This is a genomic window from Mycolicibacterium neoaurum ATCC 25795 (genome assembly GCF_000691525.1).
Classification (GTDB): domain Bacteria; phylum Actinomycetota; class Actinomycetes; order Mycobacteriales; family Mycobacteriaceae; genus Mycobacterium; species Mycobacterium neoaurum.
In genome coordinates, this window is record NZ_JMDW01000008.1 from 622,079 (window position 1) to 737,061 (window position 114,983).

The 114,983-nt window shown below is 66.3% G+C and carries 100 protein-coding genes, 2 pseudogenes and 2 riboswitches (2 of these 104 running past the window's edge); of the genes and pseudogenes, 53 read left to right on the forward strand and 49 right to left on the reverse strand.

The features are described from left to right. Positions 1-237, reverse strand: the 5' portion of a protein-coding gene (locus IC40_RS27830; RefSeq protein ID WP_051644307.1) for a TetR/AcrR family transcriptional regulator. It extends 381 nt beyond the left edge of the window; the window shows 237 of its 618 coding nt (coding positions 1-237); it begins with the start codon at positions 235-237; its stop codon lies beyond the left edge, outside the window. Positions 238-299: 62 nt separating this feature from the next. Between IC40_RS27830 and IC40_RS0110445 the strand changes: the two genes are divergently transcribed. From IC40_RS0110445 to IC40_RS0110455, 3 genes are read left to right on the forward strand one after another with little or no spacing between them, the layout of a single operon-like run. Then, positions 300-2,471, forward strand: coding sequence for a molybdopterin-containing oxidoreductase family protein (locus IC40_RS0110445; protein ID WP_030134658.1), 2,172 nt, complete (start codon positions 300-302; stop codon positions 2,469-2,471). Next, positions 2,471-4,141 (forward strand): 4Fe-4S binding protein, encoded by a 1,671-nt coding sequence (locus IC40_RS0110450; protein ID WP_051644308.1) that lies wholly within the window; start codon positions 2,471-2,473, stop codon positions 4,139-4,141. The genes IC40_RS0110445 and IC40_RS0110450 overlap by 1 nt, the downstream gene beginning before the upstream one ends. Then, positions 4,138-4,902 carry an acetoacetate decarboxylase family protein gene (locus IC40_RS0110455; protein ID WP_030134660.1) on the forward strand — a complete coding sequence of 255 codons (765 nt, stop codon included), beginning with the start codon at positions 4,138-4,140 and terminating at the stop codon, positions 4,900-4,902. The genes IC40_RS0110450 and IC40_RS0110455 overlap by 4 nt, the downstream gene beginning before the upstream one ends. On the opposite strand, the gene IC40_RS0110460 is transcribed toward IC40_RS0110455, so the two are convergent. The 8 genes from IC40_RS0110460 to IC40_RS0110495 all read right to left on the reverse strand — a co-directional run bounded on the left by IC40_RS0110460 (position 4,890) and on the right by IC40_RS0110495 (position 13,789). Beyond that, positions 4,890-6,707: an FAD-dependent monooxygenase gene (locus IC40_RS0110460; protein ID WP_030134661.1), complete on the reverse strand. Its 1,818-nt coding sequence runs from the start codon at positions 6,705-6,707 to the stop codon at positions 4,890-4,892. The genes IC40_RS0110455 and IC40_RS0110460 overlap by 13 nt on opposite strands. 3 nt (positions 6,708-6,710) lie before the next feature. Beyond that, on the reverse strand, positions 6,711-7,400 hold the full coding sequence (locus IC40_RS0110465) for a VOC family protein (RefSeq protein ID WP_030134662.1): 690 nt from the start codon (positions 7,398-7,400) through the stop codon (positions 6,711-6,713). Between the two features lie 14 nt (positions 7,401-7,414). Continuing rightward, positions 7,415-8,374 carry a fumarylacetoacetate hydrolase family protein gene (locus IC40_RS0110470; protein ID WP_030134663.1) on the reverse strand — a complete coding sequence of 320 codons (960 nt, stop codon included), beginning with the start codon at positions 8,372-8,374 and terminating at the stop codon, positions 7,415-7,417. Between the two features lie 119 nt (positions 8,375-8,493). Beyond that, on the reverse strand, positions 8,494-9,807 hold the full coding sequence (locus IC40_RS0110475; protein ID WP_030134664.1) for a PucR family transcriptional regulator: 1,314 nt from the start codon (positions 9,805-9,807) through the stop codon (positions 8,494-8,496). Between the two features lie 86 nt (positions 9,808-9,893). Beyond that, on the reverse strand, positions 9,894-10,676 hold the full coding sequence (locus IC40_RS0110480) for a sulfite exporter TauE/SafE family protein (protein ID WP_030134665.1): 783 nt from the start codon (positions 10,674-10,676) through the stop codon (positions 9,894-9,896). A 68-nt stretch (positions 10,677-10,744) separates the two neighbouring features. Beyond that, positions 10,745-11,938: an NAD(P)/FAD-dependent oxidoreductase gene (locus IC40_RS0110485; protein ID WP_030134666.1), complete on the reverse strand. Its 1,194-nt coding sequence runs from the start codon at positions 11,936-11,938 to the stop codon at positions 10,745-10,747. Positions 11,939-11,959: 21 nt separating this feature from the next. Then, entirely contained in the window at positions 11,960-13,339 is a 1,380-nt protein-coding gene (locus tag IC40_RS0110490; RefSeq protein WP_030134667.1) for an MBL fold metallo-hydrolase, read from the reverse strand. A 111-nt stretch (positions 13,340-13,450) separates the two neighbouring features. Further along, positions 13,451-13,789 (reverse strand): rhodanese-like domain-containing protein, encoded by a 339-nt coding sequence (locus IC40_RS0110495; protein WP_030134668.1) that lies wholly within the window; start codon positions 13,787-13,789, stop codon positions 13,451-13,453. A 370-nt stretch (positions 13,790-14,159) separates the two neighbouring features. Between IC40_RS0110495 and IC40_RS0110500 the strand changes: the two genes are divergently transcribed. The 3 genes and pseudogenes from IC40_RS0110500 to IC40_RS26495 form a co-directional block, all read left to right on the forward strand. Beyond that, complete coding sequence (locus IC40_RS0110500) at positions 14,160-15,383, forward strand: YeeE/YedE thiosulfate transporter family protein (protein WP_051644309.1); 1,224 nt, start codon at positions 14,160-14,162, stop codon at positions 15,381-15,383. Positions 15,384-15,573: 190 nt separating this feature from the next. Continuing rightward, positions 15,574-15,787: pseudogene (locus tag IC40_RS27525) on the forward strand (transposase); the annotation flags it as partial. A gap of 35 nt (positions 15,788-15,822) precedes the next feature. Further along, positions 15,823-16,092: pseudogene (locus tag IC40_RS26495) on the forward strand (IS3 family transposase); the annotation flags it as partial. 262 nt (positions 16,093-16,354) lie between these two features. Here IC40_RS26495 and IC40_RS0110515 read toward each other — a convergent pair. The 7 genes from IC40_RS0110515 to IC40_RS0110545 all read right to left on the reverse strand — a co-directional run bounded on the left by IC40_RS0110515 (position 16,355) and on the right by IC40_RS0110545 (position 21,986). Continuing rightward, entirely contained in the window at positions 16,355-16,624 is a 270-nt protein-coding gene (locus IC40_RS0110515; RefSeq protein ID WP_030134670.1) for a metal-sensitive transcriptional regulator, read from the reverse strand. A 16-nt stretch (positions 16,625-16,640) separates the two neighbouring features. Further along, positions 16,641-19,448, reverse strand: a complete 2,808-nt coding sequence (locus IC40_RS0110520; RefSeq protein ID WP_162179269.1) for an MMPL/RND family transporter — start codon at positions 19,446-19,448, stop codon at positions 16,641-16,643. 29 nt (positions 19,449-19,477) lie between these two features. Continuing rightward, on the reverse strand, positions 19,478-19,900 hold the full coding sequence (locus IC40_RS0110525; RefSeq protein WP_030134672.1) for an MmpS family transport accessory protein: 423 nt from the start codon (positions 19,898-19,900) through the stop codon (positions 19,478-19,480). 331 nt (positions 19,901-20,231) lie between these two features. Next, on the reverse strand, positions 20,232-20,657 hold the full coding sequence (locus tag IC40_RS0110530; RefSeq protein WP_234411671.1) for a hypothetical protein: 426 nt from the start codon (positions 20,655-20,657) through the stop codon (positions 20,232-20,234). A 148-nt stretch (positions 20,658-20,805) separates the two neighbouring features. Continuing rightward, positions 20,806-21,252 carry a DUF5078 domain-containing protein gene (locus tag IC40_RS0110535; RefSeq protein WP_372494033.1) on the reverse strand — a complete coding sequence of 149 codons (447 nt, stop codon included), beginning with the start codon at positions 21,250-21,252 and terminating at the stop codon, positions 20,806-20,808. Between the two features lie 22 nt (positions 21,253-21,274). Further along, positions 21,275-21,604: a DUF732 domain-containing protein gene (locus IC40_RS0110540; RefSeq protein ID WP_030134675.1), complete on the reverse strand. Its 330-nt coding sequence runs from the start codon at positions 21,602-21,604 to the stop codon at positions 21,275-21,277. A 127-nt stretch (positions 21,605-21,731) separates the two neighbouring features. Then, positions 21,732-21,986 (reverse strand): MmpS family transport accessory protein, encoded by a 255-nt coding sequence (locus IC40_RS0110545; protein ID WP_234411679.1) that lies wholly within the window; start codon positions 21,984-21,986, stop codon positions 21,732-21,734. Positions 21,987-22,159: 173 nt separating this feature from the next. On the opposite strand from IC40_RS0110545, the gene IC40_RS0110550 reads away from it, so the two are divergent. From IC40_RS0110550 to IC40_RS0110565, 4 genes are all read left to right on the forward strand, one after another. Next, positions 22,160-22,375: a hypothetical protein gene (locus IC40_RS0110550; protein ID WP_030134677.1), complete on the forward strand. Its 216-nt coding sequence runs from the start codon at positions 22,160-22,162 to the stop codon at positions 22,373-22,375. 7 nt (positions 22,376-22,382) lie between these two features. Further along, positions 22,383-23,690 carry an alpha/beta hydrolase gene (locus IC40_RS0110555; protein ID WP_030134678.1) on the forward strand — a complete coding sequence of 436 codons (1,308 nt, stop codon included), beginning with the start codon at positions 22,383-22,385 and terminating at the stop codon, positions 23,688-23,690. A 142-nt stretch (positions 23,691-23,832) separates the two neighbouring features. Beyond that, positions 23,833-24,495, forward strand: a complete 663-nt coding sequence (locus IC40_RS0110560) for a response regulator (protein WP_030134679.1) — start codon at positions 23,833-23,835, stop codon at positions 24,493-24,495. Continuing rightward, positions 24,485-25,594: a sensor histidine kinase gene (locus IC40_RS0110565; protein ID WP_030134680.1), complete on the forward strand. Its 1,110-nt coding sequence runs from the start codon at positions 24,485-24,487 to the stop codon at positions 25,592-25,594. The genes IC40_RS0110560 and IC40_RS0110565 overlap by 11 nt, the downstream gene beginning before the upstream one ends. Before the next feature lie 39 nt (positions 25,595-25,633). Here IC40_RS0110565 and IC40_RS0110570 read toward each other — a convergent pair whose 3' ends face one another. Then, positions 25,634-25,927 (reverse strand): hypothetical protein, encoded by a 294-nt coding sequence (locus IC40_RS0110570; RefSeq protein WP_138158148.1) that lies wholly within the window; start codon positions 25,925-25,927, stop codon positions 25,634-25,636. 113 nt (positions 25,928-26,040) lie between these two features. Next, positions 26,041-26,625, reverse strand: a complete 585-nt coding sequence (locus IC40_RS0110575; RefSeq protein WP_051644310.1) for a TetR/AcrR family transcriptional regulator — start codon at positions 26,623-26,625, stop codon at positions 26,041-26,043. A gap of 75 nt (positions 26,626-26,700) precedes the next feature. Between IC40_RS0110575 and IC40_RS0110580 the strand changes: the two genes are divergently transcribed. The 5 genes from IC40_RS0110580 to IC40_RS0110600 all read left to right on the forward strand — a co-directional run bounded on the left by IC40_RS0110580 (position 26,701) and on the right by IC40_RS0110600 (position 32,470). After that, the gene (locus IC40_RS0110580; protein WP_042509972.1) at positions 26,701-28,521 is read left to right on the forward strand and encodes an ABC transporter ATP-binding protein; all 1,821 of its coding nucleotides are present in this window, start codon (positions 26,701-26,703) and stop codon (positions 28,519-28,521) included. Next, entirely contained in the window at positions 28,518-29,069 is a 552-nt protein-coding gene (locus IC40_RS0110585) for a hypothetical protein (RefSeq protein ID WP_030134684.1), read from the forward strand. Before IC40_RS0110580 ends, IC40_RS0110585 begins: the two co-directional genes overlap by 4 nt. A 75-nt stretch (positions 29,070-29,144) precedes the next feature. Further along, positions 29,145-30,014 carry a MaoC/PaaZ C-terminal domain-containing protein gene (locus IC40_RS0110590; RefSeq protein WP_030134685.1) on the forward strand — a complete coding sequence of 290 codons (870 nt, stop codon included), beginning with the start codon at positions 29,145-29,147 and terminating at the stop codon, positions 30,012-30,014. 54 nt (positions 30,015-30,068) lie between these two features. Continuing rightward, positions 30,069-30,950: a universal stress protein gene (locus tag IC40_RS0110595; protein WP_030134686.1), complete on the forward strand. Its 882-nt coding sequence runs from the start codon at positions 30,069-30,071 to the stop codon at positions 30,948-30,950. Beyond that, positions 30,947-32,470 (forward strand): APC family permease, encoded by a 1,524-nt coding sequence (locus tag IC40_RS0110600; protein ID WP_030134687.1) that lies wholly within the window; start codon positions 30,947-30,949, stop codon positions 32,468-32,470. The genes IC40_RS0110595 and IC40_RS0110600 overlap by 4 nt, the downstream gene beginning before the upstream one ends. Positions 32,471-32,473: 3 nt before the next feature. On the opposite strand, the gene IC40_RS0110605 is transcribed toward IC40_RS0110600, so the two are convergent. After that, positions 32,474-33,781 (reverse strand): HNH endonuclease signature motif containing protein, encoded by a 1,308-nt coding sequence (locus IC40_RS0110605; RefSeq protein WP_030134688.1) that lies wholly within the window; start codon positions 33,779-33,781, stop codon positions 32,474-32,476. Between the two features lie 239 nt (positions 33,782-34,020). Between IC40_RS0110605 and IC40_RS0110615 the strand changes: the two genes are divergently transcribed. Then, positions 34,021-37,317, forward strand: a complete 3,297-nt coding sequence (locus IC40_RS0110615) for an error-prone DNA polymerase (RefSeq protein ID WP_030134689.1) — start codon at positions 34,021-34,023, stop codon at positions 37,315-37,317. Between the two features lie 3 nt (positions 37,318-37,320). Here IC40_RS0110615 and IC40_RS0110620 read toward each other — a convergent pair whose 3' ends face one another. Next, positions 37,321-37,731 carry a TIGR03667 family PPOX class F420-dependent oxidoreductase gene (locus IC40_RS0110620; RefSeq protein WP_030134690.1) on the reverse strand — a complete coding sequence of 137 codons (411 nt, stop codon included), beginning with the start codon at positions 37,729-37,731 and terminating at the stop codon, positions 37,321-37,323. 23 nt (positions 37,732-37,754) lie between these two features. Here IC40_RS0110620 and IC40_RS0110625 point away from each other — a divergent pair, with 23 nt between their 5' ends. Further along, on the forward strand, positions 37,755-38,396 hold the full coding sequence (locus tag IC40_RS0110625) for a nitroreductase family protein (protein WP_030134691.1): 642 nt from the start codon (positions 37,755-37,757) through the stop codon (positions 38,394-38,396). Here the strand turns inward: IC40_RS0110625 and IC40_RS0110630 are convergent, their stop codons facing one another. Then, a complete protein-coding gene (locus IC40_RS0110630) occupies positions 38,397-38,861 on the reverse strand; it encodes a tRNA (cytidine(34)-2'-O)-methyltransferase (RefSeq protein ID WP_030134692.1) in 465 nt (154 codons plus the stop codon). A 31-nt stretch (positions 38,862-38,892) separates the two neighbouring features. Here IC40_RS0110630 and IC40_RS0110635 point away from each other — a divergent pair, with 31 nt between their 5' ends. The 6 genes from IC40_RS0110635 (at position 38,893) to IC40_RS0110660 (ending at position 43,186) form a co-directional block, all read left to right on the forward strand. After that, a complete protein-coding gene (locus tag IC40_RS0110635; protein ID WP_030134693.1) occupies positions 38,893-39,498 on the forward strand; it encodes a class I SAM-dependent methyltransferase in 606 nt (201 codons plus the stop codon). Between the two features lie 171 nt (positions 39,499-39,669). Beyond that, positions 39,670-41,337 carry a HAMP domain-containing sensor histidine kinase gene (locus IC40_RS0110640; protein WP_051644311.1) on the forward strand — a complete coding sequence of 556 codons (1,668 nt, stop codon included), beginning with the start codon at positions 39,670-39,672 and terminating at the stop codon, positions 41,335-41,337. After that, positions 41,334-41,732, forward strand: a complete 399-nt coding sequence (locus tag IC40_RS0110645; RefSeq protein ID WP_030134695.1) for a roadblock/LC7 domain-containing protein — start codon at positions 41,334-41,336, stop codon at positions 41,730-41,732. Before IC40_RS0110640 ends, IC40_RS0110645 begins: the two co-directional genes overlap by 4 nt. After that, positions 41,729-42,082, forward strand: a complete 354-nt coding sequence (locus IC40_RS0110650) for a DUF742 domain-containing protein (protein WP_081843396.1) — start codon at positions 41,729-41,731, stop codon at positions 42,080-42,082. Before IC40_RS0110645 ends, IC40_RS0110650 begins: the two co-directional genes overlap by 4 nt. Beyond that, positions 42,063-42,629 carry a GTP-binding protein gene (locus tag IC40_RS0110655; RefSeq protein WP_030134697.1) on the forward strand — a complete coding sequence of 189 codons (567 nt, stop codon included), beginning with the start codon at positions 42,063-42,065 and terminating at the stop codon, positions 42,627-42,629. Before IC40_RS0110650 ends, IC40_RS0110655 begins: the two co-directional genes overlap by 20 nt. Beyond that, positions 42,626-43,186: a pentapeptide repeat-containing protein gene (locus IC40_RS0110660; protein WP_030134698.1), complete on the forward strand. Its 561-nt coding sequence runs from the start codon at positions 42,626-42,628 to the stop codon at positions 43,184-43,186. The genes IC40_RS0110655 and IC40_RS0110660 overlap by 4 nt, the downstream gene beginning before the upstream one ends. 65 nt (positions 43,187-43,251) lie before the next feature. Here IC40_RS0110660 and IC40_RS0110665 read toward each other — a convergent pair whose 3' ends face one another. After that, positions 43,252-45,885: an FHA domain-containing protein gene (locus IC40_RS0110665; RefSeq protein ID WP_030134699.1), complete on the reverse strand. Its 2,634-nt coding sequence runs from the start codon at positions 45,883-45,885 to the stop codon at positions 43,252-43,254. A gap of 129 nt (positions 45,886-46,014) precedes the next feature. After that, the gene (locus IC40_RS0110670; RefSeq protein ID WP_030134700.1) at positions 46,015-47,229 is read right to left on the reverse strand and encodes an NADH:flavin oxidoreductase; all 1,215 of its coding nucleotides are present in this window, start codon (positions 47,227-47,229) and stop codon (positions 46,015-46,017) included. A 28-nt stretch (positions 47,230-47,257) separates the two neighbouring features. Here IC40_RS0110670 and IC40_RS0110675 point away from each other — a divergent pair, with 28 nt between their 5' ends. Both IC40_RS0110675 and IC40_RS0110680 read left to right on the forward strand, forming a co-directional pair. Further along, positions 47,258-48,103, forward strand: a complete 846-nt coding sequence (locus IC40_RS0110675; RefSeq protein WP_030134701.1) for a bifunctional methylenetetrahydrofolate dehydrogenase/methenyltetrahydrofolate cyclohydrolase — start codon at positions 47,258-47,260, stop codon at positions 48,101-48,103. 28 nt (positions 48,104-48,131) lie between these two features. After that, on the forward strand, positions 48,132-48,425 hold the full coding sequence (locus tag IC40_RS0110680) for a DUF3017 domain-containing protein (protein ID WP_030134702.1): 294 nt from the start codon (positions 48,132-48,134) through the stop codon (positions 48,423-48,425). Here the strand turns inward: IC40_RS0110680 and IC40_RS0110685 are convergent. The 3 genes from IC40_RS0110685 to IC40_RS0110695 are packed head-to-tail and all read right to left on the reverse strand — an operon-like array spanning position 48,422 to position 51,624. After that, complete coding sequence (locus IC40_RS0110685) at positions 48,422-49,150, reverse strand: class I SAM-dependent methyltransferase (RefSeq protein WP_030134703.1); 729 nt, start codon at positions 49,148-49,150, stop codon at positions 48,422-48,424. The two genes, IC40_RS0110680 and IC40_RS0110685, sit on opposite strands and share 4 nt — an antisense overlap. Next, positions 49,147-50,292: a homoserine O-acetyltransferase MetX gene (gene metX / locus IC40_RS0110690; protein WP_110783489.1), complete on the reverse strand. Its 1,146-nt coding sequence runs from the start codon at positions 50,290-50,292 to the stop codon at positions 49,147-49,149. Before metX ends, IC40_RS0110685 begins: the two co-directional genes overlap by 4 nt. 6 nt (positions 50,293-50,298) lie before the next feature. Further along, the gene (locus tag IC40_RS0110695) at positions 50,299-51,624 is read right to left on the reverse strand and encodes a bifunctional o-acetylhomoserine/o-acetylserine sulfhydrylase (protein WP_042509970.1); all 1,326 of its coding nucleotides are present in this window, start codon (positions 51,622-51,624) and stop codon (positions 50,299-50,301) included. 42 nt (positions 51,625-51,666) lie between these two features. Beyond that, a riboswitch (SAM riboswitch) is annotated at positions 51,667-51,803 on the reverse strand. A 256-nt stretch (positions 51,804-52,059) separates the two neighbouring features. Between IC40_RS0110695 and IC40_RS0110700 the strand changes: the two genes are divergently transcribed. After that, positions 52,060-54,297, forward strand: coding sequence for an NADP-dependent isocitrate dehydrogenase (locus tag IC40_RS0110700; RefSeq protein WP_030134706.1), 2,238 nt, complete (start codon positions 52,060-52,062; stop codon positions 54,295-54,297). 106 nt (positions 54,298-54,403) lie between these two features. On the opposite strand, the gene IC40_RS0110705 is transcribed toward IC40_RS0110700, so the two are convergent. Beyond that, complete coding sequence (locus IC40_RS0110705) at positions 54,404-55,243, reverse strand: epoxide hydrolase EphH (protein WP_030134707.1); 840 nt, start codon at positions 55,241-55,243, stop codon at positions 54,404-54,406. Positions 55,244-55,344: 101 nt separating this feature from the next. On the opposite strand from IC40_RS0110705, the gene IC40_RS0110710 reads away from it, so the two are divergent. The 3 genes from IC40_RS0110710 (at position 55,345) to yhjD (ending at position 58,355) form a co-directional block, all read left to right on the forward strand. Further along, positions 55,345-56,157 (forward strand): exodeoxyribonuclease III, encoded by an 813-nt coding sequence (locus IC40_RS0110710; protein WP_030134708.1) that lies wholly within the window; start codon positions 55,345-55,347, stop codon positions 56,155-56,157. 100 nt (positions 56,158-56,257) lie between these two features. Continuing rightward, complete coding sequence (gene trpS / locus IC40_RS0110715) at positions 56,258-57,286, forward strand: tryptophan--tRNA ligase (protein ID WP_030134709.1); 1,029 nt, start codon at positions 56,258-56,260, stop codon at positions 57,284-57,286. Between the two features lie 10 nt (positions 57,287-57,296). Continuing rightward, positions 57,297-58,355 (forward strand): inner membrane protein YhjD, encoded by a 1,059-nt coding sequence (gene yhjD, locus IC40_RS0110720; RefSeq protein WP_042509969.1) that lies wholly within the window; start codon positions 57,297-57,299, stop codon positions 58,353-58,355. Here yhjD and IC40_RS0110725 read toward each other — a convergent pair. Beyond that, entirely contained in the window at positions 58,349-58,666 is a 318-nt protein-coding gene (locus IC40_RS0110725) for a DMT family transporter (protein ID WP_030134711.1), read from the reverse strand. The two genes, yhjD and IC40_RS0110725, sit on opposite strands and share 7 nt — an antisense overlap. Before the next feature lie 12 nt (positions 58,667-58,678). Continuing rightward, positions 58,679-58,743: riboswitch (guanidine-III (ykkC-III) riboswitch) on the reverse strand. Positions 58,744-58,805: 62 nt separating this feature from the next. Here IC40_RS0110725 and IC40_RS0110730 point away from each other — a divergent pair. After that, positions 58,806-59,618, forward strand: coding sequence for a nitronate monooxygenase (locus tag IC40_RS0110730; RefSeq protein ID WP_081843417.1), 813 nt, complete (start codon positions 58,806-58,808; stop codon positions 59,616-59,618). 10 nt (positions 59,619-59,628) lie between these two features. On the opposite strand, the gene IC40_RS0110735 is transcribed toward IC40_RS0110730, so the two are convergent. The 3 genes from IC40_RS0110735 to IC40_RS0110745 all read right to left on the reverse strand — a co-directional run bounded on the left by IC40_RS0110735 (position 59,629) and on the right by IC40_RS0110745 (position 62,895). After that, positions 59,629-60,831 carry a D-alanyl-D-alanine carboxypeptidase family protein gene (locus tag IC40_RS0110735; RefSeq protein ID WP_030134713.1) on the reverse strand — a complete coding sequence of 401 codons (1,203 nt, stop codon included), beginning with the start codon at positions 60,829-60,831 and terminating at the stop codon, positions 59,629-59,631. 160 nt (positions 60,832-60,991) lie between these two features. After that, complete coding sequence (locus IC40_RS0110740) at positions 60,992-62,377, reverse strand: aspartate aminotransferase family protein (protein WP_030134714.1); 1,386 nt, start codon at positions 62,375-62,377, stop codon at positions 60,992-60,994. Beyond that, positions 62,374-62,895, reverse strand: a complete 522-nt coding sequence (locus IC40_RS0110745; protein WP_019510115.1) for an Lrp/AsnC family transcriptional regulator — start codon at positions 62,893-62,895, stop codon at positions 62,374-62,376. The genes IC40_RS0110740 and IC40_RS0110745 overlap by 4 nt, the downstream gene beginning before the upstream one ends. 100 nt (positions 62,896-62,995) lie before the next feature. Here IC40_RS0110745 and IC40_RS0110750 point away from each other — a divergent pair, with 100 nt between their 5' ends. Further along, positions 62,996-64,486, forward strand: coding sequence for a gamma-aminobutyraldehyde dehydrogenase (locus IC40_RS0110750; RefSeq protein WP_162179264.1), 1,491 nt, complete (start codon positions 62,996-62,998; stop codon positions 64,484-64,486). A gap of 85 nt (positions 64,487-64,571) precedes the next feature. Here IC40_RS0110750 and IC40_RS0110755 read toward each other — a convergent pair whose 3' ends face one another. The 3 genes from IC40_RS0110755 to IC40_RS0110765 all read right to left on the reverse strand — a co-directional run bounded on the left by IC40_RS0110755 (position 64,572) and on the right by IC40_RS0110765 (position 75,573). After that, positions 64,572-72,974 carry an Ig-like domain-containing protein gene (locus IC40_RS0110755; RefSeq protein ID WP_030134716.1) on the reverse strand — a complete coding sequence of 2,801 codons (8,403 nt, stop codon included), beginning with the start codon at positions 72,972-72,974 and terminating at the stop codon, positions 64,572-64,574. A gap of 208 nt (positions 72,975-73,182) precedes the next feature. After that, a complete protein-coding gene (locus IC40_RS0110760) occupies positions 73,183-74,043 on the reverse strand; it encodes a universal stress protein (protein WP_030134717.1) in 861 nt (286 codons plus the stop codon). A gap of 21 nt (positions 74,044-74,064) precedes the next feature. Beyond that, on the reverse strand, positions 74,065-75,573 hold the full coding sequence (locus tag IC40_RS0110765) for an APC family permease (protein WP_030134718.1): 1,509 nt from the start codon (positions 75,571-75,573) through the stop codon (positions 74,065-74,067). Positions 75,574-75,688: 115 nt separating this feature from the next. Between IC40_RS0110765 and IC40_RS0110770 the strand changes: the two genes are divergently transcribed. Beyond that, positions 75,689-76,624 (forward strand): sigma-70 family RNA polymerase sigma factor, encoded by a 936-nt coding sequence (locus IC40_RS0110770; protein ID WP_030134719.1) that lies wholly within the window; start codon positions 75,689-75,691, stop codon positions 76,622-76,624. Here the strand turns inward: IC40_RS0110770 and IC40_RS0110775 are convergent. Next, entirely contained in the window at positions 76,563-77,156 is a 594-nt protein-coding gene (locus IC40_RS0110775; protein WP_030134720.1) for a carboxymuconolactone decarboxylase family protein, read from the reverse strand. The two genes, IC40_RS0110770 and IC40_RS0110775, sit on opposite strands and share 62 nt — an antisense overlap. 87 nt (positions 77,157-77,243) lie before the next feature. Here IC40_RS0110775 and IC40_RS0110780 point away from each other — a divergent pair, with 87 nt between their 5' ends. Both IC40_RS0110780 and IC40_RS0110785 read left to right on the forward strand, forming a co-directional pair. Beyond that, positions 77,244-78,341 (forward strand): AI-2E family transporter, encoded by a 1,098-nt coding sequence (locus IC40_RS0110780; protein WP_030134721.1) that lies wholly within the window; start codon positions 77,244-77,246, stop codon positions 78,339-78,341. 103 nt (positions 78,342-78,444) lie between these two features. Continuing rightward, positions 78,445-79,293, forward strand: coding sequence for a type IV toxin-antitoxin system AbiEi family antitoxin (locus IC40_RS0110785; protein ID WP_030134722.1), 849 nt, complete (start codon positions 78,445-78,447; stop codon positions 79,291-79,293). A gap of 72 nt (positions 79,294-79,365) precedes the next feature. Here IC40_RS0110785 and IC40_RS0110790 read toward each other — a convergent pair whose 3' ends face one another. Genes IC40_RS0110790 through sdhC form a run of 4 tightly spaced genes read right to left on the reverse strand, consistent with a single transcriptional unit; the run spans position 79,366 to position 82,805 of the window. Continuing rightward, complete coding sequence (locus IC40_RS0110790) at positions 79,366-80,145, reverse strand: succinate dehydrogenase iron-sulfur subunit (RefSeq protein WP_030134723.1); 780 nt, start codon at positions 80,143-80,145, stop codon at positions 79,366-79,368. Beyond that, on the reverse strand, positions 80,145-81,899 hold the full coding sequence (gene sdhA, locus IC40_RS0110795; protein ID WP_030134724.1) for a succinate dehydrogenase flavoprotein subunit: 1,755 nt from the start codon (positions 81,897-81,899) through the stop codon (positions 80,145-80,147). Before sdhA ends, IC40_RS0110790 begins: the two co-directional genes overlap by 1 nt. 13 nt (positions 81,900-81,912) lie before the next feature. Continuing rightward, on the reverse strand, positions 81,913-82,380 hold the full coding sequence (locus IC40_RS0110800) for a succinate dehydrogenase hydrophobic membrane anchor subunit (protein WP_019510105.1): 468 nt from the start codon (positions 82,378-82,380) through the stop codon (positions 81,913-81,915). Beyond that, a complete protein-coding gene (sdhC, locus tag IC40_RS0110805; protein ID WP_081843397.1) occupies positions 82,377-82,805 on the reverse strand; it encodes a succinate dehydrogenase, cytochrome b556 subunit in 429 nt (142 codons plus the stop codon). Before sdhC ends, IC40_RS0110800 begins: the two co-directional genes overlap by 4 nt. 213 nt (positions 82,806-83,018) lie before the next feature. Here sdhC and IC40_RS0110810 point away from each other — a divergent pair, with 213 nt between their 5' ends. The 3 genes from IC40_RS0110810 to IC40_RS0110820 all read left to right on the forward strand — a co-directional run bounded on the left by IC40_RS0110810 (position 83,019) and on the right by IC40_RS0110820 (position 85,839). Next, complete coding sequence (locus tag IC40_RS0110810) at positions 83,019-83,420, forward strand: cytidine deaminase (protein ID WP_030134726.1); 402 nt, start codon at positions 83,019-83,021, stop codon at positions 83,418-83,420. Continuing rightward, positions 83,413-84,684, forward strand: coding sequence for a thymidine phosphorylase (locus tag IC40_RS0110815; protein ID WP_030134727.1), 1,272 nt, complete (start codon positions 83,413-83,415; stop codon positions 84,682-84,684). The genes IC40_RS0110810 and IC40_RS0110815 overlap by 8 nt, the downstream gene beginning before the upstream one ends. A gap of 66 nt (positions 84,685-84,750) precedes the next feature. After that, on the forward strand, positions 84,751-85,839 hold the full coding sequence (locus tag IC40_RS0110820) for an adenosine deaminase (protein WP_030134728.1): 1,089 nt from the start codon (positions 84,751-84,753) through the stop codon (positions 85,837-85,839). Positions 85,840-85,902: 63 nt separating this feature from the next. Here IC40_RS0110820 and satS read toward each other — a convergent pair whose 3' ends face one another. The 3 genes from satS to IC40_RS0110835 form a co-directional block, all read right to left on the reverse strand. Then, positions 85,903-87,171 (reverse strand): protein export chaperone SatS, encoded by a 1,269-nt coding sequence (satS, locus tag IC40_RS0110825; protein ID WP_030134729.1) that lies wholly within the window; start codon positions 87,169-87,171, stop codon positions 85,903-85,905. Positions 87,172-87,235: 64 nt separating this feature from the next. Beyond that, entirely contained in the window at positions 87,236-88,249 is a 1,014-nt protein-coding gene (locus tag IC40_RS0110830) for a C40 family peptidase (RefSeq protein WP_030134730.1), read from the reverse strand. 1 nt (position 88,250) lies between these two features. Continuing rightward, positions 88,251-88,541 carry a hypothetical protein gene (locus IC40_RS0110835; RefSeq protein ID WP_138158146.1) on the reverse strand — a complete coding sequence of 97 codons (291 nt, stop codon included), beginning with the start codon at positions 88,539-88,541 and terminating at the stop codon, positions 88,251-88,253. 85 nt (positions 88,542-88,626) lie between these two features. On the opposite strand from IC40_RS0110835, the gene upp reads away from it, so the two are divergent. Next, on the forward strand, positions 88,627-89,259 hold the full coding sequence (gene upp, locus IC40_RS0110840; RefSeq protein WP_030134732.1) for a uracil phosphoribosyltransferase: 633 nt from the start codon (positions 88,627-88,629) through the stop codon (positions 89,257-89,259). 4 nt (positions 89,260-89,263) lie between these two features. On the opposite strand, the gene IC40_RS0110845 is transcribed toward upp, so the two are convergent. Both IC40_RS0110845 and IC40_RS0110850 read right to left on the reverse strand, forming a co-directional pair. Continuing rightward, the gene (locus IC40_RS0110845) at positions 89,264-90,511 is read right to left on the reverse strand and encodes an NAD(P)/FAD-dependent oxidoreductase (RefSeq protein ID WP_267880952.1); all 1,248 of its coding nucleotides are present in this window, start codon (positions 90,509-90,511) and stop codon (positions 89,264-89,266) included. Beyond that, the gene (locus tag IC40_RS0110850; RefSeq protein ID WP_234411670.1) at positions 90,504-92,009 is read right to left on the reverse strand and encodes an amino acid permease; all 1,506 of its coding nucleotides are present in this window, start codon (positions 92,007-92,009) and stop codon (positions 90,504-90,506) included. Before IC40_RS0110850 ends, IC40_RS0110845 begins: the two co-directional genes overlap by 8 nt. Positions 92,010-92,229: 220 nt before the next feature. Here IC40_RS0110850 and IC40_RS0110855 point away from each other — a divergent pair, with 220 nt between their 5' ends. From IC40_RS0110855 to IC40_RS0110890, 8 genes are all read left to right on the forward strand, one after another. Then, positions 92,230-92,841 (forward strand): TetR/AcrR family transcriptional regulator, encoded by a 612-nt coding sequence (locus IC40_RS0110855; protein ID WP_030134735.1) that lies wholly within the window; start codon positions 92,230-92,232, stop codon positions 92,839-92,841. A gap of 85 nt (positions 92,842-92,926) precedes the next feature. Then, positions 92,927-94,144: a Glu/Leu/Phe/Val dehydrogenase dimerization domain-containing protein gene (locus IC40_RS0110860; RefSeq protein WP_030134736.1), complete on the forward strand. Its 1,218-nt coding sequence runs from the start codon at positions 92,927-92,929 to the stop codon at positions 94,142-94,144. A gap of 32 nt (positions 94,145-94,176) precedes the next feature. Continuing rightward, positions 94,177-96,264 carry an acetate--CoA ligase family protein gene (locus IC40_RS0110865; RefSeq protein WP_030134737.1) on the forward strand — a complete coding sequence of 696 codons (2,088 nt, stop codon included), beginning with the start codon at positions 94,177-94,179 and terminating at the stop codon, positions 96,262-96,264. Further along, the gene (locus IC40_RS0110870; protein WP_234411667.1) at positions 96,245-97,057 is read left to right on the forward strand and encodes an SDR family oxidoreductase; all 813 of its coding nucleotides are present in this window, start codon (positions 96,245-96,247) and stop codon (positions 97,055-97,057) included. Before IC40_RS0110865 ends, IC40_RS0110870 begins: the two co-directional genes overlap by 20 nt. After that, positions 97,054-98,670: a thiamine pyrophosphate-binding protein gene (locus IC40_RS0110875; RefSeq protein ID WP_030134739.1), complete on the forward strand. Its 1,617-nt coding sequence runs from the start codon at positions 97,054-97,056 to the stop codon at positions 98,668-98,670. The genes IC40_RS0110870 and IC40_RS0110875 overlap by 4 nt, the downstream gene beginning before the upstream one ends. After that, positions 98,667-100,073, forward strand: a complete 1,407-nt coding sequence (locus IC40_RS0110880; RefSeq protein ID WP_030134740.1) for an aldehyde dehydrogenase family protein — start codon at positions 98,667-98,669, stop codon at positions 100,071-100,073. The genes IC40_RS0110875 and IC40_RS0110880 overlap by 4 nt, the downstream gene beginning before the upstream one ends. Positions 100,074-100,118: 45 nt before the next feature. Further along, a complete protein-coding gene (locus IC40_RS0110885) occupies positions 100,119-101,276 on the forward strand; it encodes an acyl-CoA dehydrogenase family protein (RefSeq protein ID WP_030134741.1) in 1,158 nt (385 codons plus the stop codon). A gap of 20 nt (positions 101,277-101,296) precedes the next feature. Continuing rightward, positions 101,297-102,181, forward strand: a complete 885-nt coding sequence (locus tag IC40_RS0110890) for a DMT family transporter (RefSeq protein ID WP_036469702.1) — start codon at positions 101,297-101,299, stop codon at positions 102,179-102,181. Here the strand turns inward: IC40_RS0110890 and IC40_RS0110895 are convergent. Both IC40_RS0110895 and IC40_RS0110900 read right to left on the reverse strand, forming a co-directional pair. Beyond that, positions 102,178-103,776, reverse strand: coding sequence for a phospho-sugar mutase (locus IC40_RS0110895; RefSeq protein WP_030134743.1), 1,599 nt, complete (start codon positions 103,774-103,776; stop codon positions 102,178-102,180). The two genes, IC40_RS0110890 and IC40_RS0110895, sit on opposite strands and share 4 nt — an antisense overlap. Beyond that, complete coding sequence (locus tag IC40_RS0110900; protein WP_019510095.1) at positions 103,773-104,222, reverse strand: MarR family winged helix-turn-helix transcriptional regulator; 450 nt, start codon at positions 104,220-104,222, stop codon at positions 103,773-103,775. Before IC40_RS0110900 ends, IC40_RS0110895 begins: the two co-directional genes overlap by 4 nt. 92 nt (positions 104,223-104,314) lie before the next feature. Between IC40_RS0110900 and IC40_RS0110905 the strand changes: the two genes are divergently transcribed. Further along, complete coding sequence (locus IC40_RS0110905; RefSeq protein ID WP_234411666.1) at positions 104,315-105,400, forward strand: AbrB family protein; 1,086 nt, start codon at positions 104,315-104,317, stop codon at positions 105,398-105,400. Here the strand turns inward: IC40_RS0110905 and IC40_RS0110910 are convergent. After that, a complete protein-coding gene (locus tag IC40_RS0110910; protein WP_030134745.1) occupies positions 105,397-106,530 on the reverse strand; it encodes an FAD-dependent oxidoreductase in 1,134 nt (377 codons plus the stop codon). The genes IC40_RS0110905 and IC40_RS0110910 overlap by 4 nt on opposite strands. 97 nt (positions 106,531-106,627) lie before the next feature. Between IC40_RS0110910 and IC40_RS0110915 the strand changes: the two genes are divergently transcribed. Further along, positions 106,628-107,173, forward strand: a complete 546-nt coding sequence (locus tag IC40_RS0110915; protein WP_030134746.1) for a TetR/AcrR family transcriptional regulator — start codon at positions 106,628-106,630, stop codon at positions 107,171-107,173. Between the two features lie 16 nt (positions 107,174-107,189). Here IC40_RS0110915 and IC40_RS0110920 read toward each other — a convergent pair whose 3' ends face one another. After that, on the reverse strand, positions 107,190-107,984 hold the full coding sequence (locus IC40_RS0110920; RefSeq protein ID WP_030134747.1) for a purine-nucleoside phosphorylase: 795 nt from the start codon (positions 107,982-107,984) through the stop codon (positions 107,190-107,192). A gap of 18 nt (positions 107,985-108,002) precedes the next feature. Between IC40_RS0110920 and IC40_RS0110925 the strand changes: the two genes are divergently transcribed. Together IC40_RS0110925 and IC40_RS0110930 are read left to right on the forward strand one after the other, a co-directional pair. After that, a complete protein-coding gene (locus IC40_RS0110925) occupies positions 108,003-109,190 on the forward strand; it encodes a M20 family metallopeptidase (RefSeq protein WP_030134748.1) in 1,188 nt (395 codons plus the stop codon). Further along, on the forward strand, positions 109,187-110,356 hold the full coding sequence (locus IC40_RS0110930; protein ID WP_030134749.1) for an amidohydrolase: 1,170 nt from the start codon (positions 109,187-109,189) through the stop codon (positions 110,354-110,356). Before IC40_RS0110925 ends, IC40_RS0110930 begins: the two co-directional genes overlap by 4 nt. Positions 110,357-110,432: 76 nt before the next feature. On the opposite strand, the gene IC40_RS0110935 is transcribed toward IC40_RS0110930, so the two are convergent. Continuing rightward, a complete protein-coding gene (locus IC40_RS0110935; protein ID WP_030134750.1) occupies positions 110,433-110,900 on the reverse strand; it encodes a gamma-glutamylcyclotransferase family protein in 468 nt (155 codons plus the stop codon). 99 nt (positions 110,901-110,999) lie between these two features. Between IC40_RS0110935 and IC40_RS0110940 the strand changes: the two genes are divergently transcribed. The 3 genes in view from IC40_RS0110940 to IC40_RS0110950 are tightly spaced (at most 60 nt apart) and all read left to right on the forward strand, a layout consistent with a single transcriptional unit that may run on beyond the window. Continuing rightward, on the forward strand, positions 111,000-112,415 hold the full coding sequence (locus IC40_RS0110940; RefSeq protein ID WP_030134751.1) for an NAD(P)H-quinone dehydrogenase: 1,416 nt from the start codon (positions 111,000-111,002) through the stop codon (positions 112,413-112,415). 60 nt (positions 112,416-112,475) lie between these two features. After that, entirely contained in the window at positions 112,476-114,215 is a 1,740-nt protein-coding gene (locus IC40_RS0110945; protein ID WP_030134752.1) for a glycerol-3-phosphate dehydrogenase/oxidase, read from the forward strand. Next, positions 114,212-114,983, forward strand: the 5' portion of a protein-coding gene (locus tag IC40_RS0110950; protein ID WP_030134753.1) for a pseudouridine synthase. Its footprint extends 80 nt past the window's final position; the window shows 772 of its 852 coding nt (coding positions 1-772); it begins with the start codon at positions 114,212-114,214; its stop codon lies beyond the right edge, outside the window. Before IC40_RS0110945 ends, IC40_RS0110950 begins: the two co-directional genes overlap by 4 nt.

Below are 114,983 nucleotides of genomic sequence, written 5' to 3' on the forward strand. Positions count from 1 at the left end.
CGTGGCGCGGGTCGCGGTCATCGCGGGGGTGGCCAGCCGGAATGCCAGCTCGGTCTTGCTCGAAAAGTATTGGTAGAACGTCGAACGTGATACGCCGGCCGCGTCGATGATGTCGTTCACCGCGATATCGGGCAGGCGCTGGCCCGCACGTAGCAGGGCGGCCGTGGCATCGAGGATCTGCTGTTCGCTGGTGGTGCGACGCTGCCGCGGAGCGGCCGCACGTCGGGTCGGCGCCATGGGTGAAAACTCTAAGCCACGATTCCTTGCGCGCTTAATCGAACATGGTGTACGAATAAGAAATGACAACGTCGTCGGATGTGACGCAGAAGAAGACGTTCTGCGGCATCTGTGAGGCATCGTGCGGATTGGTCGCGACGGTGGCCGGTGGTCGGCTCATCGAACTGCGGCCGGACCCCGACCATCCCTCATCGCGAGGATTCGCCTGTTCCAAGGGTGTGCAGTTCGGCAAGGTGGTCGATGACCCGGACCGGGTGACCGTGCCGTTGCGCCGCAGCCCAACCGGCGAGTTCGAGGCCGCCAGTTGGGACGAGGCGTTCGAGGATATCGGCACGCGGCTGCGCACGATCCGTGACCGGCACGGCACCGAGTCGATCGGTGTCGCGTGGGGTAACCCGATCGCCTGGAACTACTCGGCCACCGTCGTCATGAACGGCCTGGCCGCGGCGTTGAAGACCAAGCATCACTACGCGTCGGCATCGATCGACGTGAACAACTACTGGGCCGCCGCCGACATGATGTACGGCAACTCGACCGTCAACCCGTTACCCGATTTCGCGGCAAGCGATTTCGCTCTGATCGTCGGCGCCAACCCCGTCGTATCCCACGGCAGTCTGGTCACGACGGGGCGCATCCGCGAGGTATTGCGCGACATTCCCCGGCGAGGTGGTCGCGTCGTGGTGGTGGACCCACGCCGCACCGAGACGGCCCGGCTCTTCGAACACGTGGCGATCAAACCCGGCGCGGACGCGTGGCTGCTGTTGGCGATGCTGCGAGTGATCTTCGATGAGAATCGCCATGATGCGGTTGCACTGGCACGGCAGACAACCGGCATCGAGAGTCTGCGTCGCCTGGCCGGCAAGATCGACCTGGCTCGGGCCGCCGCGGAGACCGGTATCGACGTCGAAACCATCACCGAGCTGGCACGGGCGCTTGCCGGCGCTCCGGCCGCCAGCGTGTACGGCCGCTGCGGTGCGTCGTTGGGGCAGTACTCCACGCTGGTCAAGTACCTGCTTGACGCGCTGGCCATCGTCACCGGGAACTTCGACCGACGCGGTGGCATGGTCCTGGGCGATCCGATGGTGGATTTCGAAACGCTCGGTGCGCGGTTCGGGATCGCGGGGAGGGGGCGCTGGACGACGCGCGTGGACGGCGTTCCCGAGGTGATGGGAACCGCGCCGTTGGCCTGTCTGCCGCGCGAGATCACCACGCCGGGGCGCGGCCAGCTGCGGGCTCTTATCGCGATGTCGAGCAACATGGTCACCAGCGCACCCGAAAGCTCGACCACCGCCGATGCCTTGGCGCAACTGGATCTGATGGTGTCGCTGGACCCCTACGTCACCGAGACCTCGCGGCTGGCGCATTGGATCCTCCCGCCGACGCTGTGGCTGGAACGCGAGCAACTCCCGGTGTTCACCCAGGCGCAGTCCACCGTGCCCAATGCCCAATGGGTGAAGCCGATTCTGCCGCCACGAGGGCAGTCCCGCGACGATTGGTGGATTCTCGACCAGATCGCGCGGCGTATTGGCATCGTTCCGTCGGTGGCTCCTGCCGCGAGAGTACTGGGACGGTTGGGATTCCGTCCGTCGCCGTCGACCATCACCGACTGGGTGCTGCGTACCGGGCGCCACGGTGACCTGTTCGGCCTACGTCGCTCCGGACTCAACAAGGCCATATTGCTCGCCCACCAAGGTGCGGTCAAACTTGCCGACGCCTGCCCGGTAGGGGTGCTGGAGCGCAAGTTGCACACCCGCGATCGCCGCATCCATCTGGACATCCCGGAGCTCGCCGCCGAGGTCGACCGGATGGTCGCCGACGACGGTGAGGTGCCGGGATTTCCGCTGCGGCTGTTCAGCATCCGTGAGCTCCGGTCCCACAACTCGTGGCTACACAACGTGCCCGAGCTGATGGTCGGCAGGCGTCGTTGCCACGCGGTCATCCATCCCGAAGATGCGAGCACTGCCGGTGTGCACGACCACGACGACATCGTGGTGACCTCGCCCTGGGGGCAGGTGCGGGTGCCGGTGCGGGTCAGTGACGACGTCGCGGTCGGCGCGGTGGGGATGACCCACGGTTGGGGACACGACGGACTGTGGAAGACGGCCAAGGCCGCCGGTGGAAGCAGTTACAACCTGCTGACACCCAACGGCGCCGATTACATCGACCGGCCCTCGGGCAACGCCTTCTTCAACGGCATCCCGGTGTCTGTCGCCGCGGTCGAGTCGGTGACCTGATGGCATACGTGATCACCCGGTCGTGCTGCAGTGACGCGCTGTGCGCGGCCGTCTGTCCGGTCAACTGCATCCACCCCACGCCCAACGACCCGGATTTCGGGCATGCCGAGATGCTCTACATCGATCCGCAACGATGCATCGACTGCGGCGCATGTGCCGAGGTGTGCCCTGTCGATGCGATCTTCGCCGACGACGAACTTCCGCCGGCCGAGGCCGTCTACGCCGCGATCAACGCCGACTACTTCGGCAAGGCCGAGCATCCGGCAGCACCGGTTGTACCGCCGGCGACACCCACGCCAACCAGCGAAGCGCTTGCCGTCGCGGTGGTGGGTGCCGGTCCGAGCGGCTTCTACGCCGCCGCAGAACTGCTCGATGCGGGCCCCGAGGTCACCGTCACTCTGATCGACAGGTTGCCCACGCCCTATGGTCTGGCACGAGCCGGGGTTGCGCCCGATCACCAGGACACCAAACAGATCACGACGACGTTCGAGGCCACCGCCGCGCACCCCCGCCTGAACACCTACTTCAACGTCGAAGTGGGCGCGGATATCAGCCTCGATGACCTACTCGCGCATCATCACGCGGTCGTCTACGCGACGGGAGCTCCCGTCGGCAGACAATTGGGTGTGCCGGGCGAGCATCTGCCAGGCAACTTCACCGCGGCCGAGGTCGTCGGTTGGTACAACGGACATCCCGATCACGCCGACCTATCGGTGGCCGCCCATCATCCGACGGCTGTGCTCGTCGGCAACGGCAACGTCGCGGTCGATGTCGCACGCGTCCTCCTGCTCGGCGGACGGATGGGGCATACCGATATCGCCGACCATACTCGGAATGGTCTGCATAACAGCAGGATCCGAGAGGTGGTCGTTCTCGGTCGCCGCGGCCCGGAACACGCCGCCTTCAGCTTCAGTCAACTGCTGGCACTGACCCATCTCGACGGAGTCGATATCGTCGTCGACCCCGCCGATCTCATAGACGTCGTCACGCCGCCTGATCGACCACACCCGGCCGCGTTCGCCGGCGAGCAGAAACTTGCGCTGCTGCGCGAGCTCGCCGTCCGTCGCCGCAGGCACGACAGGCGAATCCACCTCAGGTTCTCGGCATCACTGCACGCCCTGTCGGGATCAGACCGAGTCGAGACCGCAACCATCATGTCCGCCGCGCAGGGTGAGTCATCGCTGGCCGCCGGCATCGTGGTGTCCTGTATAGGATTCGATGCCCGGCCGATCGACGGGCTCGCCTTCGACACCGGCGCCCAACGCATTCCCAACAAGGGTGGCCGCGTCCTCGACTCCGCGGGTCAGGTCCTGACCGGCCATTATGTGACGGGCTGGGTCAAGCGGGGTCCGAGCGGTGTCATCGGCACCAACACGCTCTGCGCCGCCGAGACCGTTGCCGCGCTGCTCGACGACCACCGACAAGGCCTGCTGCGGCCACCTCAGGACCTGCCACAGTCCTTCGCCGACACGCTCCACGGTCGCTCCATCGCCCATGTCGATCGAGGTGGTTGGCAACGCATCGACGAATATGAGCGCCGTGCGGGACGCGCATCCGGGCGTCCACGGCGGAAGTCGGTTCGCCGCGACGAAATGGTCGAAATCGCTTACCTGCAAGAAGAAATCAGACCTGGCGCCCAGTCGGTCGATCAATTTAGGAGAAACTCATGACACGCCGAGGACTGCTCACCAAGGACCGCTTCGCTCCCGTCGGCCCGGTGCATGCACCCGCCTATCTGATCGCACCCACGATCGACTTCGGTGATGTGGACATGCTCTCCATCACCTACCTGACCGACGCGGACAGTGCCGCGTCGATCGTCCCCGATGCGTTGGAACTCGATGACCAGCCGGTGGTCACGCTGTCGTTCCTGAACTACGGGATCAGCGGCGCGGGCTCCTACCGTGAGGTGGTGCAGAGCATTGCCTGCAAACATGGTGATCAGTCCGTGGGTTACGTCCCGCACATCTATGTCACCAATGAGCCGGCGATGATCGCCGGACGTGAGTGGCTGGGTTGGCCGAAGATGCTGGCCGACATCACCTTTTCCACCCAGACCACCACGCTGGACGGTCTGATCACTGCTCGGCTGGAGCGCCCCGCCGGCCTCGACCTTGCTGTCGCACAGTTCGTTCCCACCCAACGGCTCGACAGCCAGATCCTGACCGCCGCGGGAGATAACGTGACGATGAACCTGCGGGTGATCCCGTCACCGATCCCGGGCCAGGCGCCGTCGATCACCGAGCTCGTGCCGTCCACGATGACGGCGCTCTCCGGCGAGGTGTGGGCCGGTCAGGGCAGCGTGCACCTCAGCGGTGCCTCCGAATTCACCCCGTTGCATCGATTCCCGGTCGTTCAGACGCTCGGTGCGATACTCATTCGTCATGCCGATATGCGGCTGAGCGCACCCACCGAGACCTACCCGCTGTGATGCGGCAGGACCTCGAGTTCCTCATCGTCGGCTCTCGCGTTGGGATACACCTGCGCCCAGGCGCGTTGGATGAAACGGTGCAGGTGGTCTGCCGACGTGAGGTCGCTTCGAGTGCGCCACACCACATGGCCGTCAGGTCGCACGACGACAGCGCCATGATCGCCGATCTCGAACATGTCTGTCAGCGCCGCGACTGTGTCTCCCGGCGTGGGAGTCAGGGCCACCACGGTGAATGGGACCGTGGTCGGCATGTGCGCGAGGGCTTCGGTCCAGCCCACCGGATCGGCAGTGAACAACGTCAGGCCGCGCGGCGCGATCGCGGCGTGGGTCGAGGACTCAATACCGTCTGTTCGCAGGATGCGTCTGTGCGGTAGACGCGCGCCAGGATGCGTCGTGGGGTGATACAGCCCGACATCGCCGTCCGGGCAATGTCCCTCGGCGGTGTCGATGAGGGAACTGGCGTAGGAGTAGCCGAACTCCAGTCCGCTGGCGACGAAATGTTCCTCCTGTCCTGGAATCGCATCGGCCATCTGCTGGCGTAGGCGTCTGCCGCCGGCGCCGTGCCTGAGCAGCCGCCGGGTCCTGGAGGTCTGCGCCGTGGTGAGGGCGTCCGCGGTCCAGGCGATGGCTGCGGCGGGCACGCGGTCCAGGCGGAGCTTGCCGATCAGTTCGGTTGCCCGGTGCAACGAGCGGTTGGTGATGCCCAGCTCCGCGGTGACCTCATCGAGCTGGAAGTGGTTGTGGGTGCTCTGCTCGGCGAACCGGGTGACGACCGGACGTCGTTCGATCTCGTAGGTGTCCAGCAGTGCCTCGGGCGCTCCATGGTCGAGGATCGCGGCGAGTTTCCAAGCGAGGTTGTGGGCGTCCTGCACACCGCTGTTGAGCCCGAAGCCGCCCGTGTGGGGGAACCGATGGGCGGCATCGCCGATCAAGAGCAGCGGACCGCGCCGGAACCGGTCGGCGATCTGCTTGGTCATCGTCCATGTTCCGGTAGATCGGATCTCGTAGCCGGTGGACGCGATGACTTCGGGCAGGATGCGGTTCCAGTAGCGCCGACTGTCGCTCGCGATCTGCTGCGCAGCGTGCAGATACGGTGTCATCAGCACGTAGTCGTCATCGGCATGGGCGATCATCACCCCGCTGAAACGTGGGTGGTAGATCCAGCTCAGCAGCGGTCGGCAGGAGTCCTGCGGGTAGAGCCGCGGCGCGTGAAAGAAGACGCTACCCATGTTGGCCAGCACCGGCCCGGTCATCGCGATACCGGCGGCGTCCCGCAGGGTGCTGTTGGCACCGTCCGCGGCGATCACGAATCTGGGGGCGAGGGTGATCGTCTCGCAGTCCGAGGATCGCAAGGTCAGTTTGTCGCCGCGTAGATCGGCATGTACGCCGCGCCGGAAGTGCACGAGCGGCGCGCGTTCGAGTGCTTTCCAGAGCACCGGCATCAGGAGGTGCTGACCGATATGGGAGATGAGGTAGGGGCTGTGCGAGCGGACTTCGTCGAGGCGATCCGGTTGGGACAGCAGGTCGATCTCACCGATGGGTTCGGAACGGACGTCGGTGCACCACCGGATGATGTTGACGGTGTCGATCGGCGGGGTGATCGCTTCCAGGGCGACGCCGAGTTCGGGTGAAGCCTGATTCCAGATCTCCAGCGTCCTGGCATTGATGACATGCGCGGCGGGATGCAATCGGGTGTCCCGTCGTTCTTCGACAACGGTGCTGGGAATGCCGAGGCGAGCCAGCAGTAGTGCAAGGGTCGCACCCGCCGCGCCCGCGCCGACGATGACGACTGTTTCAGAGTCCATATTTCACAACGTCTTCCACGTCATTGTCCGCTTGTTGGACCGGGGCTTTGTGCCCGGACGCGTGCCGGCACCGGGTTCGAGCAACCGCTGGTGATCAGTGCCTGCACGTAATTGCTCGAGAAGGTAATCGGGGTCGATTTCGGTACCGATCGGATTCTGATCGAAATCGGCACTGTTGAAGAACTCGGCGGTCTCTTGGGCAGTGGGGAAGTTCTCGGTCTGGAATTCCAGCCGTATCCCCTCGGGATCTTCGTAGTAGAGGCTGGTCGTGGGCCCATGGTTGATCGACCACACCGGGGTGATCCCGACGGCCTTGAGTCGTTCGTAGGTGAGCAACAGCCTCGCTATCGAGGTGAATGTGAAGGCGAGATGGTCGATGCCGTAGGTCTTTCGACGCCAGCGAGACAACGGGAAGACGTGCCGCAGCGGCGGCGGTAGCTTGACCAACGCCAGCCGGTGACTCTCGTGATCCCAGGTCAGAAAGGCGATTTGGTTGTCCTCGTGGACAACTCGGGCGCCGAAGACATGCCCGTACCATTCGATCATCTCGGCACTGCGTGCCGTCTTCACCACCCAGTGGGCGATGAAGTCGGGAACGAGGCGGTCGGGAAGAGCGTCCAGGTCCGGCGCGTAGGTGGTCGCCGACGCGTCGTCGGAGTCGGACGGTTGCAGGGGGCTCGGGGTGGCGCTCATGCTGGCATCTCCTTTCAGGTGGACGCGTCGACGATGGTGGTCTGCTGGGTACCTAGGTCGAGCGTCCCGGCGGCGTTGCGTATGGAGGCGGTGATGACGTCACCGGGCCGCAGATAGGGCTTGCGCTGGTTGAGTCTGACGAAGGCGGCCCACAGCTTGTCCTCCGGGAGCAATGCGGTGGCCAGCCGGCGTACCACCGCCGGCGGTGAGCCTGCCGTGATGCCATGCGGCGTGCCGGTCAGCAGGACGTCGCCGGGATTCCAGTTACAGAACTCGCTGAGCTCGGTCAGCGTCTCCGCGGGCCGGTAAAGCATGTTCGCGGTGTTGTCGTGTTGCCGCAGAGACCCATTGACCTCCAGCCGCAACTCGAGGTCGTCCAACAGGTTGAGGTCAGCGGGTTCGAGCATTGCGAGCACGGGACCGAGCGGACAGAAGCCGCGGTAGCTCTTACCCTTCAGGAACTGCCCCTGGGGTAGCTGGACATCCCGTGCGGACAGATCGTTGCCGATCGTGACTCCGAAGACGTACTCGTGGAGATTCTCGGCGGTGACCGTGGTGGGCTCCGCCACGGTGCCGTTGAGGACCAATGTCAGTTCGATCTCATAGTCGAGCAGGGTGACGTGGGCAGGACGGATGACCGGGTCGTGGGGACCGGTCACGGCCGCGTCGGTCTTGTCGAAGAACAGGTTGAACAACCGTTTGTCCGGGTCCATCCCGGATTCGATCGCGTGTTGGCGATAGTTGGCGCCCTGGCACATCACCCGGCATGGGGTGGTCACCGGCGAGAGCAGCTCCACGTCGGCCAGCGGGAGGTCGGCGCTTCGACTCGCAGCCGTGGTCCAATCGGACCTGCCCCGGTCGATGAGGTCGGCGGTCCGGGGGTATCGGCCGGTCAGCGGTGAGATCAGGTCACCGGTGAGCACACCCCACGAAGTCCGCTCACCGCGCACGTATCGGACGAGATGGACGACCATCGAGAACTCCACGTCTGCCGGGCATTCGACCGGCTCGCGGCTCAGTCAACCGTCCGACGGCAACCCGTCGCCTGGATCAAGATCCAAAGATGACCGCTCGTGACTGGTTTCTGGTCCAATCAATCCGGAGTGGGTCGCAAGACCGCCTCGCCGAGTTCTTCGGCGAGGGTCAGCGCGGCGTGCAGCTGTAACCGGCGAAACGTGATCGGCTGGCCGCGCAGTTGTTCGGCACGCTGCACGCGGTAGGCAACGGTGTTGCGGGCCACCTGGAGATCGGCCGCGGTCCCTGCCAAACTCCGGTCGCGATCGAGGTAACGCTTGAGAGTCTGTCGGACCACGGTCACCGGTTCCGCGGTGCCGGCCAGCTCACCCAGCTCGCGGTTGACGAAGTCGCGGGCGTTGGACATGTCGGTACTGAGCATCGCGACGATGTCGAGGTCGGTGTAGGCGAACCACCGGACATCTCTGGCCGACTGAGCGCCGACGCGAGCTGCCTCGGCCGCCCGCTGATGGCTACGCCGGAACCCCTCCACCCCAGCGCCTGGGGTCCCGACCGCGAGCTGGACACCGGGAGCCAACGGGCTTTCGGGCTCGTGTGCCTCGGGCCGCTCGGATGTCCGCGAGCCCCAGGCCCACACTAGTTGTGCTCCAAGGGGCAGTATCAGCTGCGAGGTACACCCCGCTGCGGAGAGCGCCGCCGCGGCAGCCGAATTCAGGTGATTTGGCTCGGCCTGTGCGGCCGGCCCGGTCCAGGCGATCACCGCGAGGTGCCAGCGGGTGAGGTCGTAACCTAGGACCCTGGCGGCCCGGTTCGTCGACACCGGTGTTTCCTGCAACAGGTCCTCGACGATCTCCATCCGCTGCGCGACCGAACTGGTCAGCCACGCCTCATGTGCGCGGGCGTACTCGTCGGCCATCTGTTTGGTCAGGATCTCCACGACGTCGAACAGCGTCTGGTTGATCCGCCGCATCTCGGTGAAGCGTCGATCCTCGGGTATGACCGACTCGGCGGCATCGAGCAATACCGAAACGGCGGTGGATTGCGCGAGGTGGATGCTGCGCAACATGTGCTCGATACCGATACCGCGTGCGACCACCTCCATCGGCCCGGCCAGAACCTCTGGCATCTGTGCCGAGGAGACGTCATCGTCGATGGCAAGCGCGTACAGCACGCCCAGAGCCACGGCCTCACAGCCCTTGGCGATCTCGTGGGCAACCGCGTCGACGGCGAGTTCAGGGATCGCGTCGGTGATGGTGGTCGCCATCGTTTCGCCGAGTTCAATTGCCCAGCATGCCGGTTGGGGTCCCAGCAACTCGGCGAGCATCTGCGCGCGATCGGGGAGCAGGGCGTCGCCTGGGATACTGCGACGTGCCCGCGGTGCGAGGTCGGCGAACCACGCCCGCTCCGTGCGCGGTCCGGGCGCTGCATTCATCGGGCCGGCGCTCCTTTCTGGCAGGTTGGCCAGCAACGATACGCCCGCGTGTGCAGTGTTCACCTATATGTGGAGTCAATCGGCGATCACGGCACGAGGACGGTGAGACACGTGTCGGCGATCAGATAGCTGGCGACCCCGAAAACGAGGTAGGCGAACCAGCGGTTGAGACGTTGCGTGTCCAGTCGGGCCCCCCAGCGCCCGGCGAGAAGAGACCCGAGGATGGCCGGGCCGGCGAAGGCGGCGGCGATGGACCAGTCGATCGGCGTACCGAGATGCGACACGATCCCGGCCGCTGAATTTGCGGTGATGATGAGCAACGATGTGCCGATGGCGGTGGGCATCTCGACACCGAGTAGCAGGACCAGGGCCGGAATGATGAGGAAGCCACCTCCGACGCCGAACACACCGGTGAGCAGCCCGACGAGGATACCGACCGGGATGGAGCGTCCCGCGCAGCGCCGCCAATCGATGGTGCCGTCGGTGAGCTGGCAGGCTGTACCGGTGCTGTCTCCGCCCCGCAGCATGCGCACGCCGGCAACGACCATGATCAGCGCAAAGCCCACGGTCAATACGTTCTGGGGGAGTTGCTTGCCGATCGTGGTTCCGACCACCGTCGCCGGCATGCCGGTCAGGGTGAAGATTGCCACCAATCTCCATTGCACCTGACCGTGCCGGATCTTCGGGAGCGCGCCGACCGCCGATGCCAACCCGACCACGATGAGGGACAGCGGGATCGCTTGCGCAAAGCTGAGTCCCAGCACATACACCAACGCCGGCACGGCCAGGATCGAACCACCGCCGCCGAGCAGGCCGAGCAGCACGCCGATAACCGCACCCAGCGCCAGCGCCGGCGCGACGGTACTCATCGCTTCAGAACCAGAGTTTGTGTGAGCGGAATGATCATCGTGAATTCCTTCGGGCCGGGGCCGGACCCTTACGCCAGCCCCTTCAACATGAAATTCCAATACATGATTGGTAATCCGTGCTTCTTGACGTACCAGTACGGCCGATGTGGCACGGTGGGGTCGAGCAGTGGGAAGCTCGGTCTGAGTGTGAGGTCGTAGTCGAATTCCGCCAGCAGCATGGACTTGGACGACGTGACGATCGGGCACGATGAATAGCCGTCGTAATGCGCCGTTGTAGCGCGCCCGTTCAACACTGCGTCGATATTGTTCACGACCACGGGCGCCTGCTTTCGGATCGCCGCGCCCGTCTTGGAGTTCGGCGTCGACGCCACGTCACCGAGTGCGAACACGTTCGGGTAACGCACATGCTGCATGGTGTGTTTGTCGACGGCGACGTACCCGTTGTCGTCCTTGACGGACAACGGGCTCGCCTTGATGAAGTCCGGCGCCGACTGTGGGGGGACAGCGTGCAGAAGGTCATAAGGCATTGTCGTGGTGCCGCTTTCAGCGGTGATCTGTACGGTGCGAGAGGACGGGTCCACAGCTGTCATCTCGGAGTTCACATGAAGCGAGATCCCGTAATCATCGATGACCTTATCCAGACTGGCTGCGATGGATGCGATCCCGAACGGTCGCGGTGTGGGCATGATCAGGTGGACGTCGATGTCATCGAGAACCCCCTGTTTACGCCAATAGTCGCTGGCCAGATAGGCGATCTTCTGCGGGGCGCCGGCACATTTGATGGGTCCGCTCGGCACTGTGAATACTGCGGTGCCGGAGCGCAGTCCGCGAATCATCTCCCAGGTTCGGGGAGCCAGCTCGTAGCGATAGTTGGAGGAAACCCCACCGTGTCCTACGGCACCGGACAGACCGTCAATCTTGCCCCAATCCAGCTGGATGCCGGGGCAGACGACGAGCGCATCGTATCCGTGGACGGACCCGTCGGCGCACGTCACGGAGTTGTTGTCGGGATCGAAAGTGTTAACGCTCTGGTTGATCCAGGTGGTGGATGGTGGAATGACCGAGTGCATGGGTCTTCCTGTGCTCGCAGCGCTCGCCTGGCCGCCGCCGACCAAGGTCCACAGCGGTTGGTAGTAGTGGGTGTCCGACGGTTCGATCAGGGTGACGTTGCGATAGCCCTTGCGGTGCAGCCGTGCGGCGACCGTGATGCCTGCGGTTCCGCCTCCGATGATGAGGACACGATGCTTGGTGACATTCGACATGGATGTGAACCTCCTCGGTGGTCAGGCGTGCTGATGCGACTCGGCCCAGGCGCCATAGCCGCCGAGGATGTCGCTGACGTCATCGAAGCCCTCTCTGCGCAACAGGCTGGCCGCAGCGGACGAGCGATAGCCACCGGCGCAGTACACGACGGTCGGTCGTTTCGGATCCAGCTCGTCGAGTCTTCCCGGCAGATCTCCGACGGGAATGTTGAGCGCGTGGGCGACTGCTCCATCTGCCACTTCGGTCGGCTTGCGGACATCGACCACTTGCAGGTCCGGGATCGACGCGATGCGTTCGTCGAAGGCCGCAGCGGTCAGTCGGGATGCTGTCTGAACCTCTTCGGCATGGGTGAACATCGCCTCTTCGGGATCAGCGAGATAGCCGATCACGCGGTCGAACCCGATACGCGCCAACCGGTTCTTCCCTTCGAGCTCCTGGCCGGGGTCCGTCATCAGAACGATGTCGGCATCGTGGGGCAACACCGATCCGCCATACTCGGCATAGCGGCCGGCGAGGCCGATGTTGATCGCGTCACGCAGATGACCGAGCGCGAAATCTTCCGCGCTGCGGCCATCGACGAGGACCGCTCCGGCGGCCAGCGCCGACTGCACCTGGTCAAAGGTCAACGGCGCGGGCATCTCGTCCTCATCGAGCAGAGCCCGGTTCTTCCGGTTGAGTATCGCGTCATAGGCGAAGTAGCCCGGCGCGGGCGCCTGGCCCTCGGTGACCAGTGCCATGAAGGTGGCTTTGTCCGGTGCCCGAAGTGCGTAGTTCGTCACTTTCTGCTCACCGATCGTCGATGACAATTCGGTGGAGAGGTTCTTACCGCATGCCGAGCCGGCACCATGCGCGGGGAACACTCGCGTCTGGTCCGGCAACGTCATGATCTTGTCGTGCAGGGAGTCATAGAGTGCGCTGGCAAGTTCGTCGCGGGTGTGTCCGATCGAAGCCAGCAGGTCCGGTCGGCCGACATCACCGATGAACAGGGTGTCCCCGGTCAGCACACCGAATGGCTCTGTCTCCGAGGCGTTCTCGAAGACGACGATGCTCATCGACTCAGGGGTGTGGCCCGGGGTGTGGCGGAACTCCAGGATGACCTCGCCGAGTGCAAGTCGCTCTCCGTCGGCCATGCCCACCGACTCGAACTCGGTTTCCGCGACGGTCGAGTACACGATGTGGGCGCCGGTGGCCTCGGCGAGCTCCAGATGCCCGGAGAGGAAATCTGCATGAAAGTGCGTCTCGATCACCATCTCGATCGTCAGACCGTGGCGGGTGGCGTCCTCGAGATAGGCCGAGACATCGCGCTGGGGGTCAACGACGACCGCCCGGCCGGTGGTCTGGTCACCGATGAGATACGAGGCGTGCGAGAGGCATTCGAGATAGTACTGTTCGAAGATCATGATCTGGCTCCTTTTGTGGCCGGGGACGAACGCTCCGTCTGCGATCTCTTTAATACCCCTATGGGTATGGGAACGGCTTCCTGGGCGGCTCTATTCCGGCGGCGGTGTGGGCTATGCAACAGTCCCGATGGACCCGTCATCGCGGACGACGGCACGCCCGGCGGCATGCCAGGCGGAGATCCCTCCGGTCAGGTTCACCGCAGTGATTCCTGCCGCGCACAGTGCGTCGGCGGCCTTCTGTGATCGACCTCCTGATCGGCACATGACGACGACGGCCGATCCGCGGTAGCGCTCGGGAGTGAGTTCTGCCAGTGCGCAGTGGGTGGCTGCGGGTGCGTGACCCGCGTGCCACTCGAAGTCTTCGCGGACGTCGAGTAAAAGTGCCCGTCCCTGGTTCACGAGCTCTTCGGCATCGGCGACATCGATCTGGGGTGCCACAGGGTCTGTCATCTTGGTCTTCTCTCTCATGTGCGGTTGCGGCGGAATGGGTTCCACTTGTTGCGGGATGGAGTTGGCGAGGTGTGGCCATCGCACCAGTCGTCGGGCCGCACGTTGCGGCGCACGGCATCGACATGCGCTCCGCAGCCGGCCCAGGTGGTCTTGCCGCAGTTGCGGCATTTCACAGCGCGACACACGGTAAATCCTTTCGTTGGTGAAATAGATGCTGATGAGCGGAGGCTGACCCTCCGGTTCGCTCACGGCGACCCTTCGATTCTCCACCCGGCATTACCATACCCCCTACGGTATATTTAGGCCAGAAAGTCGGCAGCCAGCGAGGGGGTACCAGGGTGATGTCTGATGACAAAGTGGAGGCTGAGCTGTGAACGGGGTCACTGCGCCGATGTGGGTCGGTCTCCCGCTCGGGGTGGGGTTCGGCGCCATCGCCTCGTTATGGGGCATCGGCAATCCCGAGACGATCATCAGGGCTGCTCGACTGATCGACCGGTTGCTGCCGGCCTGCTTCCTGCTGGTCACCGCACTGGGTTCGGTTCTGCTCTACGGCCTGTATGCGTCCGGCGTGGCCATGCACTTCTCGCCCAAGCCGACCTACATCTATGGCGTGGTGTTGGGCGGGATTCTGTTCGGAGTCGGTCTTGCGCTCAGCGGCTACCTGCCGGGGACTGCGCTGATGGCGATCGGAGAAGGTCGCCGAGACGCCCTACTTGCGATTCCCGGCGGACTGCTGGGTGCATCGGCGTGGACGGCTCTCGCGGATACCGACTTCGGCCGATGGATCGTCTCCGACGCGAACTTCGGAGACGTGGTAGCGGGCGGCAACATACATGACGTGTCGCCGGCCCGTATGGTGGTCCTCGCGCTGCTCTATGCTGCTGCGGCATTGTGTGCGTTGTACTTTCTTCCGCGGTATCGCGCGAGCCGGCATTGCTGCCTTCGGAGCATCCGGGGCGGTGAACCCGATAGCTATGATCGGCAGATGGCGATAGACACACATCGCTACCTGAACGAAGGGGCTCGGAGGCCCATCGTCCGAAGAAACACACTCGCGCGTCTGTCCGAGCACTACGTGACCCGCCCGGGTTTTTTCGTTCGCGCAACGATTCTCGCCGGATCGGCGGTCGCCATCCTGGGTGTGCTGGCTCTGTTCCTGCGCCAGCAATTCGGCCAGTCCACCACCTACTCGTGGGTGGTCGGCGTGCTGTTCATGCGAGACTCCGCCTACTCGCAGAATGTGTTCGCCACGATCGGCTGGGAACCGCTGGCCGATCTCGGGGTGCTGATCGGCGCGTTCTTGTCTGCGTACCTGTTCACCGGGCGTTTCACGGCGTTCGCGAAGGTGACTCCGCCGTCGTGGCGCAATCGTTTTGGCGACAACCCTCGCCTGCGCCAGGCTGCCGTCTTCGGTGGTTCCTTCCTCACGCTGCTCGGTGCGCGGATGGCCGGCGGATGCACCAGTGGGCACACCCTCAGTGGAGGGATTCAGTTATCCATCAGCGCATGGCTTTTCACAGCATCGCTGGCGGTTGCGGCGGTACTCACGGCACGCTTGGTCTATCGCGACGTTAGCTGCCGGGTTGACGCCTGAGAAGCCCTCGACTGCAACGGTTTCAGTCCATTCGCGGTCCGATCCGCCCCGGTTGTGTCCGGAGGCTTCTCCGCTGGGGAAGGGCGGGCACGTGAGTTCGAAGTCATCAAGGCGGTATCCAGACGAGTTGAAGCAGCGGGTGGTGCAGATGGTGGTCGCGCAGCGACCCACGACCTCGGACTGAAAAGCGATGGGCCGGATTGTTGACCTCCTGGGTCGGCACCGCTTCAACGGTGCGCAAATGGGTCCGCCAGGCCGAGATCGACTCCGGCGATCGGGCCGCCCAGAGCGCGGAGGAATCCGAGGTACTGCGCGCGCTGCGCCGCGAGAATGCCGAACTCAAGCGAGCCAATGCGATCTTGAAAGCGGCATCGGCTTTCTTGGCCGCTGAACTCGCCCGCCCCACTCGGCAGGCGGCCGCGCCACGGTACTGCGCTGACCTGTTGCGACGACCGTTCATTCCGGCAGATGCCATCAGTTTCGATTGAGAAAGTTCGTGCATGCGCTGTTGCACAACGGATTGCAGGAATCGATTGGCCGCGTCGGTCCATTCGGAGACCGCGGCGCGATGGAGTCGTTCTACGCACTTCTGCAACGCAACGTGCTCGACCGCCACCGATGGTCCACCCGCGCCGAACTACGCCTGGCGATCGTGACCTGAATCGAAAGGACCTACCACCGATGCCGCCGGCAACGCGTCGTTGGCTGACTCACCCCGATAGAGTTCGAGTTGCTCCACGCACCAATCGCAGCCGCGGCTGACATTCACACCCGACGAGTCAACTGAACCCGGGGCAGACCTGACCTCGCACAGTGTGCGACCGTATAGTCTCCGCATGGGCCGGTGACGCAAGCGTGCTTATGCCGTCCTGCCGATCTGAGATCCTGATCGGGATGCAGGCTGGCCGTCTGGAGATTGTCGAATTCCCTAGGGCGTTTCGTGGCGGCAGCTCACGCCTGCGATGTACAGCTCAGGCCAGTGTCAGGAACAGCTTCTCCAATTCGGCTTCTGACATGGGTGCGGTGCCGCCCTCCTTGTCTGCGACGATGCATTCGCGCATACCGGTGGCCACGATCTTGAAACCCGCTCTGTCCAGCGCCCGCGATACCGCAGCGAGCTGTGTGACCACCGCTTTACAGTCTCGGCCCTGTTCGATCATGTTGATGACACCGCCGAGCTGCCCCTGTGCGCGTTTCAGCCGTGCGAGGATGGCCTCGATGCTCTGCTGATCGTCGATCATGCTCAACGCCTTCCGTCTATTCCGTGGTGGTGGTAATGATACCCGCGCGGGTATCCTGCGATCGGTTGTGCACCTTCAACGGCCACCAGAACCATCGCCCGAGAAGTGCCGCGATGGACGGTGTCATGAGCGACCGCACGATGAGTGTGTCGAAGAGCAGTCCGATGCCGATCGTGCTGCCCGCCTGACCGATCGAACTGAGATCGCTGGCCACCATGGACATCATGGTGAAGGCGAACACCAATCCCGCGGCGGTGACAACGCTGCCCGTCTCACCCATCGAGCGGATGATTCCGGTGCGCAGCCCGGCGCCGATCTCTTCCTGGAACCGTGACACGAGCAACAGGTTGTAATCCGATCCGACGGCCAGCAGGATGATCAGACCGAACACCGGGGCGATCCAGTTGAGTTCGAGTCCGAACCCGTACTGCCATATCAGCACCGTCAGCCCGAAGGCGGCGCCCAGGGACAGCAACACCGTGCCGACGATCACCAGCGAGGCGACCAATGCCCGGGTGATCAGCAACATCACGATGAAGATCAGTGTCAGTGCTGCGACGCCGACGATCAACAGATCGTAATGCGCCCCGGACTGGATGTCGCGGTAGATGGCCGCGGTGCCGGTCAGGTAGAACTTCGCTTCGGTGAGACTTGTGCCCTTCACGGCCTCATGGGCGGCCTCGAGTTCGGGCGTCACGGCTGCAATGCCGGCGGGGGTCGCCGGATCCTTTTCGTGGGTGATGATGAATCGCGCGGCCTTACCGTCCGGTGAGAGGAACAACTCAAGTCCGCGTTGGAAGTCGGGGTTCTGGAACGCCTCCGGGGGTAGATAGAAGTAGTCGCCACCCTTGGAGGCATCGAAGGCCTGGCCCATGGCGCTGGCCGTGTCGGTCATCTGTGACATCTGAGTCACCAGGCCGGAGAAACTGCTGTGCATGGTCAACAAGGTGCTGCGCATCGATTCGGCGATCGCGATCATCGGCCGGAACTGGGCGAGCATGTCGGGAACAACGGCACTGACGTCACGTGTGTCGTCCACCAGGGCGCGCATATCGTCGCTGAACTTGTCCACCCCGTCGATGGCGTCGAAGATCGATCGGACCCCCGAGCAGGCCGGGATGTCAAAGCAATGTGGCTCCCAGTAGAAGTAGTTGCGCAACGGTCGGACCACGTCGTCGAAATTGGCCAGATGATCGCGCACCTCGTCGAGTGTGGCCTTGGCCGTGGTCATATCGTCGACCATCCGATTGGTGGCTCCACCCATCCGAGAGAGTGCCGCCTCCAACTGCTTCATCGACGTGATCATGGCACCGAGGTCATCGCTCATGGTGAGCATATCGGCGGTGCGGTCCTTCATGAACTGCAGGTTCTGTTGGATCGGAATCGACTGAGCGCTGATCTGGAACGGTATCGAACTATGATCCATCGGCCCGCCCAAAGGACGGGTGATGCTCTGCACCATCGCAATCCCGGGCGTTCGGAAAACTTCCTTGGCGATCTTGTCCAGTACGAGCATGTCGGCGCTGTTACGCATATCGTGGTCGGTCTCGACCATCAGGATGTCCGGGTTCATCGTGGCCGCGCTGAAATGACGTTCGGCGGCGGCGTAACCCACGTTGGACGGGAGGTCTTTCGATATGTAGAAACGGTCGTTGTAGTTGACCTCCATTGTCGGCACGAACGCTATGCCGAGAAGCGCGATCGCGAGGGTCGCTGCGAACACGGCGCCAGGCCACCGCACGGTGACGGTGCCGATGCGCCGCCAACGCCGGACGTTCGGCTCGCGCTTGGGGTCCAACAGTCCAAAGCGACTCGCGACCACCACGACTGCCGGCGCGGCCGTCAGTGCTCCGGCGACTACCACTACCAGCCCGATTGCCGAGGGTACGCCCAGTGCCTGGAAATACGACAGACGTGCGAAATGCAAGCACAGGGTCGCGCCGGCGATGGTGAGTCCCGAACCCACGATGATGTGCGCCGTGCCGCGGAACATCGTGTAGTAGGCCGACTCTCGGTCTTCGCCGGCTCGACGTGCCTCCTGGTAGCGGCCGATCAGGAAGATCGCGTAATCGGTTCCGGCCGCGATCGCAAGAGAGGACAGCATCGCGACCACGAACGTCGAGAAGCCGAGGACGCCCATATCGCCCAGCAGCGCGACAACACCTCTTGCCGTGCCCATTTCGAATCCGACCATGACCAGTACGAGCAGCATCGTGACGATCGACCGGTAGGTGATGAGCAGCATGATCATGATGACCACGCCGGTGACGCCCATCATGAGCAGCATGCTCTTGTCGGCTGCCTCGTTCATATCGGCGGTCAGCGCCGCTGAGCCGGTGAGATATACCCTGAGTCCTGCCGGTGGCGGCGAGTGCTCAAGAATGGTGCGTACTGCCTCGACCGAACGGATACCTTCCGTACTGCCTTGGTCACCGGCCAGGTTGATCTGCACGTAGGCGGCTTTACCGTCTCTGCTTTGCACGCCGGCCGCCGTCAGTGGGTCTCCCCAGACATCCTGGACGTGTTGAACGTGTGCGCTGTCGGCGCGCAGGGCGCGCACGAGATCCTGGTAGTAGGTTCGCGCTTCGACGCCCAGCTCTGTATCGCCCTCCAGCACAACCATCGCCATGCTGTCGGAGTCGAACTCGTCGAAGGTGGCGCCGATGTGGCGAGTGGCGATCATCGCCGGCGCGTCGTGCGGCGACATCGTGACGGCGTGCTCGCGGGCCACGGTCTCGATCTGCGGGACCAGCACATTGATTCCCAAGGTCAACAGGAACCAGGCGATGAGTATCGGGACAGCGAACCGGCGGATGAATCGCATGGCGGCCGGCCGGGTCTGCGTATCGTGGGTCATGCGGCTTTCGCCAGACACGAGATCTGTGCGTCATGCCCGGTCGCCGACTGTTCGGCCTTCACGACACCGTTGACGGTTATCCGGCACCCGATGTTCGAACCGTCGCCCTGGGCAACCACGCTCGCCAGTACTGCTGGTGTAGTCGTCGTGATCGTCAATGTCCATGGCAGAGAGGTGAAGTCGACCTGGTGTGCTGTGGCGCCCATATCGAGGTAGCTCACGCTCCCCGCCGTCCCGGCGGGGCCGTAGACGTCGTAGGTCACATGCTTGACGAAGGTGGGATCGAGCGGCTGGGCACCTCGTCCGGTGGCGGAGAAGATCGGCTCGGACCCGAACGCGTCGCGGAGGTGTACCACGGCCACACCGCCGATGGCGACGGCGATGGATACCGTGAGCGGCACCCACGCTTTCACGAGCATGTTCACAGCGATGTTCCCTTCGTTGGTGCGGGTTACGCACAAGCGAGATGAAAAGCGTTCCGCCCTGGCTGTGCCACGTCCGGCCGCATTCGCACGGCATCGGGCGCACCTGAACGGACAAATCGGGACTGGCGATCCGATTCCAGATTTATACCATACCCCCTAGGGTACTGCTTTCGATAGCATCCGCCGAGGGCGGATGGCTGATATCTGGCCAACAGCTAGTGCCAACCCAAATGACGTACCTGCTGGTCCTCGAACTTGTCGCTGAGGCCGCACCCGTCACGCACCGTCTACCGCGCCGCGGTCGACCTCTGCGCATGCATCACCTCTAGTGCTGGGCGTCGAGCAGGGTGCTCAATCGCGCAGCGAGGGCGAGCCCTTCGTGATCCAGTCCGTCGCAGATATCTGCGCAAACCTCTGCGCGTGAGCTTCTTTCGAACGCGAATCCCCAGACAGCGGGAGCGACGGCATCAGCGAGGTGCCTGCGCGCGCAGTCCTCGACAACCGCAGTGAGGTCGCCATAGCCGCAGCGACGCAGGGCGACGTTGATTTCGTCCCGGACTCTGGAGTAGGTATGTCGCGCATACACCTCACCGGGAATCTGGTCACCTCGGCAGTCGCCGAGATGCCCGCTGGCGGTATCGAACAGGCCACGGGCGAATCGTTCGAAGCTCGCGTATCCCGCTCCTGTGGTGACGGTCGATATCCAGGCAGCGAGCCGGGCCCGTTGGCTCGCACCCAGTTGGGGCCGCACAGTGCGGAATCGTTGCGAGAACCGCGGGGTCATGGCCGCGACGTGGCATTTCCGGGCGCTGGGCTTCGGAAAAGGTTGGCGGGGGCGTTTTCGGGGGCCCCACTGCCTTGCCGAATCACCAGGTTCCCGCCGGTCTGGGGCCGGGTGATCACCACACCCATACCGAGGCGTCGTCTGGTGCGTAGTTCGCGCAGATGTCGGTGGTATGCGCCGCTACGCCTTTGTTGTTGAAGAAGATCTTCGCCCAGTTGGGCCAGTTCCAGGACAGCTGTTCGTAGAACGCGTTGGTGGCGGTGTTCTCCGAGTATGCGCGCCGCCCCGCGTAATCCATGGAGTAGAACCAATGGATGCGGTCACGCACCGCCCGCTGCACCTCTGGCGATTTGTTGTTGTAGTCGGTCATGTATCGCTCGTAGTAGACCGGTTCGACATCCCTTGCGGCGGCGAGGATCTGCTCAGCGGTGCACGTCGTGTGCAGCATGCGTCGCGGTATCGGGTAGTCCTCGGTGGCGTCGGCGCGAGTGAGTGCCGCGACTGCAACGGCGAAGGCCGCGAGCAGTACGATGATGGCCAGAACCGTGCCGATTGCACGCAACGCTCGCACCAGCCATGGGCGTTCAGGGTCGCGCGGCGGCATCGAGCCGGCCGAGCTGGTGTGGGCAGTACGTTCGCATTCCAGCGGCCAGGAACTGCCACGCCTGCTCCGTCGAGGTGCTCCTGTCGAGATTGGTGTGGACGAATGCAGCTGCGTCATGAGCATTTTCATCGACTCCTCGATCCATTCGTTTACAGGCGATCTTGGCCAGCCAGGCGTTGTAGTCGCGTTGACCGTAGATGCCGTAGGTGTGCAGGTCGCGCGCGAAATCGGTGTCGCGGTCCGCCGCTGCCGATGGGGCGAGTGTCACCGCCGCTGCGAGGACGCCGGTGATCAACGACGGCCACTTCATGACGTCACCCCTGCCGTTGGATCGGTTTGCAGCCGTGGCGGATTGGGCCACGGAGCGGGTACCGGCCGCACCCGGATCCGTTGTGGCCACCAGAACCATCGGCCGAGCAGGTTTGCAATCGACGGCGTCATGAACGAGTGAAGTCGACCTGGTGCGCCGTGGCGCCCATATCGAGATAGCTCACGCTCCCCGCCGTCCCGGCGGGGCCGTAGACGTCGTAGGTCACATGCTTGACGAAGGTGGGATCGAGCGGCTGGGCGCCCCGTCCGGTGGCGGAGAAGATCGGCTCGGACCCAAACGCGTCGCGCAGGTGCACCACGGCCACGCTACCGATGGCGACGGCGATGGATACCGTGAGCGGCACCCACGCTTTCACGAGCATGTTCACAGCGATGTTCCCTTCGTTGGTGCGGGTTACGCACAAGCGATGACGAAAGTCGTTCCGCCTTGGCGATCCGATTTCAGATTTATACCATACCCCCTAGGGTAATCTTGCGAGCCGCGTAGCCGGCCGCATCGGCCGACGAGGGAGATTCAGCCAGCCGGCGGAGGGAGATGGCCGAATGGCCGATGCCGGGGCGTGTTCTGGGCGACAAGGCTGGCGTCGTGAAGAAGACCAGGCACCCGGCGACATCATCCCCACGGTCGGACGCACGTGCGCGCGCCGCTGCCATTGTGGTGGTGGTCGCCTCGATGGTCATCACGCTGGTGATAGTGATCGGCATTCATCTGCTGCGGGCGAACGGCTTGCTCGCCCCTGGTGCCCGGTAGCCGACCGATGCTCGATTGGTCGCTACTGAGCGGTCCGGCACCGGTGGCGTTGTCGGTCATGGCGATAGCGGCGGGGATCTGGCTCGTGGTGCGGATGTATCGCGCTGCGCAGTCACCACGAGTGATCGTCAAGACATTCGTGGTGTGTGTGGCGACGGCCGTGGGGGTGCCGATGATCGGCGTCTACCTGGTGCGTGACGTGTGGGCGATTTTTCCCGACCGATTGCCGGTCTCGGTGTACGTCTGGTTGGGGGCGGTCGTCCTCGCGGTGTCCCTTGCCGTCGCGGTCATGACCTTGCGTGTCTCACCGGGACGCTCGGCCATCACCGTCGTGACCGCGGTGGTGATCGTGGCAGCGTGTCTCAACCAGATCAATATGGTGTTCGCCGCGTATCCGACCGTGCGGGATGCTCTCGGGATCACCCGCGTCGACGACATCATGCTTCCTGATCGACATCAGAAGTCCCTGCCGGTGAGCGCGCACGGTCCGTTGGACAAGATGTGGGCGAGTCCGGCAGGACTCAGCCGGCGTGGCAAGATCACCTCGGCGGCGATACCGGCGACCGTGTCGGGCTTCGCCGCCCGGCCCGCCCGGATCTATCTGCCGCCGGCGTACTTCACCGACGTTCCGCCACGGCTACCGGTGCTGGTCTTGATAGCGGGACAACCGGGAGGCCCCCAGGACTGGATCAGTGCCGGAAAGCTGCCACAGATCATGGACGCCTTTGCCGCCGCGCACAACGGTCTGGCGCCGGTGGTGGTGGTCCCCGACGCGACCGGAAGCCAGCTGGGTGACCCGCTGTGCCTCGATTCGCGCCGCGGGAACAGCGCCGCCTACCTGGCCATCGACGTGCCGGCATGGATAAAGGCCAGGTTGACAGTCGATGTTCGACCGACGGCGTGGGCGGTGGCGGGAGCGTCCTACGGCGGTACCTGCGCGCTTCAGTTGGCCACCAACCATCCCGCGGTCTACCCGACATTCATCGACATCGCCGGTACCGCGGAACCGTCGCTCGGTGACCGAGCACGGACCGTGATGGAGGCGTTCGGAGGTGATGAGCGTCGATTCGAACAGGTCAATCCAATTGACATACTGCGCCGACAGCGCTTCTCCGGCAGCGCGGGTGCGATCGTGATCGGTAGCTCAGATCGGGACAACAGGCCAGATGCCGACAGGGTGCTCGAGGCCATCAGAGCCGCCGGAATGGATGGCCACCTCACCGAGGTGCCGGGCGCTCATGACTGGCGAGCGTTCTCAGCGGGCCTGTCGGTCGAGCTCCCTTGGGTCGCCCGCCGTGTCGGGCTCACCGGTTAGCGCCGTGACAACCATCCGCGTAGGCGAATCTCGCGACCATCCGGCTGTGAAGGCGGTGGACCGGGCCGGTGTGATCGTCGTCCGGGGTTACCGTGGGGGCCGGAACATTCGCAATGGCGACTGCAGCGTGGAGGAGGTCCCCGTGCCCAGGGTGGTGATCGTCGACGACGAAGCACTGATCCGATCCGGGTTCGAGCTGATTCTGTCGGCGGTTGCCGATATCGAGGTGGTCGGCACGTCCGACGGAGTGGGTGCTCTCGCCGTGATTCGTGAACACCAGCCCGATGTTGTACTGCTGGACATCCGGATGCCGGGCAAGGACGGCCTGACCGTGCTGTCCGAGTTGCAGCGACTGCCGTCGCCGCCCGCGGTGGCCATGCTCACCACCTTCAACGCAGACGAGTACATCGCCGCCGCATTGCGCGCGGGCGCCTCGGGATACCTGCTGAAAGATACTGATCCCGAACAACTCCCGCATATGATACGCAGCCTGGCTGCCGGTGGTCTCGTGCTGTCGGGCGGCGTCGGTCCCAAGGTGATCTCGGGTTACCTCGATGATCCCGTCGATTCAGACGCGGCCCAGCGACTGCAGGCATTGACCGATCGTGAAACCGAGGTGCTGCAGTTGCTGGCACGCGGCCATTCCAACGGCGAGATCGCGGGGACGCTCTACACCAGTGTCGGCACCGTGAAGGATCAGGTCAGTTCGATCCTGTCCAAGCTGGGGGTCAGGAGTCGGGTCGAAGCCGCCATCCTCGCTCAGCGCGCCGGCGTCCTCGACGGTGGCGACCAACGTGCCCACTAGGTGGCCACAGTCGGGCCAACGCCTGCTGATCCATGTGCTGCTCATCGGACTTGCCGGCGCCGATGTCGTACTCAATGGGCTCGACGGGGGCTACTCGAAGAGTGAGATGGCCCTCGCGATCGTCGCTGTAGCCGCCCTGATGGTGCGTAATCGATTTCCCTATCTCGCCTTCGCCGCGACCATCCCGGCGCTCGTGGTGGGTTCGGCGGTCGTCGCGGCACTCATCGCGCTCTACACAGTCGCCGAACAGCGCACCAGCCGGGTGCGCATATATGGCTGTGCGGCAGTGGTTTTCATGTGTTACACCAGTGTCTGGGAGACGCCGTACTCCAATGCCAGTCGCTTACTCGACATTGTCTACGCCATCTTGTTCACCGGCGCTCCACTGCTTCTCGGGCTGCTCGTGCGTGCGCGGGCGGAGCTGTCGGCCAAATTGGTAGAGATCGACCGGGCCCATCGACACGAGCAGGAACTGATCGTCGACAAGGCTTTGGCGCGGGAACGCACCAACTTGTCCAGAGAGATGCACGATGTGGTGTCGCATCAGGTGAGCTTGATCGCGGTGCAGGCGGGTGCGCTTCAGGTGACGGCACCGGATGAGGCGACCGCGAGAACAGCGCGGACCATCCGGAAGCTCAGCGTGCAGACGCTCGACGAACTACGCGACATGGTCAGCGTGCTACGGGCATCGGGTGAACATCCCGAGGGCCTCGACCCGCCACCTGGTATCGACGACGTCGATGCGCTGGTGGCCAACTCGGGGATCGCCATCGAGGTCAACGCCGATATCGACCCTGCGGTACGAACTTCCGCGGCAGTGCAACGAGCCATTTACCGGGTGGTCCAAGAGGGCTTGACGAACATCGCCAAACACGCGCCGGGGGCGCCCGCGACCTTGGAGCTCAGTATCACCACCCAGCGAGTGAGTGTGACCTTGACGAATGCCGCGCCGACGCGGACGCCCGATCGCTTGCCCAGCGACCGCTACGGTCTGCTGGGGTTGCGTGAACGCGCTGAACTTCTCGGCGGGGCGCTGTCTTCCGGTCCGCTGGCAGACGGGGGATACCAACTGTCGTTGTACCTGCCGCTACCCGGGTGACTTCGGACCTGGTTTCCCTCCGAGAAAATGTGTCGGTGATCAGCGAGCGGGTGTCGGCTGGGTGTTGGTCGGCGAACTCGGTTCAGCATCGACGGGTTCGTTCCGCTCGCCCCAGAACGCCGTGTCGCCATCGTCGAACATGCCCATGTGCCAATCGGATTCGTAATCAACATCGGCATAGCCGAGATCGTCCCAGCCTAAGCTCGACTGACTGCCGATAAAAAGACCGAACATGAAGATCGCGCCGGCGATGATGACACCGCCTACGGCGATACCGACGCCTGCCGCGACACGGTAGATCCGGGTGGATGTCCTGGATCGGTCCGGCGACATGTCGACGACGGGGCTTGTGACGGTGGGCGGTTCGACGGGTGCATGCACAGTTTCGGACATGGCAACAGCGTGTCAACATGTCGAGATGTGCGGAATCCGCCGAGCGGCGGTATCTAACCGCCGACTGGATGGTCCGCCGCCGCGCCGGCGACCTTCGCGAGTGCGGCGCGACACATGTCCCGGGTTTCGCGCGGGGATTGCTTTCCGTGCCGGATGTCCAAGTGTGCCGAAGTCAACAGCGACCACGTCGCGCCCACCATGAACAGCGGTGTGAAGTGGGTATCGACCGACCCGTCCTGTTGTCCACGTTGGATGACGGCGATGATGCCTGCGTCGGACTCGCATTCGAAGTCATCGGGGTCGGCATCCGCACCTGCTCGCATCCACCAGCCGAGGCTGTCGAGACGTTCGAGCATCTCGTCGACGATTCGCAGATAGGCGGCCAACCCGGTGCCCTCGGCGGTGCGGGCTTGCTGAACGGCCTCTTCGTACTGGGACTCGACGAATGCCTCGATGCCCTCGGTCAGGGCGGCGCGATCAGGGAAGTAGCGGTTGAGCGTGCTTCGCGCGACGCCGGCGGCCTTGGCGATATCGCTCATCGACGCCGCCGCGTTGTCGGTCAACGCGTCGATGGCCGCCGTGAGCAGTGCCGCGCGGGTGCGGTCACGTAACCGTGGCGGGGGACCTGTTGTCGACATCCGCTCATGATGCCTCATTGACCGTAAATCGGTCATGACTTGACGAAAATCGGACATATATGTCCTAATTTTCCCATGGCCATCGATGTGACGCCCGATCGTCGCGACGTGAAGCAGCCGACGAAGCTGTCCGTGTTGTGGGGGTTTGCCCGTCCACACCGTGGCGCCCTCGCCCTCGGCCTCGCGCTGGGTCTCGGTGTGTCGGCAGCTGAACTCGCGACACCCTTGGTCACGCGATGGGTGCTGGACGCTATCGGCATGCCGGGCAACCGATTCGGCGCGCCGGTCATGCTGCTGGCGGGGCTGATCGTCGTCGGCACCATCTTGAGCTGGCGGCAATGGATCGTGCTCGGGACGCTGGCGGAGAACATCGTCTACGACGCCCGCCAGGGCATGATCCGTCGCTTCCTGCGGGCCAGGCTGACGCCACTGCAGGCACGACCGAGCGGCGAAATGGTGACTCGGGTCACCAGCGACACCGTGCTGTTGCGGGAGGCCGCCTCCTCCAGTGCGGTCGGCCTTGTCAACGGCACCATCACCGTGATCGGGACCCTGATCCTGATGGTGTACCTGAACCCGATGCTGGGTGCGATCACCATCACGGCAATGGTCCTTGTTGCGTTGGTGTTTGCCGTCTTGATGCCCGCCATCGGGCATGCGCAGGAGGAAGCGCAGGGCTCGTTGGGACGTCTCGGCGGATCGCTGGAGTCGACCTTGCGCGCCATCAAGACCGTGAAGGTCGCCAAGGCAGAGGATCGTCAAACCGATGCTCTGCTGAAGCTGGCCGATAATTCGCGGGGACATGGCGTACGTGCCATCCGCCGAGAGGCGCTGGTGTGGAGTGTGACCTTCTCCGGAGTGCAGGCCGCCACTCTGGTGATCGTCTGCGGCGGTGCGTATCTCGTATCTGTCGGGCAGCTCGGTGTGTCCACACTGGTGGCGTTCCTGCTCTACGCAGTGGGCTTGTTGGGTCCCGCGATGGAACTGAGTACCCACCTGACCACGCTGCAGGCGGGTATCGCGGCGGCAGGCCGGATCAGAGACGTGCAGGCACTGCCGCCGGAGCGATCCGGCGGATCCGCGTCGACCCTGCCCGCCGACGAGGACCCTGTCATCACGCTCGAGCGGGTCAGTGCCCGATACCGCTCCGACGGTCCGATGATTGTTCGCGATGTCGATCTCGTGGTGCCTCGACGCGGTCACACCGCGATCGTCGGAACCTCGGGTGCCGGGAAGACGACATTGTTCGCCCTCATGCTCAACTTCATCGATCCCGACACGGGCCGACTGCTGATGGCCGGCACGCCGTACGCGGAGCTGGGCAGCAACGGTGTTCGGGGCCGACTCGGCTATGTCGAGCAGGATAGTCCGCTGCTACCGGGCACCCTTCGCGATAACTTGATGTTTGCCAATCCGGCTGCGTCGCAGGTTGACATCGATGAGGTGGTCACGCAGCTCCGACTGTCCGACCTCGTCGATGGGCTCGCGCACGGCCTCGATACCGATGTCGAGGCGGCGACCATCTCGGGCGGACAGCGTCAACGTGTCGCGCTCGCGCGGGCACTGCTGGCCGAACCCGATGTGCTGATGCTCGACGAGGTCACCGCTCAGATCGACGGGCTTTCCGAATCGGCTGTGCACGATGTCATTCGGTATCAGGCAAAGCGGCGCGCGGTCATCACCATCGCGCACCGTCTCTCGACGGTCATCGACGCGGACACGATCATCGTGATGGATGAAGGCCGAATCGTGGACCGTGGGTGTCACGCCGAGCTGATCGAACGGTGCGTGTTATACCAACGTCTGGTCGACGCCTTGCGCGTCGATCTCAGCGGCAGCCCGCGCAGTGATGACACCGCAGAATCACCACTCCGAGAACTGAGGACCACACCATGACCGACAACCCGACCCCGGTGCAGGCTCGGCCCGCGGGCGGCCGATGGAAGGTGCTGTCCGCCAATGATATTTACGGCGGCGTGATCGGTACCGTGTTCGCCAGTGCGACCCTGGCTGCCATCCCGGTCGGGCAAGCGCCCAGCTATTCGGCTTTGTGGGTGGCCGTCAGTGTCGCGATCGCGGCCGTGACGCGCAGTTACGGACAGCACGTCTCGACACACGAGGTGAATTCGGAGACGGGATTCTGGCGGGATCTCGGTTCTTCGATGCTCACCGGCATCCCCATGGTGCTGGCGTCCATTCCCACGGTGGTCGCCTTGTGGTTGGCCCACATATTCGCGTGGCGCGACGATGTGGAGGGCCCGGACGGGTTGGACACCATCGGATTCACGTCGATCATCTTGCTGATGAACGCGGCGCTGCTCTTCGGTTGGGGTCTGCTGGCCGGCCGTATCGGTGGCTACTCCCGCTGGGGCGCGCTGGCCGTCGGTGTCGGCAACGCCGGGATCGGACTGGTGGTGATTCTGGTGAACCTCATGATCAAGTGATCACGGCCATCGGCATGGCTCTCTCGGCTATCGTCGGCGCCATACCCGACAGTCCGCCGCGAAGGGATCGTCCGCATGCCCATCGACCCGAACGCCATCGGCGCGAAGTCCGACGCTCAGATCGTCACCTGGACCGATCGCGACACATTGCTCTATGCGCTCGGTGTCGGAGCGGGGGTCGACGACCTGGCGTTCACCACCGAGAACAGCCACGGCATCGAGCAGCAGGTGTTGCCGACGTTCGCGGTGATCGCGTGCTCGCCCTTCGGCGCCGCGATGCTGATCGGATCGTTCAACTTCAGCATGTTGTTGCACGGGTCGCAGGAGATCCGGGTGTTTGCGCCGCTGCCGCCGGCCGGCAGTCTGCGTGTGCATTCCGAGGTCGCCGACATCCAGGACAAGGGAGCGGGCAAGAACGCCGTGGTGATGTTCAAAGGCGTCGGAGCCGACCCCGACAGTGGTGCGGTTCTGGTCGAAACCCTGACCACCGTGGTGATCCGGGGTGAAGGTGGATTCGGCGGACAACCGGGGCAGCGACCGCCCGCACCGCAGTTCCCCGACCGCGCCCCCGATGCGCATGTCGCGCTGACCACGCGCGATGACCAGGCGCTGCTGTACCGGCTCTCCGGGGACCGTAATCCGCTGCACAGTGATCCGTGGTTCGCCCAGACTCTGGCCGGATTTCCCCGTCCGATCCTGCATGGTCTGTGCACCTATGGTGTCGCGGGGCGGGCGCTGGTCGCCGAGCTCGGTGGCGGGGATGCCACCAAGGTCACCGCGATCGCCTCGCGATTCAGTTCACCGGTGTTCCCCGGAGAGACTCTCACGACATCGATCTGGCGCACCGATGACCAACGGGCGGTGTTCCGAACCGAGGCGGCCCGACCCGACGGATCGGAGTCCCGGGTGGTACTCGACGACGGCACAGCGGAGTACAACGACTGATTTCGTAGGCTCAAATGCCTGTGCGGGTGGTCCCTGCGTTGACAGGATGTCCTGATGAGATTGGCTGTGGGATACCTCGCCACCCCCGGCGGAGCGGATGCGGTCGCCCTGGGCGTCCGACTGGCCAGGAGCCTGGCCGCTGAACTGGATATATGCATCGTGTTGCCCCCCGATCGCGGCGTACCTGCGATGGTGACCACCGGTGGGTACGAGGAACTGTTGGCCCAGCAGGCCCACGAGTGGTTGGCCGATGCGCTGGCGACGGTGCCCGATGACGTCGTCGCGCACGCGCATGTGAGTTTCAGTGACTCGCCATCCGACGGCCTGCTCAGTGAGGTGCGGCGCCTCGGTGCGCAGGCGGTCATCGTCGGCGGCGCGGGTGGCGGACTGGTCGGCAGTTTCACCCTTGGTTCGGTGGTCAACGATCTGCTGCACTCGTCCCATGTGCCGGTGGCCGTTGCGCCCAGAGGAACTCGGTTGTCGGCGGCCACCCGGGTGCGGGAGGTGACATGCGCGATCGGTGAACGTGCGGGCGCGGCTGTGCTGCTGGAGGTGGCGGTACGGGCCTGCGAGCGGGCCGACGTCCCGTTGCGACTGGTGTCGCTGGTCGCCCTCGACCCGATGCTCGGATCACTGCGCGGGGATGCCGAGGCGTCGCGCGAGCGCGCACTCGAACACGCACACCGGACCCTGAACGAAGCGAAGGAATCGCTGCCGGAAGGCTTTTCGGTCACGGCGACGGTCGCTGACGGCAGCTCGGTGGAGGATGCCGTGAGCCGACTGCCCTGGCATGACGGGGACGTGATCATGGTCGGCTCCAGCAGATTGGCCGCGCCACGGCGGTTGTTCCTCGGGTCGACGGCGGCCAAGATGCTGCGGGTGCTGGAGGTTCCGATGATCGTCGTGCCCAGGACCGCCGATCAGGAGGTCTCATGACCACGAGCAGTTCGGATACGGCCAGCGGATCGATCTCCAAGGGGCTTGCCGAGGGCAAGGTCGGCACCCTCTCCGGCGCCATGCTCGGGATCTCCTGCGTGGCACCGGGTTATACCCTGACCGCCAGCATCGGGGTGATCGTCGCCGCAGTGGGTCTGAAGATGCCGGCGATCTTCATCGCCGGTTTCATCCCGATGTTCCTCACCGCCTACGCCTACCGTGAACTGAACTCCCGCACGCCGGACTGCGGGGCATCGTTCACCTGGTCCACCAAGGCCTTCGGCCCCTATGTGGGATGGATGTGCGGGTGGGGCATGGTGGTCGCCTCGATCATCGTGCTGTCCAATCTGGCGGCAATCGCCGTCGAGTTCTTCTACCTGTTGATCGCGCGCGTGTTCAATCAACCCGGCATCGCCGATCTGGCGGGAAATGTCGCGGTCAACATCATCACCACCCTGGTGTTCATCGCACTGGCGACACTGATCGCCAGCCGCGGCATCACGACCAGCGAGCGCGTCCAGTTCGTGCTGGTGGGCTTTCAGTTGGTGGTGCTGGTGGCGTTCGCGGTCACCGCCTTCGTGCACGTGAGCCGGGGCGACGCGCCGGCCGGGCTGAGCTTCGACCTGGACTGGTTCAACCCCTTCACCGGACTGACGCTGGCCGTGTTCGCCGTCGGCCTCACCGGTTCGATCTTCGCGTTCTGGGGTTGGGACACCTGCCTGACCCTCGGTGAGGAATCCAAGGATCCGACCAAGGTGCCGGGACGCGCCGGGCTGTTGTGTGTGACATCGATCCTGATCACCTACCTGCTGATCGCGGTGGCGGTGATGATGTACGCCGGGGTTGGCGAGGAGGGGCTCGGCCTGGGTAACCCGGAGAACTCGGAGAATGTCTTCGGTGCACTGGCCGACCCGGTGCTGGGTCCGTGGTTCGGTCCGCTGCTCTACCTGGCGGTGTTCGCCTCCTCGGTGGCCAGCCTGCAGACCACCTTCCTACCCGCGGCCCGCGCCATGCTCGCGATGGGTGCCTATAAGGCGTTCCCGGCCCGCTTCGCCGAGGTGAGCCCGCGGTTCCTCACCCCGGTGTACTCCACCGTGGTCGCCGGTGTGGTCACGGCCGGTTTCTACACCGTGGTCAAGCTGTTGTCCGACAATGCGCTGTGGGACACCATCGCCGCGTTGGGCATCATGATCTGTTGGTACTACGGCATCACCGCATTCGCCTGTGTCTGGTTCTTCCGGCGTGAGTTGTTCGACAACGCCCACAACATCATCTTCAAATTCCTGTTCCCGCTGCTGGGCGGGCTGATGCTGGCGGTCGTCTTCGTCATCGCGATCGGCGAGAGCATGAACCCGGAGAACGGCAGCGGTGCGGAGATCGGTGGTATCGGGCTGGTGTTCTTCATCGGATTCGGCATCCTGGCGCTCGGGGCGGTGCTGATGCTCGTGATGCGGGCGCGACGACCGGAGTTCTTCCTCGGTCAGACGCTGAGGCGGGATACCCCGGCGCTCAAGGAATAGCGCTCAGCGCTCATCGGCAGTCGGTGGTGGCTCGTAGGGTGTGTACCACCACCATTGGGCCTTCTCGCCGAGTGGGCCGCGACACGGTGCGACCGGGGGTCTGGCTCGGGTGGGCGGCCTCGCCAGCGATGCCGACACCAGTTGTCGGCCCTCGTCGTCGGTGACCACGAGAGCTTCGGCCGGCCCGGTGATCGTGATCTCGCCCTTGTGATGCATGCGGTGATGCCACGGGCAGAGCAACACCAGATTGTCGAGCTCAGTGGCCCCGCCGTGTTCCCAGTGGATCAGGTGATGGGCGTGCAGGCCGCGGGTTGCCCCGCAGCCGGGCACCACACAGGTGTGATCCCGGTGCTCCAACGCCCGACGCAGCCGACGGCTGATCGTCCGGGTGGTGCGCCCCGCCCCAATCGGGCGGCCATGGCGTTCCAACCACACCTCGCACGTTGCATCACAGAGCAGCAGCTGGCGTTCCCCGTCGGTGAGCGCGGGCCCCAAATGCAATGCCGCGACGCCCTTGTCGGCATTGAGGTGCACCACCACCGTGGTGTGCTGGCCGTGCGGGCGGCGTTCGACATCGGTGTCCCAGCCGGCCTCGATCAGGCTGATGAACGCATCAACAGTGTCCGGGAACGGTGCGGTCGGGTCCGCGGGCAGCGCCGCACCCTCGTTCACCTCCACCTGCGGGACATCGCGGCCGTCCTGGGCGTAACGGTCACGCTTCCAGTCCGCGACCAAGGCGTCCTTATGGGAGGCCAGCGCCGCGTCGAACTTCGCTGCCTCCAACTTCGGGAGCCGGATCTTGTAGGTGGTGTACCCGTCTTGGTCATAACTACTGAAAGACCGCTTGGGCTCGCGGGGCTTCGCATCGGGGCGGGGTTCCTGCTTTACCGCGGTCCGCAACTGGGTGACCGTGGCGACCTGCACCAGATTCGCGTAATGGTCATCGCAGCCGGCCCCGGCGCGTTCGGCGATCACCCCGATCTGATCCAACGACACCCGACCTTCCCGCAACCCTCTGGTGCAGCGCGGCATTTCGTCGATCCGGTGTGCCACAGCGACCATGGTCGCCGCGCGCCGTGCAGATACCCCTGCTTTCCAGGCGACCAGCGCTTCGATGGAACGACATCCGGTATGTCCCCACAGGGAATTGCCGTCGGGTGTGCCGCGGCCGTCGATTTCGGCGATGATCTCCACCAGCCGACCGTCGATGGCGTTGCGTTGCCCGGTCAGTTCCCCGATCTCGTCGAACAACATGTCCAGACGATCAATGGGGCGCACCTCATCCTCGAAAGAGGCTGCGGCGGTGGACATGACCCTATTCTAGAGAGGGGTACCGACAAGTTCTGGGCCATGGGACAACGAAATCAGACCCGCCCGCCATCGCCGTCGGTGCGCCGGTGATCATCATCAAACCGGCGGAGAAGACAGGCGTCGGGCGTGAGGGCGTCCGGTACGCGATGGAGGACTACACCGATCCGCGGCGGCTGCTGCTGACGGGTCTGCCGCTCTGAGCGATGGCGTATCGAACAATTGTTCGATACGCTGTATGGGTGGGTTGGCACAACGGACCGCCGAGCTGGCCGGAGATGGAGCGGGTCCTCAGCAGTAGGCCCCGTGGCAAACCGCGCCGCTCCGGGCTGCCGCTGGAGCCACCCGGTGATGGTGGTGACAGTCCGGCCTGGTCGCGCAAACGCGGCGCCTACCTGGCCGACGGGGTGCAGCGCTCCCGATCCTCGGTGCCGTATGCCGAACTGCACGCCCATTCGGCCTACAGCTTCCTCGACGGGGCCAGCACCCCGGAGGAGATGGTGGAGGAGGCGGCGCGGCTGGGCCTGCGGGCTATAGCGCTGACCGATCATGACGGTCTCTACGGAGTCGTACGGTTCGCCGAGGCCGCCCGCGAACTCGACGTGGACACCGTGTTCGGTGCGGAGTTGTCCCTGGGAAACGTGCCCCGCACCGAACAACCCGATCCGCCGGGGCCTCACCTGCTGGTGCTCGCCCGGGGGCCGGAGGGTTATCGACGGTTGTCCCGCGAAATTTCGTCGGCCCATCTGGCCGGCGGCGAAAAAGGAAAACCGCGTTGCGATTTCGATGCACTCACCGAGGCCGCCGGGGGGCACTGGCACATCCTCACCGGTTGCCGCAAAGGTCATGTCCGGCAGGCGCTGACCCGTGGCGGGCCCGAAGCCGCCGAGGCGGCGCTGGCCGACCTGGTGGATCGGTTCGGGGCCGACCGCGTCAGCGTCGAGTTGACCCATCACGGTCACCCGCTCGACGATGAGCGCAACACCGTCCTTACCGGATTGGCATCGCGATTCGGTCTGGGGCTGATCGCCACCACCGGCGCGCATTTCGCCGTACCCGAGCGGGGGCGGCTGGCCATGGCGATGGCGGCGATCAGGGCTCGCAACTCGATGGACGACGCGGCCGGGTGGCTGGCGCCACTGGGTGGGGCGCATCTGCGTTCGGGGGAGGAGATGGCTCGCGTCTTCGGTACCGAAATCGTTTCCGCCGCTGCCGATCTCGGTGAACAATGCGCCTTCGGCCTGGCGTTGATCGCCCCGCAGTTGCCGCCGTTCGATGTGCCTCCCGGACACACCGAGGCCAGCTGGCTGCGTCTGTTGGTGCGCGAGGGGGCATTGGACCGCTACGGCACGCCCGAGCGCGCACCGAAGGCGTATCGCCAGATCGAGCATGAACTGGCCATCATCGAAAAGCTGAACTTCCCAGGCTATTTCCTGGTGGTGCACGACATCACCCGATTCTGCCGAGAACGTGACATCCTCTGTCAGGGAAGGGGGTCGGCGGCCAACTCCGCGGTCTGCTACGCCCTCAAGGTCACCAATGTCGATCCGATCGCCAACGAGTTGTTGTTCGAACGGTTCCTGTCGCCGGCGCGCGATGGCCCACCCGATATCGATATCGACATCGAATCGGACCTGCGCGAGGAGGTCATCCAGTACGTCTACGAAAAGTACGGCCGTGATTACGCCGCCCAGGTGGCCAACGTCATCACCTACCGGGGGCGCAGTTCGGTCCGGGACATGGCCCGTGCGTTGGGTTTCTCGCAAGGGCAACAGGACGCGTGGAGCAAACAGATCAGCCGCTGGAACGGGCTTGCCGATTCCCCCGACGTGGAAGACATCCCCGAGCAGGTCGTCGACCTGGCCACCCAGATCTCCAATCTGCCCCGGCACATGGGTATCCACTCCGGGGGCATGGTGATCTGTGATCGCCCGATCGCCGACGTGTGCCCGGTGGAGTGGGCGCGAATGGAGAATCGCAGTGTTCTGCAATGGGACAAGGATGACTGTGCGGCAATCGGTTTGGTCAAGTTCGATTTGCTGGGACTGGGCATGTTGTCGGCGTTGCACTACGCGATCGACCTGACCCGTGAGCACAAGGGCATCGAGGTCGACCTGTCCAAGCTAGACCTGTCGGAGCCGGCCGTCTACGAGATGCTGCAACGCGCCGACTCGGTCGGAGTGTTCCAGGTCGAATCCCGCGCGCAGATGGCCACCCTGCCGCGGCTCAAACCGCGGATGTTCTACGACCTGGTGGTCGAGGTGGCCCTCATCCGTCCCGGCCCCATCCAGGGTGGGTCGGTACATCCGTACATCAAGCGGCGCAACGGCGAAGAAGAGGTGACCTATGACCACCCGTCGATGAAGCCGGCCCTGGAGAAGACCCTCGGCGTCCCCCTGTTCCAGGAACAGCTGATGCAACTGGCGGTGGACTGCGCAGGCTTCACCGGGGCCGAGGCCGATCAGCTGCGCAGGGCGATGGGTTCCAAACGGTCCACCGAGAAGATGCGCCGGTTACGCGGCCGGTTCTTCGACGGAATGCGCGAGCGGCACGGTATCACCGGTGCAGTGGCCGAGAAGATCTACGACAAGCTGGAGGCGTTCGCCAATTTCGGCTTCCCGGAAAGTCATTCGCTGAGCTTCGCCTCGCTGGTGTTCTACTCGTCGTGGTTCAAGCTGCACCATCCCGCCGTGTTCTGCGCCGCGTTGCTGCGCGCCCAGCCGATGGGGTTCTATTCGCCGCAGTCGTTGGTCGCCGATGCCCGTCGGCATGGCGTGATCGTGCACGGACCGGATGTGAACGCCAGCCTGGACCACGCCACCTGCGAGAACCGGGGACTGGATGTGCGGATGGGTCTGGGCAGCATCCGTCACATCGGTGATGAGCTGGCGAAGAAGATCGTCGATGACCGGATAGCCGGCGGACCGTTCACCGATCTGCTGAATCTGACTGCACGAATCCAACTTTCGGTCCCGCAAACCGAGGCGTTGGCCACCGCTGGGGCGCTCGGCTGCTTCGGGATCACCCGACGAGAGGGATTGTGGGCGGCCGGTGCGGCCGCCGCCGAACGCCCTGATCGGCTCCCCGGGGTGGGTTCGTCCACGCACATCCCGGCACTGCCGGGGATGAGCGCTCTGGAACTGGCTGCCGCCGATGTCTGGGCCACCGGTGTTTCACCGGACAGCTATCCCACCCAGTTCCTGCGCGAGGACCTGGCCGCGATGGGGGTCGTCCCGGCCGCCGAACTGCTGTCGGTGCCCGACGGGAGCCGCATCCTTGTTGCCGGGGCGGTGACGCATCGACAACGCCCGGCCACCGCCCAGGGCGTCACGTTCGTCAACCTCGAAGACGAGACCGGCATGGTCAACGTGCTGTGTGCCCCGGGAGTCTGGGCGCGCTACCGCAAGCTGGCGCAGAGCGCGCCGGCGCTGATCATCCGCGGCATCGTGCAGAACGCGACCGGGGCGGTGACGGTGCTGGCCGACCGGATGGGCCCGGTGGACCTGAAGGTGCGTTCCCGATCTCGGGACTTCCAGTGATCGTCACTCCGTCGGTGTCGTCCACACCTTCTCGATGCTGATCTTCAGCCGGGTGCCGTAGTTGCCCATCGACGGGGTCAACCCGATCTGATCGGACATCGCTTGGTATTTCGCCCAGTACGGCGCGTCCTCGCGGGGATCGGTGCCCTCGGCATCGATCCGCGCCGGCCCGCCGATCACGATGATCCCGCCACCGTTGCCATCGGAGTCCAGATTAAGACTCACCTGGGGGTGGTTGCCGATATGCCGAACCTTGGCGGCGCCAGGCTCGGTGTACACCACGATGTCGGTCCCGTCGAAGAGGAACCACACCAGTTTGGGCACCGGTTGGGCCGACTTGGCGACGGTGGTCAACCACGCGAAATCGTCGGATTTCAGGCGGTCGAGGATTTCCGGTGTCAGGTCTGCAGTCATGGAAGCGAATGTAGTCTCGCGGTATGACACTCAACCTGACCGCGGATGAAGTTCTGACCACGACGCGTTCGGTGCGCAAACGGCTCGATTTCGACAAGCCCGTCCCGCGCGAGGTGCTGATGGAGTGCCTCGATATCGCCCTGCAGGCCCCGACCGGCTCCAATTCACAAGGCTGGCAATGGGTCTTCGTCGAGGACGAGGAAAAGAAGAAGGCGATCGCCGATATCTACCGGGTGGCCGCCACCCCGTACCTGGAGGCCCCCAAGCCGCAGTTCGGTGACAGCCGCGACGAGCGCACACCCAAGGTCGTCGACTCCGCCAAATACCTCAACGACCACCTGCACGAGGTGCCGGTCATGCTGATCCCGTGTCTGGAGGGCCGCCCGGACGGGGCGCCGGCGGGCATGAGCGCCGGCTTCTGGGGATCACTGATGCCGGCGGTGTGGAGCTTCATGCTGGCGTTGCGCAGTCGCGGCCTCGGTTCGGCGTGGACCTCGCTGCATCTGATGGGTGACGGTGAGAAGAAGACGGCCGAACTGCTGGGCATCCCCTTCGACAAATACTCTCAGGGCGGTCTGTTCCCGATCGCCTACACCAAGGGCACCGATTTCAAGAAGGCCAAGCGGCTGCCCGCCGAGGAACTCACGCACTGGAACACCTGGTGATCACACCGCGCCGGTGAACCCCTGCTGGCGCCACGCCTCGTAGGCCGCGACCGCGGCGGCGTTCGACAGGTTCAGCGACCGCCGGCCCGACAGCATCGGGATACGCACCCGCGCGGTGATGTGTGGGTCGGCCAGCGTCTGCTGGTCTAGCCCCGTCGGCTCCGGCCCGAACATCAGCACGTCCCCGGGCTCATAGGACACCTGGGCGAAGGACAGCTCCGCGTGCGCGGTGAAGGCGAACACCCGCGATGGTCCGATGGTGGCCCATGCCGCTTCCAGGTCCGGGTGCACCGTCACCGAGGCCAGATCGTGGTAGTCCAATCCCGCCCGGCGCAACTTCGGTTCGGACAGGTCGAAGCCCAACGGTTCGACCAGATGCAGCTCGCAGCCGGTCGCGGCCACCATCCGGATCGCGTTACCGGTGTTGGGCGCGATCCGCGGCGAGTAGAACAGGACGTGGAACATCGGGCCATTGTCCACTGCGCATAATGGCGGCATGGTCGAGCAGAGCCTCTGGATGCAAAAGGTCGCCGCCAACCCCGGACATTCGCAGTGGTACATCGACCGCTTCCGCGCCATGGCCCGGGCCGGAAACGACCTCGACGGCGAGGCCCGCTTCATCGACGCCATGGCAGCCCGCGGCGCGCGCATCCTCGATGCCGGCTGCGGGCCGGGGCGGGTCGGCGGCTATCTGTCCGCGGCCGGACACGACGTCGTCGGCGTCGACGTCGACCCCACCCTGATCGCCGCCGCCAAAGCCGACCATCCCGGTGCACGCTGGCTGGTCGGCGACCTCGCCGAACTCGACCTGCCCGCCCGCGGGGTCGCCGAACCGTTCGACATCATCGTCTCGGCGGGCAACGTGATGACATTCCTGGCACCGAGCACCCGCGGACAGGTCTTGGCACGATTGCGCACCCACCTGCGCACCGACGGTCGTCTGGTCATCGGATTCGGTGCGGGCCGCGACTATCCCTTCGACCGGTTCCTCGATGACGCACGCGCGGCCGGTCTGACCCAGGACCTGTTGCTGTCCACCTGGGATGTGCGCCCATTCGACGACGATGCCGACTTCCTGGTCGCGATCCTGCGCCGCGGCTGAACTGCCCGGAAAAGGTTACGCATCGTAACGGTCACGAACCGTCGTCACGGTGTCCGAGAGCCTGGGATCGGCTGTGCCCGAATGCCATACTCGAAACAATTGCCGGGTCACACGACGCCGGCCCCGACGTGGGCATACCAGCAGGAAGCACATGAACGCGCCACAACCGACATGACCGCCTTTCCCGCGTCCAGCGCGCACGGCGAGATAGCCGGTGCCGCAACGACATATGCGAAACGGCCGGCGCGCTGGTCGCTGAGCAACTGGCCCGTCGCAGGGAAAATCGTTGCCATCATCGCGGTTCCGATGTTGCTGGCCGCCTCATTGGGCGGGTTACACATCTACGAGAGCTTTACCGACAACGCGATACCCGCCGTCACGGCCACCCGCGATGCGGTGATCGTGGCGGTACTGCTGCTGGTGGCGCTGCTGATCGTCGCGCTGGTCGCCCGCTCCCTGATCGGGCCGCTGCGCCGGCTGCGCGACGGTGCGCTGCAGGTGGCGCACACCGATCTGGCCCGCGAGCTCGAACAGGTGCGCACGGGCGGTGATCCGGGCCCGCTGACCCCGATCCCGGTGCACACCACCGAGGAGCTCGGACAGCTTGCCCACGCGGTCGACGAACTCCACGAACAGGCCCTGCAGCTCGCCGGCGAGCAGGCCCGGCTGCAGGTACAGGTCAGCGATATGTTCGAGACGGTATCCCGGCGCAGCCGGTCGCTGGTGGACCAGCAGCTGACGCTGATCGACCAGATGGAGCGCGACGAACAGGATCCCGACCGGTTGGATGGCCTGTTCCGGCTCGACAACCTGGCTGCCCGGATGCGCCGCAACGGGGCCAATCTCCTGGTGCTGGCAGGCACCGACACCGCTCGTGGTCACAGCGACCCGGCACCGCTGTCGGCGATTGTCAACGCCGCGTCCTCCGAGGTCGAGGACTACACGCGCCTGCAGACGGCCGAGCTTCCCGATTGCGCCGTCGTCGGCGCGGTGGCCGCTGATCTGGTGCATGTGCTCGCCGAGTTGATGGACAACGGGCTGCGGTACTCGCCGCCGGCCACGACCGTGCGCATCTCGGGCCTGCGCACCGACGATGGCGCGTTGGTGCTCGAGGTCGGCGACGACGGTCTCGGGATGGCAGAACCGGACCTGCGCGTCACCAACACACGTTTGCAGTCCGATGGCGAGGTCACCGCGTACACGGCACGGCACATGGGGCTGTTCGTCGTCGCCCGGCTGGCCGCCCGGCACGGACTGGTGGTGCGATTGCGTGCCACCGTCAGCGGGGACCCGAACTCGGGCACCACCGCGGGCATCTACGTTCCTGCGGGACTGGTCGTCGGTGGATCAGGCCTGCCTCGGATTGCCGATGCCGAGCCGGTGCCGACAGATGCGGCGGTGGCACCGACGGTGGCTGTCGAGTCGGCCGAACCCGATTTGCCCCGACGGGACCCGATGTTCGGCGCTGCGACACCGAATGCCGGTTCCGACGATGCGATCTACCAGAAGATGCTCTCGGAGTGGCTGGTCGACCCCACCGACCTCGGCGTCGACACCAACCTGGATTGGAAATCGGTGTGGGACAACGGTTGGTCGGCGGCCGAAGCGGCCGAGAGCACGCCCGCCACCGAGCACACCGCCGAGGGCCTGCCGGTCCGCCGACCCGGTGCGCGGTTGGTACCCGGAGCGGGCGAGGCCGATCCGGCGGCGGCCGAGCCCACCGACCCGGTGACCGCTCCGCTACCGGATCCGGCAACCATCCGGGCCAGCCTCAGCAGCCACTTCGCCGGCGTGCACGCCGCACGCTCGCGGCCGCAGGACACCGGGGAAGACCGGTGACAACCCGGGAGTCCCTCGACTGGCTGGTGGCCAAGTTCGCCCGCGAAGTCGACGGGGTGTCGCATACGGTGTTGGTCTCCGCCGACGGTCTGCTGATGGCGGCCAGCGAGCACATGCCCACCGAACGCGCCGACCAATTGGCCGCGGTGACCTCCGGGCTGGCCAGCCTCGCCGGCGGCGCCGCACAGCTCTTCCAGGGCGGTCACGTCATGCAGTCGATCGTCGAGATGGAGCACGGCTATCTGCTCGTGATGCGCGCCGGCGACGGATCCAACATCGCGGCGCTGGCCACGCGATCCTGCGATATCGGCCAGGTCGGATACGAGATGGCGATGCTCGTCGAGCGCGTGGGCAACGTCGTGCAGGCCGCGCGCCGTTCACGCCACACATCGTGAGCGACGATGTCACCGCCTTGGTGCGGCCCTACACACTGACCGGTGGGCGCACCACGGCAGGACTGGATCTTCCCTTGGAAGCGCCGATCCGGACGGTCGAGCCCGGGCCACCGCCGCGTTGGCCGGCAGCAGATGTGCGGTCTCGGATACTGACCGCTGCTCGGGTGGGACCGTCGGTCGCCGAGATCGCGGCGCGGTTGGAGTTGCCGTTGGGTGTGGCGCGTGTGCTGATCGGCGACCTGGCCCTGGAGGGGTATGTTCGGGTGCGCGCGACGCTGGGGGAGTCATCCTCGGCCGACGAGCGTCGTGACCTGATCGGAAGGACGCTGCGTGGACTCCGGGCGCTCTGAACGGCCGACATCCACCAAGATCGTCATCTCGGGAGGGTTCGGCTCGGGCAAGACCACGTTCGTCGGCGCAGTGTCGGAGATCATGCCGCTGCGTACCGAGGCGCTGGTCACCACGGCGTCGGCCGGTTTCGACGAATTGGGGGCCACCCCGGGTAAGACGACCACCACGGTCGCGATGGACTTCGGCCGCATCACCCTGGCCGAGGACCTGGTGCTCTATCTGTTCGGTACGCCCGGTCAGCGCCGGTTCTGGTTCATGTGGGATGACCTGATCCGCGGCGCCATCGGCGCGGTGATCCTCGTCGACGTGCGGCGGTTGCAGGACAGCTTCGCCGCCGTCGACTTCTTCGAGGCGCGCCGGCTGCCGTTCATCATCGCGGTCAACGAGTTCGACGGCGCGCCGCGGCATCCGAAGGCGGCCCTGCGGCAGGCGCTGGCGCTGCGCGCCGACATCCCGATCGTCACCGTCGACGCCAGGGACCGGAACTCGGTGCGGGCCGCGCTGATCACGGTGGCCGAGTACGCGCTTGCGGCGGTCCCGACATGACCGACGACCAGGTGTGGGTGGACCGCGAGTTCACCAACCACGACTTCCGTGACGAGGACCTGTCCCGGCTGCGCACCGAGCGGGTGGTGTTCGACGAGTGCGATTTCAGCGGTGTCGACCTGACCGAGTCCGAGCATCTCGGTTCGGCATTCCGCAACTGCACTTTCCGGCGGGCCGCCCTGCTGCACAGCACGTTCCGGCAGTGCAGTCTGCTCGGTTCGGTGTTCACCGAGACCCGGCTGCGGCCGGTGCAGTTCGTCGAGGTCGACCTGTCGTTGAGCGTGCTCGGCGGCTGTGACCTACGGACCCTGGACCTTTCGGACTGCCGGCTGCGCGAGGCCAACCTGGTGGGGGCGGACCTGCGCAAGGCCGTATTGCAGCGTGCCGACCTCAGCGGTGCGCGGGTGCAGGACGCCAAGTTCGACGAGGCCGACCTGCGTGGCGCGCGGGTCGATCCGACGTTCTGGACGACGGCCAAGCTGCGCGGCGCGCGGGTGAACATCGAGCAGGGGCTGGCCTACGCGGCCGCGCACGGGTTGGACGTGCACGGCGAGTAGAAACTTGCGATTTGTGGAGTTCCAGCCGCCATCGTGGCGGCTGAAACTCCACAAATCGCAGGGAGTTAGCCCGCCTTGAGCCGGATCTTCCAGCGCACGAAGGTCAGATAGGCGACGCTCAGCAGCGCCAGCATGCCCATGTCGAACCACCAGACCGACGAGGTGTGCTCCCAGTGCGCGTCCTTGGGGGTCAGCGGGCCCGGCACCAGATGGATCAGGTCCACCGTGGAGGCCGATGCGGCGAAGCCCCAGCGCGCCGGGGTGAACCAGGACAGTTGGTCGAGCACCAGACGGTCGGTCACCGGGATCATGCCGCCGGAGAACACCAGCTGGCTCATCACGGCAACCACCAGCAGCGGCATGATCTGCTCGTTGGACTTGGCCAACGCCGAGAGCGCCAGACCGACCATGGCCGCGGTCACCGTCGTCGCCGCCATCACCAGGAACAGCTCGGCAGTCGGGGGCAGGAACGACAGCGAGCCCTGCGTGGGACCGCCCTTGCCCAGCACCGCGATCGCCGTGACGATCGAGGACTGGATGATGGCGAACACCGCGTAGATGCAGACCTTGGCCATCAGATACGCCGTCGTCGACAAGCCGACCGCCTGCTCGCGGCGGAAGATGGCGCGCTCACCGATCAGGTCACGCACGGTCAACGCGGTACCCATGAAGATGGCACCGACGTTGAGCAGCACGAGGATCTGACCGGGCTCGTTGGGCGCATCACCCATCGGGTTCGGCACCCCGAAGCCGACGGTGCCGGGCACCGACAGCGACAGCACACCCATGATGAACGGCAGCACCGCCAGGAACGCGAAGTAGCCGCGGTCGGAGATGATGAGCCGCATCTGGCGCCGGGCGATGGTGGAGAACTGCCTGCGCACACTCGTTTTCGCAGGCTTGCCCAGGTCGGCGGGCTGTTCGGAGGCCTCGGCGTGCGGCAGCGGACCGCTGCGGGCCAGGTAGTTCTGGTGCGAGGTGTCCGGGTCGCCGGCGACCGACGAGAAGATATCGGCCCAGTTCGTGGTGCCCAACTCGGGACCGATCTGGCTGGGCGGCCCGTAGAACGCGGTCTTACCGCCCGGCGCCAGCAGCAGCACCTGATCGCAGACGTCGAGATAGGTCAGCGAGTGCGTCACCACCAGCACCACACGACCGGCGTCGGCGAGCTGGCGCAGCATCGTCATGACCTGGCGATCCAGCGCCGGATCCAGACCCGAGGTGGGCTCGTCGAGGATCAGCAACGAGGGCCCGGTCAGCAGCTCCAGGGCCACCGAGGCGCGCTTGCGCTGGCCACCGGAGAGTTTGTCCACCCGGGTTTCCAGGTGCTTGGTCATCTCGAGTTCTTCGAGGACCTGCAGGACCACGCGTTCGCGATCCTCCTTGGTGGTGTCGGGCGGCAGGCGTAGCTCGGCGGCATACATCAGGGCCTGCTTGACGGTCAGCTGGCCGTGCACCACATCGTCCTGCGGGACCATCCCGATTCGGGAGCGCAGCGAGGCGTACTCGGCGTGGATGTCGTGGCCCTCGAAGGACACCGTGCCCGATGTCGGGTGGGTCAGACCGGCGACCTGTTTGGCGAAGGTCGACTTGCCGGCACCCGACGGTCCGATCACCGCCGTCAGCGTGCCCGGCCGGGCGTCGATGGAGATGTTGTTGAGCAGCGTCTTGTTGCCCTCGATGGTCCACGTCAGACCGCGGACCTCAAGGCCGCCGGTGCGGGTGGCCGCCTGGGTTTCCGAGCCGCGTACCAGCGTGCCGCCGGTGAACACCAGGTCGACGTTGCCGATGGTGACCACGTCACCCTCACGCAGCAGCGCATCGTCGACGCGTTGACCGTTGACGAAGGTCCCGTTGATGCTGCGGTTGTCGAGGATCTCGGTGCCGCCCGGGCCGGAGACCAAGGTGGCGTGGTGCCGAGAAGCCAGGACGTCGGGGATGACGATGTCGTTGTCGGTGGCGCGACCGATCTTGATCCCGCCCGGTGGCACCTCCGGAGCCTTTCCGGGGCGCAGGATCTTGAGCATGCTCGTTGCGAGATTGTTCTCCGACGGGCGGGGCACCGCGGTCGGTCCCATCGCGGTCTGCGAGGGATCGGCGGGCGGGATGTAAGTCGGCTGCGAGCGCGACACGGTCGGCTGCGGTGGCGGCGGGTAGCCCTGCTGCGGCGCGCCCTGATAGGGCTGCTGCCCGGTCGGCTGATAAGGCTGCGGACCGGATGGGTAGCGCGGCGGCTGCTGCGACGGGGTGGCCCCGGTCGGCCAGGCCGGCGGAGCCTGCGGCGGTGGGGGCGGCTGCATCGGTGCCTGCGTCGGCCAGGATGCGCTGGGACGGGGACCGGTCGGTGTCGGGACGGCCTGCGTCGGGGGCGGGCTGCCCACCGCACCCTGATGGCGGCCGACCTCGAAGACCAGTTGCGGTCCGTCCGGATTGCCGACGTTGACGTGCTGGCCGTCGGTGATGTCCAGCGTGGGCACCCGCTGACCGTTGACGTACATGCCGTTGAGGCTGCCGTTGTCGATGGCGATCCAACGACCCTGGTCGAAGCGCAAGACCAGGTGGGCGCGCGAGATCAGTGGGTGGGCGATACGTACGTCGGCGCGCAGGTCGCGACCGACGACGACGTCATTGCCTGCAGAGAAGGTCCGAGTCGATCCTTCGTATCGAACGGTCAGCGCGGGCGTTCCGGGGCGGCTCATCGGGACCAACTGTATCCGGTACGCCAATGCAATTCCTGCTCCGAGGTCACCGTTCGGCTCGCCGAGAGCAACGATATGGTCGCTGCCGCCGGTTCGGGCGCGACCATACCGTCGCTCTGGCGGACGGCCTCAGGACGTCAAGGTATCCGGTGCCCCGGTGACCACGCAGTGGGTGTGGGTGTAGATCGTCGGCATGCATCGGTTGCAGTGCGTACATGCCGACCTGACCGACGAATCGGCCTTGATGCGGTTGACCAGATCCGGCTCGGCCAGCAGCGCACGGCCCATCGCGACGAACTCGAAACCCTCGGCCATCGCCTTGTCCATCGTTTCCCGATTGGTGATACCGCCGAGCAGGATCAGCGGCATGTCGAGTTCGGCCCGAAATGCCCGGGCATGCCGTAGCAGGTACGCCTCGCGGTAGGGGTATTCCCGCAGGAACTTCTTGCCGGTCATCCGCATGCCCCAGCTGATCGGTGGGGTGAAGGCGCCCGCGAACTCCTTGATCGGGGCATCGCCGTGGAACAGGTACATGGGGTTGACCAGGGAGCTGCCGGCGGTCAGCTCGATGGCGTCCAGACCGCCGTCTTCTTCCAGCCACTTCGCGGTCTGCAACGCCTCGTCGAGCGGGATACCGCCACGCACCCCGTCGGTCATGGTTAGCTTGGCGGTGACGGCGATCTTGGCGCCGCCGTGGCTCTCGACGGCATCGCGCACGGCCCGCACCACACCCCTGGCCACCTTCGCGCGGTTCTGCAATGAGCCCCCGAACTCGTCGGTGCGCCGGTTGAGCAGCGGTGACAGAAACGAGCTGGCGAGATAGTTGTGCCCGAGATGAACCTCGACGGCGTCGAAACCGGCATCGATGGCCAGCCGGGCCGCGTCGGCATGCGCTGCGATGACATCGCGGATGTCGTCCTTGGTGGCTTTGCGGGCGAAACGCATCGACAGCGGGTTGAAGAATCGGATGGGTGCCAGCGCCGGCGCCTTGTTGGTCCGCGCGTTGGCCACCGGGCCGGCGTGGCCGATCTGGGCGCTGATCGCCGCGCCCTCGGCATGTACCGCGTCGGTGAGCCTGCGCAGGCCGGGGACGGCCTCGGGCCGCATCCAGATCTGCCAGCCGTCGGTGCGCCCGCCCGGCGCCACCGCGCAATAGGCGACCGTCGTCATGCCGACACCGCCGGCGGCAGGCAATTGGTGATACCTGATCAGATCGTCGGTGACCAGCGCGTTCGGGCTTGCCGCCTCGAAGGTGGCGGCCTTGATGATCCGGTTGCGCAACGTCACCGGCCCGAGCTTGGCCGCACCGAATACGTCGGTGAACACTTCTGCCTGGGTGTTCATACCGGGCGAGCCTGCCACAATGTGTTCCGTGGCAGCGACGATTCTGGACGGTAAGGCGACTCGCGACGAGATTCTCGACGATCTCAAAGAGCGGGTCGCGAAGCTGACGGCGGCGGGCCGGACCCCCGGGCTGGGCACGATCCTGGTCGGTGATGACCCCGGATCGCAGGCCTATGTGCGGGGAAAGCATGCCGATTGCGCCAAGGTCGGTATCAACTCCATCCGGCGTGATCTGCCCGCCGATATCAGCCAGGCCGAGTTGGACGCCGTGATCGACGAGCTCAACGCCAACCCCGAGTGCACCGGATACATCGTCCAGCTGCCCCTGCCCAAGCATTTGGACGAGAACGCCGCCCTGGAGCGCATCGACCCCGATAAGGATGCCGACGGGCTGCACCCGACCAACCTGGGCCGGCTGGTGCTCGGCAAAGAAGCTCCGCTGCCGTGCACCCCACGTGGCATCGTGCACCTGCTGCGGCGCTTCGACGTGCCCATCGCCGGTGCGCACGTCGTGGTTATCGGTCGCGGTGTCACAGTGGGCCGTCCACTGGGTCTGCTGCTCACCCGCCGATCCGAGAATGCCACGGTGACGTTGTGCCACACCGGAACCCGCGACCTTGCCGAGCTGACGCGGCAGGCCGACATCATCGTCGCCGCCGTCGGCGTGCCGTACCTGGTCACCGCCGACATGGTGAAGCCCGGTGCGGCCGTCGTCGACGTCGGTGTGAGCCGCGTCGACGGCAAGCTGACCGGGGACGTGGCACCCGACGTCTGGGACGTCGCCGGGTATGTGTCGCCGAACCCGGGTGGGGTGGGTCCGTTGACACGGGCCTTCCTGCTGACCAATGTCGTGGAGCGCGCGGAGCGCGGGTGACGGCGATGAGCACGTGGGCGAAGTGCACATGACACCACAGGAATTCGCCCGCAAGGTGCTTGCCGGCCAGTGGCCGATCCTGCTGGTCGCGCTGATCTTCGCGGCCTCGTTCGTGCTGGTGATCGCCGGGTACTGGCGCCGTGGCGCCCTGGTGATGGGGATCGCGGTCGGGGTGGCCGCGGCGCTGCGGCTGGCACTGTCCGACGACCGGGCCGGACTGCTCGTGGTGCGAACGCGCGCAATCGATTTCGCGACCACCGCATCGGTCAGCGCGGTGATGCTCTACATCGCCTGGACCATCGACCCGCTGGGCACCAGCTAGGCCAGATCGGCCCGGATGCCCACGGTGACATACGGCAGCGCCAGTCCGCTGCTGTTGGCCAGTGCCGGGTGGGTGGCCAACAGTTCGCGCACCCGGTCCAGGGTGCGGGTGCGCACCTCGGCGGGTGAGGTGATGCAGTAGCTGCGCGAGGCCACCAGGTCGATGAGCGCCTGCGGGGTCAGGTAACTGGTCCACTCGACCTGCGTGCGCTCGATCGTCCCGAACGGCTCGGTGAGCGTCACCCGGTCGTTGAGCGGGTCGTGTTCGTGGCCGATGATCGCACCCAGATCCTTGACCCAGCCCATCCGCTCGTCGCGGGTGTTCCAGACCAATCCCAGCCGGCCGCCCGGACGCAGCACCCTGGCCACCTCGTCGGCGGCGCGCTGCGGATCGAACCAGTGCCAGGCCTGCGCCACCAGCACGCAATCGACACTGTCATCGGGAAGCGGGATCTCCTCGGCGGTCCCGAGCAGGGCAGGGGTGCCCGGCAACGACGAGGACAGCACCTCAAGCATCTCCGGGATCGGGTCCACCGCAACCACATCGAGGCCGCGTTCGACCAGCCGAACGGTCAGTTTGCCCGTTCCGGCCCCGAGGTCGAGGACGGTGCGCGCGCCGTGCGGCAGAAGCCAGTCGATGGCGTCCGGGGGATAGGACGGACGGCCGCGCTCATAGGCGGCGGCCTCTTCGCCGAATGACAGTGAGCGCGGGTCCGGCTTGCTCACCGTCGTGCCATCTCCAGCGTCTGTCGGATCAGCGGCGCGACCGCGTCGGTCTCCACCAGGAAACCGTCGTGACCATAGATGGAGTCGACCACCGAGAGACCGGGGCAACCGGGCAGCAACTCGGCCAGCTCCTGCTGCTGACGCAGCGGATAGAGCCGGTCGGAGGTGATGCCGGCGATCAATACCGGCACCGGGCAGCCGGCCAGCGCGGCCGCCACCCCACCGCGTCCACGCCCGACGTCGTGACTGCTCAACGCGTCGGTCAGGGCCACGTAGGTTCCGGCGTCGAACCGCGACACCAGCTTGCCGCCCTGGTGCTCCAGATAGCTCTGCACCGCGTAGCGGCCGCCGGCGGTCGGGTCCTCGTCGCCCTGGGCGTCGTTGGCGAATCGCGAATCCAGTTCGGCCTCACCGCGGTAGGTCAGGTGTGCGATGCGCCGCGCGATCTCCAGGCCCGCGGCCGGACTGCGGTCGGTGCCGTAATAGTCACCGCCCTGCCAATCCGGGTCGGCCTTGATTGCGGCGACCTGAGTGCTCTGGGTGCCGATCTGATCAGCCGTGGCCCGTGCCCCGACGGCAAGGATCAGCCCGGCGCGCACGGTGTCGGGATGACCGACGATCCACTCCAGTGCGCGCGCCCCGCCCATCGAGCCGCCGATCACCGCGGCGACCCCGGTGATGCCCAGTGCGGCCAGTGCGGCCAAGTCGGCATTCACCTGATCGCGAATGGTGATTGCTGGAAACCTTGAGCCCCAAGGCTTTCCGTCGGGTGCAAGGGAACTGGGGCCGGTCGAGCCGCGGCAACCGCCCAGTGCGTTGGTGGCGATGGCGCACCAGCGAGTGGTGTCGATGGTGGCGCCGTGGCCGGCCACCCCGTCCCACCATCCCGGTGTCGGGTGGTCCGGGCCAACCGGCCCGGTGATGTGCGAGTCGCCGGTCAGCGCGTGCAGCACCATGACGACGTTGTCTTTGGCTGCGGACAGTTCGCCCCAGCGCTGCACAGCGATCGAGACGGCCGGGAGGACGACGCCGCTCTCCAGAGTCAGGTCGCCGATCTCGACGACGCCGATCTCACCCTCAGCGGGCAGCGTCGACACCGCGTCGCTCTGTATGTCGTCGCGCCGTAAGTCGAAGATGGTCATATCGCCTCACACCGATGCGACGCTCTGCCCGGAACCCGCGAAGGCGCGGGCGGCCGCGAATCCGCGGTCGAGATCGGCCAGGATGTCGTCGATTCCCTCGATGCCCACTGCCAGCCGCACCAGACCGGGGGTCACGCCGGTGCTGAGCTGCTCCTGGGGGCTGAGCTGCTGGTGGGTGGTGGAGGCGGGATGGATCACCAGCGACCGCACGTCACCGATGTTCGCGACGTGGCTGTGCAACGTCAGTGCGTTGACGAACGCCTCACCGGCCGCGATGCCGCCGGCCAGTTCGAATGCCAGCACCGCGCCGGTGCCCTTGGGCGCCAGCTTGCGCCCCACCTGGTACCACGGTGAGCTGGGCAGTCCGGCGTAGTTCACCGAGATGACCTCGTCGCGGGCCTCCAGATATTCGGCGACGCGCTGCGCATTGGCCACGTGGCGCTCGATGCGCAGGCTCAGCGTCTCCAGACCCTGCGCGATGAGGAACGCGTTGAACGGGGCGACCGCAGACCCGAGGTCACGCAGCAGTTGGACGCGCGCCTTGAGTGCGTAGGCGGGCGGGCCGAGTTCGGCGAACACCACGCCGTGATAGCTCGGATCCGGGGTGGTGAATCCGGGGTGGCGCCCCTGGGTCCAGTCGAACTTCCCGCTGTCGACGATCACACCGGCGATGGCGGAACCGTGACCGCCGAGGTACTTGGTCGCCGAGTGCACGACGATGTCGGCGCCGTGCGCGATCGGCTGGATCAGATACGGCGTGGCGATGGTGTTGTCGACGATCAGCGGGATGCCGTCGGCGTGGGCGACCTCGGCGACCGACGGGATGTCGAGGACGTCGATCTGCGGGTTGGAGATCGTCTCGGCGAAGAAGGCCTTGGTGTTCGGTCGGATGGCCGCGCGCCAGGACTCCGGATCGTCCGGGTTGTCCACGAATGTCGTCTCGATACCCAGCTTGGGCAGCGTGTAGTGCAGCAGGTTGTAGGTGCCGCCGTAGAGCCGCGGGCTGGACACGATGTGATCGCCGGCCTGCGCCAGGTTGAGGATCGCGAACGTCTCGGCGGCCTGACCGGAGGACAGGAACAGCGCCGCGACACCGCCTTCGAGGGCAGCCAGGCGCTGCTCGACGACATCGGTCGTCGGGTTCATGATGCGGGTGTAGATGTTGCCGGGTTCGGCCAGGCCGAACAGTGCCGCGGCATGCGCGGTGTCACGGAACGTGTACGAGGTGGTCTGGTAGATCGGCAGGGCCCGGGAGTTGGTCGCCGTGTCGGGCGTCTGACCGGCGTGGATCTGCTTGGTCTCGAATGACCAGTCTTGTTCTGGTGTGCTCATGAAGAACGAACCTCCATCTGTCTCTGGGGGTCCGTCGATACGGACCCGCGCTTGCCGTGTGGTCGCTTGTCGTCGAAAAAGACGTGCGACTACTCAACCTGGTCTTCACCCGGAGCACCCCACCGCGGTTGGAGGGTTGCCGGCCAGCAAGCCGGGGCTTGGTGCTGGCACTCATGACCGAAACAAAGACTAGCTCACCGACTCGATGCCGTGCCACCTGGTTCTGCCGTCGCTGTCAGGACAAACCTACTGACCAGTAGTGAAAGCTGACCCATCGTGGATTCATCGGCCCTTGTAGTGTTGCCGGTGAGGACAGTCCCCGACCGTCGAACATGCGGCCGCGGGCGGTCCGCCGTGCGATTGCCACGCTGCTGAATCACATACGGCAGCGCCGACTTTCGCTACACCTGTCCGACAGTGACGCCGGGAGTACACATGAGCGCCGAGCAGCCGACCATCATCTACACGTTGACCGACGAGGCGCCGCTGTTGGCGACGTACGCCTTCCTGCCGGTGATCCGTACGTTCGCCGATGCCGCCGGCATCGACGTCAAGACCAGCGACATCTCCGTGGCCGCGCGCATCCTGGCGGAGTTCAGCGACCGTCTCACCGACGAGCAGAAGGTGCCCGACAACCTCGCGCACCTCGGCGAGCTGACCCAGGATCCCAGCGCCAACATCATCAAGCTGCCGAACATCAGCGCCTCGGTGCCGCAGTTGCTGGCCGCCATCAAGGAGCTCAAGGCCAAGGGTTACGACCTGCCCGATTTCCCGGGTGATCCGAAGACGGACGAGGAAAAGGAGATCCGCCAGCGGTACGGCAAGATCCTGGGCAGTGCGGTCAACCCGGTCCTGCGCGAGGGGAACTCGGATCGACGCGCACCCAAGGCGGTCAAGGAGTACGCCCGCAAGCACCCGCACAGCATGGGCCAGTGGTCGCAGGCATCGCGTACCCACGTCGCGACCATGAAGACCGGCGACTTCTACCACGGCGAGCAGTCGATGACGCTGGACAAGGATCGCACCGTCCGCATGGAGCTCAAGACCGATGGTGGCCAGACCATCGTGCTCAAGCCCGAGGTCAAGCTCGACAACGGCGATGTCATCGATTCGATGTACATGTCCAAGAAGGCCCTCATCGAGTTCTACGAGGAGCAGATCGAGGATGCCTACAAGACCGGTGTGATGTTCTCGCTGCACGTCAAGGCCACCATGATGAAGGTGAGCCATCCCATCGTGTTCGGCCACGCTGTGAAGGTGTTCTACAAGGACGCGTTCGCCAAGCACGGCAAGCTCTTCGACGAGCTGGGTGTCAACGTCAACAACGGCCTGTCCGATCTGTACGACAAGATCGAGACGCTGCCCGCCAGCCAACGCGAAGAGATCATCGACGACCTGCACAAGTGCCACGAGCACCGCCCGGAGCTCGCGATGGTCGATTCCGCCAAGGGCATCTCCAACTTCCATTCGCCCAGCGATGTGATCGTCGACGCGTCGATGCCCGCGATGATCCGGCTCGGCGGCAAGATGTACGGCGCCGACGGCCGCACCAAGGACACCAAGGCCGTCAACCCCGAGTCGACCTTCTCCCGGATGTACCAGGAGATGATCAACTTCTGTAAGACCCACGGTCAGTTCGACCCCACCACCATGGGCACGGTGCCCAACGTCGGTCTGATGGCGCAGAAGGCCGAGGAGTACGGCAGCCACGACAAGACCTTCGAGATCCCGGAGGACGGGGTTGCCGACATCGTCGACGTCGACACCGGCGAGGTGTTGCTGAGCCAGAAGGTCGAGGCCGGCGACATCTGGCGGATGCCGATCGTCAAGGACGCGCCGATCCGGGACTGGGTGAAGCTGGCCGTGAACCGGGCCCGGCTCTCCGGCATGACGACGGTGTTCTGGCTCGACGACGAGCGCCCGCACGAGAACGAACTGCGCAAGAAGGTCAAGGCCTACCTCAAGGAGGAGGACACCGAGGGCCTGGACATCACGATCCTGCCGCAGGTCTGGGCCATGCGCTACACGCTGGAACGCGTCATCCGCGGGCAGGACACCATTGCCGCGACCGGCAACATCCTTCGTGACTACCTGACCGACCTGTTCCCGATTCTTGAGCTGGGCACCAGCGCCAAGATGCTCTCGATCGTGCCGCTGATGGCCGGCGGCGGGCTGTACGAGACCGGTGCCGGTGGCTCGGCGCCCAAGCATGTCAGCCAGCTGATCGAGGAAAACCACCTGCGCTGGGATTCACTCGGTGAGTTCCTGGCCATCGGCGCCAGCCTGGAGGATCTCGGCAACAAGACCGACAACGCCAAGGCCAAGGTGCTGGCCGACACGTTGGACACCGCCGTCGGAAAGCTGCTGGACGAGAACAAGTCTCCCTCGCGAAAGGCGGGCGAGCTGGACAACCGCGGCAGCCAGTTCTACCTGTCGCTGTACTGGGCGCAGGCGTTGGCCGAGCAGACCGAGGATAAGGAGTTGGCCGAGCACTTCGCGCCGCTGGCCAAGTCGCTGGCCGAGAACGAGGAAGCCATCGTCAACGAGCTCAACGAGGTACAGGGCGGTCATGTCGACATCGGTGGGTACTACTACCCGGACCCCGAGAAGACCGCCGCGGTGATGCGTCCGTCCAAGACCTTCAACTCGGTGCTGGAGTCGGCCCGCAGCTGACATCGGGCCGCCAGTATTGGTACTGCCGGTAGTACTGCTCGCGTAGTGGTACCACCGGCAGTACTACGTTTCGGGCCGCGTTGTTCGATCCGTGCGGGCGTCGCGCCTAGCCCGCCGGCGGCGCCGCCCGCGTCGGTTCGGTGTGCTGGTCGACGAAGTCGGCGATCAGCCCGCTGACCTGTCCGGGCGCCTCGAGCATCGGGATGTGCCCGACGCCCGGCAACCGGGTCACCTCGGCATCGGTGGGCAGATTCTCGATGAAGTACTTCGTCCCGCGCGGGCTGGGGAACACCCGATCTTTCTCGCACAGCACCAGCTGTGTCGGCACACCGACCTGGGCCAATTCCAGCAATCCCGGCAGTCGCAGGGTCTTGACCAGCAGTTGGACGTAGGCGGTGCAATGGGTCGCATCCTGTACCAGCGCCTCCAGATCCGCCCGGCTCGGACCATCGGCGGGCCCGCTGACCGGCAGCGTGGCGATCCGGGTCCCGAAGGGCGCGTCGAGGATGCGCGGGCCGAACAGTCGTGCCGCGATCAGGGCCGGCCCGCCGAGCAGGAACTTCAACACCGTCTCGTACTTGGTGGGGGAGTGCTGGCGCCAGCCGCCGGCCGGGGCGATGGCGGTCAGCGTGCGTGCCCGACCCCGTCGCTCCAGCTCGAAGGCAACCCAACCCCCGAGCGAATTACCGACGATATGCGCTGTCTCCCAGCCGATCTGATCCATCCGACGCTCGACGTCGTCGACCAGCGCCGCGGTGTCCAGGAACCAGGTGCCGGAGCGGGCGCCACCATGATGGCCGACCATGGTCGGTGCCAGCACCTCGAATCGGCCCGTGCCGGCGAGTTGGCCGGCGACGGTGGACCACACGTTCTGTGAACACAGGAACGGATGCAACATCAGGACTGGTTCACCCGATCCGAGGTGGATGGGTGCGCGCTGGGTCATAGCGCTCGACAGTATGGCGGTACCCCGGGTACCGCAAGATCCGACGGCGGCGACCGGGGGAATCCCTGCGGTGTCGGTGCGCTCCACTAGGGTCGTCGTCCGTGATCGTCACCACCGTGAACGCCAACGGCATCCGTGCCGCGGTCAAGCAGCGCTCCGAAACCAACCTCGGCATGCTGCCCTGGTTGAAGGAGACCGAAGCCGACGTCATCTGCCTGCAGGAGACCCGCGCCGACGACGCGCAGCTGGCCGATGCGCTGGCCCCGGCACTGGCCGACGGTTGGCATCTCGCCTCGGCCGAGCCACATGTGAAGGGCCGCAACGGTGTCGCGGTGCTCTCCCGGACGCCGTTCGACGCGGTTCGCATCGGCGCCGGCGCCGATGAGTTCGCCGCCCACGGTCGCTACATCGAGGTCGACACCGCAGGCGTCACGGTGGCCAGCGTCTACCTGCCCACCGGGGAGGCCGAAACCGACCGGCAGCTGGAGAAGGAGCGGTTCATGGCCGCCGTGCAGGCACGGATGGCCGTGCTGCTCGATCGGGCGATGCACGACGGAAACGACGCCGTGCTGTGCGGGGACTGGAACATCGCGCACACCGAGAACGACATCAAGGCCTGGAAGAACAACGTCAAGAAGTCGGGCTTCCTGCCCAGCGAACGGCAATGGCTCACCGATCTACTGGCCACCGGCTGGGTCGACGTGGTGCGCGCGCTGCACCCCGATGTGCCCGGGCCGTACAGCTGGTGGTCGTGGCGCGGCAAGGCGTTCGACAACGACGCGGGCTGGCGCATCGACTACCACCTGGCCAGCCCGGCGCTGGCCGCCCGCGCGGTCTCGGCGCGGGTCGAGCGCGCCGAGCTGTACGCCCTGCGCTGGTCCGACCATGCGCCGGTCACGGTGCAGTTCTCCTGACCGGCCGGGCGTCGTCGCCCGCATCGCCGACATTCATGGACGCCGGGTCGTCCGGTGGCAGGCAGGACCGCCGATGGTCGCATGACAAAATGCAGTGATCATGAATGAACCACGCGGCGCCGCCGCTCGCCAGGTCGTGTTCTCCGGTGCACAGCCCACCTCCGACTCGTTGCACCTCGGCAACGCCCTGGGGGCGGTCAACCAGTGGGTGAGCATGCAGCGCGACTATGACGCCTACTTCTGCGTCGTGGACCTGCACGCCATCACCATCGCCCAGGATCCCGAGGTGCTGCGCAAGCGCACCCTCGTCACCGCCGCGCAGTACCTGGCGCTCGGCGTCGACCCGGAGCAGGCAACGGTCTTCGTGCAGAGCCATGTGCCCGCCCACACCCAACTGGCCTGGGTGCTCGGTTGTTTCACCGGGTACGGGCAGGCCTCGCGGATGACGCAGTTCAAGGACAAGTCCCAGAAGCAGGGGGCCGAGGCGACCACCGTCGGGCTGTTCACCTACCCGGTGCTGATGGCCGCCGACATCCTGCTCTACGACACCGATCTGGTGCCCGTCGGCGAGGACCAGCGTCAGCATCTCGAGCTCGCCCGCGACCTCGCCGAGCGCATCAACGCCCGCTTCCCCGGCACCTTCGTCGTGCCCGAGGCGACCATCCCGAAGGCCACCGCCAAGATCTTCGACCTGCAGGACCCGACGGCGAAGATGAGCAAGTCCGCCACCACCGACGCGGGCCTGATCAGCCTTCTCGACGACCCGAAGAAGACCGCCAAGAAGATCCGCTCGGCGGTCACCGACAGCGAGCGCGAGATCCGGTTCGACCGCGACGCCAAGCCCGGCGTGTCCAACCTGCTGACCATCCAGTCCGCCGTCACCGGTACCGATGTCGACACCCTGGTCGCGGGCTACCAGGGCCGCGGATACGGCGATCTGAAAACCGAGACAGCCGACGCGGTCGTCGAGTTCGTCACGCCCATCAAGGCGCGCGTCGACGAGCTGATCGCCGATCCCGCCGAACTGCAGGCGGTACTCGCCAGGGGTGCAGAGCGGGCCGCCGCGGTGGCTTCAGCCACCGTCGAGCGGGTATATGACCGGCTGGGTTTCCTGGCGCCGACGCACTGAGGGGTAGCACATGGCCGGCCGCGACGCGGTAGCGACAGCACAGTCCGAGCAGGACGGTCCCGGCTTCATGGACCGGCTGCGGAGTCGGTTCGCGTGGTTCAACCGGGTGATGCTCGCCCAGGAACGCTACAACGACTGCAAGGGCGACTTCTACGCCGCCGGCATCACCTATTTCACCATCTTCGCGCTGTTCCCGCTGCTGATGGTCGGGTTCTCGATCGCCGGTTTCGTGCTCGCCAACCAGCCCGACCTGATGCTCGAGGCGGAGGCCAAGATCCGTTCGGTGGTCTCGGGGGACTTGGGCGCACAGCTGGTCGACCTGATGGACTCCGCCATCGAATCCCGCGGCACGGTGGGTGTGATCGGTCTGGCCACGGCGGCCTGGGCGGGGCTGGGCTGGATGAACAACCTGCGCGAGGCTCTCAGCCAGATGTGGGAGCAGCGGCACGAGCCTGCCGGTTTCGTGGCGACGAAGCTATCGGATCTGGGTGCGTTGTTGTCGGCGTTCGTCGCACTGACGCTGACGATCGGATTGACCGCGCTGAGCAAGGAGTCACCGATGTCCACGGTGCTCGGCTGGCTGGGACTGAGCGGTGTTCCCGGGTTGGGCATCGGGCTGCAGGTGGCGTCGTGGTTCGCCTCCCTGATCATCTCGTGGATGCTGTTCACCTGGATCATCGCCCGGCTTCCGCGCGAGTCGGTCAGCTTCCGCAGTTCACTGCGGGCGGGTCTGCTGGCCGCCGTGGCGTTCGAGATCTTCAAGCAGGTCGCCTCCGTCTACCTCAAGTCGGTGCTCACCGGCCCTGCCGGAGCGACGTTCGGGCCGGTGTTGGGTCTGATGGTGTTCGCCTATATCACCGCCAGGCTCATCCTGTTCTCGACCGCCTGGGCGGCCACGGCCGCGGAGAACCTGGCCGCCGCCCCTGTCGAACCGCCCGGCCCGGTGCTGATCCGGCCGCGGGTCCAGATCCGGGAGGGCATCGGATTACCCGGCGCCGCGGCCGGTTTCGCCGCGGGGGCTCTCGGAGGGTTGGGACTGGCCAGGTTGCTCCGGCGTAATCGTCAGTGACCGGTCAGCTTGAGCCCGACCACGCAGCCGATGATCCCGATGATGAGCGCCACCTTGATCGGCGAAGCGCTCTCGGTGCCGGTCAGCATCGCATAGCCCACCGTCAGCGCCGCGCCGATGCCCACCCAGATCGCATAACTGGTGCCGATCGGCAGCGTGCGCATCGCATAGGCCAGACCGGCCATGGAGAGTATCAGCGCGACCCCAAATATCGCTGTGGGCCAAAGTCTGCTGAGGCCCTCGGACTTACCGAGCGCGGTCGCCCAGACGGCTTCCAGCACCCCGGATATCACCAGCACGAGCCAGGCCATGGCACACCTCCCTTGGCTGCCGTCTTGTCGCTGGCCGGGTACGGTGCCTCTCGTCCGGTGTCACACGGTGACGTCATCGACGGTAGCAAATTCCGGTAGCGTCGCACCGGTGTCACTGGTCACCACCTGGTCCGCGGCGATGGGCCTGCGCACGCCGATCGTGAATGCCCCGATGGGCGGTGCCGCGGGTGGACGGTTGGCATCGGCGGTCACCGCCGCGGGTGGGTTGGGCATGCTCGGTCTGGGAAGCGCCGGGACACCGGAGGTGTTGCGCCGTGAGATCGGTTTGGCGCACGGACGATTCGGGATCGGGTTGGTGCACTGGGTGATGGCCGAAAGCCCTGAGCTGCTCGATATCGCGCTTGGGGCGCAGCCGGCGCTGTTGAGCGTCAGCTTCGGAACCGACTTCGCGTGGGTGCAGCGGGCGCACGATGCGGGGGTGACGGTGACGACGCAGGTGGCATCGGTCGAGGCGGCCCGGCGTGCCGTGGACGCCGGTGTCGACGTGCTGGTGGCGCGGGGCGCCGAGGGCGGCGGCCACGGTGAACCCTTGGTCGGCACCCTGCCACTGCTGACGGGAGTGCTTGACGCGGTGGATGTTCCGGTGTTGTCGGCAGGCGGAATCGGGTCCGCGCGCGGGGTGGCGGCGGTGTTGGCCGCGGGCGCGTCGGGGGCGTGGATCGGCACATTGTTCGCGGCCTGCCCGCAGGCGCTGACATCGGAATCCGCACGCGCCGAGCTGGTTGCCGGTCATGACACCGAGCTGACCTCCGCCCATGACATCGCGGCCGGATACCGTTGGCCCGCCAACATTCCCGAGCGGGTGCTGCGCGGGTCGCCGGTCAATGCCGGTGAGGGTGTCGGCCAGCTTCGGCAGCCGGTGGACGCGGGCGAGCTGGTCGCCGCGCTGACCGCGGATGCCGAGGACCTGTTGCGCAGGCCGGTGCGGTGAGTCGCGTGGCTCAGGCGCGCTGACGGTTCATCGACCGGGCCACCATCATCAGGGCGAACACGATGATGGCCCCGACCAGCCCCACGCCGACACGTACGGGCACGGTGTCGGCGGGCGGTAGTGCGGTGGCGGCGACAGCGGTGGGATCCGGTGCCTCTTCGGTTTTCGCGACCGCCAGTGAGGGGTCGGCCTCGATGAGGGTGCCGACCTTGGTGCCCGGCGGTGTGGCGAAGCCGTAGTCGAGCAGGCGCGCGGCCTGCTCCCACGGCGCGATCGGTACCCGAGTTCCCTTGAGCATGACGGCAACCAGCCGACGCCCGTCACGTTCGGCCGCTCCCACGAAGGTCTGGCCGGCGTCGTCGGTGTATCCGGTCTTGCCGCCGAGCGCGCCGGGGTAGTTGTACAGCAGCTTGTTGTCGTTCTCCAGCTCGTAGGCGGGCCACGGATACTTCTCGGTACCAACGATTTTGGAGAAGGTGTCGTTCTGCCACGCGTAGCGGTAGAACAATCCGATGTCGTAGGCCGAGGTGCTCATCCCCGGGCCGTCCAGCCCCGACGGGGTGGCCGCGCGGGTGTCCCGTGCGCCGAGCTTGCGCGCCAGCGTGTTGACCTTCTGCAGTGCGGTGTCCATCCCGCCGAGCTGCATCGCCAGCGCGTGCGCGGCGTCGTTGCCGGACACCATCAGCAGCCCGTGCAGCAGATCGTTGATCGTGTACCGCTCGCCGTTCTTGACCCCGACACGGCTGCCCTCGGCGTGCTCGTCGCCCTCGGTGCCGTTGACGATGCGGTTGATGGGCAGTTCCTGGATGGACTGCATCGCGACGAGCACCTTGATGATGCTGGCCGGGCGATGCCTGCCGTGCGGATCCTTGGCGGCGATGACCTCACCGGTGTCCAGATCGGCAACCAACCATGCCTCGGCAGAGACATCCTCGGGCACCGGGCCGGTACCTGCGGCGGTCACGATGCCGCAACCGCCAAGCGCTTCGCCGCCCAACGGCGTCGCGGGAACCGGCAGCGCGCCCGGGGTCGGGTCACCCGGCTTGGGGACTTCCGAGGCATCGACCGCCGGCGGTGTCGTGGTGCGGTACGGGCAGGGGTCCGGCGCCGGTTCCGCACCAGCCAGCGGCGCGCTGACCAGCGCGGGACCCGCCAGCATCAATGCCGTGGTGACCGCGCAAGTCACTCGGCGCAACGTCGCGAAGGAAGCCATGATGACTGCAGATTAGGAGACCGCGGACCGATTTTCGTCTCGCCACGCTGTGGCTGATGTGACTTGTGTGATTAATGTGATTTAACGTCACCGACGGTGCACCCAGAGCGAGATGTGTGCTGCTTCCTCGATCTGTGTGCACCGTCGGTGCTCGCGGCGCTCAGAGCCGGCGCGCCGCCTCGGACAGCACGTTGTGCAGGATGTCGTAGATCGCGTCGAACTCGGCCTGCCCGCTGATCAGCGGCGGCGCCAGCTGCACCACTGGGTCGCCACGGTCGTCGGCGCGGCAGTACAGTCCGGCCTCCCACAGTGCCGGGGTCAGGAATCCGCGCAGCAACCGCTCGGACTCGTCGTCGTCGAAGGTCTCCTTGGTCGCCTTGTCCTTGACCAGTTCGATGCCATAGAAGAAGCCCTCACCGCGCACATCGCCGACGATCGGGAGATCGTAGAGCTTCTCCAGCGTCGCCTTGAATGCCGGCGCATTCTGTTTGACGTGGTCGTTGATGCCCTCGCGCTCGAAGATGTCGAGGTTGGCCAGGGCGACGGCCGCCGAGACCGGATGTCCGCCGAAGGTGTAGCCGTGGCCGAAGACGGTCTTTCCGTCGTCGAACGGCTCGAACAACCGGTCGCTGGCGATCATCGCGCCCAGTGGTGAGTAGCCCGACGTCAAGCCCTTGGCGCTGGTGATGATGTCGGGCACATAGCCGAAGTCATCGCAGGCGAACATCGAGCCGATCCGGCCGTAAGCGCAGATGACCTCGTCGGAGACCAGCAGCACGTCGTATTCGTCGCAGATCTCGCGGACGCGTTCGAAGTATCCCGGCGGCGGGGGGAAGCATCCGCCGGCGTTTTGCACCGGCTCGAGGAAGACTGCGGCGACGGTGTCGGGGCCCTCGAACTCGATGGCCTCGGCGATGCGGTCGGCGCAGTACTGACCGAAGGCCTTCTCGTCGTGCGCGAACGGTTCGGGCGCGCGGTAGAAGTTGGTGTTCGGTGCGCGGAAGCCGCCCGGGGTCAGCGGCTCGAAGGGAGCCTTGAAGGCGGGTATACCGGTGATCGCCAGCGCGCCCTGCGGAGTGCCGTGGTAGGCGATGGACCGCGAAACCACCTTGTGCTTACCGGGTTTGCCGGTGAGCTTGAAGAACTGCTTGGCCAGCTTCCAGGCGGACTCGACCGCCTCGCCGCCGCCGGTGGTGAAGAACACCCGGTTCAGATCGCCCGGTGCGTAATTGGCGACCCGCTCGGCCAGCTCGATCGCCGTCGGCGTCGCGTAGGACCACAGCGGGAAGAAGGCCAGCTGCTCGGCTTGCTTGGCCGCGGCCGCGGCCAGTTCCTCACGGCCGTGGCCGACCTGGACGACGAACAGGCCGGACAGGCCGTCGATGTAGCTGTTGCCCTTGTCGTCGAAGATTCGGGTGCCTTCGCCGCGGGTGATGATCGGCGGGGTTATATCGGCGCCGTGGCGCGCGAAGTGCCCCCACAGGTGGCGCTGGGCCTTGGCGGCCAGATCGCCGGTAGTGTTCGTGGTTGTTTCGGTGATAGTCATCTAGTGCCCCAGTTGTATTGCTGCTTAACGAGTTTCAAGTAAACCAACGTTTCGGTGGATATCACTCCCGGGACGGCGCGGATCTTGGTGTTGAGTAGGTCGAGCAGGTCACCGTCGTCCTCGCAGACCACCTCGACGATGGCATCGAAGGTGCCGGCGGTCAGTACCACGTAGTCGACGGATTCCAGTTGGGCCAGCTTCTCGGCGACCTTGGTCGTATCGCCGGTGCAGCGGATGCCGATCATGGCCTGACGTGCGAAGCCCAGTTGCATCGGGTCGGTGACCGCGACGATCTGCATGACGCCGGCGTCGACCATGCGCTGCACGCGCTGGCGCACCGCCGCTTCCGACAGTCCGACCGCCTTACCGATCCCGGCATAGGAACGCCGGCCATCCTGCTGGAGCTTCTCGATGATGGCCTTGGACAGTTCGTCGAGCTGGAAGGCGGCCCCCGGGCGCGAATGGTTGATTCGCAGTGACACGGCGGAGGGGCCGGGCGGAGAGTCCGGGTGCGACATGCCTTGATTGTGCACGGAATCCGTCGTTACAAGCAACCATTTGTATGAAATCAGGCGTTGGTCATGCCGTCGATCGCCGGAATGCGTAGCCTTGACGTTCGTGAGTGCTCAAAAACCTGCCATCGCCGGCAGTTGGATCAATGGTGCAGCAATAACCACGACGGGGCAGAGTTTCGACGTCATCAACCCCGCCACCGGGGCGGTGGTCACCACATATGCCCTGGCTACCCCGGCCGATGTGGACGCCGCGGTGGCAGCCGCCCGCGCGGCGCAACCTGCCTGGGCCGCCGCACCGCCGGTGGAGCGGGCAGGTGTGCTGGCCAAACTGGCCGAACTGATGGAAGCGGCCGCCGACACCTTCATCGCCGAGGAGGTCGCCCAGTGCGGTAAGCCCGTGCGGCTGGCCACCGAGTTCGACGTCCCCGGCAGCATCGACAACGTCGCCTTCTTCGCGGGTGCCGCACGCCATCTGGAGGGCAAGGCCAGCGCCGAGTATTCGGCCGACCACACCTCCAGCATCCGGCGCGAGGCCGTCGGCGTCGTCGCGACGATCACGCCGTGGAACTATCCGCTGCAGATGGCGGTCTGGAAGGTCATTCCGGCCCTCGCCGCGGGATGCGCGGTGGTCATCAAGCCCGCCGAGATCACCCCCTTGACGACGCTGACGCTGGCCCGCATCGCCGCCGAAGCGGGTCTTCCCGCCGGGATCCTCAACGTCGTCACCGGTGCGGGCGGCGATGTCGGGACCGCGCTGGCCGGGCACCCCGATGTGGATGTGGTGACCTTCACCGGGTCGACCCCGGTCGGCCGCAAGGTGATGGCCGCCGCCGCGTTGCACGGTCACCGCACGCAGCTCGAGCTAGGTGGCAAGGCACCGTTCGTGGTGTTCGACGATGCGGACCTCGACGCGGCCATCCATGGCGCGGTGGCCGGTGCGTTGATCAACAGCGGACAGGACTGCACCGCGGCCACCCGGGCCATCGTCGCGCGTGATCTCTACGACGATTTCGTGGCCGGGGTCGGCGAGGTGATGAGCAAGATCGTCGTCGGCGATCCGCACGACAAGGACACCGATCTGGGTCCGCTGATCACGTACGCCCACCGCGAGAAGGTGGCCGCGATGGTGTCCCGCGCCCCCGATCAGGGCGGGCGCATCGTCACCGGCGGTGTCATTCCCGATCTGCCCGGCGCGTTCTACCGGCCGACGCTCATCGCGGACGTGTCAGAGTCCTCGGAGATCTACCGCGACGAGATCTTCGGTCCGGTGCTCACCGTGCGGGCGTTCACCGATGACGACGACGCGCTGCGCCAGGCCAACGACACTGCCTACGGTCTGGCGGCCTCGGCCTGGACCCGTGACGTGTACCGGGCGCAGCGCGCCTCGCGTGAGATCAACGCCGGTTGTGTGTGGATCAACGACCACATCCCGATCATCTCCGAGATGCCGCACGGCGGTGTCGGGGCGTCCGGGTTCGGTAAGGACATGAGCCAGTACAGCTTCGAGGAATACCTGACCATCAAGCATGTGATGAGCGATATCACCGGGGTGGCCGAGAAGGAGTGGCACCGGACGATTTTCGCGTCTCGGTAGCCTGCGATTTGTGGAGTTTCAGCCGCCATGGTGGCGGCTGAAACTCCACAAATCACTACTCGTCGCGGGGTCTATGGCCGCACGATCATGCGTATTTGTGACTTGGGTAGCTCTTGATCTTCGTACCCTGGAAATAGCCCAGTTCGGCGTAGGTGTACTTCTTGTCGAACTCTTGGCCGATCTTGATGTAGGTCTCCATTGAGTGGTAGCACCCCAAGTTGATGCCGCAGTTATTGTTGGCAGCCGAAGAGTAGGTCTTCGTGTTCAGGCTAATCAAAGTCCATGTGTCCAATGCGCCGCCCGATACCACATCCCATTGGCTTTCCAGGTGGATCGACTGGTAGTTGAGTCCACTGACATGGATCAGCGGAGTGACACGGGGTGATCCGAAGGTAACCACAGCAGTGACGTTGAAGTATTCCCGCCACCGTGAGTCTTGCGCAATGAGTTGCGCGATCATACCGCCCTTACTGTGGCCAACAAGCATCGTTTCCGATGGTGTGCGGTAGGGAACTTCGTTGTACGCCTGCAGAATCTTCTGTACAGCACTGCTCTTGTATCCGTTAACCCGTACATCCCAGGCATTTTGGATCGACTCGATCGTGAACTCGATACCGGTTATGTAGACCACAAGTCGATTGGTGCCGTCGCTGCTGGACACTCGATCTACCCGGATTGAGTCACTGCCTGCATTCTTGGTCAGGTAGAGTTCCTTGATCCGCTTCGCCAAAGCCTCCGTTGTCGTCGAGTAAGTGGGCTGCGTGGATTTTGTTGATGACTTCGGTTTTGTTTCCTGGACGGGAGTCGCGCCACGGTAGACAAACGCATCCCAACCCTGTTGGCCGATTCGTTGTGAGGCTGCGAATCGACCATCCTCGGATGCGGGTAGCGTCTCCGTAGTGCCGGCACGGACCAAGATGGCTCCGACCGGTGCGAGGTTGTCACTCCGCGGTCCGAACACCACAAGGACGTCCTGTGAGTAGGTGTTTCGGTAGACGAGGCGGCCTTGTGAATCGCTGGCGAAACCGTGGGAGCCGTACTGCTGCTGCATCACGTCAGCCAACTGTTTCGCATAACTCTCGCTGATCGGCGTCACATCATTGGTGAGGCCACGCAAGCTCTTGATGTACGACGTATAGAAGAACCGTCCGGTGGGGTCGGCCGTGATGAACGGCCGGAGGTACGCAGTGTCTATGACCCGGATGTACGGGTTGGTCGAATTCGATGCAAGGGAGAACGCGGGCGATCTGCCGGGCTCACTTGTCGTCGTGTTGCGTTGTACCAGAGGCTGATCCGATGCTGGTGCGATGAGCGCGTGCACGGTCGTGGTCCCCGCCCCGCCCTGTTGGCTCACGCTGACGTAGACCGCTCCGTCGGACCCGAACACCACACTGCCGTTCGGATGGCCGAGTAGTGCCTCGCCTACCTGCGATGTTCCATTTGGCGTGACGGTGAAGACAGTGGTGACATGGATCTGCCGTGCGAAGTCGAATTCATAGGTCGCCTGATGGGCGACGCCATTGGAGTCGAAAACCACTGAACTGCTCGGTAGTCCGTTGAACGACCAGCTCGCGACGCCGTTGGATGACACGACCGCGACAGTTGTGCTGTATCCGCCGGTGGCAGAATTCTTCGAACTGACAGTCAGATAGGCATTCCCGTCCGGTCCAACTACCGGCCCACTGGGTTTGCCCACGGTATCGGAGTTACCTGGATATCCGGCGAGCATATGAGTATCCCTGCCCGACGCGGTGATGGCGGCGATACGTGTTATATCCGTCGTCGAGTCGTATGTCGTCTGGTACACGGTGCCGGCCGACCCTGGGACGACACCACCGACAGGCTGACCCGACATCGTCCAGAGCTCGATGGCGCCGTCGCGTTGCAGGACTGTCACCGTGGTGGTGGTTGAGTCCGACTCTGAGTTGCTGGCGCTTGTCGTGAGGTAGGCAACGCCGTCGGAATCGACAACCGCCGGAAGCCAAGAACCGTCCAACGCGATCGGCGTCCCGGCGACCGGTTCGATCAGTGCGGTAAGTCCATTCTCGGTAACCTCGACCAGCAGCGTCGACGATGCGCCGGACTCAGAACCCTCGGAGTCGTCGAGTATCACTACCGTCAGTAGTGCGCTGCCATCCGGCCGTACGACTATGCCGCCGATAGGTATTCCGGTGACTGTCTCGGGTCGTGCGACCAACCCGGTGCCCTCGAGAACTGCAACGGCCGCAGTGAAAGTTGTGTCTCCTGTCTCTGAATCGAGGTGCGCGATACCCAAAGACTGGTAGACGGTGCCATCGGATGCGATGGTGACGGGCCCACCGGCGAAGCCTGCGGTGGTGTGCGATGTCAGGCCGTCGGCGCTGAGGATGACAACCGATGTTGTGGCACCGCTGTAATCGAGGCTGTCGCTGGGAATGTCGGTGACGGTCAGGTAGACGGTCCCGTCCGGGGCGACGACCGCGTTAGATGCGCCGGAGATGGGCCCGCCGGGGATGCCGCTGACTTCGTGGTCGAACACGACGCCGTCGACGATGGCCAGCACAGTCGTTGTGTAGGCGCTGTTCTGCTCATCGTGTCGGTAGATGATCTGGTAGGTGGCGTTGTCGCCCGATACGACCGGACCGATCGGGATGCCCGAGCGCAGACCGGTGAAGTATCCGGTGCCGTCGCTCGCGATCACCAGTACGCCGGACTGCCGGTCACCGCTTGCCGGATCTGTATAGGTAAGTGTTTGGTAGACAACCCCGTTGGGACCGGCTGTGATGTCGCCGTAGGTCTCACCCGTGCCCTGAACGGATGTCGAGCTACCATCGGCCCGCACAAGGGTCAGCGTAGTGGTGACCAGGCCGGTCCCGGAACCGGTGCTGACCGTGGACTGATACACGGCGTTGCCGACTGCCAGCGTCGACGTGCTCACCATAACAGGAGTTCCGGTGATCTCGGGCCCATGTTGGATGCCGCCGTCGGGCAACCCCGAGACAGCCGTGATGATTGCAATGCTCGCGCCGTTGGAACCCAGGTAGGGCACGTACACGGTGCCGTCTTCTGCGACGGTGACGTCGGAAGCCTGGACATCTTGAGCCAGCGCGATGCTGCGAACCACGGCTCCGGCCTGGTCGAGTTCAACAACGCTTGAGCTGCCGAAGTCGGAGACAAACAGGTGGCCTACGGCGTTGACAGCGATCGCCCACGGTGCGCCACCAACCTCGAATACGTCCGCTGTAGTGCCGTTCTGGTTGACTACCTTGATGGCTCCGAGCCCGGGCTTGGTGAGATACAACAATCCGCTGCCCGAAATCGCCAGTCCCGCTACGCCGGAGTCATCGCCCTCGAACAGTGGCTCGCTCTGGATCACGCGGTGTACCGAACCGTCGACGTTCAGAACGGTGATGTTGTCATTGTTCCAGTTGGCGACATACAGGCGGCCGGTGCTGTCGACTGCCAATGCACCTGCCGGATCGGCCAGTTCGGCAAACTGTGAAGTCGCGTAGTCGTTGTCTGGATCGATGACGACGATGACACCGCGGCCGGCCTCTGCACTGAGATCTTCGAGAGTGTCAGCTACCTCGCTGCTGACGAACACCCGGCCGTCATCGCCCACAACCACGTCGTACGCCGAGGCGAAGGGGTATCCGACGACATCGGCGATGCTCACCGTGGTGGCGTAGGTACCGTCGGCATTGAGCACCACCACCTCGCCGACGGTGTCATCAGCCAGGTAGGTGGTGAAGTAGATGCGGCCGTCAGTGCCGACTGCCACGCTCTGGTTGCCCCACGACTCCTGCTCGCCGCCGTACAGCGCGCTCAGGGCAAAATCCGTCGCGGGCGTGATCGCTGCCTCGACCGTGATTGTCGCCGGAGCATGGAATCCGTCGGTGGCCGTGATGGTGAAGGTCGCCGCATCTTCCCCAGGCGTCAGCGAAGCCAATTGCCGCGCCTTCGAATTGGGTGTGTAGGTGAACGAACCGTCGTCCTGGACGGTGACGGCGCCGTTGCCATTGGTGGTGACGGTGTACAGCAACACCGGATCGTCGAGGTCGATGACATGGACCACGCCGGTGACTACGCCGGTGTATTTGTCGACGTTGTTGATCGTGTAGGCAGGGGACTGAGCCACGGGAGCCGCGACATTCGGTCTGATGGTCACGGTGATTGGGACGACGATGGTTTCCAGGCCGTCCGACACGGTGAGTGAGAAGGTCGTGTTGTCCTCCCCCTCGGTACTGGCTGCATCGACCCGCGCCTGGGCGGTGGGGGTGAAGATCCAGTTCCCGTGAACGTCGACACTGACGGTCCCGACGGCGGTATCGGCGCTGCCAGGGGTCAACGTATAGCTGAGCGGGTCGCCGTCGGGGTCCTCGACGTTGACATGGCCACGGACACTTCCCAGTGCTCCGATGCCGGTCACATCAAACGCAGGATCACCGACCTCAGGTGCAGAGTTGGTGTCGGCTGGTAGACCGGAAAGCGTTACGCGATAGATTGTTCCGGTTGTGGAATCACTGAAGTAGATTGCGCTGTCCCCATCGACGACGAGTGACCACGGGATGACGGAACCGAGCGAGACCGGCGCGGTCATCGTCCCGCGGGGGTCGATGACGATGAGCTCGGCCTGCGTCGAGGGCCCGCCGGTGTTCGCTGCGTCGAATCCAGCGATGTATAGGGTGCCATCCGCGCCAAACGCCATCGATGCCGGGGAGAAGGCGCCGAGCGATATCGCCGGCGCCGCTTCTGTCCCGTCCCCGTTCAGTACGCGGATCTCGGTGTAGATGCTAGAGCCTGAGCCATCGCTGATCGGGATGTAGATCTTCCCATCGGGGGTGACGGCGAAAGCCGGGCCGCTGGCAGGCAGGGTGCCAGTTTCAGAGCCTGCGGCGTCGAAGATGTGGAGTGTGAACGTCGAGAACTCCTCGAATTCGGAGGGCGCCTCGAAACCGATGACGTAAACGTTCCCAGCGTCGTCGGTGGCCAGCGTCGCGCCTTGGCCAGGGATGCTCACGAACGTGTCGACCGACTGGGCCGCAGCATCGATAACCCATATCGTCCCGCTCGCGTAGTCACTCACGTACAGCAGACCGCCGTTGCCGACTGCGACACCCCACGGATTGCCGTTCAGTGACACCGGATCTCCGACAGGTATCCCGTCGGGCCCGAGGTAGATGATCGCTCCGTTACCAGGCAGTTGCTCGCCGGCTTCTGATATCCGAAGCCCGAGGTCGGTCACATAGAGGCCGCCGTTTCCATCCAGCGCCAGACCGATGGCCAAGGTGCCGATGTTCTCGGCGAACACGTCGATATCTGCGTTGAGCTCCTGGCCTCCACCGGGCTCGGTGATCACATCGGAAGGATCCAGGACGACGATGCTTCTGCTGATCTGGCTCGGTACATACAGCAAACCGTCTGGTCCGATATCGAGGGCCAGTGATCCGGCTGGCGCCTCGACAGTGCCGATGATCCCGCGCCCGAACGGATCCACCGCATAGATCGTGCTGTTCAGAGGGTCGGTGACATAGGCGATTCCGTCGCCATCGACCGTCACGCCGTACGGCGCGACACCGGTGGTGGCGATCCGGACAACGAGTTCCCCATCCCCATTCAAGACGGTCAATTTTCCGTCAGTCGGTTGAGTCGGGTTGGCTGAGAAATCGAGTGAGGTGAGGTAGAGGTAACCTGTCGGTCCGATAGCGAGCCCGAATGAAGGATCTTCGAGTGCGATCGGTGCCCCGACCTGCGTGAGATCGGAGTCGAAGATGTACAGACGGCCTGAGCTCGTCGCTGTTTCGGGATTGAAGTCGAACGCGGTGACGTAGAGCTTGTCGTTGCCGAAGGCCACCTGCACGGCGGGTCCGGCCAGCACAGTTGTCGGCAGATAACCGTTGGCAGGATCGTAGGCGGTGACCCCTGTCGCGACGTCGGCGACAAAGATTCGGCCGTTCGGTCCCACGGCAATGTCGAAGGGTTGCACGCTGTCGCGCAGAAGTACCACGGGAGTGAACGTCTGGTCGGCTGTGTCGACGGTGCCCAGGATGTAGCCTGTGTAGTCACTGCCGCCGTCGTCGTCAAAGTCTAGCGCGCCCTTGCCGATTACGTAGACCTGGCCACCGACGGTCACGGTGATACCGGTGAGTGAATCCAGGTCGGCCAGGTCAATGGCTTCGTATCCACCCGGGTCGGTGGTCGGCTCGGCCGGAGTGATAGGTGCCAGAACGCTCGCGCTGACTGCGGCGGCGACACCGTCGGAGACCGTGAAGGTCAGTGAGACAGCGTCGTCTCCGATTGTAGCCCAGGCTGTTTCGTGCGCCTCCTGGGTCGGTGTGAAGGTGAAGCCGAACACCCCGCCACCGAGGTTGGTGACGGTGACGTCGCCCTCGTCGATTACCGGCGGGGTTACGGTAAGTGTCGGGCCGTCCGGGTCGGTGACGGTGATCAGTCCGGTCACCACGCCGTCGTCATCAACCTCAACATCACCGATTACCAACTGGGGTGGTTGGTTGACCGGCGTCACCGTGACCGTGACCGTTGCGCTATCGAAAGAAGTTCCGTCGGTGATGGTGTAGGTGAAGGTGTCGGTGCCGGAGAACCCGGTGTTCGGGGTGTAGCTAAGGCCAGTGGAGCTCGGGACGACCGTGCCATTGGCGGGTTGGGTGACGCCGGTGACCTGGAGCGGGGTGGGTGCGTTGTCCGCATCGGTGTCGTTGGCCAGGACATTGATGAATGTGCTGCCGGACCCCTGCGGCAGGGTCACCGAATCGTCGTTGGCGACGGGTGATTCGTTGACGGGTGTGACGACGACGGACACCGTTGCTGTGGCTTCGTGCTCGCCGTCGGTGATGGTGTAGGTGAAGGTGTCTGTGCCGTTCCAGTCGGGGCTGGGGGTATAGGTGACAGTGTTGCCGTTGATGACAACGATCCCATGACCGGCGCTGGATATCGCCGTCAAATGGAGTGAATCACCCTCTGGATCAGAGTCATTCGCGATGACGTCGATTGCTACAGCAGTGTCTTCGGCTGTGCTGACATGGTCGTCGACGGCGGTGGGCGGGGTATTGACGACGATCACCGGTGTCACCGTGACCGTGACGGTACCGATGGTGGTTGTCGTGCCGTCACTGACGGTATAGGTGAAGGTGTCGGTGCCGGCGAAGGTCTCATCGGGCGTATAACTGACCCCGGTCGTAGTGAAGGTGACGGTGCCGTTGTCCGGCTGGGTGACCCCGGTGATGGTCAGCGGATCGTTGTCGGCGTCGTTGTCGTTCCCGAGCACGTTGATCGTGGTGGGCCCGGACCCTTGGGTGACGGTGGCGGAATCGGGACCTGCCACGGGTGCGACATTCACCGATGCTTCGCCGACGGTGATGGTGACTGCGGCGGTCGAGGCGTGTCCGCCGCGGCCGAATAATCCTGCGAGGCCGTGGATATGCCAAGGACTGGCGTCGTCAGAGATGGTGTAGGTGAAGGTGTCCACACCGCTGAACCCGGCGTTGGGGGTATAGGTGAAGCTTCCGTCGGAATTCAACGCCACGGTGCCATTGCCGGCCTGCGTGTAGCCGACGACGGTCAGGATGTCGCCCTGCCCGAGGTTTGGGTCTATGTCGTTGGCGAGGACGGCGATGGTTGTTGGTAGGAGTTCGGAGGTGGTGGCGAGATCAGCGACGGCGGTGGGCGAGCTGTTGGAGAAGGCGCGGTCGAGTTCGCGGCGGACCATGTCCAGGGTCGCGAAGACCAACGCCAATCCGCCGGGGCCGTTGTAATTGGGGTTGAAGATCGGGGAGAACAGCATTCCGATGGCGCCGGCGGCGATATTGATGAGTTTTCCGGCGGTGCCGATGACGATTTCGAGTGGATTGTTGGGTTGCTGCTGCAGCGGTGCCGGGCTCGGAACGGTGGGGGCGGCGGCGGTGGTGAAGCCGAGGGGTGACGGATCGGCCATCGACCGGAGCGTGACACCTTCGATGTCTGAGTCCACCTCGGTGATGAAGTGGCCCTGGGTAGGAGCAACATCGGGCGTGGGGACCTGCTGCTCGCTGCCGGTCAAGTCAGGGGTGGACGAAGAGGCGGCAGGTTCGATGAGCTCGGTGGGCGGCTCTGGCGGATTCGACGGGTTGGGGGGCTCCTGGGTGGTGTTGATCAGCGAGGGCTGCTCGGTGTCACCGGGGATCATCGGTGGTTCGGCCAGTTCCTCCTCACGCAGGGAGGCTTCGTCCCACTCGTCGTCCTCCTCGTCCTCATCTGTCAGCTCCGACGTGTCGTCATCATCAGTGCTGAGCGACGGACCGTCGACGTCGTCACTCTCGTGGACATCGGTGCTGGGGCTGGACGGGCCGGTCGGCAGGTTGCCACCGGCGGGCGCGTCGTTTTCGGCAGGTTTGGAAGAGGTCTCGGTGTCGTTGCTCGGAGTCTCGGCCCAGGCCGGTTGGGCGACGGCGGTGCCGATCCCCAACGCGACAGCCAATGCACCGATACGGCCGACATATTTCGAATAGCCCATGACGGCTTGCCCCCCGCAGAAGAATTGTCCGGCCGATCAATCGATCGCCCGTGCTGACACGCAAGGTAGTGACGTGTACGTCAGTATTCTTAGCGGAAGGTTCGTGGTAATTCACAGCTAAATTGCAGGTTAGTACGTTCGGCGTACTGCCTGATTCAACGGGTGAATGCTCAGGTCTGGCGAACAGATGTCGGTCTGCGCCAATCCGCTACTCGTCGCGGGGGATGACGATCACCGGGGCGTCGGTACCGGCGAGGATGCGCGAGGCCGTCGAGCCGAGGAAGATCCGCTTGGGCGCGGCAAACCGGCTGGAGCCGACCACCAGGATGTCGTCGTCATCCCAGTTCAGTTTCTTCAGCGCCGACTCCAACGTCATACCGTCGGCGACCAGTGATTCGATATCCGGCGAATCCGGCAGCGCACGGGCGGCCACCGCCAGGTTCTCCTGCGCGGCGGCGATCTGCACGGCCCGCAGCTCCTTGAGATCCTCTGCCTCGGAAAGGTTTTCGGCCGACACCAGCGACACCATCCGGATCGGCAGGTTCGCCGCGCTGGCCAGCGTGATGGCGAACGGCAGGGGATTGTCGTCGCCGGGCCTGCTCGGCACCGCTGCGGTCACTGCGGCGATGGTCTCGGGTGCGTCATCGGCGTAGCCGCGCGGGGCGAGCGCCACCGGGATGGGCGAACTGTGCAACAGCGCGCTCGACACCGGCCCGATGACGTGACCGCCGAAGAAACCGTCACGAGCGCCGCCGACCACGATCAGGTCGGAAGAATGGCTCTCGGCGAACCGTAGCAACTCCTCGGCAAAAGACTCTCCGACAAGGACATTGGCGTTGACCGACTTGGCCGCACCGGTCAGCGTGCCGACCGCCTTGGTGATCCACTCCTTGCCCTTCTCCAGCAGCAGCTCCTGATACTGAGCGCGGCCGGGATGCCCGTCGGGCAGTTCCTCGCGCACGACGAGCACCACGTCGACATCGGCGTCGAACGTGCGGGCCAGCGCGGCCGCCAGGGCGACACCGTCGTCACCGGTGGGGGTGGCCAGGTAACCGACCGTCAGATGCATGGTGCCGCCTGCGCTTTCGTATCAGTACACATCGGGGACCTTGACTTCGGTATCGGGGGTGAGCGTCTCACCGCGGAAGAAGCGCTTGGTACCGAACGCGAAGCAGGCGAGCATCAGCGGTACCCCGAGGACCAGCATGCCGACGCCGAGCACGAACACCCCGCCCACCGGACCGAAGGCGGTGTAACCGTAATCGGGGGCGATCATGTCCTTGGCGCTGATCCCGAAGGCGACCGCCATGGACAGCCCGCCGAGAAGCGGAAAGATGCCACGGAAGAACAGGTTTCGTGCCGAGGTGAACAGGGTCCGGCGGAAATACCAGACACAGGCGAAGGCGGTGATGCCGTAGTAGAACGCGACCGCCAGGCCCAGCGAGGCAACCGAGTCTGCCAGGGCATTCTCCGAGAGGAAGGTGAGCACCAGATAGAAGAACAGCGCCATCGCTCCCATCACGATGGTGCCGAACGCCGGTGTCATGTACTTGGGGTGAACGCTGGCAAACCGCTTGGGAAGCGCCTCGTAGACCGCCATCGACAGGGTGCCGCGCGCGGTCGGCAGGATGGTGGTCTGCGTCGAGGACAGCGCCGATACCGACACCGTCAGCAGCAGCAGCGATGCCAGGATGGGACCGCCCACCGGTGCACCGAGCACGGTCAGCACGTCATCGGTGTTGTTCGGGTTGTTCAGCCCGATTCCCACCACGCTGAAACCGGCGAACGACTGGACCGCATACGCCACCAATACGTAGGTGCACACCAGGATCAGCGTGGTGATGACGGCGGCGATACCGGGTGTGCGACCGGGGTCCTTGGTCTCCTCGCCGACGGCCAGGCAAGCATCCCAGCCCCAGTAGATGAACACGCACAGGATGATCGCCGCGGCGATCGATGAGATGTCCAGACCCGACGGCCACAGCCAGGACAGTGACGGGCTCACCGCTTGTGCACCGGCGGTGTTCCCGAATACCCGGATCAGCGCCCATACGCTCGCGACGATCAGCACACCGAACTGGATGGCGATCAGGACGTTCTGCATCTTCTCCGAGACGACCACACCGCGGGCACTCACCAGCGTCATGGAGATGATGAAGAACGATCCGAGCGCGACCTTGGCGTACAGATTGTCCGCCAGCGCGTCCTGGCCGAGGAATTTGAACAGGTAGACCGCGGCGATCTCGGCGACGTTGGCGAGCACGATGATCGCCGAGACGGCCAGCCCCCAGCCGCCGATCCAGCCGATCCACGGACCGAAGGCCTTGGTTCCCCAGGTGAAGGTGGTGCCGCAGTCCGGGGTGTCCTGCGACAGCTCCTTGTAGGCGAAGGCCACCAGCAGCATCGGGATGAATGCCAGGACGAACATGGCCGGAGCCTTGTCGCCGACGTGAAGCACCACATAACCCAGCGTCGCGGCCAGGCTGTAGGCCGGCGCCACGGCCGCCAGCCCGATCACCACGTTGCCCACCAGACCCAGCGCGCCGGCCTGCAGACCCTTGTCCGTGGTCACCGGGGTCGGCTGTTCCGCGATTGCCATACGCGTGAATATACGGTTTCAGTTGTCTCGAAGGGATGATACGACGAAAAGGTTTTCATCTGGGTAACACGGCAACGAAATCAATACGTCGTATACCGGTTCTAGACTCAGGGCCATGACGGCCGACGCCTGGACCGCGGAGTTCGAGGAGCTGCGGCCGCACCTGCTCGCCGTCGGGTACCGGTTGACCGGAACATACGCCGATGCCGAGGACATCGTCCAGGATGCGTGGCTGCGCAGGCAGCGAACCGCCGAACCCATCGCCGATCTGCGCGCCTGGCTGACCACCGTGGTCAGCCGCCTTGGCCTGGACACCCTGCGCTCGGCCACCCATCGCCGCGTCAGCTATGTCGGGGAATGGCTTCCCGAACCGGTGGTCACTCCGGTGGCGGGAGATGACCCGTTGGACACCGTCGTGGCCGGTGAGGATGCGCGGTTCGCGGCGATGGTGGTACTGGAGCGGCTCACCCCCGAACAGCGCGTCGCCTTCGTCCTGCATGACGGTTTTGGGGTGCCGTTCGACGAGATCGCCGAGGTGCTCGGCACCACCGCCACGGCGGCCCGGCAACTGGCATCGCGGGCTCGCCGAGCCGTAGCGGCCGCCCCGCCACCGGAGGCGGCCGAGGCCCACAACGAGGTGGCCGGCCGCCTGATGGCCGCTCTCGCCGCCGGTGACGTGGATGCCGTCGTCGCGCTGCTCCATCCCGACATCACCTTCACCGGTGACGCGAACCGCCGCGCGCCGACCGCCCCGAACGTCATCCGCGGACCGGAGAAGGTGGCGCGCTTCCTGTTCGGGCTCGCGAAGCGGTACGGCCCGAACTGGCAGGCGGGCAGTCAGCCGGTGCTCGTCAACGGCGAACTCGGCACGTACACACCAGGCGCGCCGCCCGTCGACGGCTACCCCGAGCTGATGCCCCGCATCACCGCGGTGACGATCACCGACGGGCGTGTGGCCGCGGTCTGGGATATCGCCAACCCGGACAAGTTCACCGCGTCTCCGCTTCGCCGGGATCTGCCCACGGAACCCGGCAGGCATCCCCGGAGCTGAACCCCTGCTCGGTGATGCCCAGCGCCGAGTACATCCGGGCCCGCATGTTCTCCAGTCCGATCTGGTAGGTCAGTTCGATCACCCCGGCGTCGCCGAATCTGGCGCGTAGGTCGGCGACCTGCTCGTCGGTGATGGCGTGCGGGTCGGTGCTCATGGCGTCGGCGTAGGCGATCGCGGCGCGTTCGTCTGCGTCGAACAGTGGCGAGGTCGCATAGTCGTCGATGGTCGTGAGCCTCTCGACGTCCAGACCGTCGAGGCGAGCCAGCATGGATCCGAAGTCCACACACCAGGAGCACCCGATGGTGCGCGCCGTCCAGAACACCGCCAGCTCGCGGACAGCTACGGGCAGCGTCGTGGACCCGGCTTGCACCAGCATCTCGTGGACGGCGTTGGCCGCCAGCAGCCGCCGGTGGTGGGCGGCGACGGTGAATGGTTGCGGGACTTCGCCGAATTTCCGCTTGGCGATGCGGTACATCATCCGGGTGAACAGTCCGGCGTCGGCGGGGTGCAGGGCAGCGATTCTTGGTGTCATACCGATCAGACGACACGGCGGGTCGATTTGTGACCGGGGTGCTAGTTCGAAACGGGTGCGTGCGGGTAGAGATGAAGCGTGACTGACATGCTGCCGAGCCGGGGCTCGGTGTTCGGTGCCCACCTTCGATCGGCCGCGACGGTCTCCGTCCAGATTGTCGCGGTGTCGGCGGCCCTGTGGATCCTGGCCTGGGTGGTCGGCGAGGCGTGGGTGATCATCCTGCCGGTCGCGCTGGCCGTGGTGGTCTGCACCGTGCTGTGGCCGCCGGTGCGCTGGATGCGGTCCAAGGGCGTCCCGCCCGCGGCCGCGGCACTGCTGATGCTGTTGGTGGCGATCGGGGTGATCGCGGGTCTGATCGCGGCGGTGGCGCCGGCCATCGTCGAGCAGTCGACCGAACTGGCCGAGCAGGCGACCGCCGGTGTGGTCCAGGTCCGGGACTGGTTGGGCGGCCCGCCGCTCAACATCAGCGAGGCGCAACTGGATTCGGCCGTCACGGCGATCAACGACCAGTTGAACTCCAGCAGCAGCCAGATCGCGAGCGGTGTGTTCACCGGCGTCGGTGCGGCCACCTCGGCGTTGGTGACCCTGTTCACCACCATTGTGGTGTTGTTCTTCCTGCTCAAGGATGGCCCACGGTTCATCCCGTGGCTGCGGCGCTCGGTCGGTCATCCCGGCGCGCGGCACCTGGCCGAGGTGCTGGCGCGGATCTGGGACACCCTGGGCGGTTTCATCCGCACCCAGGCGCTGGTGAGTCTGGTGGACGCCGTGCTGATCGGGGTCGGCCTGGTGATCCTCGGCGTGCCGCTTGCCTACGCGTTGGCCATCATCACCTTCATCGGCGGATTCGTACCGATCGTGGGTGCCTTCGTCGCAGGCGGTCTGGCCGTCCTGATCGCGTTGGTCGCCAACGGGCCGATCAATGCGCTGCTGGTGCTCGGCGTCATCATCGCGGTGCAGCAGCTGGAGGGCAACGTGCTGCAGCCGTGGCTGCAGTCGAAGTCGATGAAGCTGCACGCGGTGATCGTGCTTTTGGCAGTGACCCTCGGGGCATCGACGTTCGGTGTCATCGGGGCATTCCTGGCCGTGCCGGTGGCCGCTGCGGTCGCAGTGATCATCCGGTACTACGACGAGCAGGTGGCCGAGATCGCGGGGGAGAACATCGGGCCGGAGCCTCCGCCCGAGTAGCGCCGAGTGTGGCCTTGGATACCAGTGTTCAGTCGAATTTGATACATAAGTCGACTTTCGATTGCAGTGGAACCGTGCGGTGGACCGCTGCGTCTGAATCCACATGGTGTTTCTGGGTTCGGAGGCGCTGGCGGCGGGTGTACTGAATCGCAACCAGTTGCGCACGAAGTACGACGCTGTCCATCGGGACGTGTACGTGGCCCGCGGGACGGTGTTGACGCCGGTGGATAAAGCACGGGCGGCGTGGCTCTGGTCGCGACGCCGGGGTGTGGCAGTCGGACTGTCCGCGGCAGCGCTGCACGGCTGCAAGTGGATCGACGCTGTCCATCCCGCCGAGCTCAATCAGTCGAGTCGCTCCGCGCCGACCGGGATCGTCATCCACAGCGACGAACTCTTACCCGCCGAGGTTGCAGAGCAGCATGGCATCCGTATGACGTCGCCGGCGCGCACAGGGTTCGACCTCGGTCGTCGCAGGGGCCTCACCATGGCCGTCATCCGTGTCGATGCCCTTCTACAGACAGCCAAGCTGACGATCGCCGACGTCGAGTCGCTGTCGGTGCAGCACAGGGGAGCGCGAGGTATCCGTCAGTTACGGGACGTGCTCGTCCTCGCCGATGACGGGGCCGAGTCGCCACAGGAGACGCGCCTGCGGTTGGTGCTCACGAAGGCGGGGATGCGCCCGACGCGAACCCAGATCGAGGTGTACGACAAGTACCGCCTCATCGGCCGGCTCGACATGGGTTGGCCCGAGTGGAAGGTCGGCGTCCAGTACGACGGTGCACAGCATTGGACCGACCCGAGGCAGCGGACCCTGGATATCGAGCAGGACGTCGCTTACCGAGACTGCGGCTGGCGAATCGTCAGGGTCGGTGCGGACCTGCTCAGGCACCGGCAGACGACGATCGTTCGACGGGTCCAGGCCGAGTTGAGATCGGCAGGGGCAAAGTGCTGAAACGAGTGTTGGCTTGTGTGCCAGATCCAGAAGGATCTTGGTACACAAGCCAACACTCGGGCCCGGAAGAACCTAGCGCGCGAACATCAGCGCGCGCTTGACCTCTTGGATCGCCTGGGTGACCTGGATGCCACGCGGGCATGCCTCGGTGCAGTTGAAGGTGGTGCGGCAGCGCCACACCCCGTCGACCTCGTTGAGGATGTCGAGACGCTCGGCGGCACCCTCGTCACGCGAGTCGAAGATGAACCGGTGCGCGTTGACGATCGCGGCGGGCCCAAAGTAGGACCCCTCGCTCCAGTACACCGGGCACGAGGTGGTGCAGCAGGCGCACAGGATGCACTTGGTGGTGTCGTCGAAGCGGGCCCGGTCGGTCGCGCTCTGGACGCGCTCCTTGGTCGGCGCGTTACCGCTGGTGATCAGGAACGGCTTCACCGCGCGGTAAGCGTCGAAGAAGGGCTCCATGTTGACGATCAGATCCTTTTCCACGGGCAGACCGCGGATAGGCTCGATCGTGATCGTCAGCTGCTTTGAAGCCTTCTTGGGCAGCAGGTCCCGCATCAGCACCTTGCATGCCAGCCGGTTGACACCGTTGATGCGCATGGCATCCGAGCCGCACACGCCGTGCGCGCAGGACCGGCGGAACGTCAACGTGCCGTCGAGGTACCACTTCACGTAGTGCAGCAGGTTCAGCAGCCGGTCACTCGGCAGGCACGGCACCCGGAAGCTCTGGTAGCCGGCCTCGTCGGGGGCATCCGGGTTGAATCGGGCGATCTTCAGCGTGACCATCACCGCGCCGTCGGGAACGGGCGGCAGCTCGGGGCTCTTGGTGTCGGGTTCAATGACAGCAGTCATCAGTACTTCCGTTCCATCGGCTCGTAGCGGGTCTGGACCACGGGCTTGTAGTCCAACCGGATATCGCTCAGCAGATCGGTGCCCTCTTTGTAGGCCATCGTGTGACGCATGTAGTTGGTGTCGTCACGGTTCGGGTAGTCCTCCCGCGCGTGGCCGCCACGAGATTCCTTGCGGTTCAACGCGCCGACGACGGTCACCTCGGCCAGCTCCAGCAGGAAGCCGAGCTCGATGGCCTCCAGCAGGTCGCTGTTGTAGCGCTTGCCCTTGTCCTGCACCGTGATCCGCGAGTAACGCTCCTTGAGCGCATGGATGTCGGTCAGGGCCTGCTTCAGCGTCTCCTCGGTGCGGAACACCGCGGCGTTGTTGTCCATCGACTGCTGCAGCGCGGTGCGGATGTCGGCGACGCGCTCGTTGCCGTGCTCGGAGAGGATGTCGCCGACCCATTCGACGACCATGTTGGCCGGGTTCTCCGGCATGTCGACGTGGTTGTGGTTGAGCGCGTACTCGGCGGCCGCGATGCCGGCCCGACGGCCGAACACGTTGATGTCGAGCAGCGAGTTGGTGCCCAGCCGGTTGGAGCCGTGCACCGACACGCACGCGCATTCCCCTGCGGCGTACAGGCCGGGGATGACGTTGGTGTTGTCGCGCAGCACCTGGCCGTTGACGTTGGTCGGGATGCCGCCCATCACGTAGTGGCAGGTGGGGTAGACCGGCACCAGTTCGGTCACCGGATCCACACCCAGGTAGGTCCGGGCGAACTCGGTGATATCGGGCAGCTTGGCCTCCAGCACGTCCTCACCGAGATGGCGCACGTCGATGTAGACGTAATCCTTGTTCGGTCCGGCGCCGCGGCCTTCGAGGACTTCGAGGACCATCGAGCGTGCGACGATGTCGCGCGGGGCCAGGTCGACGATGGTCGGCGCGTAGCGCTCCATGAAACGCTCACCGTCGGCGTTGAGCAGACGTCCGCCCTCACCGCGCACGGCCTCGGAGATCAGGATGCCCAGCCCGGCAAGACCTGTCGGGTGGAACTGGTGGAACTCCATGTCCTCCAGGGGCAGTCCCTTGCGGAAGATGATGCCCAGGCCGTCACCGGTGAGGGTGTGCGCGTTGGAGGTGGTCTTGTACATCCGCCCCGATCCGCCGGTGGCGAAGACGATCGCCTTGGCGTGGAAGACGTGGATGTCACCGGTGGCCAGCTCGTAGGCGACCACACCGGTGGCCACCGGGCCGCCGGGGGTTTCGGTGAGGACGACGTCGAGGGCGTAGAACTCGTTGAAGAACTCGACATCGTGCTTGACGCAGTTTTGGTACAGGGTCTGCAGGATCATGTGGCCGGTGCGGTCGGCGGCGTAACAGGCGCGCCGAACCGGGGCCTTGCCATGGTCGCGGGTGTGACCACCGAAGCGGCGCTGGTCGATGCGGCCCTCGGGGGTGCGGTTGAACGGCATCCCCATCTTCTCCAGGTCATAGACCGCGTCGATGGCTTCCTTGCACATGATCTCGACGGCGTCCTGGTCGGCGAGGTAGTCCCCACCCTTGACGGTGTCGAAGGTGTGCCACTCCCAGTTGTCCTCTTCGACATTGGCCAGCGCGGCGCACATGCCGCCCTGGGCAGCGCCGGTGTGACTGCGGGTCGGGTACAGCTTGGTCAGCACGGCGGTGCGGGCGCGCGGTCCGGCCTCGACGGCGGCACGCATACCCGCGCCGCCGGCACCGACGATGACGACGTCATAACGATGTTCTTGAATCATCCTGCGTCCCTAGCTAGATATTGGCGTCGAACGTGACGAGCACGTAGCTGCCCAGCACCAGCGTGAAGCCGGTGGCCAACAGCAGCAGCGAGTTCAGCCAGAACTTGGTGGTGTTCTTGCGGGCATAGTCACCGATGATGGTGCGCATGCCGTTGGCGCCGTGGATCATGGCCAGCCACAGCAACGCCATGTCCCAGATCTGCCAGAACGGCGAGGCCCAGCGCTCGGCGACATAGTTGAAGTCGATGCGGTACACGCCGTCTTCCCAGAGCAGCATGATGAACAGGTGGCCCAGCGCCAGGAAGACCAGGGCGACGCCGGAGAACCGCATGAACAGCCAGGCGTACTTCTCGAAGTACGGGATGCCGCGCGGCCTGCGCGGTGCGCGCGGGTGATCGAGGCTCGCCGGCCGGTCGTGCTCTTTCTCCTGCACCGGGGCGATGCGCCCCTCCTTGTGGTGCGGAGTCCAGGCCTCGCTCACAGGAACCGCTCCGCCATGTGCATACCGATCACTCCCAGGGACGGGATCATCACGGCCAGCCAGACGCCGGCGATGACCCACAACATCTTGCGCTGATATTTGGGCCCCTTGGCCCAGAAGTCGATGAGGATGACCCGGATGCCGTTGAGTGCGTGATACAGCACCGCGGCCACCAGGCCGATCTCCATGAGCCCGATGATCGGCGTCTTGTACGTCTCGATGATCGAGTTGTACGCCTCGGGGCTGACCCGGACCAGTGCGGTGTCGAGCACGTGCACCAGCAGGAAGAAGAAGATGGTGGCGCCGGTGATGCGGTGCAACACCCAGCTCCACATGCCTGGGTCGCCGCGGTACAGACTGCGGCGGCGCGCCGGTTTCGCTCGCGGTGCCGGGATATCGGATTCCGCGGCCGTGGCTGTGCTCATTGAGTCCTCCAACGCCTTCGGTGGACGGTTGGGGAGAAGGCTGATTCCTACCCCAAACCTCGGGGCGACTCTAATCCCATTTGAGGCCGCTGAAGAACTAGCCTGGGTGTCCGGGCGCCCCTTGTACCACAAAGTTAGGGTTACCTACCTTGGTTCACCCGCCGGTGGTTGGCGTGTTCGGAATGCATTCAGATGAAGATGAACGGACATCGAATGACTGCTGAAATAGATTGGATTGCGTTGCGCGACAACGCAATTGATGCTTCCCGACGGGCGTACGCGCCATACTCCGGTTTCCCCGTCGGAGCTGCGGCAATAGTCGACGATGACCGAATAATCCTCGGATGCAATGTGGAGAATGTCTCATATGGCCTAGGTCTCTGTGCCGAGTGCGCTGTGGTCTGCGCCCTGCATTCGGGCGGTGGCGGACGATTGGTCGCACTGAGCTGTGTGGCCGCCGACGGGGCGCCGCTGATGCCATGCGGTCGGTGCCGGCAGGTGCTCTACGAGCACGGCGGACCGGAGTTGTTGATCGACCATCCCGGCGGCCCGAAACGGCTCGCCGAACTGCTGCCCGACGCGTTCGGCCCTGACGATCTGGAGCGCAATGTTTGACGCTCCGTCGATCATCCGGACCAAGCGCGACGGCGGCGTGCTCTCCGATGCGGCCATCGACTGGATGATCGACGGCTACACCCGCGGTGCGGTGGCCGACGAGCAGATGTCGGCGTTGCTGATGGCGATCTTCCTGCGGGGTATGACGCCGGCGGAGATCGCCCGTTGGACCACGGCGATGATCGATTCCGGCGAACGCTTCGACTTCGGCGATCTCGGGCGTCCGACGGTCGACAAACACTCCACCGGTGGCGTCGGCGACAAGATCACCATCCCCCTGGTACCGGTGGTACTGGCTTGTGGCGCAGCGGTTCCGCAGGCCGCCGGCCGCGGGCTCGGTCACACCGGCGGCACCCTGGACAAGCTGGAGTCGATCACTGGATTCACCGCCGAACTGTCCACTGCACAGATCCGCGGGCAGCTGGCCGGGGTGGGTGCGGCGATCTTCGCCGCGGGTGGGCTGGCCCCGGCGGACCGCAAGATCTACGCGCTGCGCGACATCACCGCCACCACCGAGTCACTGCCGCTGATCGCCAGCTCGGTGATGAGCAAGAAGCTCGCCGAGGGCGCCTCGTCGCTGGTGCTCGACGTCAAGGTCGGCAAGGGCGCGTTCCTCAAGACCGAGGCCGAATCTCGTGAATTGGCCGCCACCATGGTGGAACTCGGTAATGCCAGCGGTGTGCCGACACGGGCGTTGCTGACCGATATGAACCGTCCGCTGGGCCGCACGGTCGGCAACGCGCTGGAGGTGGCCGAGTCCCTGGAGGTGCTTGCCGGCGGCGGTCCGGAGGATGTCGTCGAGCTGACCGTCGCGCTGGCCGTCGAGATGCTCGCCGCCGCAGGCATCGACGATGTCGATCCCGCGCAGACATTGAAGGACGGCACCGCGATGGATCGGTTCCGCGAACTCGTCGCCGCCCAGGGCGGGGATCTCAACGTGCCCCTGCCCATCGGCGCGCATGCCGAGACGGTGACCGCCGGCGCCGGTGGCGTGATGGGTGATATCGACGCGATGTCGGTGGCGATGGCGGCGTGGCGGCTAGGGGCCGGCCGCGCAGCACCGGGTCAGCCGGTGCAATTCGGCGCCGGGGTGCGCATCCACCGACGCCCAGGAGAGCCGGTCACCGCGGGCGAGACCCTGTTCACGCTCTACACCGACACCCCCGAACGGCTCGCGCCGGCGCTGGCCGAGCTCGTCGGCGGGTGGAGCGTCGGCGCGCAGCCGCCGCGGATCGGGCCGCTGATCATCGACCGGATCGGCTGATGGCGCGCCGGCGACGGTTCGGTTAACTGACCGGCGCCCGGTTGCGTCAACAAGGAAGATGGACAGATGAGCACGCCATTGACGCTGGATCTCATCAAACAGGCTCCCAAAGCCCTGCTGCACGACCACCTCGACGGCGGACTCCGGCCCGCCACGGTGCTGGAGCTGGCCGAGCAGACCGGCTATGCGGACCTGCCTGCCACCGACGCCGACGAGTTGGCCACCTTCTTCCGTACCGCCGCCCACAGCGGTTCGCTGGTGCGCTATCTGGAACCGTTCGCGCACACCGTCGGGGTGATGCAGACACCGGAGGCACTGCACCGGGTGGCGTATGAATGCGTCGAAGATCTGGCCGAGGACAACGTGGTCTATGCGGAGGTGCGATTCGCCCCCGAATTGCATATCGACGGGGGGTTGTCCCTGGATGCGGTCGTCGACGCGGTGCTCGACGGGTTCGCCGAGGGGGAGAAGGCCGCCGCCGGCGCCGGTCGCCCGATCGTGGTGCGCTGCCTGGTGACCGCCATGCGGCACGCCGCCCGCTCTCGGGAGATCGCCGAGCTGGCGGTGCGGTTCCGCGACCGCGGGGTCGTCGGTTTCGACATCGCCGGCGCCGAGGCCGGATATCCGCCGAGTCGGCACCTGGACGCCTTCGAGTACATGCGAAGTAACAACGCGCGCTTCACCATTCACGCCGGCGAGGCATTCGGCCTGCCGTCCATCCACGAGGCCATCGCCTTCTGCGGCGCCGACCGACTCGGCCACGGCGTGCGCATCGCCGACGACATCACGGTGGCCGAGGACGGCACCTTGGAGCTCGGGCGATTGGCGGCGCTGCTGCGGGACAAGCGAATTCCGTTGGAGCTGTGCCCGAGCTCCAACGTGCAGACCGGCGCGGTGGACAGCATCGCCGAGCACCCGTTCGATCTGCTGGCGCGGGCGCGGTTCCGGGTCACGGTCAACACCGACAACAGGCTGATGAGTGACACCACCATGAGCCAGGAGATGTTGCGCCTTGTCGAGGCGTTCGGTTACGGCTGGAGTGACCTACTGCGGTTCACGATCAACGCCATGAAGTCGTCGTTCCTGCATTTCGACGAACGGTTGGCGCTGATCGACGGGGTCATCAAACCGCGGTACGCGGTGCTGATCGGCTGACGGTTTGTGGAGTCTCGGCCGCCACCAGCGCGGCTCTGACTCCACAAAGCACGACTCCACAAATCACTCGGGGCGCAGGCGCGATTCGACGAAGCGCTCCAGCGCCTCCCACTGTTCGACGGCCTTGGCCGTCGACCCCTTGGGCCGCGGTTTGGCGGGGTCGAGCACGTGCGCGACGAACGAACCCAGCGGCTGATCGGCGGCCAGCGACTTGGACACGATGGGGTCCTCGGCGTAGTCACCGACGTCGTTGAGCAGTTCCAGCGCGAGATCCAGCTGGTCGCGATCCACGGCCTCCGGGCCGTCGGCGATATCGTCGACCAGACCGGAGAGCACGTAGATGTTCTCGTCGGTGACCTCGACGCGCAGCGACCCGTCGGTGGCGGCGGTGCGGATGATCTCGTACGAGCTGAACCCGGAAAGGTCGCTCTCGTGCTCGTCGGCCAGGTAGCGGGCCAACGTCCGTTCGGAGCTGAACACGCTGATGCGACCGTTGCGGCCGAGGAAACGGGGATCGTCACCGACATAGCAGCGCAGCGTGTACAGGGTTCCGCTGCTGGTGATGATGCGGATCGGATCGATGCCCACCTGGGTCCAGAAGTCGTCGTCGCTGCCGAGGACCTGGCGTTCGGCCTCGGCCTCGAGCGCGTCTTCCTCCTCCTCGGTGTCGACCACGCCCTCGATGACCACGTCCTCGTCGTCGTCCTCGATGAGGATGTCGTCCATCTCGGGGGCGGGTTCGTCCAGCTCGGCGGCGGCCTTGGCCGATTCGGCCTGGTTGACCTCGGGCGTGCTGACAAGTTCGTCGATGGTGTCGACGACACCGTCCCAGGCCCGGCCGATCACCGCCTCGATCTCGGTCCAGCGCTTGCGGCCCGCGCGGCCCTCGAACGCCTCGATACCGCCGCCGAGGGTGCCCAGCACCGGGTTGCCGTTGAAGAACTTGGTGATGGTGGGCAGTTCGCACACCGATCCGATGGCGGAGACCAGCGCCAGCGCACCGTGCAGGGTGGCCACCGAATCGGCGGTCGGCTTCTCGGCGACCAGCTCGGGAACCCCGATCAGATCGTGCTGCCGCTCCTCGGTCGGATCGAAGCGGTGCGCGTTGGCCTTGACGAGCTTGTCCCAGGCCGGGTGATCGGTCAGATCGTTGTCGTCGTTCGTCCGGACGAACGCGGCCAGATCGGCGACGGACTCGAAGGCATAGATGTCCTCGTCCTTGCCGAGGAATGCCTCCCATTCGTCACCGGCATCGCGCCAGCGCGGAGCCCACAGGGTGTACAGGTCGCCATTGGTCAGTCCGAGCCGGACCGGCACGATGTCAGCCGCCATGGCGCATAGCGTAACGATGCATGCTGAGCGGTTCCGGGCCACACCCAGCTCAGCACCGGAGCGGTCACGCGGTGGGACGCCAGAAACCCTGGAATCCCTGGCCGGCGTTGGTGGTGCGGACGGGGGAGAGCTGGACCGGGTCACCCGCCTCGATCATGGTGTTGTTGCCGACGATCATCGCGACGTGACCGTCCCAGACGGCCAGATCGCCGGGACGTAGCGACCCGGCCTCCACCGCCGCCCCGATGTCCTGTTCCTGGGCCAGCCGCGGGATCTCCAGACCCGCCTCCCGGTAAGCCCACTGCGTCAGACCGCTGCAGTCCAGCCCGACCCCGGCCGTCGTGCCACCCCATTGGTAGGGCACCCCGAGCTGGGTGAGGGCATGGCGGACCGCGCCGGCCGCCACGGCATTCGGCGCCGCCACCACGCTGCCGTCGGGTAAGCGGACGGCCTCGCCTGCACCGAACTCTGCGGCATCGGGGGCCTCGATCTGCCGGTGGGCGGTGAGAACCGCGTCGGCGAGCCCGGAGCCAGGCCGGGCGCCCCCGGCCGCACCGGTCGCCACACCGCCGAGACCGGCCGGTGCGAGTGCGGGTGCGAGCGCCGGCGCGGAAGCGCCGAGGTTGTGCGCACCGCCCGCCAGTTGACCGCGGAGATCGCCGACCAACCCGCTAGCGGCGGCGTGCGCACGAAGAGCCTCATCGGCCACCGCCTCGGCGCCACCGGGCTGGACCTGCAGGGCCGCGGCGCGCGCCTCGAAGTCGGTGATCAGCCGTTCGAGTTCGGCCCGCACTGCGGTGACGGTCCCGGCTGCCTCGTCCACCTCGACACCCATCGCACCGAGGTGCTCGGCAAGCGCGTGCAGCGCATCGGAGACCTCGCGCAGATACCCCGATGCCGCCGATGCGGCAGGGCCGGACCAGGACTGCGGTAGCGCGTCGGCCAGGCGACCGAGCCCGCTTGCGATCTCGGACAACCGGGACGCCAGGGCGGCCAGTTCGGCATCGGGACGCGCGGGCGTGCCCGGCCCGAGCTGTGCGAGCAGATGATGCAGCGGGGTGCTGAGCGCGGTGGGCATGTCAGAGCGCGAGCCGCAGCGCGGACAGTCGGTCGGTGTCCAGATAGTCCGCGGCTGTGCGCGCGGTGGTGTCGCCCGCGACGCCCAGGGCGGTCGCGAGCCGATGCGTCAGCTGCGCCGCCGCCTCCAGTGCGCCGGTGAGGGCGGCCACGAAATCGGTCCCGACCGGACCGAGCGCGCCGGCGCAGACCGCGGCGGCCCCCGGGAGGTCGGCCGCGACCGCGTCGAGGTCGGTGGACAACCGGGCCAGTTCGACGGCTCGGATTCCGATGGCCGCGGTATCAACGAACATGTCGTTATGACGCAGCCGGTGGCGGATCGGTTCCATCCGGTTTCTGGTGCGGGTCCGCCCCCGGTGCCGACTAGTCTCTGTGCCCATGGGTCACCTCAACGTCCAGATCGTCGATCACCCGTTGGCTGCCGCCCGGCTGACCGCCCTGCGCGATGAGCGCACCGACAACGCCGCCTTCCGGGCGGCGCTGCGGGACCTGACCCTGATGCTGGTCTATGAGGCCACCCGCGAGGCGGCGACCGAGTCGATCCCGGTGCGCACCCCGTTGACCGAGACGGCCGGCACCCGGTTGGCCAACCCGCCGCTGCTGGTGCCGGTGCTGCGGGCCGGGCTGGGCATGGTCGATCAGGCGCATGCGCTGATCCCGGAGGCCCAAGTCGGGTTCGTCGGGATCGCCCGCAACGAGCAGACCCACCAGCCCACCCCGTATCTGGCGTCGCTGCCCGACGATCTGCGCGGCCGTTCGGTTTTCGTGCTCGACCCGATGCTGGCCACCGGCGGATCGATGGCCCACACCCTGGGTCTGTTGCGTGACCGCAATGCCGACGACATCACCGCCATCTGTGTGGTGTGCGCGCCCGAAGGCATCGCGGCACTGGAAGAGGCCGCGCCAGGTATCCGTCTGATCACCGCGGCCGTGGACGACGGTCTGAACGAGATCGCTTATATCGTCCCGGGATTGGGCGACGCCGGTGACCGGCAGTTCGGTCCGCGCTGAATCTTCAGCGCAGCGGGTCGAATCCGGCAAGTGCCGCCGGTGTCACACCGGTGACGATGGCCTCGGCCAGCAATCGGCCGGTGACGGGGCCCAGCGTCATCCCTTCCATGGCGTGACCGCCTGCCACGAACACCCCTGGTGTGCGGGTGCGCCCCGCCAGGGGCAGGCCGTCGGAGGTCGACGGGCGCGAACCCACCCACGCCTCGGTGCGTCGATCCAGGTGCACGCCACGCAGCAGCGGACGCACCGATTCGATGATGGCCGTGATGCGCCGCTGGTCCAGCGGCGCCCGGTGCGCTCGGAACTCCATGGTCCCGGCCAGTCGCAGCCGTTCGCCGATCGGCGTGGCGACCACCGAACATGCCGGGAAATAGACCGGGCCGGAAGGTAATTCGTCGACGGCCACCGAGAAGCTGTAACCGCGGGCCGCACGGATCGGGGTGCGTACCCCGTGCCGCCGGGCGAGGGCAGGCAGGGCGACACCGTTGGCGATCACCACGGCGTCGAACCGTTCGGAGTGCCGTCGACCGTGTACACGGACGCCGTTGCCCTCGGCCGCGACCTCGCGCACCGGCCAGCGTTCGCGCAGTACCCCGCCGCGTCGGACGACCGAATCGGCAAGGGCGGCAGTGTATCGAGGTGGATCGAGGAAGCGCTGTCCGTGCAGCGACAAGGTCGAGCGGACCCGATCGGACAGGATCGGCGCGAGCCGGCGGGCCTGGTCGAGCGCCAGTGGTTCGACGTCGACGCGTTGACCCAACTCGGTGAGCCGCTGTGCCTCGGCAACCATCGCGGCGGCACCCGACGGGTCGGCGTAGGCGTAGACCAACGGATCGGCCTCGGCGATCGGCCCGTCGACCCCTCCGGCGGCCAGCGCGTCGAAGGCCGGTAGCGCCAGCGCATTGACTCCCAGCAGACTGCGCAGACCGGCCCGCCACCGAGCCGGTGTGCTGTGGCGGGCGAACCTCAGCAGGAATCTCCACAGACCCGGGTCGACCCGTGGCGGGATGAACAGCGGTGAGTTCGGCCGCAGCAGTCCACGCAACCCGTGCACCAGCATCGCCGGATCGGTCAGCGGTGTGCTCAGGCTGGGCGCCACCCATCCGGCGTTACCCCACGACGCTCCCGATCCCGCGGTCGCCTCGTCGAACACCGTCACCCGCACCCCGTGGGTCTGCAGGAACCAGGCCGTCGACAGGCCGACCATCCCGGCGCCGACGACGGCGACGTCGGCGATATCGGACTCACTCACCGGCCGGATGCCCCATGGTGTCGGCGGCGATGCGGGCCTGGATGCGCGGCCGCAGGAACCAGCGATAGATGGCATAGCAGGCCGGTGCCATGCCAAGGCCGAGGATCAGTGAAAGCCGTTGGGTGCCATCGAAGGCCATCGCGATGAAAACCGCGATGTTCATGACGATGACCAGGATCGGCGCCGCCGGGAAGAACGGTGCCGCGTACGGAAGGTGTTCGACGCTGTTACCCGCTGCGATGTAGCGGCGGCGGAACCGCATCTGCGCCCAGGCGATCGTCATCCAGGTCAGTGCGCCGCCCACGCCGCTGACCGAGATCAGGAACACGAACAGGGTGTCGGCGGCAACCACGCTCGACAGCAGCGAGAGCAGGCCGAACGCCACGGTCACCACCAGTGCGACGATCGGGATGCCCCGAGACGTGGTGACGCCGAACATCTTCGGCGCGGCCTGTTCCTTGGACATCGACCACAGGATGCGGGTGCACATGTACAGGCCGGTGTTGCCGACGGACAGGATCGCCACGAGTACGACGAAGTTCATCAGGCTGGCGGCATAGGGGATACCCATGGCGGAGAAGACGGTGACGAAGGGACTTTCGTCGAGCCCGAGCTGATTCCACGGGATGAGGGCGGTCAGCACCAGGATGGCGCCCAGGTAGAGGAACACCAGTCGGAACACGATGGTGCGCACCGCGCGGGGCACGGCCTTGCGTGGATTCTCGGTCTCGCCGGCGGCGACGCCCATCACCTCTGAACCCATGAAGGTGTAGACGACGGTCATCATCACGGCGAGGACGGCGCCGAGGCCGGTGGGGAAGAGGCCGCCGTGATCGGTGAAGTTGGACAGCAGGGGAGCGGGCTGGCCCTGCAGGGGGATGACGCCGAACACGGCCAGGCCGCCGAGGACGATGAAGGCGCCGACGGCGAGAACCTTGATCGCCGCCAGTGCGTACTCCGTCTCGGCGAACGAGCGGGCCGTGAAACAGTTCACCAGGAACAGCGCCACGATGAAGATGGCCGAGAAGATCCAGGTCGGTACGTCGGGGAACCAGAACTTCATCGCGATCCCGGCTGCCAGGAATTCCAGTCCGATGAAGCTGGCCCAGCTGACCCAGTAGATCCAGCCGATGGCGAATCCTGCTTCGGGGCTGATGAATCGGGTGGCGTGGGCCTGGAACGACCCGGACACCGGCATCACCGCCGACAGCTCACCCAGACAGATCATGGTCAGGTACAGCAGCAGGCCGCCGACGCAGTAGGCGATGAGCGTGCTGCCCGGGCCCGCGCTGCCGATCACCTGGCCGGTGCCGAGGAACAGTCCGGTGCCGATGACGCCGGCCAGCGTGATCATGAACAGGTGTCGACTCTTCAGGACCCGCTTGAGCTGTTCGCCGGGGGTCTCGGCGGGGTGGTCGGCGGTGTGCAGCTCCAGCCATTCTTCGGCGGCGCGGCGCCTGGCGGACTCGCCAGAGTCCAGCGGTGGCGTTGTCGGCACGTTGGGCACTCCTCAGGGTACGTAGGCCGCCGATGGCGGTCTGTGTGAGAACCACGATTGACTGACTATTCGAACAGTCAGTGATACGTAGATTGAGGGCTGCATCACACTCTGTCAACCCTGTGACGAGAAAAGCCTGCGTGCCGTCGGTGTCCGAGGCGGACGGCACGCGCCCGAAACCAGCTGCGATGGGCCGCACTCGAGGCGGTACGGTGCGGCAATGAGCCGAGGGCAGCGACAGGCGCCGGGTCGTTATGACGACATCGTCACGGCGACGGTCGACCTCATCACCGAGCATGGGGTGGGCCGATTGCGCGCCGCCGATATCGCCAAGCAGCTCGGCGTGAGTACCGGCCTGATCTTCTACCACTTCGAGAACCTGGAGAACCTGGTCGAACGCGCCTTCGCTGCGGCCGCCGAGCGTGATCTGGCCAATCTGCAGAAGGCACTGACCGTCGTCGATGGCAAACCGCACAGCATCCGGTTGCGGGAGGTGTTGCGCGAATACGGCCCGACGGGCACCGCGACCGGGTGGCGGCTGTGGATCGAGTCGTGGTCGGCCGGTCTGCGGGATCCCGACCTGCGCAAGGTGATCCAGGGCCTGGACATCCGCTGGCGACAGACGGTCGCCCAGATCGTCGCCGAGGGGGTCGGTGCCGGCGAGTTCCACACCCCGGATGTGCAGGGCGCCGCTTGGCGGCTGACCTCACTGCTCGACGGGCTGGCCGTGCAGGCCGTCGCCCTTGACGGGGCGATCTCGGCCGATGAGATCCATCGTTGGATGGACGCGGCCATCGACATGGAGCTGGGTACCTCGGTCTCGGGCAGCTGACCCGCGCCGCAATCACGGCCTTGACGTGATCTGCCGCACTCTGCATACTGACTGCTCAGTCAGTCAGAAAATCGTGGAGGTTGTCATGTCCCTGTCGCTGCCCAACGCCCTCGGCGCCAACGATTCCGAGGACGACGCAGCGGTCTTCGAGGCCACCTGGACCGATCCGCAGACCGGTGCGCGCGGATACCTGGTGCTCGACCGGTTGGTCCGCGGTGTCAGCAGCGGCGGTCTGCGCATGCGTAAGGGCTGCACCCTCGACGAGGTGCGCGGTCTGGCCCGCGGCATGACGCTCAAGGAGGCCATCCACTACGAGGACGGCGCGCACTACGTCCCCCTCGGCGGAGCCAAGGGCGGCATCGACTTCGACTCCGCCGATCCCGAAGCCGATGCAGTGCTCTTTCGCTACCTGGAAGCCATGAAGCCGCTCATCGAACAGCGTTGGACGATGGGCGAAGACCTCGGCGTACGCCAGGAGACCGTCGACAAATGCATCGCGCAGCTGGGACTGAACAGCTCGGTGGATGCGGCCTACCGCCTGCTCGAGGACAAGGACGCGGCCACAGAACGCATGCGGACCGCCTTCGGCACCGATGTCGACGGTGTCAAGCTCGACGAGCTGGTCGGTGGCTACGGGGTGGCCGAAGCGGCGCTGGCCGCCATGGCCGAGCGCGGACTCGAACCCGACGGCGCGAGCGTGTTCGTCCAGGGATTCGGTTCCATGGGCGGGGCGACGGCGCGCTATCTCCACCGCGCCGGGGTCCGGGTCGTCGGCATCGCCGACGTGCACGGTGTGGTGGCCAATCCGGCGGGCCTGGACGTGGAGCGCCTGCTGCTGACCCGCACCCCGAGCGGAGCGGTGGACCGCGAGCAACTGCGCGCCGAGGACACCGAGCTGGCCGGCGACCAGTGGCTGGCGGTGCCCGCCGATGTGCTGGTGCCCGCCGCGACGTCGTACTGCATCAACGCCGACAACCAGTCCCAGGTCGGGTCCGCACTCGTGGTGGAAGCGGCCAACATGCCGGTCCTGCCCGATGCCGAGGCGGAGATGACCGCGCGCGGCATTGTCGTGGTCCCCGACTTCGTCGCCAACTCGGCGACCAATGCCTGGTGGTGGTGGGTGCTCTTCGGTGATATCGACGGCACCGCGACGCAGTCCTTCGACAAGATCTCGCGCCGCATGCGTGAGCTGAGCGCGGAGATGTTCGCGCTGTCGCGAGAGCGCGGCGTCAGTGCCCGCGCCGCAGCCTACGAGCTGGCAACGCAGCGACTGGAAAAACTCACCAGCCAGTACCCGTCCTGACCGCATCCCGCCGAAACCCAGGAGCACACGTCATGACCGAGGACAGTCCACGGCCCGGCAGCGGGTTGACCGTCTTTCACGACCCGGCCTCGGTCGCGGTCGTGGGCGCCAGCGCCGATCCGGCCAAGTGGGGACACTGGCTGGCCCGCGGCGCCCTGCGCGGGGCGCACCGCCGCGATGTCTATCTGGTCAACGCATCCGGTCGGCCGGTGCTGGACACCGAAACCCATGCGAGCCTTGGTGATCTGCCCGCCGTGCCCGAACTGGTGGCGCTGTGTGTGCCCGCCGCGCACGTCGGCGCGATCGTCGACGAGGGGTTGGCGCTGGGTGTCCGGGGATTCCTCGGCATCACCGCAGGGGTGCCCGACGAGGCCACGCTGGCGGGGCGGGTACGCGCCGCGGGTGCGCGGCTGATCGGGATGAACAGTCTCGGCCTCTATGACGCCGGCACCGATCTGCACCTCGCATGGGGTGACTTCGCCCCGGGTGCGATCGCCGTGGTGTCCCAGAGCGGGCAGCTCGGCTCCGAGATCGCGATTCTGGCGGCCCGTGCCGGCCTTGGCATTTCGCGCTTCTACTCGATCGGTAACCAGTCCGATGTGCGTGCCGTGGATGTCCTGACCGACCTCGTGCAGGACGACACCACCCGGGTCGTGGCGCTGTACCTGGAGAGCTTCGCCGGCGGGCGGGATATCGTGGCGGCGCTCGCCGCGCTGCGGGAGTCCGGCAAGTACGTACTCCTGCTGACCGTCGGAGCCAGCGCCGCCAGCAGCCGGCTGGCGCGCTCGCACACCGGGTCACTGACCTCGGGCACCGATATCGTCGACGCGGCCGCGCGGGCCGCCGCCGCGGTGCGCGTCGGCACCCCCACCGAGCTGATCGACGTGGCCAGGGTGCTGCTCAGTGGCATGCTGCCGGAGGGCAACCGGGTCGCCATCGTCGGTGACAGCGGCGGTCAGACCGGGATCGCCGCCGATGTGGCGGCCGCCGTGCAGCTCGAGATCCCCGAACTCGCCACCGATCTGCAGGACGAGCTCGGCCGCCGCCTGCCGGCCGGGGCGGCGGTGAGCAACCCCGTCGACCTGGCCGGTGCCGGCGAGCAGGACCTGTTCTCCTACGCCGAGGTCACCGAATTGTTGCTGGGTTCGCCCGATATCGATGCGGTGGTGCTCACCGGCTACTTCGGCACCTACGGTGCTGATGCGGCGTCCCTGGTCGACCGCGAGCTGCAGGTCTGCGCGCGTCTCGGCGATATTGCCAAGCGCAGCGGTAAACCCCTTGTGGTGCACAGCATGTCCACCGATACCGCGGCCGTCGATGCGTTGTCCGAACACGGTGTCCCGGTCTACGCGGGTATCGACACGGCGCTGCGGGCGTTGAGCCACGCCCGGCGATTGCACCGCAAACCCCGCCCGCTGCCCACGGTCACGCCGAGTGCCGCCGCCGCGGACCTGCACGCCGGTTACCCCGGCGCACGCGATCTGCTCACCGCCGCAGGCATCGCATTCCCGGCCGCCGAGATCGTGCGGTCGGCCGACGATCTGCCCGCTGCCTGCGTCCGGCTGAGCGCGCCGTACGTGCTCAAGGCGGGCTGGCTGGAACACAAGAGCGAAATGGGTGGCGTGCGAGTCGGTCTGGCGACACCACAACAACTCGCCGACGCCTTCGCGGAGATGGCGGGCCGGCTCGGTGCCGGTGACTACGTGATCGAGGAACTCGACACCCGACCCGATGTGGTCGAGGTGCTGGTCGGCGCGCGCCGCGACCCGGACCTCGGTGCCGTCGTGGTCGTCGGCGCAGGCGGCACCGAAGCCGAGCTGTACCGAGATGTCGCCCTTGAGCTGGCCCCGGTCGACATGGCCACCGCGCACGACATGTTGCGCAGGCTGCAGTGTGCGGCTCTGCTCGACGGCTGGCGCGGCAAACCCGCCGTCGACACGGCGGCACTGGCCGACGTGGTGGTCGCCGTCTCCGAGTTGGCCGCTGTCCGTGGCGATATCACCGAAATCGAGATCAATCCTGTTCGGGTGGCTCCCACCGGCGCGCTCGCCGTCGATGCCCTCGTCATCTCGACCACCTCCGACGAAAAGGAACTTGTCTGTGAACACCCTGATCGATAGCCGCACCGAATTCAGCGGGCGGGTCGCGCTGGTGACCGGCGGGGGATCCGGCATCGGCCGGGCCATCGCGGTGCGCTGGGGCGCCGCGGGCGGGACGGTGGCCGTCCTCGGCCGCCGTGGGGAGGCACTCGCCGAGACGGTCGCCCTCGTGGAACAGGCCGGCGGCACCGGTATCGCGTTGGACTCCTGCGATGTTCGCGACCACGCCGCGGTCACCGATACCGTCGACGCCCTCGTGGCACGCACCGGCAGACTGGATGCCTTGGTCAACAACGCCGCAGGTAACTTCGTCGTACCTGGTGAAGTGTTGTCACCCGGCGGTTTCAAGGCCGTGATCGACATCGTGCTCAACGGAACGTTCCACTGCACCCGGGCCGCTGCCACCCACATGTTGGCCGCCGGATCGGGCTCCATCCTCAACGTCATCGCCACCTACGCCTGGCACGGCCATCCCGGCACCGTGCACAGCGCCGCCGCCAAGGCCGGCGTGGTGGCCATGAGCCGCACCCTGGCCGTCGAATGGGCCGCTCGCGGCGTGCGGATCAACTGCATTGCCCCCGGACCCACCGAGACCGCCGGTGCCGGGGCGGCCCTGTGGCCCACCGACAAAGCCCGCGCCCACGTGCTGGACAGCGTGCCGGCCGCCCGGTTCGCCGCACCCGAGGAGATCGCCGAGTCCGCGGCATTCCTGCTCAGCCGGCGCGCCGACTACGTCACCGGCGAAGTCCTGGTCGTCGACGGCGGCCAGTGGCTGGGCAAGTCCATCTACACCGACCCGGAGAAGGACGCATGAGCACCGACCACACATCCGACACCCCACGCAGCGGGGGAACCGCGCTCGTCGCGGCGCTGCGCCACCACGGCGTCGACACCGTCTTCGGCATCCCCGGAACGCACAACCTGCCCATCTACGCCGGCTTGCACGGCAGTGGCATCACCCATGTCCTGCCCCGCCACGAACAGGGTGCGGGTTACGCTGCCGACGGCTACGCCCGGGTCACCGGACGACCCGGTGTCGTCATCACGACCACCGGTCCGGCCATCCTCAACGCCGCAGCCGCTGCGGCACAGGCTTATTCGGACTCCATACCGGTACTGTTCATCGCTCCCGGGCTGCCCGTCGGACATCCGGGGCTGGGCAACGGCTATCTGCACGAAGTCAGGGATCAGTTCCAGGCGATGGCCGCCGTCGTCGGCCACGCCCAACGGGCGACCAGCGCGGCGGAGATTCCGCTGGCCGTCGCCCAGTGCTTCGCCGCGATGACCGCCGGCCGTCCCCGGCCGGCGTACCTGGAGATCCCGCTGGATCTGCTGGATGCCGATGCCGGTGACAGCGCACCGGTGTCGATTCCCGCGCTCCCGGTGCGCCCGGCAGCGGAATCCATCCGGGCGGCCGTCGACCTGCTCTCCGGTTCGGCCCGTCCGTTGCTGATCGTCGGTGGCGGTGCCAGTGCGGCATACGAGGAGGTCGCCGAGATCGCCACCCGGCTGGCGGCCCCGGTCATCACCACCACCAACGGCAAAGGTGTGCTGCCCGAATCGCATCCGCTCGCGCTGGGTGCCGGCGTCCAACATCCGACGGTCAGCGCGTTGGTGGCCGATGCCGATGTGATCCTGGCGGTCGGCACCGAGCTGGCGCCCTCGGATTGGTGGTGGGGGCCGATCGCCGCGGACAGCACCGTGATCCGGGTGGATATCGATCCCACCGCGGTGATGACCAATATCGTCCCGGCCGCCGCGCTGGTCGGCGATGCGGCAGAGACGCTGCGCCACGTGGTCGATGGGCTGACGGACATGCCGGACCGCGGCGATGGCCGGGACCGCGCCGCGCACTGGCGGGAGCTGTTGGCGGCCGACGCACGCCGCGAGGGGGCGGCCTATCTGGAGCTGTGCCAGGCATTGTCGGCGGCGCTGGACGACACCGCGGTGATCGCCGGGGACAGCGCCATGGTGTGCTACTACGGCGCGCTGTCCAACATCGCCCTGCAGCAACCGCGGTCGTTCCTCTACCCGACCGGCCTCGGCACCCTGGGTTACGGGCTGCCCGCGGCCATCGGGGCGAAAATCGGCGCCCCGCAACGTCAGGTGGTCGCACTGCTCGGCGATGGTGGCGTCATGTTCACCATCGCCGAACTCGCTGCCGCCGCGCAGGCCGGTCTGTCTCTGCCGATCGTGATCGCCGACAACGGTGGCTACGGCGAGATCCGCGACGAGATGATCGACCGTGGCGACACCGCGCACGCCGTGGACATCGACAGCCCCGACTTCGCCGCGCTGGCAAGGGCACTCGGTTGTCATGGACACACCCTGGACTCGGTGTCCGGACTGACCGCGGCCGTCACCGAGGCGCTGCACCGGGACCGGCCCACCGTTATCCACGTGCGGGTCGGAGCGCCCGTCGCATGAACTATTTCTACGATGCGGTGCTCATCGACGGTCGGTGGCAGCGTCGCGACACCCGGCCGGTGTGTGACCCGGCGACCGAAGAGGTCATCGGTTCGGCGGCGGTGGGTACCGTGGCCGATGTCGATGCCGCCGCCGAGGCCGCCCACCGACGTGCCCGGCAGTGGGGCACGACCTCGCATGGGGCTCGCGCCGACATGCTGGCGGCGTTGCGCCGTGAACTGGTGGCCGTCCGGGACACCCTGGTCGACGCCACCGTCGCCGAGGTGGGTGCCCCGCTGGCGGTCGCCGAGGCGGCCCATGTCGACCTGGCGATCGAGATCATCGCCGGGTTCGAGAACCTGATCCGCGAGCAGCCTGCCACGACCCGGATCGGTAACTCGACGATCCTGCGCAGGCCGGCCGGCGTCGTCGGCTGCATCACCCCATGGAACTATCCGCTGTACCAGTTGGCGGCCAAGGTCGGCGCCGCACTGGCCGCGGGATGCACGACGGTGATCAAGCCCGCCGAACTGACACCCTTGAGCACCTACCTGTTCTGCGCGGCCGCGACCGCCGCGGGGGTCCCCGACGGGGTGCTCAACCTGGTCCCCGGCGCGGGCACCGTGGTCGGTGGCGCGATCGTCGCACACCCGCTGATCGACGTGGTGTCGTTCACCGGGTCGACCGCCGTGGGCCGGAGCGTCGCCGAGACCGCCGGTCGGCGTATCGCGCGTGCGTGCCTGGAGCTGGGCGGCAAATCGGCCAGCATCGTCTGCGAGGACGCCGATCTGGAGGCGGCCGTCACCGCCACCGTGGACGCGGCCACCTTCAACAGCGGGCAGACGTGCAGCGCCTGGACCCGGCTGCTGGTACCTCGTAGGCAGTACGCACAGGCCGTTGCCATCGCGGCCGCGCGGGCCGAGGCGCTGGTCGTCGGCGATCCACGGGCCACGGGAACACAACTGGGGCCGCTGATCTCGGCGCGTCAGCGCCAGACGGTCGCCACCATGGTCGACGACGCATGCGCCCGTGGCGCGCAGCGGATCGCCGGGCACACCGGCCGCCTTGCCGATCGCGGCCACTACATCCGGCCGATCGTGCTCGGCGATGTCGACCGCAACGATCCCATCGCGCGCGACGAGGTCTTCGGTCCGGTGCTGGTGGTCCTGCCGCACGACGGTGACGACGACGCCGTCGAGGCCGCCAACGACAGCCGGTACGGGCTCGCCGGAGCGGTCTGGTCCGGTGACGAGGACCGGGCCATGGCACTGGCGGCCCGCCTCGATACCGGTCAGGTGGACATCAACGGAGCGGACTTCAACCCGCTCGCGCCGTTCGGCGGCTGGAAGGAGTCCGGGCTGGGCCGTGAACTCGGCCGACTCGGCATCGACGAATTCATCGAGTACACCGCGGTTCAACGCTGACCGCTGCTTGTACAGGCATCCCATTTCTTCGACGAAAGGAACATCATGTCCAACAACACGTTCGAGCCCTGGCCGCTCACCGACGAGCAGCGCGAGATCGTCAAACTCTGCCGCGACTTCGCCGAGAAGGAGATCCGGCCACGCGGCCGCGAGGTCGACGAGGCCGATGTGCACACCCCGGTCGACATCTTCGCCAAGGCTGCCGCGGTCGGCATCACCGACTTCATGATCGCCGAACAGTACGGCGGTGGTGGTTTCACCGACGTCTTCACCCAGTGCCTGGTGCAGGAGGAGCTGTGCTGGGGTGATCCGGGTATCGGAAACCTGGTGTGCTCCAACGGATTCTTCTCGGACCCGCTGATGGCGCTGGGCACCGAGGAGCAGAAGCAGAAGTGGCTGCGGCCCCTGACCGGCACGACCCCGGTGATGACCGCGCTGGCGACCACCGAACCGGAATCCGGCTCCGACGCCGCGTCCATCATCACCACCGCGACCCGCACCGACGGCGGATATCACATCAACGGACAGAAGGCTTGGATCTCCAACGCCGGTGCCGCCGATTACTACGTGGTGTTCGCCAAGACCGACCGCAACGAACGCTCCCGCGGTGTGACCGCCTTCCTGCTGACCAAGGACGCGCCCGGGTTCAGTTGGGGCGAGCCGATGCGCAAGATGGGACAGCGCGCGATCGTCTGCCGGGAGTTGTTCTTCGACAACGTCTTCGTGCCCGAGGAGAACCGGCTGGGTGACGAGGGCCAGGGTTTCTACGGTCTGATGGAGACGTTCGACATCTCGCGCACCGTGCTCGGTGCCGCCGCTGTCGGCGCGTCAAGGGCGGCCTACGAGTACGCGCTGGACTACGCGCGCACCCGCCGCCAGTTCGGTAAGCCCATCATCGAACATCAGGCGGTCGCGTTCCGGCTGGCCGAGATGGCCTCGCGCATCGAGACGTCGCGGTTGGCGGTGCTCTCGGCCGCACGCGCACTGGACTCCGGCGCTCCGGCAACCCGGCTCGCGGCGATCGCGAAGCTGACGGCGTCCGAAACGGCCATGTTCGTCACCCATGCCGCGGTGCAGACGCTCGGCGGGTGGGGTTACTCCCGGGAGTACCCCGTCGAACAGTGGATGCGCGATGCCAAGCTCGAGGAGATCGAAGAGGGCACTTCCGACATCATGCGGCTCGTCATCTCACGTCACCTTTGAGCGCGGGCACCTCTCATCCGGTGCCCACCATCGCGGCCCGGTCCGCGGGGTCTGCCTGGGGAGCCGGGATCGCCTCGGCGCTGTGCTACGGCATCACCCCGATCGTCGCGATCATGGCCTTCGGCGACGGCGTATCCCCCAGCGTGCTCGTCACGTTGCGGGGATTCGTCGGTGCCGCGGCGCTGCTGGCCTTCTGCGCGCTGACCCACCGGTTGCGGGCATTGCCCCGCGGTCCGGCGCTCGGGCTGTTCGCGGTCTGCGGGCCATTGTTCGGCGCACAGATCCTGGCGTACTTCGCCGCCATCGAACGGACCGGTGCGCAGCTGGCGGTCATCGTCATCCACGTGTATCCGGTGTTCGTGATCGCCCTGGTGTGGTGGCAGACCCGCCGGCCGGTCTCCCGCGCGGTCGTCACCGTGTGTGCGGTGCTCTGCGTCGGTATCGCGCTGGTCGCCGGCACGGCGGCCGGCGTCGCGGAACCGGTGGGGGTCGGGCTGGCGGTGATCAGCGCCGCCGGATACGCCGGCTACTTCGTCTGCGGGGAGCGATGGGTGCATCGCGTCGATGCGGTGACCGCGACGGCTCTGGTGACACTCGGCTCGGCGGTGTCGGTCGGGGTGGTGGCCGCGGTGACCCATGCCGACTTCGCGATAGGCGCAGGCGGCTGGGCCGCGGTGATCTCCCAGGGCCTGATCCTCATACCGATCGGGATCGGGGGCGCGTTGTATGCGGTCCGCCGTCTCGGCTCGGTGCCGGTCAGTCTGCTGGGTCTGCTCGAGCCGGTGATCGCCATCCTGCTGGCGGCGGCCCTGCTCGGTGAGCGGTTGACCCTGCCGCAGTGGGCCGGCGTGGGCATCGTGCTCGTGGCGTGCGCGGCACTGCCCAGGGTGACCCGCGCTGACTAGAACCGCTCGACGACCGAGCGCACCGCAGCACCCAGATCCGCAGCCTCCGACCGCGCCGCGGCCAGATCCTCGGTACGCGGCCGGCGGATCTCGATATAGGACTTCAGCTTCGGCTCGGTGCCCGATGGTCGCACCACCACGCGCACCCCGTCGCCGGTGAAGATCAACGCGTCGGTGCGCTGCTGGCCGCGGCGCAGGTCCAGATCCTCGACGGTGACCGGCACGGCCGCGAACTCGACGGGCGGATCGGCCCGCAGCCGGGCCATTGCGGCATCGGCATCATCGACGCGCCGGGAGACGGCCAGCGTCAGGTGCACACCGTAGCGCCGGGCAAGGTCGTCGAGCGCGTCGTGTGGGGTACGCCCCTGTGCCCGCAGGGCGGTCACCAGGTCACACGCCAGCACCGCGGCGCTGATTCCGTCCTTGTCCCGCACGGTGTCCGGGTCCACGCAGTGCCCGATGGCCTCTTCGTAGGCGTAGATCAGTCCGGTGCCTGCCCGCGCCAGCCATTTGAACCCGGTCAGCGTCTCGGCGTGCCGGGCACCGTAACCCTCGGCGATGGCCGCGAGCATGCGTGAAGACACCACGGTGCTGGCGACCAGCGCCTGGTCCGGTGCGGAATGCCGAGAGAGAAGATAATCGCCCAGTAGCCAACCGGTTTCGTCACCACTGAGCATGCGCCAACCGCTGGGGGTCGGGATGCCGACGGCACACCGATCCGCATCGGGGTCCAGCGCGATCGCGATATCGGCCTCCACGTCGGCGGCGAGCGCCAACAGGCGATCGGTGGCGCCGGGCTCCTCGGGATTGGGGAAGGCGACGGTGGGGAAGTCCGGATCCGGCGCGAACTGCGACGCCACGATGTGCACATCGTCGATACCCGCCAATGCCAGTGCGTCCAGCGCGAATTCACCACCCACGCCGTGCAGCGGGGTCAACGCCACGCGGACCGAGCCGGTCGTGCGACGCACCTTCGCGGCCTGCTCGAGGTAGGCGGTGATGAGGTCGGCGCCGGCGGGCTGCACCGGAGTACGGGGTATCTCGTCGGCATGCGGGGCGCGGGCGACGGTGGACTCGATCTCGCGATCGGTGGGCGAGATGATCTGCATCCCGCCGTCGCCGTACACCTTGTAGCCGTTGTCGGCGGCCGGGTTGTGCGATGCGGTGATCTGCACCCCGGCGGCCGCGCCGAGCCTGCGGACCGCGAACGCCACCACCGGTGTCGGTGCCGGTGTGTACAGATGGGTGACCGAGAAGCCCTCGGCGGCAAGAACTTCGGCTGCGGCGATGGCGAACTGCTCGGAGCCGTGCCGGGCGTCGCGGCCCACGACGACCGGTGATCCGCCCAAACCGGAGGCAATATCCGCTTTCGCGGGGTGATCCTTGAGCACCTGCGCCAACGCCCACGTGGTGCGCAGCACGACCGCCAGGTTCATGGCATCCGGACCGCCCCGCACCGGCCCGCGCAGGCCCGCGGTGCCGAAGGTCAGCGGGTGGGCGAACCGGCGGGCGAGCTCTGCATCATCGCAGGCGGACAGCTCGGCTGCGGTGACCGGATCCGGGTCGTGGGTGATCCAGTCCTGCGGCTGTGTCATGCCCCGATTGTGCCCGGTTCGGCATCGGCCAGCTTGCGCAGTACCGGGGCCACCAGCATCAGCAGGTCGAACTCCAGATCGGTCAGGTTCTCCCGCATCGAGCGGTGCAACCAGGCATCGCGTTCGGCGCGATCGGTGGCCAGCAGCCGTGCTCCGGCCTCAGTCAGCTCCACCAGTTGCCGTCTGCGATCGCCATCGTCGGTCCGGCGCGAGGCAAGGCCCGCGGTGACGAGTCCGTTGATGCTGTCGGTCAGCGACTGCACCCGCACGTGCATTCGGGCGGCGAGCTCGGCGGGGGTGGCCGCCCCGGTGCGGGTCACCTCGGCCAGCACCTGCATCTGGCTCAGGGTGAGGCCATGGTCGGGGCGATGGCGACGCAATTGGCGGGCCACGGCCATCACCGACTCGCGTAGCTCCGTCGCGGCGGTACCGTCAGACGCACTCATAAACCAAGTTATACCTGATTAATTTTGGATCTATACGCTGTTTGCGATCTTCAATTAGCAAGTTCATACTTGTTATATGAGGAGGTGGAGGATTGGCTGAGGCGCTGCGTTCGACGGCGAAGTGGCTGGTGCTGGCGGTGGTCAGCGTCGGTGTGACCGGGGGATTCACCGCCCTCGGCGTCCCGTCGGCGGCGCTGTTCGCCGCACTGGTCGTCGGTATCGGTTTGGCGTTGACGTCATTCGCTCCCGCCGGCATACCGCGTCGGGCGGGCATGGCCGCCCAGGGTGTCCTTGGTGTCTACATCGGGACGATGGTCTCCCCGGACGCCGCGGCCGCCCTGGGTCCGGACTGGCCGGTCGTCCTGGCGATCGTGGTCGCGACGCTGGCCCTGAGCGTGCTGGCCGGGGCGTTGTTGGGGCTGCGCCGCGATATCAGCCCGCTGACGGGGTCGCTGGCCCTGACGGCCGGCGGAGCCTCCGGCCTGGTCGCCATCGCCAGGGAGCTCGGCGGTGACGAACGCGTCGTCTCGGTGGTGCAGTATCTGCGGGTCGGGGTGGTGACCGCGTCCATGCCGCTGGTGGTGACGTTGATCTTCCACGCCGACAAGTCGCATCCGGGCGTGTCTCCGATCGGCGAAACCAACGCGGCGCCTTGGTATCTCAGCGTCGCGATCATGGCGGCGCTGATCATCGTCGGTGCGCTGGCCGGTAGGTTGATCCGGCTGCCTGGCGCGGGCCTGCTCGGACCGCTGGCGCTGACCGTCGGACTCGAGCTCAGCGGGTACTCGTTCGGCCTGACCGTTCCCGTCGTGCTCGTCCAACTCGGCTACCTGCTGATCGGGTGGCAGGCCGGGCTGGCGTTCACCCGCGAGTCCCTGCGTTCGGTGGGCCGTGCGCTGCCCGCCGCGCTGGCATTGATCGTGCTGCTGACCGTCGCCACCGCGGGCCTTGGCGTGCTGCTGGCCCACTTCACCGGTCTGAGCCTGCTGGAGGGATACCTGGCGACCAGCCCCGGTGGGGTGTACGCGGTCCTGGCCACCGCCGTCGACACCGGGTCCAATGTCACCTTCATCGTCGCGGCCCAGGTGGTGCGGATCCTGCTGATGCTGTTCGCCGCGCCGTTCCTGGCCAAGGGGATGGCCGCGCTGAGCAGGCGGCGGGCCGTGGCGCACCGCTAGCGCCGGTCCACACCCGAGAGCCGGTACGCCGCGGCCCGCCGAACGGCTGGCAGCGTGCCGGCCATCCGCAGCGCGGTGTTGCGGAGCCGGCGTCGCCCGGGTGGCAGCGTCGCCAGATCGGTGAGCCTGCCCGCCAGCGCGATGACGCCTTCGGCGGTGCGCTTGCGCTCGGTGGCATACGCATCGAGCAGGCTCTCCGGTGCCCCGTCCAGCACCCGGTCGAGCGCCTCGCCGGCGGCGACCGCGTCCTCGATACCCAGATTCATCCCCTGGCCGCCGGCCGGCGAATGCACGTGGGCGGCATCGCCTGCCAACAGCATCCGGTCACTGCGGAACGTATCGGCGATCCGGTGATGCACGCGGAAACGCGAACTCCAGACGATCTGCTCGACGACGGCTGGCTGCGCCTGCGGTCCCCGCTCGTCCAGGAGGCGTTGGACGAAGGCGGCGTCGGGTTCGGCGGGTGCCTCGTCGACGGTGGCCACGATGCGGTGCCGCCCCTGGGGCAGCGGTGCCACGACCACCAGGCCGGCCGGTGAGAAGTAGAGAATGACCTCCTCGGCGCCCAGTCCCCCGGACAGGCGGACGTCGGCCAGGACGAACGCGTCGGCATAGGTGCCTCCGGTGAAGTCGATGCCGGCAGTCCGGCGCACCGTGCTGTGCAGACCGTCGGCGCCGAGAAGATAGCGGGCATCGATCTTCCGGCCATCGGCGCACACGGCGGCGATGCCGTCGTGATGCTGAGTGGCATCGGTCAGGGTGACCGGCCGCAGCACGTGTCCGCCGAGGTGTTCCAACCGCCGGAGTAGCAGCGCCTCGGTATCGGCCTGGGGGATCATCAACGTGTACGGATATGCGGTCGGAAGACCGCCGAACGGCACCTTCAAGAGTGTGGTGTCCCGATCGCGGATGCTGAACGCCGGTACGGGGACGCCCCGGGCCACCAGGTCGGGAGACGCCCCGTAGGGGGCGAGTAGTTCCAAGGTGTGAGCGTGAACCACCGCGGCCCGGGAGGTGTTGGCGCCCGCTGCCTGGTCGTCGATCACCTGGACGTGGCGGCCCCGCTGGGTGAGCACGATCGCGGCGGTCAACCCGACCGGTCCCGCGCCGGCTATCAGGACATCGATCATCAGAACCCCTTGTCAACAAGTGTTGGCCAACAGTTGTTGACAAACTATTCGCGCCTGCCGCGGTCATGTCAACACCCGTTGGCCTACAGTCGTTGACATGAGGCGATCGGCATCCGAGACCAAGTCGGTGATCTTGGCCGCGGCCAGGGAACGCTTTGCCGCCGAGGGCTACGAACGCGGCACCATCCGGGCCATCGCGGCCGACGCAGGCATCGACCCATCGATGGTCATGCGCTATTACGGCACCAAGGAGAACCTCTTCGCAGCCGCCGCCGAGTTCGATCTGGAACTGCCGGATCTGGCCGGCATCCCGATCGCCGAGATCGGCGGGGCGCTGGCGGCCCATTTCATCGAGCGGTGGGAACGCGACGAGGCGTTGCTCATCCTGCTGCGCGCCGGCGTCACCAACGAGGCGGTCGCCGAACGGATGCGGACGATCTTCGCGGCGCAGCTGGCGCCGGTGATTGGCAAGGTCATCGACGATCCGGCGCAGGCGCCGGTGCGCGCCGGCCTTGCCGCCACCCAGGTGCTAGGGATGGCGTTGTGCCGGTACGTCCTCGGGTTCCCGCCGCTACAGCAGATGACCAACGAGGACGTGGTGGCCTGGATCGGACCGACGCTGCAGCGCTACCTGGTGGGCTGAGCTCGGTCGCGTCGGTTCAGATCCGTTCGATGACCGCCGCCAGCAGCGCACCCATCCGGGTCGCCGACTGCCGGCCCGCCTCCAGCACCTCTTCGTGGTTCAGCGGCTGTCCGGTCATCCCGGCAGCCAGATTGGTCACCAGGGAGATGCCCAGGACCGCGGCGCCTGCCGCCCTGGCAGCGATGGTCTCGTGCACGGTCGACATGCCGACCAGGTCGGCACCGATCGTGCGCAGCATCCGGATCTCCGCCGGCGTCTCGTAGTGCGGGCCGGGCAGGCCGGCGTACACGCCCTCGGCCAGGTCAGGATCGATATCGCGTGCCACCGCACGCAGCGTGGGGGAGTAGGCGTCCACCAGATCGACGAACTGCGCACCCACCAGCGGCGATCGCGCCGTCAGGTTCAGGTGGTCGGATATCAGCACCGGTTGCCCGACGGACATGTCGGCGCGCAGCCCGCCGGCGGCGTTGGTCAGGATGACCGTGCCCACTCCGGCCGCGCATGCCGTGCGCACAGGGTGCACGACATGGCGCAGGTCGTGTCCCTCGTAGGCGTGAATCCGCCCCACCAGCACCAGAACCCGGTGCCCACCGATGCGCAGCGAGTGCACCTGACCGCTGTGCCCGGCCGCAGTGGGTGGGGTGAAACCCGGCAGGTCGGCCATCGGCAGCGACGCGGTCGGTTCACCGAGCGCGGTCAGCGCCGGCGCCCAGCCCGACCCGAGGACGACGGCGACATCATGGGCGGACACGCCGGTGCGCTCACCGATCGCCTGGGCGGCGGCGTCGGCGGCCGACTGAGCATCAGACACGAGTGAGATACTGCCAGGATGTCCACGGTCACCGCGTCGTCGAGCGTCGAAGACGCCGTCAAGCGTCGCAGCGGCGACCTGATCGCGCTGTCCCACGATATCCACGCCGAGCCCGAACTGGCCTTCGCCGAGCACCGCAGCTGTGCCAAGACACGCGCGCTGGTCGCCGAGCGCGGTTTCGACATCGTGGATGGACCCGGCGGACTGGACACCGCGTTCCGCGCCGAATACGGCAGCGGGGATCTGGTCATCGGAATCTGTGCCGAGTACGACGCGCTTCCCGAGATCGGGCACGCGTGCGGGCACAACATCATCGCCGCCTCCGCCGTCGGCACCGCTCTGGCGCTTGCCGAGGTGGCCGACGAGCTGGGCCTGACCGTGGTGCTGATCGGCACCCCGGCCGAGGAGGCCGGTGGCGGAAAAGTGTTGTTGCTCAATGCCGGAACGTTCGATGACATTGCCGCGTCGGTGATGCTGCATCCCGGGCCCGCCGATATCGCTGCGGCGCGCTCGCTGGCACTGTCCGAGGTCGCCGTCGGCTACACGGGCCGAGAATCGCACGCCGCAGTCGCGCCGTACCTCGGGATCAATGCGGCCGACGCGGTCACCGTGGCACAGGTGGCCATAGGGCTGTTGCGCCAGCAGCTGATGCCGGGACAGATGATGCACGGCATCGTCACCGACGGTGGGCAGGCCGCCAACGTCATTCCCGGTCATGCCGAGTTGCGCTACACCATGCGGGCCACCGACATGACCTCACTGAAGGCGCTGGAGGAGCGGATGGCCGGCTGCTTCGCTGCGGGCGCGGTCGCCACCGGTGCGACCCACGAGATCCGCGAGACGGCCCCGCCGTACGACGCGCTGGTGCCCGACCGGTTCCTCGCCGAGGTGTTCCGGTCCGAACTGCTGCGCGTGGGGCGGCATCCGCTGCCGGTCGAGCTGGAGGCGGCGTTCCCGCTGGGCAGCACCGACATGGGTAACGTGACCCAGCGCTTGCCCGGTATCCATCCCGTGGTCGGTATCGACGCCGGAGGCGCATCGCTGCACCAGCCCGGCTTCACCGCCGCGGCCGTCGGGCCGAGCGCGGACAAAGCCGTCGTGGAAGGAGCGATCATGCTGGCGCGCACCGTCGTCGCCTTGGCCGAGAATGCCGACGAACGGGGCAGGGTGCTCGCCGCGCTAGCCGAGCGGCAGGAGAACGCATGACCCTGCGCGCGCACACCGAGGCCTGGCTGGCAGCGCACCATGACGACCTCGTCGCGTGGCGGCGCCATATCCACACCAACCCCGAGTTGGGGCGCCAGGAGTTCGCGACCACCGAATTCGTCGCCACAAGACTGGCCGACGCCGGGCTGAACCCGAAGGTGCTCCCCGGTGGCACCGGGCTGACCTGTGATTTCGGCCCCGAGGATCGCCCGCGGGTGGCCCTGCGCGCCGACATGGATGCGCTGCCGATGGCCGAACGGACGGGCCTTCCGTTCAGCTCGATCGTGCCGGGGGTCGCGCACGCCTGTGGGCACGACGCGCACACCAGTGTGCTGCTCGGTGCGGGTCTGGCGATGGCGTCGGCACCCGAACTGCCGGTCGGGGTGCGGCTGATCTTCCAGCCCGCCGAGGAGCTGATGCCCGGTGGGGCGATCGACGCGGTGGCCGCCGGCGCCGTCGCCGGGGTGGCTCGGATCTTCGCGTTGCATTGCGATCCGCGCCTGGAGGTCGGCAAGGTCGCGGTGCGTCTGGGGCCGATCACGTCTGCGGCGGACTCCATCGAGATCACCCTGCACTCGCCGGGCGGGCACACCTCGCGCCCGCATCTGACCGGGGACCTGGTGTACGCCCTGGGCACGTTGATCACCGGGGTGCCCGGTGTGCTGTCGCGGCGAATCGACCCGCGCAAGAGCACCGTGATGGTGTGGGGTGCGGTCAACGCCGGTGTCGCGGCCAATGCGATCCCGCAGACCGGCACCTTGGCGGGCACCGTGCGCACCGCCAGCCGGGACACCTGGCTCACCCTGGAATCGCTTGTCCGCGAGATTGTTTCGTCCCTACTCGCGCCGCTGGCCGTGGAGCACAGCGTGAACTATCGCCGCGGCGTGCCGCCGGTGGTCAACGAGGAGGTGGCCACCCGGATCTTCACCCACGCCATCGAGGCGCTGGGGCCCGACGCGCTGGCCGACACCCACCAGTCCGGTGGTGGCGAGGACTTCTCCTGGTACCTGGAAGAGGTGCCGGGGGCGATGGCGCGACTGGGTGTGTGGTCGGGTCAGGGCCCGCAGCTGGACCTGCACCAGCCGACCTTCGACCTGGACGAGCGTGCGCTCGCGGTCGGGGTGCGCACAATGGTCAATCTGGTGGAGCAGTCCGGCCTCGTCTAGATCGCAATGTTCCGCTGACAGCGTTGTCGCGGATATATATCCATGACAACGCTGTCAGCGGAACATTGCAGACGAGTCAGGGGCCGACGTTGCGGGCCGGGCGGGTCCGGATGTCGTGGACGTAATCGGCCGGGGCCCCGGCGATCTCGGCGGCATCGGCCATCACCCCGAGATAGCGGGCCGAGGGCAGTCCGCCCTCCCAGGCGTCCACCACATAGAGCCAGGCCAGGACCGGATCGGTGCTGGTGTCGGAGGACAGCCGTTGCACCCGGCACCGGATCTTCTTGTGGAAGCCGAGCTCGGAGCCTTCCCACTGATCCAGGTTGGCCTCGTCCTCCGCGGTCACGTCGTAGAGCACGACGAACACCTTGGACTCGGGGTCCTCGACCAGGGTCGCCAGCGACCCTTCCCAGCTGTAATCCTCGCCGCCGAAGGTCAGGCGCCAGCCGTGCAACCAGCCGGTACCGGCCATCGGCGAATGCGGCGCGCGCTGCAGCATCTGTTCCGGATGCATGTTCGATCCGTAAGCGGCGTAGAGCGGCACGGGGCCAACCTTAAGCGGTCCGGTGGGCAGGAGCGAAGCGACCCGGGGATAAGGCCGGGCTCGGCAGCGCGCCCGCGCGGGATTGACTAGGTTATGACCGTGCCTACCAGGATCGTGATCATCGGCGGTGGACCGGCCGGCTACGAAGCTGCCCTGGTGGCGGCGGCGCGCGGCCCGGAGGCCGCCCAGGTCACCGTCGTCGACAGTGACGGCGTGGGTGGGGCGTGTGTGCTGTTCGACTGCGTGCCCTCCAAGACGTTCATCGCCTCGACCGGCGTGCGTACCGAGCTGCGGCGCGCCAACGGCCTCGGGTTCGACATCGCCATCGACGACGCGAAGATCTCGCTGGGCCAGATCCACAACCGGGTCAAGACGCTCGCCCGCTCGCAGTCGGCGGATATCGGTTCGCAGTTGCTCAGCAACGGCGTCACCGTCGTCCAGGGCCGCGGCGAGCTGGTCGACGATGTCCCCGGGATGGCCCACCATCGGGTGAAGGTCACCACGCGCGACGGCAAGACCGGGGTGCTCAAGGCCGATGTGGTGCTGATCGCCACCGGCGCAACCCCGCGGGTGCTGCCCAATGCCCGGCCCGACGGCGAACGCATCCTGAACTGGCGCCAGCTCTACGACCTGACCGAGCTTCCCGAGCACCTGGTGATCGTCGGCTCAGGGGTCACCGGCGCCGAATTCTGCAGCGCCTACACCGAGCTCGGCGTCAAGGTGACGGTGGTGGCCAGCCGCGATCAGATCCTGCCCCACGAGGACTCCGACGCGGCCGCGGTGCTGGAGGAGGCCTTCGCCGAACGCGGTGTCCAGCTGGTGAAGAACGCCCGCGCCGACTCGGTGACCCGCACCGACACCGGTATCAAGGTTGCGATGGCCGACGGGCGCACCGTCGAGGGCAGTCACGCGCTGATGACGGTCGGCTCGGTGCCCAACACCAGCGGCCTCGGCCTGGAGCGGGTCGGCATCGAGCTGGGTCCCGGCAACTACCTCAAGGTCGACCGGGTCTCGCGCACCACCGCACCGGGTATCTACGCCGCCGGTGACTGCACGGGCCTGTTGCCGCTGGCCTCGGTGGCCGCCATGCAGGGCCGCATCGCGATGTACCACGCACTCGGAGAGGGGGTGAACCCGATCCGGCTGCGCACCGTGGCCGCCGCGGTGTTCACCCGCCCGGAGATCGCGGCGGTCGGCGTCCCGCAGACCAAGATCGACAGCGGGGAGGTGCCCGCGCGCACGCTCATGCTGCCGCTGACCACCAATGCGCGGGCCAAGATGTCGCTGCTGCGCCGCGGTTTCGTCAAGATCTTCTGCCGGCCCGCGACCGGTGTGGTGATCGGCGGTGTGGTGGTCGCGCCGATCGCCTCCGAGCTGATCCTGCCGATCGCGCTTGCGGTACAGAACAACCTCACCGTCACCGACCTCGCACAAACCCTGTCGGTGTATCCGTCGCTGTCGGGCTCGATCGTCGAGGCGGCACGCCGGCTGATGGCCCACGACGATCTCGACTAAAGGTCAGTTCCTCGTCTCGACGGCCCACACCGGCCCGTCACGCAACGTAGGCTCGAGGGCGTGACTGACCCGATTTCTGGCAATGGTCAAGCTCAACTCGGTCCTGCCCAGCGCGCGACGGCCTGGGAACGACTCGGCAGCGAACAGTTCGACGTCGTCGTCATCGGCGGTGGCGTCGTCGGCGCCGGTGCCGCCCTGGACGCCGCGACCCGTGGTCTGAGGGTGGCGCTGGTCGAGGCGCGCGATTACGCCTCGGGCACGTCGAGCCGCAGCTCCAAGATGTTCCACGGTGGCCTGCGCTACCTGGAGCAACTGGAGTTCGGCCTGGTGCGCGAGGCGCTGCACGAGCGCGAGCTCTCGCTGACGACCCTGGCCCCGCATCTGGTGAAACCGCTGCCATTCCTGTTCCCCCTCACCAAACGGCTGTGGGAGCGGCCCTATATCGCGGCAGGCATCTTTCTCTACGATCAGCTCGGTGGAGCGAAATCCGTTCCGGCGCAGAAACATCTGCTCAAAGCCGGAGCGTTGCGGCTGGCCCCCGGCCTCAAGCGCAGCTCGCTGATCGGCGGCATCCGGTACTTCGACACCGTTGTCGACGATGCGCGCCACACCATGATGGTGGCCCGCACCGCGGCCCATTACGGCGCGGTGGTGCGCACCTCGACCCAGGTCGTGGCACTGCTGCGCGAGGGTGACCGGGTGACCGGCGTGCGGGTGCGCGACTCGGAGAACGGCGCCGTCACCGAGGTGCACGGACATGTCGTGGTGAACGCGACCGGGGTGTGGACCGACGAGATCCAGGCTCTGAGCAAGGAGCGCGGACGGTTCCGGGTGCGCGCCTCCAAGGGTGTGCACATCGTGGTCCCGCGTGATCGCATCGTCAGCGAGGTGGCGATCATCCTGCGCACCGAGAAGTCGGTGCTGTTCGTCATCCCGTGGGGCACCCACTGGATCATCGGGACCACCGATACCGACTGGAATCTCGACCTGGCCCACCCGGCGGCGACGAAGGCCGATATCGACTACATCCTCGGTCACGTCAACTCGGTGTTGGCCACGCCGCTGACTCATGACGATATCGACGGTGTCTATGCCGGCCTGCGTCCGCTGTTGGCCGGTGAGAGCGAGTCGACCTCCAAGCTGTCCCGCGAACACGCCGTGGCGGTGCCCTCGCCGGGGCTGGTGGCCATTGCGGGCGGCAAGTACACCACCTACCGGGTGATGGGCGCCGACGCCATCGATGCCGCAGCCGAATTCGTGCCGACCCGGGTGGCGCCGTCGATCACCGAGAAGGTGCCGCTGGTGGGCGCCGACGGCTACTTCGCACTGGTGAACCAGACCGAGCATGTGGGTGCCCATTACGATCTGCACCCTTACCGGGTCCGCCACCTGCTGGATCGTTACGGCTCGCTGATCAGTGAGGTTTTGACGATGGCGGACGGGAAACCCGAACTGCTCGAACCTATCACGGCCGCGCCGGTATACCTGAAGGTGGAGGCGGTCTACGCCGCGGCGGCCGAAGGCGCGCTGCACCTGGAGGACATCCTGGCCCGGCGGATGCGGATCTCGATCGAGTATCCGCACCGGGGTGTGGACTGTGCCCGTGAGGTCGCCGAAACCGTTGCCCCCGTGCTCGGTTGGAGCGAAGCGGACATCGATCGCGAGGTGGCGACCTATGTGGCGCGGGTGGAGGCCGAGGTGCGCTCGCAGACCCAACCGGACGACGAGTCCGCCGATGCCCTGCGAGCGGCGGCCCCCGAGGCGCGCGCGGAGATCCTGGAACCGGTGCCGCTTACTTGAGCACATCCGACCGGTACGCCGGGATCGGCCCGGCGCGGGTGCGGCTGCACGGCGGAAGATTGGTCGACGAGTTCGAGCGACGCTGGGGCGCGGGCGCCAAAGTAGTTGCCGGAGACGTGTTCTCGTCCGATGGTGTCCCTTACGACGAGAACTCGGTGCTTGCGGCGGGCGCGCACGTCTACCTCTACCGCGATCTGCCCGACGAGGTGACGGTGCCGTTCGACATGCCGATCCTGCACCACGACGACGATATCGTCGTCGTCGACAAACCCCACTTCCTGGCGACCATGCCCCGCGGTGGGCATGTCGTGCAGACCGCGTTGGTGCGGTTGCGCCGTGAGCTCGGCCTTGCCGAACTGAGCCCGGCGCATCGGCTCGACAGGCTGACAGCCGGCGTGCTGCTGTTCACCGTCCGCCGCGAGGTGCGGGGTGCCTATCAGACGATGTTCGCCGACGGCCGCGTGCGCAAGACATATCTGGCGCGGGCCGCCGGAACCCCGACCGTCGCGCTTCCCGCGGTGCTGCGCAGCAGGATCACCAAGGTGCGCGGTCGCCTGCAGGCGTTCGAGGAGCCCGGCGAGCCGAACGCCGTGACCTATGCCGAGAGTCTGGGCGCCGGGCTGTACAAGCTGTGCCCACGCACCGGGCGGACCCATCAGTTGCGGGTGCAGATGAATTCGATGGGCGTGCCGATCGACAACGACCCGCTCTATCCGCACATCGTCGAGGTGCCGTCGGGCGATTTCTCGCGACCGCTGCAGTTGCTGG

What these genes read in the sequence shown, in the direction of transcription:
- IC40_RS0110445 (WP_030134658.1), top strand. Translation starts at nt 300, where the DNA reads ATGACAACGTCGTCGGATGTGACGCAGAAGAAGACGTTCTGCGGCATC.
- IC40_RS0110450 (WP_051644308.1), top strand. Translation starts at nt 2,471, where the DNA reads ATGGCATACGTGATCACCCGGTCGTGCTGCAGTGACGCGCTGTGCGCG.
- IC40_RS0110455 (WP_030134660.1), top strand. Translation starts at nt 4,138, where the DNA reads ATGACACGCCGAGGACTGCTCACCAAGGACCGCTTCGCTCCCGTCGGC.
- IC40_RS0110460 (WP_030134661.1), bottom strand. Translation starts at nt 6,707, where the DNA reads ATGGACTCTGAAACAGTCGTCATCGTCGGCGCGGGCGCGGCGGGTGCG.
- IC40_RS0110465 (WP_030134662.1), bottom strand. Translation starts at nt 7,400, where the DNA reads ATGAGCGCCACCCCGAGCCCCCTGCAACCGTCCGACTCCGACGACGCG.
- IC40_RS0110470 (WP_030134663.1), bottom strand. Translation starts at nt 8,374, where the DNA reads ATGGTCGTCCATCTCGTCCGATACGTGCGCGGTGAGCGGACTTCGTGG.
- IC40_RS0110475 (WP_030134664.1), bottom strand. Translation starts at nt 9,807, where the DNA reads ATGAATGCAGCGCCCGGACCGCGCACGGAGCGGGCGTGGTTCGCCGAC.
- IC40_RS0110480 (WP_030134665.1), bottom strand. Translation starts at nt 10,676, where the DNA reads ATGAGTACCGTCGCGCCGGCGCTGGCGCTGGGTGCGGTTATCGGCGTG.
- IC40_RS0110485 (WP_030134666.1), bottom strand. Translation starts at nt 11,938, where the DNA reads ATGTCGAATGTCACCAAGCATCGTGTCCTCATCATCGGAGGCGGAACC.
- IC40_RS0110490 (WP_030134667.1), bottom strand. Translation starts at nt 13,339, where the DNA reads ATGATCTTCGAACAGTACTATCTCGAATGCCTCTCGCACGCCTCGTAT.
- IC40_RS0110495 (WP_030134668.1), bottom strand. Translation starts at nt 13,789, where the DNA reads ATGACAGACCCTGTGGCACCCCAGATCGATGTCGCCGATGCCGAAGAG.
- IC40_RS0110515 (WP_030134670.1), bottom strand. Translation starts at nt 16,624, where the DNA reads ATGATCGACGATCAGCAGAGCATCGAGGCCATCCTCGCACGGCTGAAA.
- IC40_RS0110520 (WP_162179269.1), bottom strand. Translation starts at nt 19,448, where the DNA reads ATGCGATTCATCCGCCGGTTCGCTGTCCCGATACTCATCGCCTGGTTC.
- IC40_RS0110525 (WP_030134672.1), bottom strand. Translation starts at nt 19,900, where the DNA reads ATGCTCGTGAAAGCGTGGGTGCCGCTCACGGTATCCATCGCCGTCGCC.
- IC40_RS0110540 (WP_030134675.1), bottom strand. Translation starts at nt 21,604, where the DNA reads ATGAAGTGGCCGTCGTTGATCACCGGCGTCCTCGCAGCGGCGGTGACA.
- IC40_RS0110545 (WP_234411679.1), bottom strand. Translation starts at nt 21,986, where the DNA reads ATGCTCGTGAAAGCGTGGGTGCCGCTCACGGTATCCATCGCCGTCGCC.
- IC40_RS0110550 (WP_030134677.1), top strand. Translation starts at nt 22,160, where the DNA reads ATGGCCGAATGGCCGATGCCGGGGCGTGTTCTGGGCGACAAGGCTGGC.
- IC40_RS0110555 (WP_030134678.1), top strand. Translation starts at nt 22,383, where the DNA reads ATGCTCGATTGGTCGCTACTGAGCGGTCCGGCACCGGTGGCGTTGTCG.
- IC40_RS0110570 (WP_138158148.1), bottom strand. Translation starts at nt 25,927, where the DNA reads ATGTCGCCGGACCGATCCAGGACATCCACCCGGATCTACCGTGTCGCG.
- IC40_RS0110575 (WP_051644310.1), bottom strand. Translation starts at nt 26,625, where the DNA reads ATGTCGACAACAGGTCCCCCGCCACGGTTACGTGACCGCACCCGCGCG.
- IC40_RS0110580 (WP_042509972.1), top strand. Translation starts at nt 26,701, where the DNA reads ATGGCCATCGATGTGACGCCCGATCGTCGCGACGTGAAGCAGCCGACG.
- IC40_RS0110585 (WP_030134684.1), top strand. Translation starts at nt 28,518, where the DNA reads ATGACCGACAACCCGACCCCGGTGCAGGCTCGGCCCGCGGGCGGCCGA.
- IC40_RS0110590 (WP_030134685.1), top strand. Translation starts at nt 29,145, where the DNA reads ATGCCCATCGACCCGAACGCCATCGGCGCGAAGTCCGACGCTCAGATC.
- IC40_RS0110595 (WP_030134686.1), top strand. Translation starts at nt 30,069, where the DNA reads ATGAGATTGGCTGTGGGATACCTCGCCACCCCCGGCGGAGCGGATGCG.
- IC40_RS0110600 (WP_030134687.1), top strand. Translation starts at nt 30,947, where the DNA reads ATGACCACGAGCAGTTCGGATACGGCCAGCGGATCGATCTCCAAGGGG.
- IC40_RS0110605 (WP_030134688.1), bottom strand. Translation starts at nt 33,781, where the DNA reads ATGTCCACCGCCGCAGCCTCTTTCGAGGATGAGGTGCGCCCCATTGAT.
- IC40_RS0110620 (WP_030134690.1), bottom strand. Translation starts at nt 37,731, where the DNA reads ATGACTGCAGACCTGACACCGGAAATCCTCGACCGCCTGAAATCCGAC.
- IC40_RS0110625 (WP_030134691.1), top strand. Translation starts at nt 37,755, where the DNA reads ATGACACTCAACCTGACCGCGGATGAAGTTCTGACCACGACGCGTTCG.
- IC40_RS0110630 (WP_030134692.1), bottom strand. Translation starts at nt 38,861, where the DNA reads ATGTTCCACGTCCTGTTCTACTCGCCGCGGATCGCGCCCAACACCGGT.
- IC40_RS0110635 (WP_030134693.1), top strand. Translation starts at nt 38,893, where the DNA reads ATGGTCGAGCAGAGCCTCTGGATGCAAAAGGTCGCCGCCAACCCCGGA.
- IC40_RS0110640 (WP_051644311.1), top strand. Translation starts at nt 39,670, where the DNA reads ATGACCGCCTTTCCCGCGTCCAGCGCGCACGGCGAGATAGCCGGTGCC.
- IC40_RS0110660 (WP_030134698.1), top strand. Translation starts at nt 42,626, where the DNA reads ATGACCGACGACCAGGTGTGGGTGGACCGCGAGTTCACCAACCACGAC.
- IC40_RS0110665 (WP_030134699.1), bottom strand. Translation starts at nt 45,885, where the DNA reads ATGAGCCGCCCCGGAACGCCCGCGCTGACCGTTCGATACGAAGGATCG.
- IC40_RS0110670 (WP_030134700.1), bottom strand. Translation starts at nt 47,229, where the DNA reads ATGAACACCCAGGCAGAAGTGTTCACCGACGTATTCGGTGCGGCCAAG.
- IC40_RS0110680 (WP_030134702.1), top strand. Translation starts at nt 48,132, where the DNA reads ATGACACCACAGGAATTCGCCCGCAAGGTGCTTGCCGGCCAGTGGCCG.
- metX (WP_110783489.1), bottom strand. Translation starts at nt 50,292, where the DNA reads ATGACCATCTTCGACTTACGGCGCGACGACATACAGAGCGACGCGGTG.
- IC40_RS0110695 (WP_042509970.1), bottom strand. Translation starts at nt 51,624, where the DNA reads ATGAGCACACCAGAACAAGACTGGTCATTCGAGACCAAGCAGATCCAC.
- IC40_RS0110700 (WP_030134706.1), top strand. Translation starts at nt 52,060, where the DNA reads ATGAGCGCCGAGCAGCCGACCATCATCTACACGTTGACCGACGAGGCG.
- IC40_RS0110705 (WP_030134707.1), bottom strand. Translation starts at nt 55,243, where the DNA reads ATGACCCAGCGCGCACCCATCCACCTCGGATCGGGTGAACCAGTCCTG.
- trpS (WP_030134709.1), top strand. Translation starts at nt 56,258, where the DNA reads ATGAATGAACCACGCGGCGCCGCCGCTCGCCAGGTCGTGTTCTCCGGT.
- yhjD (WP_042509969.1), top strand. Translation starts at nt 57,297, where the DNA reads ATGGCCGGCCGCGACGCGGTAGCGACAGCACAGTCCGAGCAGGACGGT.
- IC40_RS0110725 (WP_030134711.1), bottom strand. Translation starts at nt 58,666, where the DNA reads ATGGCCTGGCTCGTGCTGGTGATATCCGGGGTGCTGGAAGCCGTCTGG.
- IC40_RS0110730 (WP_081843417.1), top strand. Translation starts at nt 58,806, where the DNA reads ATGGGCCTGCGCACGCCGATCGTGAATGCCCCGATGGGCGGTGCCGCG.
- IC40_RS0110735 (WP_030134713.1), bottom strand. Translation starts at nt 60,831, where the DNA reads ATGGCTTCCTTCGCGACGTTGCGCCGAGTGACTTGCGCGGTCACCACG.
- IC40_RS0110740 (WP_030134714.1), bottom strand. Translation starts at nt 62,377, where the DNA reads ATGACTATCACCGAAACAACCACGAACACTACCGGCGATCTGGCCGCC.
- IC40_RS0110745 (WP_019510115.1), bottom strand. Translation starts at nt 62,895, where the DNA reads ATGTCGCACCCGGACTCTCCGCCCGGCCCCTCCGCCGTGTCACTGCGA.
- IC40_RS0110755 (WP_030134716.1), bottom strand. Translation starts at nt 72,974, where the DNA reads ATGGGCTATTCGAAATATGTCGGCCGTATCGGTGCATTGGCTGTCGCG.
- IC40_RS0110760 (WP_030134717.1), bottom strand. Translation starts at nt 74,043, where the DNA reads ATGCATCTGACGGTCGGTTACCTGGCCACCCCCACCGGTGACGACGGT.
- IC40_RS0110765 (WP_030134718.1), bottom strand. Translation starts at nt 75,573, where the DNA reads ATGGCAATCGCGGAACAGCCGACCCCGGTGACCACGGACAAGGGTCTG.
- IC40_RS0110770 (WP_030134719.1), top strand. Translation starts at nt 75,689, where the DNA reads ATGACGGCCGACGCCTGGACCGCGGAGTTCGAGGAGCTGCGGCCGCAC.
- IC40_RS0110775 (WP_030134720.1), bottom strand. Translation starts at nt 77,156, where the DNA reads ATGACACCAAGAATCGCTGCCCTGCACCCCGCCGACGCCGGACTGTTC.
- IC40_RS0110780 (WP_030134721.1), top strand. Translation starts at nt 77,244, where the DNA reads ATGCTGCCGAGCCGGGGCTCGGTGTTCGGTGCCCACCTTCGATCGGCC.
- IC40_RS0110785 (WP_030134722.1), top strand. Translation starts at nt 78,445, where the DNA reads ATGGTGTTTCTGGGTTCGGAGGCGCTGGCGGCGGGTGTACTGAATCGC.
- IC40_RS0110790 (WP_030134723.1), bottom strand. Translation starts at nt 80,145, where the DNA reads ATGACTGCTGTCATTGAACCCGACACCAAGAGCCCCGAGCTGCCGCCC.
- sdhA (WP_030134724.1), bottom strand. Translation starts at nt 81,899, where the DNA reads ATGATTCAAGAACATCGTTATGACGTCGTCATCGTCGGTGCCGGCGGC.
- sdhC (WP_081843397.1), bottom strand. Translation starts at nt 82,805, where the DNA reads ATGAGCACAGCCACGGCCGCGGAATCCGATATCCCGGCACCGCGAGCG.
- IC40_RS0110810 (WP_030134726.1), top strand. Translation starts at nt 83,019, where the DNA reads ATGACTGCTGAAATAGATTGGATTGCGTTGCGCGACAACGCAATTGAT.
- IC40_RS0110815 (WP_030134727.1), top strand. Translation starts at nt 83,413, where the DNA reads ATGTTTGACGCTCCGTCGATCATCCGGACCAAGCGCGACGGCGGCGTG.
- IC40_RS0110820 (WP_030134728.1), top strand. Translation starts at nt 84,751, where the DNA reads ATGAGCACGCCATTGACGCTGGATCTCATCAAACAGGCTCCCAAAGCC.
- satS (WP_030134729.1), bottom strand. Translation starts at nt 87,171, where the DNA reads ATGGCGGCTGACATCGTGCCGGTCCGGCTCGGACTGACCAATGGCGAC.
- IC40_RS0110830 (WP_030134730.1), bottom strand. Translation starts at nt 88,249, where the DNA reads ATGCCCACCGCGCTCAGCACCCCGCTGCATCATCTGCTCGCACAGCTC.
- IC40_RS0110835 (WP_138158146.1), bottom strand. Translation starts at nt 88,541, where the DNA reads ATGTTCGTTGATACCGCGGCCATCGGAATCCGAGCCGTCGAACTGGCC.
- upp (WP_030134732.1), top strand. Translation starts at nt 88,627, where the DNA reads ATGGGTCACCTCAACGTCCAGATCGTCGATCACCCGTTGGCTGCCGCC.
- IC40_RS0110855 (WP_030134735.1), top strand. Translation starts at nt 92,230, where the DNA reads ATGAGCCGAGGGCAGCGACAGGCGCCGGGTCGTTATGACGACATCGTC.
- IC40_RS0110860 (WP_030134736.1), top strand. Translation starts at nt 92,927, where the DNA reads ATGTCCCTGTCGCTGCCCAACGCCCTCGGCGCCAACGATTCCGAGGAC.
- IC40_RS0110865 (WP_030134737.1), top strand. Translation starts at nt 94,177, where the DNA reads ATGACCGAGGACAGTCCACGGCCCGGCAGCGGGTTGACCGTCTTTCAC.
- IC40_RS0110875 (WP_030134739.1), top strand. Translation starts at nt 97,054, where the DNA reads ATGAGCACCGACCACACATCCGACACCCCACGCAGCGGGGGAACCGCG.
- IC40_RS0110880 (WP_030134740.1), top strand. Translation starts at nt 98,667, where the DNA reads ATGAACTATTTCTACGATGCGGTGCTCATCGACGGTCGGTGGCAGCGT.
- IC40_RS0110885 (WP_030134741.1), top strand. Translation starts at nt 100,119, where the DNA reads ATGTCCAACAACACGTTCGAGCCCTGGCCGCTCACCGACGAGCAGCGC.
- IC40_RS0110895 (WP_030134743.1), bottom strand. Translation starts at nt 103,776, where the DNA reads ATGACACAGCCGCAGGACTGGATCACCCACGACCCGGATCCGGTCACC.
- IC40_RS0110900 (WP_019510095.1), bottom strand. Translation starts at nt 104,222, where the DNA reads ATGAGTGCGTCTGACGGTACCGCCGCGACGGAGCTACGCGAGTCGGTG.
- IC40_RS0110910 (WP_030134745.1), bottom strand. Translation starts at nt 106,530, where the DNA reads ATGATCGATGTCCTGATAGCCGGCGCGGGACCGGTCGGGTTGACCGCC.
- IC40_RS0110915 (WP_030134746.1), top strand. Translation starts at nt 106,628, where the DNA reads ATGAGGCGATCGGCATCCGAGACCAAGTCGGTGATCTTGGCCGCGGCC.
- IC40_RS0110925 (WP_030134748.1), top strand. Translation starts at nt 108,003, where the DNA reads ATGTCCACGGTCACCGCGTCGTCGAGCGTCGAAGACGCCGTCAAGCGT.
- IC40_RS0110930 (WP_030134749.1), top strand. Translation starts at nt 109,187, where the DNA reads ATGACCCTGCGCGCGCACACCGAGGCCTGGCTGGCAGCGCACCATGAC.